This window comes from Curvibacter sp. EU05-FHT14A10, from assembly GCF_058791075.1.
Map to the genome: position 1 here is coordinate 1 of NZ_JBYTDE010000006.1, position 113,583 is coordinate 113,583.

The 113,583-nt window shown below is 64.3% G+C and carries 97 protein-coding genes and 3 pseudogenes (1 of these 100 only partly in view); 48 read left to right on the forward strand and 52 right to left on the reverse strand.

Going from position 1 to position 113,583, the window contains the following annotated elements:
- Positions 1-243 precede the first annotated feature (243 nt).
- The 4 genes from AC3WUT_RS12775 to AC3WUT_RS12790 all read right to left on the reverse strand — a co-directional run bounded on the left by AC3WUT_RS12775 (position 244) and on the right by AC3WUT_RS12790 (position 5,420).
- Positions 244-789 (reverse strand): anti-sigma factor domain-containing protein, encoded by a 546-nt coding sequence (locus AC3WUT_RS12775; protein WP_492347451.1) that lies wholly within the window; start codon positions 787-789, stop codon positions 244-246.
- A 215-nt stretch (positions 790-1,004) separates the two neighbouring features.
- Positions 1,005-4,070: a bifunctional diguanylate cyclase/phosphodiesterase gene (locus AC3WUT_RS12780; RefSeq protein ID WP_492347452.1), complete on the reverse strand. Its 3,066-nt coding sequence runs from the start codon at positions 4,068-4,070 to the stop codon at positions 1,005-1,007.
- A gap of 59 nt (positions 4,071-4,129) precedes the next feature.
- A complete protein-coding gene (locus AC3WUT_RS12785; RefSeq protein ID WP_492347453.1) occupies positions 4,130-4,888 on the reverse strand; it encodes an ABC transporter substrate-binding protein in 759 nt (252 codons plus the stop codon).
- 241 nt (positions 4,889-5,129) lie between these two features.
- On the reverse strand, positions 5,130-5,420 hold the full coding sequence (locus AC3WUT_RS12790; protein ID WP_492347454.1) for a DUF1330 domain-containing protein: 291 nt from the start codon (positions 5,418-5,420) through the stop codon (positions 5,130-5,132).
- Positions 5,421-6,322: 902 nt separating this feature from the next.
- On the opposite strand from AC3WUT_RS12790, the gene AC3WUT_RS12795 reads away from it, so the two are divergent.
- Complete coding sequence (locus AC3WUT_RS12795) at positions 6,323-7,156, forward strand: tyrosine-type recombinase/integrase (RefSeq protein WP_492347804.1); 834 nt, start codon at positions 6,323-6,325, stop codon at positions 7,154-7,156.
- A 101-nt stretch (positions 7,157-7,257) separates the two neighbouring features.
- Here the strand turns inward: AC3WUT_RS12795 and AC3WUT_RS12800 are convergent, their stop codons facing one another.
- The 5 genes from AC3WUT_RS12800 to AC3WUT_RS12820 all read right to left on the reverse strand — a co-directional run bounded on the left by AC3WUT_RS12800 (position 7,258) and on the right by AC3WUT_RS12820 (position 15,476).
- Positions 7,258-8,700 carry a replication initiation protein gene (locus AC3WUT_RS12800; RefSeq protein WP_492347455.1) on the reverse strand — a complete coding sequence of 481 codons (1,443 nt, stop codon included), beginning with the start codon at positions 8,698-8,700 and terminating at the stop codon, positions 7,258-7,260.
- Between the two features lie 1,607 nt (positions 8,701-10,307).
- A complete protein-coding gene (locus tag AC3WUT_RS12805; RefSeq protein ID WP_492347456.1) occupies positions 10,308-11,345 on the reverse strand; it encodes a ParB/RepB/Spo0J family partition protein in 1,038 nt (345 codons plus the stop codon).
- A gap of 3 nt (positions 11,346-11,348) precedes the next feature.
- Positions 11,349-12,035: an AAA family ATPase gene (locus AC3WUT_RS12810; protein WP_492347457.1), complete on the reverse strand. Its 687-nt coding sequence runs from the start codon at positions 12,033-12,035 to the stop codon at positions 11,349-11,351.
- Between the two features lie 1,487 nt (positions 12,036-13,522).
- Positions 13,523-13,870, reverse strand: a complete 348-nt coding sequence (locus AC3WUT_RS12815; protein WP_492347458.1) for a hypothetical protein — start codon at positions 13,868-13,870, stop codon at positions 13,523-13,525.
- Between the two features lie 577 nt (positions 13,871-14,447).
- Complete coding sequence (locus AC3WUT_RS12820; RefSeq protein ID WP_492347459.1) at positions 14,448-15,476, reverse strand: AraC family transcriptional regulator; 1,029 nt, start codon at positions 15,474-15,476, stop codon at positions 14,448-14,450.
- Positions 15,477-15,756: 280 nt separating this feature from the next.
- Here AC3WUT_RS12820 and AC3WUT_RS12825 point away from each other — a divergent pair, with 280 nt between their 5' ends.
- The 9 genes from AC3WUT_RS12825 (at position 15,757) to AC3WUT_RS12865 (ending at position 23,871) form a co-directional block, all read left to right on the forward strand.
- Entirely contained in the window at positions 15,757-16,200 is a 444-nt protein-coding gene (locus AC3WUT_RS12825; RefSeq protein ID WP_492347460.1) for a carboxymuconolactone decarboxylase family protein, read from the forward strand.
- Between the two features lie 51 nt (positions 16,201-16,251).
- Positions 16,252-17,307 (forward strand): beta-keto acid cleavage family enzyme, encoded by a 1,056-nt coding sequence (locus AC3WUT_RS12830; protein ID WP_492347461.1) that lies wholly within the window; start codon positions 16,252-16,254, stop codon positions 17,305-17,307.
- A 48-nt stretch (positions 17,308-17,355) separates the two neighbouring features.
- Positions 17,356-18,633 (forward strand): MFS transporter, encoded by a 1,278-nt coding sequence (locus AC3WUT_RS12835; protein ID WP_492347462.1) that lies wholly within the window; start codon positions 17,356-17,358, stop codon positions 18,631-18,633.
- Between the two features lie 13 nt (positions 18,634-18,646).
- Positions 18,647-19,516, forward strand: a complete 870-nt coding sequence (locus AC3WUT_RS12840) for an SDR family NAD(P)-dependent oxidoreductase (protein WP_492347463.1) — start codon at positions 18,647-18,649, stop codon at positions 19,514-19,516.
- A 118-nt stretch (positions 19,517-19,634) separates the two neighbouring features.
- Positions 19,635-20,834 (forward strand): porin, encoded by a 1,200-nt coding sequence (locus tag AC3WUT_RS12845; protein ID WP_492347464.1) that lies wholly within the window; start codon positions 19,635-19,637, stop codon positions 20,832-20,834.
- Positions 20,835-20,989: 155 nt separating this feature from the next.
- The gene (locus AC3WUT_RS12850) at positions 20,990-22,030 is read left to right on the forward strand and encodes a YeiH family protein (RefSeq protein ID WP_492347465.1); all 1,041 of its coding nucleotides are present in this window, start codon (positions 20,990-20,992) and stop codon (positions 22,028-22,030) included.
- Positions 22,023-22,355 (forward strand): Rieske (2Fe-2S) protein, encoded by a 333-nt coding sequence (locus tag AC3WUT_RS12855; protein ID WP_492347466.1) that lies wholly within the window; start codon positions 22,023-22,025, stop codon positions 22,353-22,355. The genes AC3WUT_RS12850 and AC3WUT_RS12855 overlap by 8 nt, the downstream gene beginning before the upstream one ends.
- A gap of 84 nt (positions 22,356-22,439) precedes the next feature.
- Entirely contained in the window at positions 22,440-23,045 is a 606-nt protein-coding gene (locus AC3WUT_RS12860; RefSeq protein WP_492347467.1) for a LysE family translocator, read from the forward strand.
- A gap of 13 nt (positions 23,046-23,058) precedes the next feature.
- A complete protein-coding gene (locus tag AC3WUT_RS12865) occupies positions 23,059-23,871 on the forward strand; it encodes a helix-turn-helix domain-containing protein (protein ID WP_492347468.1) in 813 nt (270 codons plus the stop codon).
- 54 nt (positions 23,872-23,925) lie between these two features.
- Here AC3WUT_RS12865 and AC3WUT_RS12870 read toward each other — a convergent pair whose 3' ends face one another.
- Positions 23,926-24,849: a LysR family transcriptional regulator gene (locus AC3WUT_RS12870; protein ID WP_492347469.1), complete on the reverse strand. Its 924-nt coding sequence runs from the start codon at positions 24,847-24,849 to the stop codon at positions 23,926-23,928.
- Positions 24,850-25,028: 179 nt separating this feature from the next.
- Here AC3WUT_RS12870 and AC3WUT_RS12875 point away from each other — a divergent pair, with 179 nt between their 5' ends.
- The 13 genes from AC3WUT_RS12875 (at position 25,029) to AC3WUT_RS12935 (ending at position 39,892) form a co-directional block, all read left to right on the forward strand.
- A complete protein-coding gene (locus AC3WUT_RS12875; protein ID WP_492347470.1) occupies positions 25,029-26,705 on the forward strand; it encodes a DUF1302 domain-containing protein in 1,677 nt (558 codons plus the stop codon).
- Positions 26,706-26,723: 18 nt separating this feature from the next.
- On the forward strand, positions 26,724-28,085 hold the full coding sequence (locus AC3WUT_RS12880; protein WP_492347471.1) for a DUF1329 domain-containing protein: 1,362 nt from the start codon (positions 26,724-26,726) through the stop codon (positions 28,083-28,085).
- A gap of 130 nt (positions 28,086-28,215) precedes the next feature.
- Positions 28,216-29,511, forward strand: coding sequence for a WD40/YVTN/BNR-like repeat-containing protein (locus tag AC3WUT_RS12885; protein WP_492347472.1), 1,296 nt, complete (start codon positions 28,216-28,218; stop codon positions 29,509-29,511).
- Positions 29,508-31,955 (forward strand): efflux RND transporter permease subunit, encoded by a 2,448-nt coding sequence (locus AC3WUT_RS12890; protein WP_492347473.1) that lies wholly within the window; start codon positions 29,508-29,510, stop codon positions 31,953-31,955. Before AC3WUT_RS12885 ends, AC3WUT_RS12890 begins: the two co-directional genes overlap by 4 nt.
- Positions 31,956-31,973: 18 nt before the next feature.
- Positions 31,974-32,495 carry a nuclear transport factor 2 family protein gene (locus AC3WUT_RS12895; protein ID WP_492347474.1) on the forward strand — a complete coding sequence of 174 codons (522 nt, stop codon included), beginning with the start codon at positions 31,974-31,976 and terminating at the stop codon, positions 32,493-32,495.
- A 41-nt stretch (positions 32,496-32,536) separates the two neighbouring features.
- Positions 32,537-33,709, forward strand: a complete 1,173-nt coding sequence (locus tag AC3WUT_RS12900) for an alpha/beta hydrolase family protein (protein WP_492347475.1) — start codon at positions 32,537-32,539, stop codon at positions 33,707-33,709.
- A gap of 34 nt (positions 33,710-33,743) precedes the next feature.
- Positions 33,744-34,697 (forward strand): VOC family protein, encoded by a 954-nt coding sequence (locus tag AC3WUT_RS12905; protein ID WP_492347476.1) that lies wholly within the window; start codon positions 33,744-33,746, stop codon positions 34,695-34,697.
- Between the two features lie 13 nt (positions 34,698-34,710).
- Positions 34,711-35,085 (forward strand): Rieske (2Fe-2S) protein, encoded by a 375-nt coding sequence (locus tag AC3WUT_RS12910; RefSeq protein ID WP_492347477.1) that lies wholly within the window; start codon positions 34,711-34,713, stop codon positions 35,083-35,085.
- Complete coding sequence (locus tag AC3WUT_RS12915) at positions 35,082-36,215, forward strand: FAD-dependent oxidoreductase (protein ID WP_492347478.1); 1,134 nt, start codon at positions 35,082-35,084, stop codon at positions 36,213-36,215. Before AC3WUT_RS12910 ends, AC3WUT_RS12915 begins: the two co-directional genes overlap by 4 nt.
- 68 nt (positions 36,216-36,283) lie before the next feature.
- Positions 36,284-37,426 (forward strand): MFS transporter, encoded by a 1,143-nt coding sequence (locus tag AC3WUT_RS12920; protein WP_492347805.1) that lies wholly within the window; start codon positions 36,284-36,286, stop codon positions 37,424-37,426.
- Between the two features lie 29 nt (positions 37,427-37,455).
- Complete coding sequence (locus AC3WUT_RS12925) at positions 37,456-38,259, forward strand: cyclase family protein (RefSeq protein ID WP_492347479.1); 804 nt, start codon at positions 37,456-37,458, stop codon at positions 38,257-38,259.
- Positions 38,260-38,291: 32 nt separating this feature from the next.
- The gene (locus tag AC3WUT_RS12930) at positions 38,292-38,915 is read left to right on the forward strand and encodes a cupin domain-containing protein (protein ID WP_492347480.1); all 624 of its coding nucleotides are present in this window, start codon (positions 38,292-38,294) and stop codon (positions 38,913-38,915) included.
- Entirely contained in the window at positions 38,915-39,892 is a 978-nt protein-coding gene (locus AC3WUT_RS12935) for an NAD-dependent epimerase/dehydratase family protein (protein WP_492347481.1), read from the forward strand. Before AC3WUT_RS12930 ends, AC3WUT_RS12935 begins: the two co-directional genes overlap by 1 nt.
- A 22-nt stretch (positions 39,893-39,914) precedes the next feature.
- Here AC3WUT_RS12935 and AC3WUT_RS12940 read toward each other — a convergent pair whose 3' ends face one another.
- The 13 genes from AC3WUT_RS12940 to AC3WUT_RS13000 all read right to left on the reverse strand — a co-directional run bounded on the left by AC3WUT_RS12940 (position 39,915) and on the right by AC3WUT_RS13000 (position 58,719).
- Positions 39,915-41,012, reverse strand: coding sequence for a protein-glutamate methylesterase/protein-glutamine glutaminase (locus AC3WUT_RS12940; RefSeq protein ID WP_492347482.1), 1,098 nt, complete (start codon positions 41,010-41,012; stop codon positions 39,915-39,917).
- Complete coding sequence (locus AC3WUT_RS12945) at positions 41,009-41,554, reverse strand: chemotaxis protein CheD (RefSeq protein WP_492347483.1); 546 nt, start codon at positions 41,552-41,554, stop codon at positions 41,009-41,011. Before AC3WUT_RS12945 ends, AC3WUT_RS12940 begins: the two co-directional genes overlap by 4 nt.
- Positions 41,551-42,384: a CheR family methyltransferase gene (locus AC3WUT_RS12950; RefSeq protein ID WP_492347484.1), complete on the reverse strand. Its 834-nt coding sequence runs from the start codon at positions 42,382-42,384 to the stop codon at positions 41,551-41,553. Before AC3WUT_RS12950 ends, AC3WUT_RS12945 begins: the two co-directional genes overlap by 4 nt.
- Before the next feature lie 120 nt (positions 42,385-42,504).
- Positions 42,505-43,038, reverse strand: a complete 534-nt coding sequence (locus AC3WUT_RS12955; protein ID WP_492347485.1) for a chemotaxis protein CheW — start codon at positions 43,036-43,038, stop codon at positions 42,505-42,507.
- A 13-nt stretch (positions 43,039-43,051) separates the two neighbouring features.
- Positions 43,052-44,677, reverse strand: coding sequence for a methyl-accepting chemotaxis protein (locus AC3WUT_RS12960; RefSeq protein ID WP_492347486.1), 1,626 nt, complete (start codon positions 44,675-44,677; stop codon positions 43,052-43,054).
- A 17-nt stretch (positions 44,678-44,694) separates the two neighbouring features.
- A complete protein-coding gene (locus AC3WUT_RS12965) occupies positions 44,695-46,845 on the reverse strand; it encodes a chemotaxis protein CheA (RefSeq protein ID WP_492347487.1) in 2,151 nt (716 codons plus the stop codon).
- 12 nt (positions 46,846-46,857) lie between these two features.
- On the reverse strand, positions 46,858-47,193 hold the full coding sequence (locus AC3WUT_RS12970; RefSeq protein WP_492347488.1) for an STAS domain-containing protein: 336 nt from the start codon (positions 47,191-47,193) through the stop codon (positions 46,858-46,860).
- Positions 47,194-47,203: 10 nt separating this feature from the next.
- Complete coding sequence (locus AC3WUT_RS12975; RefSeq protein ID WP_492347489.1) at positions 47,204-47,572, reverse strand: response regulator; 369 nt, start codon at positions 47,570-47,572, stop codon at positions 47,204-47,206.
- A 15-nt stretch (positions 47,573-47,587) separates the two neighbouring features.
- Positions 47,588-48,742, reverse strand: a complete 1,155-nt coding sequence (locus AC3WUT_RS12980) for a methyl-accepting chemotaxis protein (RefSeq protein ID WP_492347490.1) — start codon at positions 48,740-48,742, stop codon at positions 47,588-47,590.
- A 133-nt stretch (positions 48,743-48,875) separates the two neighbouring features.
- The gene (locus AC3WUT_RS12985) at positions 48,876-52,766 is read right to left on the reverse strand and encodes a PAS domain S-box protein (RefSeq protein WP_492347491.1); all 3,891 of its coding nucleotides are present in this window, start codon (positions 52,764-52,766) and stop codon (positions 48,876-48,878) included.
- A gap of 38 nt (positions 52,767-52,804) precedes the next feature.
- Positions 52,805-53,881 carry an HD-GYP domain-containing protein gene (locus tag AC3WUT_RS12990; protein ID WP_492347492.1) on the reverse strand — a complete coding sequence of 359 codons (1,077 nt, stop codon included), beginning with the start codon at positions 53,879-53,881 and terminating at the stop codon, positions 52,805-52,807.
- A 168-nt stretch (positions 53,882-54,049) separates the two neighbouring features.
- Positions 54,050-54,694: a response regulator gene (locus AC3WUT_RS12995; RefSeq protein ID WP_492347493.1), complete on the reverse strand. Its 645-nt coding sequence runs from the start codon at positions 54,692-54,694 to the stop codon at positions 54,050-54,052.
- Entirely contained in the window at positions 54,691-58,719 is a 4,029-nt protein-coding gene (locus AC3WUT_RS13000; RefSeq protein WP_492347494.1) for a PAS domain-containing sensor histidine kinase, read from the reverse strand. The genes AC3WUT_RS12995 and AC3WUT_RS13000 overlap by 4 nt, the downstream gene beginning before the upstream one ends.
- 170 nt (positions 58,720-58,889) lie before the next feature.
- Here AC3WUT_RS13000 and AC3WUT_RS13005 point away from each other — a divergent pair, with 170 nt between their 5' ends.
- Positions 58,890-59,552 (forward strand): hypothetical protein, encoded by a 663-nt coding sequence (locus AC3WUT_RS13005; RefSeq protein WP_492347495.1) that lies wholly within the window; start codon positions 58,890-58,892, stop codon positions 59,550-59,552.
- Positions 59,549-60,310 carry an oxygen-binding di-iron domain-containing protein gene (locus AC3WUT_RS13010; RefSeq protein WP_492347496.1) on the forward strand — a complete coding sequence of 254 codons (762 nt, stop codon included), beginning with the start codon at positions 59,549-59,551 and terminating at the stop codon, positions 60,308-60,310. Before AC3WUT_RS13005 ends, AC3WUT_RS13010 begins: the two co-directional genes overlap by 4 nt.
- A gap of 172 nt (positions 60,311-60,482) precedes the next feature.
- Here the strand turns inward: AC3WUT_RS13010 and rbp are convergent.
- The 6 genes and pseudogenes from rbp to AC3WUT_RS13040 form a co-directional block, all read right to left on the reverse strand.
- Positions 60,483-60,878: pseudogene (gene rbp, locus AC3WUT_RS13015) on the reverse strand (RNA-binding regulator); the annotation flags it as partial.
- A 294-nt stretch (positions 60,879-61,172) separates the two neighbouring features.
- Entirely contained in the window at positions 61,173-61,304 is a 132-nt protein-coding gene (locus AC3WUT_RS13020; protein WP_492347497.1) for a hypothetical protein, read from the reverse strand.
- A 54-nt stretch (positions 61,305-61,358) separates the two neighbouring features.
- The gene (locus AC3WUT_RS13025; protein WP_492347498.1) at positions 61,359-62,546 is read right to left on the reverse strand and encodes a methyl-accepting chemotaxis protein; all 1,188 of its coding nucleotides are present in this window, start codon (positions 62,544-62,546) and stop codon (positions 61,359-61,361) included.
- A gap of 62 nt (positions 62,547-62,608) precedes the next feature.
- Entirely contained in the window at positions 62,609-63,802 is a 1,194-nt protein-coding gene (locus AC3WUT_RS13030) for an MFS transporter (protein ID WP_492347499.1), read from the reverse strand.
- 59 nt (positions 63,803-63,861) lie between these two features.
- Positions 63,862-65,217 carry a carboxylesterase family protein gene (locus AC3WUT_RS13035; protein WP_492347500.1) on the reverse strand — a complete coding sequence of 452 codons (1,356 nt, stop codon included), beginning with the start codon at positions 65,215-65,217 and terminating at the stop codon, positions 63,862-63,864.
- Positions 65,218-65,281: 64 nt separating this feature from the next.
- Positions 65,282-66,370 (reverse strand): porin, encoded by a 1,089-nt coding sequence (locus tag AC3WUT_RS13040; RefSeq protein WP_492347501.1) that lies wholly within the window; start codon positions 66,368-66,370, stop codon positions 65,282-65,284.
- A gap of 641 nt (positions 66,371-67,011) precedes the next feature.
- Here AC3WUT_RS13040 and AC3WUT_RS13045 point away from each other — a divergent pair.
- On the forward strand, positions 67,012-68,013 hold the full coding sequence (locus tag AC3WUT_RS13045; RefSeq protein ID WP_492347502.1) for an AraC family transcriptional regulator: 1,002 nt from the start codon (positions 67,012-67,014) through the stop codon (positions 68,011-68,013).
- Between the two features lie 13 nt (positions 68,014-68,026).
- Here AC3WUT_RS13045 and AC3WUT_RS13050 read toward each other — a convergent pair whose 3' ends face one another.
- From AC3WUT_RS13050 to AC3WUT_RS13080, 7 genes are all read right to left on the reverse strand, one after another.
- Positions 68,027-69,007 (reverse strand): LysR substrate-binding domain-containing protein, encoded by a 981-nt coding sequence (locus tag AC3WUT_RS13050; protein WP_492347503.1) that lies wholly within the window; start codon positions 69,005-69,007, stop codon positions 68,027-68,029.
- Positions 69,008-69,124: 117 nt separating this feature from the next.
- The gene (locus AC3WUT_RS13055; RefSeq protein WP_492347504.1) at positions 69,125-70,138 is read right to left on the reverse strand and encodes a 2Fe-2S iron-sulfur cluster-binding protein; all 1,014 of its coding nucleotides are present in this window, start codon (positions 70,136-70,138) and stop codon (positions 69,125-69,127) included.
- A gap of 14 nt (positions 70,139-70,152) precedes the next feature.
- Complete coding sequence (gene antB / locus AC3WUT_RS13060) at positions 70,153-70,647, reverse strand: anthranilate 1,2-dioxygenase small subunit (RefSeq protein ID WP_279215175.1); 495 nt, start codon at positions 70,645-70,647, stop codon at positions 70,153-70,155.
- Positions 70,644-72,038 carry an anthranilate 1,2-dioxygenase large subunit gene (gene antA / locus AC3WUT_RS13065; RefSeq protein ID WP_492347505.1) on the reverse strand — a complete coding sequence of 465 codons (1,395 nt, stop codon included), beginning with the start codon at positions 72,036-72,038 and terminating at the stop codon, positions 70,644-70,646. Before antA ends, antB begins: the two co-directional genes overlap by 4 nt.
- A gap of 368 nt (positions 72,039-72,406) precedes the next feature.
- Positions 72,407-73,345 carry a dioxygenase family protein gene (locus tag AC3WUT_RS13070; RefSeq protein WP_279215171.1) on the reverse strand — a complete coding sequence of 313 codons (939 nt, stop codon included), beginning with the start codon at positions 73,343-73,345 and terminating at the stop codon, positions 72,407-72,409.
- A 41-nt stretch (positions 73,346-73,386) separates the two neighbouring features.
- Positions 73,387-73,665 (reverse strand): muconolactone Delta-isomerase, encoded by a 279-nt coding sequence (gene catC / locus AC3WUT_RS13075; protein ID WP_279215169.1) that lies wholly within the window; start codon positions 73,663-73,665, stop codon positions 73,387-73,389.
- An 11-nt stretch (positions 73,666-73,676) separates the two neighbouring features.
- Positions 73,677-74,858: a muconate cycloisomerase family protein gene (locus AC3WUT_RS13080; protein ID WP_279215180.1), complete on the reverse strand. Its 1,182-nt coding sequence runs from the start codon at positions 74,856-74,858 to the stop codon at positions 73,677-73,679.
- A 128-nt stretch (positions 74,859-74,986) separates the two neighbouring features.
- On the opposite strand from AC3WUT_RS13080, the gene AC3WUT_RS13085 reads away from it, so the two are divergent.
- Both AC3WUT_RS13085 and AC3WUT_RS13090 read left to right on the forward strand, forming a co-directional pair.
- Positions 74,987-75,865, forward strand: a complete 879-nt coding sequence (locus tag AC3WUT_RS13085; RefSeq protein ID WP_279215167.1) for a LysR substrate-binding domain-containing protein — start codon at positions 74,987-74,989, stop codon at positions 75,863-75,865.
- 193 nt (positions 75,866-76,058) lie between these two features.
- The gene (locus tag AC3WUT_RS13090; protein WP_492347506.1) at positions 76,059-76,823 is read left to right on the forward strand and encodes an alpha/beta fold hydrolase; all 765 of its coding nucleotides are present in this window, start codon (positions 76,059-76,061) and stop codon (positions 76,821-76,823) included.
- A gap of 217 nt (positions 76,824-77,040) precedes the next feature.
- Here the strand turns inward: AC3WUT_RS13090 and AC3WUT_RS13095 are convergent, their stop codons facing one another.
- Genes AC3WUT_RS13095 through AC3WUT_RS13105 form a run of 3 tightly spaced genes read right to left on the reverse strand, consistent with a single transcriptional unit; the run spans position 77,041 to position 80,762 of the window.
- Entirely contained in the window at positions 77,041-78,429 is a 1,389-nt protein-coding gene (locus AC3WUT_RS13095; RefSeq protein WP_492347507.1) for a coniferyl aldehyde dehydrogenase, read from the reverse strand.
- Complete coding sequence (locus AC3WUT_RS13100; RefSeq protein WP_492347508.1) at positions 78,426-80,057, reverse strand: GMC family oxidoreductase; 1,632 nt, start codon at positions 80,055-80,057, stop codon at positions 78,426-78,428. The genes AC3WUT_RS13095 and AC3WUT_RS13100 overlap by 4 nt, the downstream gene beginning before the upstream one ends.
- Positions 80,058-80,105: 48 nt before the next feature.
- Positions 80,106-80,762: a TetR/AcrR family transcriptional regulator gene (locus AC3WUT_RS13105; protein ID WP_492347509.1), complete on the reverse strand. Its 657-nt coding sequence runs from the start codon at positions 80,760-80,762 to the stop codon at positions 80,106-80,108.
- 180 nt (positions 80,763-80,942) lie between these two features.
- Here AC3WUT_RS13105 and AC3WUT_RS13110 point away from each other — a divergent pair, with 180 nt between their 5' ends.
- The 4 genes from AC3WUT_RS13110 (at position 80,943) to AC3WUT_RS13125 (ending at position 85,749) form a co-directional block, all read left to right on the forward strand.
- Positions 80,943-81,899: a LysR family transcriptional regulator gene (locus AC3WUT_RS13110; protein ID WP_492347510.1), complete on the forward strand. Its 957-nt coding sequence runs from the start codon at positions 80,943-80,945 to the stop codon at positions 81,897-81,899.
- A gap of 152 nt (positions 81,900-82,051) precedes the next feature.
- Positions 82,052-83,479: an FAD-dependent tricarballylate dehydrogenase TcuA gene (gene tcuA, locus AC3WUT_RS13115; protein ID WP_492347511.1), complete on the forward strand. Its 1,428-nt coding sequence runs from the start codon at positions 82,052-82,054 to the stop codon at positions 83,477-83,479.
- Positions 83,466-84,629, forward strand: a complete 1,164-nt coding sequence (tcuB, locus tag AC3WUT_RS13120; protein WP_492347512.1) for a tricarballylate utilization 4Fe-4S protein TcuB — start codon at positions 83,466-83,468, stop codon at positions 84,627-84,629. The genes tcuA and tcuB overlap by 14 nt, the downstream gene beginning before the upstream one ends.
- Positions 84,630-84,756: 127 nt before the next feature.
- Positions 84,757-85,749 (forward strand): Bug family tripartite tricarboxylate transporter substrate binding protein, encoded by a 993-nt coding sequence (locus tag AC3WUT_RS13125; RefSeq protein ID WP_492347513.1) that lies wholly within the window; start codon positions 84,757-84,759, stop codon positions 85,747-85,749.
- Here AC3WUT_RS13125 and AC3WUT_RS13130 read toward each other — a convergent pair.
- The 3 genes and pseudogenes from AC3WUT_RS13130 to AC3WUT_RS13140 all read right to left on the reverse strand — a co-directional run.
- Positions 85,721-87,022: an RNA polymerase sigma factor gene (locus tag AC3WUT_RS13130; RefSeq protein WP_492347514.1), complete on the reverse strand. Its 1,302-nt coding sequence runs from the start codon at positions 87,020-87,022 to the stop codon at positions 85,721-85,723. The two genes, AC3WUT_RS13125 and AC3WUT_RS13130, sit on opposite strands and share 29 nt — an antisense overlap.
- The gene (locus AC3WUT_RS13135; RefSeq protein ID WP_492347515.1) at positions 87,019-87,447 is read right to left on the reverse strand and encodes a YciI family protein; all 429 of its coding nucleotides are present in this window, start codon (positions 87,445-87,447) and stop codon (positions 87,019-87,021) included. The genes AC3WUT_RS13130 and AC3WUT_RS13135 overlap by 4 nt, the downstream gene beginning before the upstream one ends.
- Positions 87,448-87,601: 154 nt before the next feature.
- Positions 87,602-87,880 (reverse strand): annotated as a pseudogene (locus tag AC3WUT_RS13140) (integrase core domain-containing protein); the annotation flags it as partial.
- Between AC3WUT_RS13140 and AC3WUT_RS13145 the strand changes: the two are divergent.
- Positions 87,876-88,163 (forward strand): annotated as a pseudogene (locus AC3WUT_RS13145) (IS3 family transposase); the annotation flags it as partial. The pseudogenes AC3WUT_RS13140 and AC3WUT_RS13145 sit on opposite strands and share 5 nt — an antisense overlap.
- 161 nt (positions 88,164-88,324) lie before the next feature.
- On the opposite strand, the gene AC3WUT_RS13150 reads toward AC3WUT_RS13145, so the two are convergent.
- From AC3WUT_RS13150 to AC3WUT_RS13165, 4 genes are read right to left on the reverse strand one after another with little or no spacing between them, the layout of a single operon-like run.
- A complete protein-coding gene (locus tag AC3WUT_RS13150) occupies positions 88,325-89,275 on the reverse strand; it encodes a hypothetical protein (protein WP_492347516.1) in 951 nt (316 codons plus the stop codon).
- Complete coding sequence (locus AC3WUT_RS13155; RefSeq protein WP_492347517.1) at positions 89,272-89,985, reverse strand: hypothetical protein; 714 nt, start codon at positions 89,983-89,985, stop codon at positions 89,272-89,274. Before AC3WUT_RS13155 ends, AC3WUT_RS13150 begins: the two co-directional genes overlap by 4 nt.
- On the reverse strand, positions 89,982-90,998 hold the full coding sequence (locus AC3WUT_RS13160) for a helix-turn-helix transcriptional regulator (RefSeq protein ID WP_492347518.1): 1,017 nt from the start codon (positions 90,996-90,998) through the stop codon (positions 89,982-89,984). Before AC3WUT_RS13160 ends, AC3WUT_RS13155 begins: the two co-directional genes overlap by 4 nt.
- A 13-nt stretch (positions 90,999-91,011) precedes the next feature.
- On the reverse strand, positions 91,012-91,200 hold the full coding sequence (locus tag AC3WUT_RS13165; RefSeq protein WP_492347519.1) for a hypothetical protein: 189 nt from the start codon (positions 91,198-91,200) through the stop codon (positions 91,012-91,014).
- 801 nt (positions 91,201-92,001) lie between these two features.
- Between AC3WUT_RS13165 and AC3WUT_RS13170 the strand changes: the two genes are divergently transcribed.
- The 3 genes from AC3WUT_RS13170 (at position 92,002) to AC3WUT_RS13180 (ending at position 95,795) form a co-directional block, all read left to right on the forward strand.
- Positions 92,002-92,457: a protein tyrosine phosphatase family protein gene (locus tag AC3WUT_RS13170; protein ID WP_492347520.1), complete on the forward strand. Its 456-nt coding sequence runs from the start codon at positions 92,002-92,004 to the stop codon at positions 92,455-92,457.
- A gap of 287 nt (positions 92,458-92,744) precedes the next feature.
- Positions 92,745-94,349, forward strand: a complete 1,605-nt coding sequence (locus tag AC3WUT_RS13175; RefSeq protein ID WP_492347521.1) for a sulfatase-like hydrolase/transferase — start codon at positions 92,745-92,747, stop codon at positions 94,347-94,349.
- A 378-nt stretch (positions 94,350-94,727) separates the two neighbouring features.
- Positions 94,728-95,795 carry a porin gene (locus AC3WUT_RS13180; protein WP_492347522.1) on the forward strand — a complete coding sequence of 356 codons (1,068 nt, stop codon included), beginning with the start codon at positions 94,728-94,730 and terminating at the stop codon, positions 95,793-95,795.
- Between the two features lie 147 nt (positions 95,796-95,942).
- Here AC3WUT_RS13180 and AC3WUT_RS13185 read toward each other — a convergent pair whose 3' ends face one another.
- On the reverse strand, positions 95,943-96,869 hold the full coding sequence (locus tag AC3WUT_RS13185; RefSeq protein WP_492347523.1) for a LysR family transcriptional regulator: 927 nt from the start codon (positions 96,867-96,869) through the stop codon (positions 95,943-95,945).
- 284 nt (positions 96,870-97,153) lie between these two features.
- Here AC3WUT_RS13185 and AC3WUT_RS13190 point away from each other — a divergent pair, with 284 nt between their 5' ends.
- From AC3WUT_RS13190 to AC3WUT_RS13215, 6 genes are read left to right on the forward strand one after another with little or no spacing between them, the layout of a single operon-like run.
- Entirely contained in the window at positions 97,154-98,014 is an 861-nt protein-coding gene (locus AC3WUT_RS13190) for a fumarylacetoacetate hydrolase family protein (protein WP_492347524.1), read from the forward strand.
- A gap of 12 nt (positions 98,015-98,026) precedes the next feature.
- The gene (locus AC3WUT_RS13195; RefSeq protein ID WP_492347525.1) at positions 98,027-100,105 is read left to right on the forward strand and encodes a hydantoinase/oxoprolinase family protein; all 2,079 of its coding nucleotides are present in this window, start codon (positions 98,027-98,029) and stop codon (positions 100,103-100,105) included.
- Positions 100,102-101,889, forward strand: coding sequence for a hydantoinase B/oxoprolinase family protein (locus tag AC3WUT_RS13200; protein ID WP_492347526.1), 1,788 nt, complete (start codon positions 100,102-100,104; stop codon positions 101,887-101,889). Before AC3WUT_RS13195 ends, AC3WUT_RS13200 begins: the two co-directional genes overlap by 4 nt.
- A gap of 8 nt (positions 101,890-101,897) precedes the next feature.
- On the forward strand, positions 101,898-102,266 hold the full coding sequence (locus tag AC3WUT_RS13205) for a hypothetical protein (protein WP_492347527.1): 369 nt from the start codon (positions 101,898-101,900) through the stop codon (positions 102,264-102,266).
- Positions 102,263-103,327 carry a CobW family GTP-binding protein gene (locus AC3WUT_RS13210; protein ID WP_492347528.1) on the forward strand — a complete coding sequence of 355 codons (1,065 nt, stop codon included), beginning with the start codon at positions 102,263-102,265 and terminating at the stop codon, positions 103,325-103,327. Before AC3WUT_RS13205 ends, AC3WUT_RS13210 begins: the two co-directional genes overlap by 4 nt.
- 43 nt (positions 103,328-103,370) lie before the next feature.
- Entirely contained in the window at positions 103,371-104,345 is a 975-nt protein-coding gene (locus AC3WUT_RS13215) for a Bug family tripartite tricarboxylate transporter substrate binding protein (RefSeq protein WP_492347529.1), read from the forward strand.
- A gap of 99 nt (positions 104,346-104,444) precedes the next feature.
- On the opposite strand, the gene AC3WUT_RS13220 is transcribed toward AC3WUT_RS13215, so the two are convergent.
- The 3 genes from AC3WUT_RS13220 to AC3WUT_RS13230 all read right to left on the reverse strand — a co-directional run bounded on the left by AC3WUT_RS13220 (position 104,445) and on the right by AC3WUT_RS13230 (position 107,353).
- Positions 104,445-105,446, reverse strand: coding sequence for an NADP-dependent oxidoreductase (locus AC3WUT_RS13220; RefSeq protein ID WP_492347530.1), 1,002 nt, complete (start codon positions 105,444-105,446; stop codon positions 104,445-104,447).
- Between the two features lie 93 nt (positions 105,447-105,539).
- Positions 105,540-106,517: an alpha/beta fold hydrolase gene (locus AC3WUT_RS13225; protein WP_492347531.1), complete on the reverse strand. Its 978-nt coding sequence runs from the start codon at positions 106,515-106,517 to the stop codon at positions 105,540-105,542.
- A 32-nt stretch (positions 106,518-106,549) separates the two neighbouring features.
- Complete coding sequence (locus tag AC3WUT_RS13230; protein WP_492347532.1) at positions 106,550-107,353, reverse strand: SDR family NAD(P)-dependent oxidoreductase; 804 nt, start codon at positions 107,351-107,353, stop codon at positions 106,550-106,552.
- Between the two features lie 195 nt (positions 107,354-107,548).
- Here AC3WUT_RS13230 and AC3WUT_RS13235 point away from each other — a divergent pair, with 195 nt between their 5' ends.
- On the forward strand, positions 107,549-108,172 hold the full coding sequence (locus tag AC3WUT_RS13235) for a TetR/AcrR family transcriptional regulator (protein WP_492347533.1): 624 nt from the start codon (positions 107,549-107,551) through the stop codon (positions 108,170-108,172).
- Between the two features lie 42 nt (positions 108,173-108,214).
- Here the strand turns inward: AC3WUT_RS13235 and AC3WUT_RS13240 are convergent, their stop codons facing one another.
- Complete coding sequence (locus AC3WUT_RS13240) at positions 108,215-109,120, reverse strand: LysR family transcriptional regulator (protein ID WP_492347534.1); 906 nt, start codon at positions 109,118-109,120, stop codon at positions 108,215-108,217.
- A gap of 15 nt (positions 109,121-109,135) precedes the next feature.
- Between AC3WUT_RS13240 and AC3WUT_RS13245 the strand changes: the two genes are divergently transcribed.
- Positions 109,136-109,378: a hypothetical protein gene (locus tag AC3WUT_RS13245; protein WP_492347535.1), complete on the forward strand. Its 243-nt coding sequence runs from the start codon at positions 109,136-109,138 to the stop codon at positions 109,376-109,378.
- Between the two features lie 37 nt (positions 109,379-109,415).
- On the opposite strand, the gene AC3WUT_RS13250 is transcribed toward AC3WUT_RS13245, so the two are convergent.
- A complete protein-coding gene (locus AC3WUT_RS13250) occupies positions 109,416-110,105 on the reverse strand; it encodes a GntR family transcriptional regulator (RefSeq protein WP_492347536.1) in 690 nt (229 codons plus the stop codon).
- A gap of 164 nt (positions 110,106-110,269) precedes the next feature.
- On the opposite strand from AC3WUT_RS13250, the gene AC3WUT_RS13255 reads away from it, so the two are divergent.
- The 4 genes in view from AC3WUT_RS13255 to AC3WUT_RS13270 are tightly spaced (at most 36 nt apart) and all read left to right on the forward strand, a layout consistent with a single transcriptional unit that may run on beyond the window.
- Complete coding sequence (locus AC3WUT_RS13255; protein WP_492347537.1) at positions 110,270-111,154, forward strand: NAD(P)-dependent oxidoreductase; 885 nt, start codon at positions 110,270-110,272, stop codon at positions 111,152-111,154.
- A 36-nt stretch (positions 111,155-111,190) separates the two neighbouring features.
- A complete protein-coding gene (locus tag AC3WUT_RS13260) occupies positions 111,191-111,832 on the forward strand; it encodes a 4-carboxy-4-hydroxy-2-oxoadipate aldolase/oxaloacetate decarboxylase (protein ID WP_492347538.1) in 642 nt (213 codons plus the stop codon).
- 31 nt (positions 111,833-111,863) lie between these two features.
- Positions 111,864-112,844 carry a Bug family tripartite tricarboxylate transporter substrate binding protein gene (locus AC3WUT_RS13265; protein WP_492347539.1) on the forward strand — a complete coding sequence of 327 codons (981 nt, stop codon included), beginning with the start codon at positions 111,864-111,866 and terminating at the stop codon, positions 112,842-112,844.
- Positions 112,845-112,877: 33 nt separating this feature from the next.
- Positions 112,878-113,583: the 5' portion of a tripartite tricarboxylate transporter substrate-binding protein gene (locus AC3WUT_RS13270; RefSeq protein WP_492347540.1), read on the forward strand. Its footprint extends 242 nt past the window's final position; the window shows 706 of its 948 coding nt (coding positions 1-706); the start codon lies at positions 112,878-112,880; its stop codon lies off the right edge, out of view.

Consider the following 113,583-nt stretch of genomic DNA (forward strand, 5'->3'; position numbering starts at 1 on the left):
TCCACTCAACCAAGCACCCAGAGCCATCAGACCCCAGCCACCTCGCTAAGCACTGTTCTGTGCAGTCGAGCCCGCTATTATACACAGAAAATGTCAGCCGAATGACGATCGGCCAAATTTCGAATGCTTTGGCTTTTCGCCCCAACAGCGACGAGACCCGCATGACAAGCATGCCACCCCTTTTGTGATCTGTCGACGTGTTGCCGGTGGGCCCGACCAAACGTGAGAAACGAAGCCGTCGCTTCAGATCGCTTTTTGGACCAACCAGCCTTTGAAAAGATAAGGAAGCCGCGGCCCCTGGCGGTCATTGACGCCTCCTTTTTCTTCGACACTGATAGCAAGCTCAGTGACACCAGTCAGGTCGGTAGCCTTTGCAGGTAACTGCAGGGTCTTATAGCGACTCAGCACCAGGCCCAAGGAACGCGGCGGCTTGTTCCCAGCCTCCAATGCCCACACCTGCATGCTGTCTTCCGGGCCCTCGGTGACATTGTTGAGACGCTGTAGCTGCAACATGCCCGCCCCGGGATCAAAAGTCACCAGCAGAGCCGCTTGCTGCTTATCGTCCAATAACACGGAGATGTAGCGAACTTGGGGAACCAGTTGCAGCTTGGCTTGAAGGTGTCCGATCTGGGCCTTCAATTGTTCGTACATGCTTGCACTCGCTGCCCACCCCACCAATAGCACAACCATCATGGAGATAGCGACGAAGCGCCACCATGGGCTGACCCTACGCTGGATGATCTCAGGTTGATTGGGAACTTGCGGGTCAGAAGAAGACATATTAGGCATGGGTGACGCGTTCAAAAAATGTGGAGATCAGTATCCAGTCACGGGAAGTATGCATCGTTGTCCACGATGGGCCTTGGCCCGCAATACCCTTGGATGCGCCAGCAACCTCCTGGTCAGATCGCCTGAAGGACTGTACTTGCTGGCTATTGCAGAAACTCATGACGGCAGGCGCTCCCCTGTCTGCTTTTGGGTAAAGAAGGTGGAAACGACAGCGCTCATGCGTGAGCTGCCGCAGGGTCCATAGCCTGGACGATCGGCTCTGAATCGCCCCATCGAGGATCAGGCAGCCACGACGCTAACCAGTGAGGCACCTGCGCGGCACACATCGGAGGGGCAATAGCCATGCCCTGGCCCCAATCGCAGCCCAGTTGAAGCAAGACTTGACCATGTGCAACGGTTTCCACGCCTTCAGCGATCACTTTGCGGCGGAATGCCTTGGCCAGCCCCAGCACCCCCTCCAAGATGGCCAAGTCTTCTGGATCCTCCAACATGTTGCGCACGAAGCTCTGATCAATCTTCAGCAAGTGAGCCGGTAACCTGCGCAGGTAGGTCAGTGATGCATAGCCCGTCCCGAAATCGTCCAACGCAAATCCAATTCCGATGTCGCGACACTCACGCATCAAACGTGACACTGTCGGGATGTCGTCTAGCGCGCTGGTCTCGAGAATCTCCAATTCAAGTTCACCAGCCTTGAGCTTGGGGTGTCGTGTCAACGCGGCCTTCAGCTGTTCCATGAATTGCGGATGCTGCAGATGCGCTGCATCGACGTTGACACTGATCGGAATGGATAACCCCTGCGCCCTCCACCGCCCCAATTGATCCAACGCGGCGTCGAGTACCCACTCGCCGACCTGGACGAGGAGGGGCTCTCCCTGAAGGGCCGGCATGAATGCAGCAGGCAAAAGCAAGCCCTGCTGAGGATGGTGCCAACGTATCAGCGCCTCCACGCCGACCAATTGGCCTGTCCGCATGTTGACTTTGGGTTGGTAATACAGCTCGAATGCATGGTCTCGCAACCCTTCACCGATGGCGGCCAAGGCCTTGTGCTGGCCTTGCAATTGGCTGTCCTGCCGAGCGTCAAACATTTGGTAGCGGTTGCGTCCCATCAGCTTCGCCAAATACATGGCTTGATCTGCCTGCCGGAGTAGTTGATCGGCGTCCACATCATCGTCCTGTGGATAGAAAGTCACTCCCATGCTGGCGGAAACTTCCAGATCAAGACCATCAATTCGCATCGGTTGTGATGCACGCAGTCGCATGCGCTCAAGAATGGGGAGGACCTCCTCGGCATCGGTCAGTTCCCCCAACACAGCGACAAACTCATCACCCCCCAAGCGAGCCAAGGTGTCTCCGTCTCGCAGGGCCTGCTGCAATTGCGCAGCCAAGACAAGCAGGAGTTTGTCGCCTTTGTCATGACCAAAGCCGTCGTTGACGGCCTTGAATCCATCGAGATCCAGAAATACGAACGCCAACTTTTTGCCATTGCGCTGAGTCTTTCGCATGGCCTCATTGAGGCGCAGGGACAGCAGAACGCGGTTCGGCAACCCCGTCAGTGCGTCGTAATGCGCGATGCGTTCGAGTTGCATCTCATGCTGCTTTTGAACCGAGATGTCCGAAAACAGGGCGACATATCTGAGCGGCAGACCATCAGGCCCCATCACTGCATTGATTGTCAGCATCTCTGCAAAGACCTCACCAGACTTGCGCCGATTCCAGATTTCCCCGGTCCAACGGCCATCGTGGCGCAAGGACTCCCACATGGCCGCATAGAAGGCTTGTGTTTGCCGACCCGAATTGAGCATTCGAGCGTTGTGCCCAAGAACCTCTTCACGCTTATACCCGGTGATGCGTTCGAACGCCTCATTGACTTCCACCAAATCGGCATCGGCGGTCGTGATCATGATGGCTTCATTGGCATGGGTGAACACGCTGGCAGCCAGTTGCAGGCGCTCTTCAGCCTCTTTGCGTTCACTGACGTCAGCAATCAAGCCGGCGTAGTGGCTGACTTGCCCACTCTCGTCTCGCACGGCGTTGATTCGCAACAAGGCGGTGTATGTGTGTCCCGCCTTATGGCGATTGATGATCTCCCCTTGCCAACGTCCGACCTTCAGAATTTCTCGCCACATTTGCGCGAAAAACTGAAGATCATGTTGCCCCGAGGCCATAAAACGAGGATTCCGCCCAAAGGCCTCAACCGCACTGAATCCAGTCACCCGCTCAAACGCAGCATTGGCCGACAAGATCCGAGCCTCTGCATCTGTCACGATGATGGCATCGGTGCTGCTGTCAAAGACGCTGGCGGCCAGTCGCCGCTGTTCGGCCAGTTCTGCCTTTTTGTGATCCAACCGACGTTGCCACCACACCAGGGCAATGCCAACGCACAAGAACGACAGCAGGGTAGGAACGACGACGCTCAATAGCTGGCGGGTTTGCACAACCCAAGCTGTCAGCACCGCGTCCTGATGCATTTGCACTGCCAGCACCATGGGGTAACGACTCGACGCCCGGTAGGCACTCAATACAGTCTGGCCATCGGGTAGCACTTGGCGCAACGTACCGCTTTCAGTCGCATTCAACAGATCCGGCACCCGTCCGGCCATCCCAGCCTTGCCAGGCTCTTCGACACTGCTGGACGACATCAGCAGTACATCGTCATACCTCAACCATTGCACATGGCCGAGTGAATTGGGCAACAAGCGTGCAGCGTGGTTGATGAAGTAATCAGGATTCAGACTGGCCAGCAGCCAAAGGCGGCGTGAATCCCCGGGCAATCGCCTCACCATCGGAACGAACCATGGCTGGTCTGGCTCCAGGCTACTGCCCGCTTGATGCTGACGAGCAGAATATAAGTCCCGTCCTGACACAGGCAGACCAATGCGGATGACATCCGCATCAGGTTGCGCCATGGGGAAATAGACCTTCAAGTCCACCACCATGCCAAGATTCGCCGGATCGGAGCTGGCAACCACACGGCCATGCTCATCCACCAACGACAGTGAGCGCAGCGATGGCGATGGGCGCAATATGTCAAGCAACCGAGGCGTTGCCTTCTCCGCATTCGCAGGAACGCTCAATCCCAGGGCACTGAAGTCGACGATTTGCAGAGTCTGCGTCAAATGCTCCTCAAAATTCCTGGCGTGAATCTCGGCCGTGAGCAGAGCATTGTCGAGTGCGTCTTGCCTGGACTTCCACAAGACAAAGCCCAATGCGGCCAACCAGCCAGCGAACAACGCAAGCAACAGTGCCCCAAGAAGGGGGCTTTTGTGGGCAGCCGTCGACATGGGGCGCGCTGCCACAGAGGGCCGAAGCGATTCAATCATTCGCACAAACAAACAGCCACTTACTTGGCTACGATGGGTTCAAGACCATAGCGGCGAGCATTGAGCAGCAATCGGCCGTCCCGTTTCATGTCTGCCAAGATCTGATCGACACGCATTTGCAGGCGCACATCACCGGGAGCCATCGCCCACGCGTATGGGGTAATGTGATACGTCTCGGGAGAGGTGACCAGACGGGCCCAATCATTGAAATCGAGCATGCGGCGACTGAACGGATAGTCGGTCATGAAGACATCCGCACGCCCGGATTGCACTTCCTGCTCCCGGGCGGCAGGTGTGTCCACGATGCGCAGCTCTGCGGCCACCAACTTGTCCTTCATCACCGATTCATGCAACGTGCCTTTGGCCACCACCACAACCGAGCCAGGCCGATCGATGTCCTCCCAACGCTGGACGCGGCGATTGCTTTTGGTGGTAATGGCGTAGATATCACTTGCCAAGTGAGGCTGGGTGAAGCGCAACTTGTCTTTGCGCTGTGGCGTGATTCCAATCGCGAACATGGCGATATCGCAGCGATCCGACACCAAATCATCGACCAGCGTCGCAAAAGAACTGTCGACGAAATACACAGTCGCACCCAAATCCCGCGCGACATCGCGGGCGTTGTCGATATCGATCCCCGCCAACTGCTGTGTCTTGGGGTTGCGGTATGAGATTCCGTAGTAATCGGGCCAAATACACACGCGCAGCACGTGCTGGGTCTCGACGCGGGTCAACCGATCTGGCCCGGCGGCCCACGACGACGAGACAGAGAGAAGCAAGCTAGCGCTCAGGGCATACCTGAGCGGCGTTCGGAAATTCATAAGGTGCGACCTGGGCAAAAAATTGATGCCAGATCCCCTTGGAGTGAACGCTTTGAATTCTGCGCAGCAAGCCTTGTGGCATCTCACCCATCCAGCAGGGTCGAAGAATAGCGAAGGCCACCCGCCTGGAGGTTGACTCGAATCAATCTGCCGGCAGACAGACAGCGCACTTCAGAGTGCTTGGGCAGGCCTCATGTCCTCAAATGCCCTCTAGCACAAACGCTGTTCGCTTGGCAGACGCTTTGCTGATCGGCAGGATCGCTTGGTACTCCGCAGAGTCGTAAAAGCGATTGGCTGAAGCCACGTCCGGAAATCGCACCACGACGACCCGGGTCGGAGCCCAAAGATCCGTCTCTTTCACCACCATGGCACCTCCACGTGCCAAGTATTCTCCTCCAAACGATTCGGCAAGCGGTTTGGCTTTGACTTTGTAGTCTTCATAGCGCGCAGGGTCGTGAAGGTGTGTGTCAACAATCAGATAGGCCGGCATGAAAAGTCCTTTGCGCAATGTGAAATACCTTCAATGCGCCCCGGTGCTGTCGTTAGGCTGGGAGATACATTGCTGGCGGAGTTACTTGTGAAACAACATTTTTGATCATTTCAGGATGTCTATGGCGTTGAGACCGGCATTCGTCTTCAGTCGACATCCGTTTTCACCACAGAAAGCGCTGTGTCATCCTGTTGGTACGCACCGGTGATATAAAAATCGAGCCTCAGAATGAAATTTGGGTCATCCCGTATCGCTTGGCTTTCACTTTTTTTCAAATGATCCCAGATTCCCAGCCCCCGCACGCGCACAGCGAAACATCCACCCATTCGCCCTCTTCCGCCCACTCTCGGCATGCCACAGCGGGGGACATTTTTTTCATCCTTTTGTTGATCGCTGTCGTTCTTGCCATCGTTGGCATGCTTTGTTTTGGCCTGTACACCAAGCTGACGCGTTGATCAATGGATGCGACGTCCAGGCCCACCGTTGCCCTGTCAAGCGGTACAGGACCATCAAGTACTTGGCTGTGACGATCTTTCACGCGTGAATATTTTTTGAGGTGGCCCAAAGAATGGGATCTCCCGCAGGAGCCACCCTTCTGGAGAAATGGCGTGCCCCAACCGCGGGCAGGCGCTTGCCACCGCCCTGATCAGCCATGATGCTGCAATACTGGGCACCGTCGGGGTTGAATGACGGTGCCTCTTGAATCAACATCAGTCTCTGTGCGCCCGATGCAAACACACCCTACGAATCCACGACCCGCGGGTGACGATTTTTTTGACCTCTGGTTGGCTTTTCGCCAGAGAGATCCCTACGACCCCGTGTGTGCCACCGCGACACGCCGCCTATATACCAGCATCTGGACATTGTGGCTGAGGCATTTAAGTCATCGTGCCGTGCACTGGATGGACGCCAGTCCACTTGATGTGGCTCAATTTTTGAAGCAGCTCAAAGCACGGCGAGCCCAAACCGATGATGGCAGGGTCAGACTTGTGAGCGAGGTCTCGCAAAAGCGTTACTGGCAGTTGCTCCACTGGGTTTATGACCATGCATCGAAGCTAGGGCTTTGCCAACATGTGCCTACCGGCGAAATGCACGAGTCTGATCGCCCCCGCAAACTCAATGATGATCCCACGATCCTTGACCCCGCTCTGTGGCGCGCATTGCCTCTGGCCTTTCCGCAGACTGGGCACTGTGACATTTACGGAATACGTGATCTGGTCATTTTGCGACTGCTTTATGAACACGGGTTGACCAGTGAAGAGGTGCGCGACATGCGGATGACTGATCTGGTGTGGAGTGATTCACAAGAGCCAGAGCTTCGTGGGAGCGTCACCTCAAGGGTGACAGGCGCCCACATTCGAGGGTCACGTAGTTGCCAAGAGCGAACAATTGAATTTTCAAGACCTCTCTGCAATGCAATGGATCATTGGCTGACTGCCAAGGCATTGCAGGCCAAATACGACGCGCGGGAATGGGTGTTTTTGTCTGATCGTGCCAACCAGATCTCTGTGCGAATTCTGTTTCATTTGGTCAGCCGAACCATCGTCAGCGCCGCTCAACAGGCGGATCTGCCGTTGCCATTGCGCTGTGGCCCGCAGGTTATCCGCAACACCGTGATCCGAGAAAAACTAGACCAGAAATGGCCCGTCGACAAGATCGCTACCTTCGCTGGTCTTAAGAACCGTGAGAGTGTCTGGCGGCATGCCAAATGGAACCCGGGTCAAGGATTTTCCTGAAGCTGCGGACCACATGGGGTCCGGGCCCCGTCATTGATGTATCTTTTCGATGTCGGCAAAGACTGGTTTAACAAGCACACATCAGCTGAAGCAGCGCTGGATCAGACTTTGGTTCCTGAAGCGGTTTGAAGAAAGTCAGCCACGGCTTTGTCATCTGGTTCACCCCAAAGGCGAACGGCCAGCCAGTCATAAAAATGAACTTGGACAATCTTGGCCTCCAACCCTTTTCTCTTGGCGGTTGAGGCAAGGGTCTTGTTCCCAAACGACTCCATCTGGCTCAAATACTCGTGCCAGATGTTGTCACTTTCCCGACGAGTCATTTCCAGGAACAGGTTTTGTGCTTCTGTGCGGCGATGTGACACCAAATCCAACCGCGCTCGCTTTGCATCCCTTTCCGTCTGTGCCTGATTGAATTGGGCAGGCGCTTGGGTTGCTGCGGATTGTTCTTCGAACACCATCCCGTCTGCGTAGTTGTTCTTGATGGCGGCTTTGAGATACGCCGTGGGGTTGCGCAAGGCGGCTGATTCTGACACCGCGGCGCTTCTTTGCTTCACATAGGCCACATTCGCCATCACACGTTCGGCGCCGTAGGTGGTGACGATTGAAATGGCTTCGGTGGCCTTCAACCCCAGGACTCGCAATTCAGCCTCCGCCACCTTGATCGCCTCTTTTGCGGCATCACCCAGCAACAAGGGGAGAACTTCAACGGTCTTGGGTTCAATCCTGAACTGAATTTCGACGACGACACGACCTTCCTTGTGTTCGATCAACTCCAAGTTCAGGTGAGTCAACCGGTTCACTTCTTCAATGGCCGGCAGCAAGGTGTCTCGCTTGAAGTATTTGTATTCAAACGCCGCTCCATGGCCTTGGGGCTTGACCCTCAAGTACATGTCCCATTCCTCTGGCGGTTTGCGGAAGGTCAGTTTGGACGGGTTGGTTTCGTACGCGACCGCAATTCGGTACAAGTTCAAGGCCGACTGATTCTTCAGTTCGCGGGCCATGATGAGGTTCAGTTCGGAAAACTGCTCAAGTTCACGCACGCCCCGACTGATGTCGGGGGGAAGACTGACCTCGACGATGTTTTGGGAAGGGCTTCGAATGATCTTGGCTTGCGAGAGCAAGCTACTGACGGTCCATTGAGTACCGCCGGAATTCACTTCGTTCCACTCGACCTGCACGGCATTGAGAGATCGGAGGGTCGATTTCAAGCGTTCGTAGTTGCTCTTGTCCCCGAGAAAGTCCATCAGGACCGGCATGGGAATCTTGTAGGTGTCTGCTTTGGGCTGCTGCTGGATTTCTCTGACGATCTTCAGCCAGGTCAGCATCATCTGGCGGGTGATGGCCCCATTCATGGGTTTGAGCGCAATGCTTGGCATTGGCTGTTGGACCACCTGCGCGACAGCGGTTGCCCCTTTGCGGGCCGCCTGCTGGGCGGGACTGTCTTGGGGCCCCTCCTCCATGAACCCTTCCGGGTGCTCGTGGAAGTCCTGTTCATCGAACAGACTTTCGGAAGGGGTTTCAGTTCGCTTGCGTCGCGTGGCCATGGTGAAAGTTTACCACTTGATTTTTTTCACCTGACGCAAGTCACGAAACACCCTCGGTAGAGTGTTTAGAAGATAACACTTGAATACTTAGAAAAGACATAGAGAAGGCGGAGATCGTTATCTGGCGCGGCTTCCAGGGCATCGAGGTGAGTTTTTTGTTGGGATGCAGTGAGACTTTTGTTGTGGCAAGGTGAGTGGATTGTTGTGCGTTGCGCACTTTAGGTGAGTCGCTTGTTGTACTTAGGTGAGTGAGTTGTTGGGATAAATGCACCTTAGGTGAGTGTTTTGTTGGGGCTGTATTTTTTTCAGATTCATTGCGGCCTCCCGGTGGCAATGTGCCCTGGCTCATGGCGTGACGCAAGGTTTTTGGCCTTTTTGACCGCTTTGATCTTGAACCGAGCAGTCAATTGGTCGAGATCAAGTCGCCTGCACCTCCTTAGGTGAGCTTTATGTTGGGGGTGTCCTGTCGTGGTGTTCATTGAGAGGTGAGAGGTTTGTTGGGTGCTGAGCTGCCCCTGGCACTTGGGTGAGAGTTTTGTTGGGGGATCAGTCTGGTGATGTGTGTCAAATTTTGGTGAGAGGAATGTTGGGGGTCTGACATGGTCGGTGATCAGGTTTCAGGTGAGCTATTTGTTGGGTTCGGCCTTCTTTGCCGTCCAAATTCAAATGGTGAGACTTTTGTTGGGGGGCGTTAAGGGCTTCTCTTTTCGTTGACCCATGGGCACCCAACAAAAGTCTCACCTTTTCGACTTAAAACCCTTCGGATACCCCAACAAAAGGCTCACCTTGCCCTGTTCCTGATGTCGAAATCCACGCAAAGGACCCAACAAAAGTCTCACCTTTCGAAGGCTCACGGATGGCCTCGATACGCTGTCATCCCAACAAAACGCTCACCTTGGTGGAAGATTTCCGATCTAGGTGTTTCAGCCTAAATCTGATGCAGCGTCTTCTCTCCAGGCCCAACATTTTTCTCACCCAAGACCATCAGGTGAGAGAAATGTTGGGGGTATTTTTGAAAAAAGTAAGTGCTGGCTTTCACAGAATGACCTGAATTTCCTCATATCTCTTGAATTCAGATGCAAAGGTGAGAGTTTTTTTGGGGTCCAAAAAACAAGCAATGCCCTCCCCCAACAAAATGCTCACCTAGAGGGTCTTGCCATCAACGCCGGCGTGTTGTGGGTACGAAATGGTGCCGCGTTGAACCTTCACGTTCTGTCCGGTACGAGGCGCTGTAGAACTCCATTTGCCTTGTGACGAGGCAAGGTGAGCTATTTGTTGGGGTCGCCTTGTTCAAACTGGTCAATTCCTTCCATTTGAACGCGCGTTGATACCCGTCTGTGGCCGGTCAGAAGCTGAAAAATCTCGAAAGGTGAGCTTTTTGTTGGGGGGAAGCGTTCGAGCCGTTGACGCCCCCCCGCTGCAACCTCACCTTTCCCGAAGGGGCAGGAATTCGGGTGGCTTCAAGCCAAGGTGAGGGTTTTGTTGGGGGATGTGGAGCCCCCACTCTGATGGGGAGGCTGCTGCTTCATTCGATTGAAGCAGCAGCGGCGCCGATGGCGCCACGTGACCGTGAGCCCCATGTCCCGGTCAGCCGGTCAGTTTGGCACTCAGCTCAGGATTTCAGCCGCGGGTCCGGAATTGTTCGGTGTTTCGGCCAGGTCGAACCTGCTGCGCAGTTCTGCGACCAATGCTTCCCGGTCAGTCGTATCGGCCAGGACAATTTCAAACGACACCTTGCCCGAGTCCCATTCTTTGAGGTGGCCAATCAGCTGTCCGTTGCGTTGAATCTTGTACTGACGAGAAATCTCCTTGCGCTTGCGCTCCCGTGGAGACTGCACTTTTGCCCTTGCCTCCTGAATTTCCTTGCGGCCGGCTTCCCCGTCCTTGACCAACTTGGCCATGGCCAACGCACTGGGGGTGTCAACGGCCTGCTCATAGAGCACCAACTCATACAGTGCGCTCATGGCGAATGCCTTGGGGTCTTCTTTGAGGACCTCGAGCACTGGGGGCGAAAGGCGCAGTATCGCCAAGGTTTTGTTCACGTTGGGCTGTGATTGGCCTGTGGCCTCAGCAATCTCGGTTTCACTGGCAAACACACCCTGATCCAGCAAGGATCGCCATGACAGCGCGTTGTCCAGCGCAGTCTGCGTTTCCCGTTCGGCATTTTCACGATAGCTGTGTGAATACAACTCACGATCGTTCAAGGCGTCATAGACCATCAGGTCCATGGTTTTTGCGCCAATCAACTTCAGAGCCCGCAGCCGATAGTGACCTGCAGCCAACACGTAACGACCGCCTTGCTTGGCAGCCAGCCCCGGAATCTCCTGACCATGGGCACTGATGCTTGCTGCCAGCTCACTGACTCTTTCAGGTCGGTAGATATGGCGTGCGTTGAAAGGGTTGACGTCGATCAGTTCAATGGCCACCTTTTCGAAGCGAGCCCCTGAAGAATTGGTTGGCTGCACCTCTGGGATGGCCTGCGCTTGCGAATTCAGCCCGATCGGGCTGTACGACGATCTTGGGGTTTCGTCCGCAGGGTGCGTGTGCACCAGGTCCTGGGCATGGCGAAGTCGGTCCCCGATGGTTGGCGCACTCTTGGCGGCCAGGGCTGCACGGGCAGCCATATCACCTTTTTTAATATTCATTTTTTATTTAGCCTTAGATACTTTCATTTCCAACAACCCCGTCACCTCGTCAACCAAGGCGTCGACTTCCGATGCCGCCACAGACTTGCCAAAAGAGCGAACAACACAACCATAAAGCTGAGATTCGGGGAACACATTGCGCATTGCCAACGTGGATTTCAGGATAGGGATCTGCGCGCCAGACTTGAGCGTTTCCAGGCAACTGTCAAAAATATTGCCTCGGCGAACCATGCTGAGCAGGTACACCGCTTTCAGGTTATCGCCCCCACGGGAGGCGCGGGCTTGGCGCGCCTCCAGTACCAGCTCTTCTGCTTGCTTGGATGCCCAAACGTTGTCCATGACGGGGACCACTGGAATGATGGCCAGATCCGATGCCACCAAGGCCGCCCATGGCACCCGCGATCCCAGTGCTGGCGGGCAGTCGATGATGATGACGTCGTACTTTTCTGCGATGGCCGAGAGCTTTTCAAGAAAGGCTTCCTTCAACGGTGCCATGGACAACACCTCTGCCGGGAAAGGGGTTTCTGCAGCCGCTTGATGAAACCACAGCGCGGCGGTGTTCTGGGGATCCATGTCCACCACAAAAACCCGCAGCCCCCGCAAGCCCAAAGTGCCTGCCAACTGCATGGTTGTCATGGTTTTTGCGCATCCACCCTTTTGGTTGAACACGGTAACGATTTTGGCTGTCATGAGCACCCCTTATGCCTCTGTGCGTCTATTCACGCGTGAATGAAATGGCCTCGTCTATTTTATCTAAATAAATTGTATGAAAATTAAAGAATCACATTAATTTGACGGGTTGGATTGATTTTGGTCGGTTGAGGTTGAGGTTGAGGTTGAGGTTGAGGGTATTCACGCGTGAATGAGCTGTTGATGGCCTTCGGGCTTCGTGCGGGGTCGGGTGTTTGCGTGTAGAGAGCCTCATTGCAGCGCCAACGCTTGATTGCCCAGCAGCCCAGCAGCCCAGCAGCCCAGCAGCCCAGCAGCCCAGCAGCCCAGCAGCCCAACAGCCCAACAGCCCAACAGCCCAACAGCCCAACAGCCCAACAGCCCAACAGCCCAACAGCCCAACAGCCTATGCTCCTATTCACGCGTGAATGTCTGGGCTGCGCGTTGCTGTGCTTCTCGGTGGCGCTCCGATGTCGATGGGTGATGGGGCTGTGTTGATCTCTTCTTGCGGCGAGGGAGTGCGTCGCCGATGCGTTGAGTCAGGCCGAGTAGGGTCAGTTCGACTGCTCGTTGTCAGGCCCGGATGGGTGCGAATTGTTGGCGGGTCCGTGGTTGGCACCGTGCAGTCAGTCAGTCGTCCGCCCGCCCGCCCGCCCGCCCGACCGACTGCTCAGAGCGTCGCGCCCCTTGGCCTATGCCTGGCAGAGTTTGCTGCTTGAGTTCGGGGCGGGCTTGTTGAAATGGTGGCGGGGCCGCCTGGGTGGTGTTGAAGGTCGTGGCTTACAGGCGCCAATTGTCGGACTGCATTCAAGCCGGTGGTCGTCAGGTTTGAATGCGGGCGCAAATTGAGCGTATCTGCCGCTATCACGCGGTTGGGGCAAAGGTATAAACCACTATCCCTGTGAACTTGATGGTCTGGCAAGGGCTTGCTCTTTCTTCGGGTGGTGGATGTCCTAGGTGAAATGAATGCGCCTTTGTGAAGGGCGCAGTTGTTGAGGTGGCGCGCGGCTGAAAATCTTTGATGCTGGAGCGGGCAGGGCCCCATTCATGCTCGACCAAGATGCATTGCTAAGTGTGTTCGTCTGCATGATGTGACGCGTGTGCTGATGGTCAAAATCACCGTCGCAAGTTCAATGCATCCGCTTGGTGTTGGTCGGGGCGGCCCCTCGCAACGTCGGTGTCGTGGCAACCCGCAACCCGCCGATGCCGTTTGTTGGATGCGAAAGGCTCGGCTTGCCCCCCCCCCAAAAAAAAGAAGCGCTTGTCGTGCCCAATTTCTATTGGGTTCTTTTGCTCGTTTTGGGTGTTGCGGGATGTATTTTTTTAGAAGGAGTTCTGGTCGTGGGTGGGGCGATGTGGCAGCCTGCGGGGAACCGATCCACGAAGTCCATCGTCGATGGCGCCAGGGGCAAAACGCAATGCACGGAATCGATTTTGCTGATCAATGACTGAAATCACAGATATTTCATTGATTTCATCATTGTCTTGAGTGTCCCCAAAGGGGTAGATCAGCGTGGCCTTGAGGGCGGGTTGGTTTCATCCAGCTTCATCTCCAGGCTGGCAACCCTGTCCGACAAGCGACTGATGCCTGCCGCAATTCGACTGAGCTCCAAGATCGAATCGCCGCCCCTGCCGTCCGTACTCCCTCCCCGGTTTGATTTGAGCTCGGCGATCAACTGCAACTGCATGGCGTTGGATTCGTCGTATTTGCGCATCAGCGCCATTCGAGCCACCCGAAAGTCGGACGCATCGCGTTGGATCTCTCGCAAGCTGCCCATGGCCTGCTGCACTTGCTCTCCAAGCCGCTGGATATGAGCCTGCATGGCTTGAAAATCGGCCAGAGGCAGCGCCACCATGGGGGCTGCAACCTGTGCCGAAGCGTGGGCTGCAAGGGCCTGGTTTCCAGAAGGTGAGTGGCCCTCGCCCGGCTTGGCCGCATCTTGCCCGGCCATCGGGGCGCCGGCATCTCGTCTCGGGCTCCAGCGGGCCAGAATCAGTCGCCGCGCTGTGGCCAAGTCAAACCTGACACGCTGGCTGTGGCCGCTCTTGGCAGGCTCATGATGCCTGGCGGCGTCCAACAATCCGGTGGCGGCCCAGCGTTTGAGTGTGGCGATCGAAGGCCCCAGGTTGTCCAACTCCTGGTTCAGACATTCTTGCAGCGCAGGCAGTGAAAGTAGTCTTTTTTGGCTCATATTGGTATCAATTTGGAATCATGATACCGAAATGCCGATGCCGAATAAAGATCGCGTGAAACATTTCCCTGTGAAGCTGATCCATGACATCTGAATAATGCTTCAACTCATTGTTTTTATTGAATTTATACAGAGCCATGCCCCGGCCCGTGAAACATCGAAGGCAAATGGGCAACTCGGTCGATTCGGCATGACGATGTACCGGGGTGGGGTATCCGCTGCGTCACCTGCGCGCGAGCCCTCAGGTGCCTGGCTTTGCCGTGCGATGGGCGGCATCACCGACCTGCGACCGCTGCTCGGCGGCACAGATGCCGAAAGTCTGCTTGTACCAACGCGAGAACGCGCTTGAATGAGCAAAGCCCAGCAGTTGGGCAATGTCGGTCAATGAGCGCCGTCGCTCAGCCACATAACGCTGCGCCAGTTCCATCCGGGCCGACTGGACCAGCGCACTGAAGGTTTGCCCCTCGTCGACCAGCTGCCGGCTCAGGGTGCTGCGCGAGATGCCCATGAGGGCGGCGACATGTTCCGCCGTGCAGCGGCCGCGTGGCATCAGCGTCAGGGTCATCTGTCTGACCTCGTCGCTGACCGTGCGTTGCACCAGACTGTCCACACCCAGCTTGTGCCGGATGTAATCGGCCATCACCGGATCAGCCGAGGGCACGGCGGTGTCCAGATCCTGGCTGGTACACACAATGCCATTGAACTCGCAGTTGAACTCCGGCGTCTGGCCCAACACGCTGCGATGAATCGAAAGATCTGCGGGGGCCTCGTGGGTGAAGCAGATGCGCCGTGCCTTCCAGTCTGCCCCCAGGAACAGACGCAGCATTCGGATCACCACACCGATGACCAACTCGGTGGCCTGCCGAAACGACGCCTGTCCCGCCCCCATCAGATCTTCATGAATGATCGCGATCCCAGCCGCCTCTTCGATGCGGTGCAACAGTGACTCGTTGTGCGTGTGCCGATAGCGTTCCACGATCTGCATCGCCGCACGCACGGTGGGCGCTTCTCGGTAAAGCAAGCCGACCGCACCCAGATTCGAGATCCGCCGCTCTTTGGCCATCAGCAGTCCGAAGCACTCCTGGCTGGCGACACGGGCCGAATCCTCCAGCAGGCGGTTCACTGCATCAATGGGGATGCGCAGATCGGGGTTCTCCAGGCAAGCTTGGGGCAGCCCTGCGAGCGCCAGCCGGCGCCAGGGGTCCAACCCACAAGACTGGGCGACCTCCACATAGTTGGTCAGACAAGCCGCGCGAACCTGCAAAGACATAAGGGTTGATTGCTTGGGCAGAGGAGGGCAGGGGATGCCGACAGATGGTAGTCCAGCTCGCGAGGGCGGCCTGGCCACCCGGGCGCGTCGGGCGCACTGGTCAGGCTCGAGTCTGGAAGTGCAGCAGCCTCGGTTGCGGCAGGCATGGGGGGCCCTGGGGTTTCCCCTTGCTGAGACGGATAGATAAATTAATGAAGCGAAATGGTAAGCGCCAACGGGGTGCCAGACCAAGAATCGGCGCCATCAGCAAGCCCAGTTCTTCGTTCAATCCGGAGCCCCCATGCAGGACACACCCACTCAGACACCTACTCAGGCGCCCACCCAGGCACCCACTCAGACAGCCGCCACGCCGGTCTGTGACCACCTGAAAAAAGCCGGCCAGTGGAATCCACTTTGGGACGACTTTCAGGCCCTTGACCCCGCCTGGACCGAAAAATTCATGGCGATGGGCGTCACCCCCATGAGTGCCGGCGTGCTGGATCCCAAGACCTGGGAGTTCATCGCCATCGCGGTCGATGCCTCATGCACCCACCTCTATGGCCCGGGTGTGCGCCGCCACATCCGCAAGGCGTTGGAACTGGGGGCCACAGTGCAAGAGATCACCGCAGTGCTGCAGGCCGTCAGCGTGCTCGGCATTCACACCATGAGCCTGGCAGCCCCCATCCTCATCGAGGAAAGCGGTCGCCTCCAGGCATCGGCCACCGCGCTGTCCCGTCACCCGTGACTTGTTTAGCGACATCCCCACTTTTCGACACCCCTTTCAAGGAGACACCCCATGCAATTCTTCGACGATTCCCTGCTGCCCGAAACCCAGCAAGCGCTGGTGATCCAGGTCGCCCCCTATGGGCCTGAGTTCCTGCCCGGTGACTCGGACGACATTCCCGTGACGATGGACGAGCAGGTCCAGAAGGCCGTCGATTGCTACAACGCCGGGGCCACGGTGCTGCACGTGCATGTGCGCGAGGCCGATGGCAAGGGCAGCAAACGCATGTCGATGTTCAACGAGATGTTGGCCCGGCTGCGCCAGGCCGTACCCGACATGGTGCTGCAGGTGGGCGGTTCGATCTCCTTCGCGCCCGAGGGCGAAGGCGCTGATGCCCGCTGGCTCAACGACGACACCCGCCACATGCTGGCCGAGCTCGATCCCAAGCCCGACCAGGTCACCATCGCCATCAACACCAACCAGATGAACGTTTGCGAGTTGATGTCAGGCGATGACGTGGCCGGTACCTCACTGGCCCTGCCGGCCTACCACGCCGCCTACCGCGAGATGTGGATCCCCTCGGGCCCCGGCTTCGTCGAAGAGCACCTGCGCCGCCTGCAGGCCGCCGGCATCCAGCCGCACTTCATGCTCGGCGACGTGGGCCAACTCGAGACGGTGGAGCGCTTGATCCGGCGCGGTGTCTATACCGGGCCCCTGATCCTCAACCACGTCATGATCGGGGGCGGCGCTGATGGCCCCAGTCCCTACAACCTGATGGAGTTCATCCGCCGCACCCCGCCCGGCGCCGTGCTCACGGTCGAGGGCATCATGCGCACGGTGCTGCCCCTCAACACCATGGCGATTGCGATGGGCCTGCACGTCCGCGTAGGCATCGAGGACAACCTCTGGGGCCGCAAAGGCGAGCGCATGAGCTCTGTGCAGCAGGTCGAACAAATGGTGCGCATCGCCCGTGAACTGCACCGCGACGTGGCCACCGGTGCCCAGGCGCGCCAGATCTACAAGATCGGCGAGTGCTACGCCAATGCTGACGAATCCCTGCACCGCATCGGCTTCGCACCCAACCGGCGGGCCGGCGAGCGGGGTGCCCCCATGCTGCAGGCCGCCTGAGCCTGCCCTGCCCCACACCCACCACTAAAAAAGACATTGGAGACAAGCATGGCGTGGAAGAGCAATCCCAAGGCGGTCACGGCCTGCCTGCTGGTGATCCATGTGCTTGCGCACATCGATCGCAACATGTTGCTGGGCTTCTCACCCCAGATCACCCGCGACCTGGCGCTGAGCAATGCGCAATATGGCTTTCTGGCCGGCGCGGTGTGGGTGCTCAGCTTTGGCGTCATGGCCCTGGTCATGGGCTCGCTGGCCGATCGCTACAGCCGCACCCGGGTGATGGCCTGCGGCATTCTGATCTGGAGTGTGTGCACGGCGGCTTCGGGCGCCGCCAACAGCTTTGGTGGCCTGGTGGCGGCGCGCTTTTTTGTCGCCAGCGGCGAGGCGGCGCTGGTGCCGGCCGCTGTGTCCCTCATCGCCGAGCTGTTCTCTGAAAAGCGGCGCGGCACCGCCATGGGGGTGTTTTTCGCGGGCATCCCGCTGGGCATCGGCTTCAGCTTCGTGCTTGCGGGCACCCTGGGCGCAAGCCATGGCTGGCGTGAGACCTTTTATGGCCTGGGCCTGGTGGGCGTGCTGATCGCCTTGCCGGTGGCCTTCTTGAAAGACCCGCGCAATGCGCCCGGTGTCGGGCAAGGGCCACACGACCGCGGTGCCCCCATGCCGCAGCAACTGGCGGCGCTTTGGGGGGTGCTGCGCGGCAGCCCGGCACTGACGCTCACCATGGCTGGCTTTGTGCTGGTGCACTTCGTGATCGCCGGCCTGTCGTTTGTGCAACTGTGGCTGGTGCGTGAGCGCGGTGTCGATGCCGCCGGCATGGCTCGCCAGCTCGGCCTGTTGCAGATCGCCTTTGGAACGCTGGGCGCTCTGGGCGGCGGCCTTTTGAGTGACCGTTTGTCGCGCCATGTACCCGGGGGCCGCGCAGGCTTCATGGCGCTGCTGGTGCTGGTGTGCGGGCCCTTGATGGTGGCTCACCGTTTTGCCGAGCCGGGCTCGGCCCTGTTCTACCTCGGCATGTGTGCCGGCATCTTTTTGCCCATGGCGCTCTACGGGCCTGCGGTCTCGCTCATCCAGGGGCTGACACCGCATCACATGCGCTCCACCGTCACCGGCATGTCGATGCTGCTGATCAACGTCTTTGCCATTGCCATCGGCAACGCCCTGATCGGTGCGGTGAGTGACCACCTGGAGGCGGCAGGCCAGGCCCAGCCCTTGACCCACATCCTGCTGGTCTGCGATGCCCTGGTGATTCTGGCAGCAGCGGTGTTCGCCCTCGCGGCCCGCCGCGACACCCGCCCCGCCCCCATGGTCGGCGTGGCCGTGCACTGACAGGAGAGCCGGCATGGAACTCAACAACAAGCCGCAGCCATCGCAGGCCGGCCAAGCGCAGCGACTGGCCGGCCGGGTGGCCCTGGTGACCGGTGCCGGCCCGGGGTTGGGCGGCGTGATCGCGCAGGCCTTTGCCCGCGAGGGCGCGAAATTGCTCGTGTGTGACATTGACGAGGCTGCACTCCAGGCCACCCAAGCCGCCCTACAGGCGCTGGGCGCTGAGTGCCTGCCGATACTGTGCGATGTTTCCAGCAGTGCCTCGGTGGATGCGATGTTCGACCTGGCCCTGGCCCGATGGGGGGCGGTCGACATCCTGGTCAACAACGCCGCCCGTGTGCCCAGCTCGGCCCTCGAAACCCAACGCCGCAATCAACACTACGCCTACGCCACCACCCCGGTGCCTCGGCAATCCCTGGGCATCGTGGCGTCCTTGTCCGACGAGGATTGGCTCAAGTGGTGGGGCGTGAACATGCACGGCGTGTTCTATTGCACCCGGGCGGCCCTGCGCAGCATGCAGCCCCGGCAATCGGGCCGCATCATCAACATCGCCTCGGTGGCGGGCCTGGGTGCTGGCAGCATGCACAGCCCGGGCTACTCGGCCACCAAGGCCGGCGTGATCAGCCTGACCCGCACCACCGCGTACGACGTGGCCGGCGCCAACATCCTGGTCAATGCCATCGCCTGTGGCGGTGTGCACACCCCACCGTTCGAGGCCTACCTGGCCGGTGCCACCGAAACCCAGCGCAACAGCCTGTTCCAGATGATCCCTGCGGGGCGTTTGGGCCGGCCCGAAGAGTACGCCGCACTGGCCTTGTTCCTGGCCGCCGAAGAGCACTACCTCGTGGGGCAAGTCATCAGCCCAAACGGTGGGTATGTGATCTGAGCTGATCCCCTTCCCCAAGCGGCCGAGCAGGGCCGCACTGCCCACCCGTCAGACCCCCGGCCTGCCGGCAAGGCCCCTGCTCGGCCTTGAATTCCAACCCACCCTCAAGAGAAGACAAATGACGATCAAACCCCAAACCATTTTCTGGGCCGCTGGGCTCGTGCTGAGCACGCAAGCCCTGGCCCAATCAACGCTGAGTCTCTACGGCACGCTGGATCTGGGCCTGATGAACATCTCGAACACCAGCAGCGGCACCGGCTACCTGCCCAAGGCCGTCAGCCCCGGCGGCGGTAGCCTGCAACTCAAGGACGGCGGCATCGGCAACAGCAGCTGGGGCCTCAAGGGTGAGGAAGATCTGGGCGATGGCCTCAAGGCCCTGTTCCAGTTGCAGGGCAACCTCAAGGCCAACTCGGGCGACAGCGGCGGGCCCAACAGCAGCGGTGGCACCTCGGTGTTCAACCAGATGGCAACTGTGGGGCTCGGCGGCGCCTTCGGTGAGATCCGCTTCGGCCGCCAAGTTTCGCCCCTTTACTACGCCCTGGCCAGCAGCGATGCCCGCGGTGCACGCTACTTCGGCAGTGCCCTGACAGCGCTGGTGGGCCTCAACAGTGCCAGTGGCCTGTACATCGGCAACAACTCCAACCCCGCGTTTGGCACCATCTACAACGACAACGCAGTGGTCTACAACGCCCCGACCTGGCAAAACCTGTCGCTTAGCGCCGCCTACGCCTTTGGCAATACCCCGGGCAGCCCGCAGGCCAACTCACAACAGACCTTGGCCGCCCAGTACAGCGCGAATGGCTTGAAGCTGTCGGCCTTCTACTACAACGGCTACGGCAACAGCGCCCCGGCTGCTGCCGTCCTGATGGGCTCGGCGGCCAATGCGGCGGCCGCCGGCTTCACGGCCAACGCCAACACCGACCGCCTGATGTCGCTGGGCGGGATGTACACCCGAGGTGCTTACACCGTCAGCGCCTCCTGGATGGGCGCACGCAACCCGGCGCAACTGAACCACCTGGTCGGGGGCTCGGACAGTCTGGACCTCTGGAGCGTCGGCGCTGCCTGGCAAGTGGCCCCGCTGGCCAAGCTCAGCGCCGGCTACTACCGCATCAAGGACAACACCCACCCGGGCAACCTCTCCACCCAGCTTGCCCTGGGCCTGGACTACTTTCTTTCCAAGCGCACCACCCTGTATGTCGAGGCGGCCCAGGTCAGCAACCAGGGCGCCAACATGAACACCAGCCCGGTCTACGCCACACCGGTGGCGGCCAACCAAGGTGTGACCGCCTGGATGGCCGGCCTGCGCCACAGCTTCTGAGCCACGTTCGAAAGCGGCGCATTCATGTTCCAGCAAGGTCCCAGCATGCCTTTCACCCTGATCAGGCCCGGTTTGCCGCGCGGCGGCAGTCAGCCTCGGCTTCATCCACTCCCAGTGTCGTCCCGAAGAGACCGCCAGCCAGCCGGGGTGCCCGCATGAAGCGCTGGACGAGCCGAGCGCGCAGCCTGACACCCGGCGTGCTGATGGCCGCCCTGGTCGCGGTGGCCGCCATGTTCCTGTCCGACCACCACGGCACCCCGGTGATGCTGTTGGCGCTGCTGTTGGGCATGGCAGTGAACTTCCTGTCCCAGGAGGAGCGATGCCGACCCGGCATCGAGTTCACCGCCCGTCAAGTGTTGCGCTGGGGCGTGGCGCTGCTGGGTTTGAAAATCACGGCCGCGCAAGTCCAGTCACTGGGCTGGCAGCCACTGCTCATGGTGATCGTGGCCGTGGTCCTGACCCTGGCCTTCGGCATCGTCACGGCGCGCGTCATGGGTTTTCAGGCCCAGTTTGGCTTGCTCACCGGTGGCGCTGTGGGCATCTGTGGTGCCTCTGCGGCGCTGGCTTTGTCGGCGGTGTTGCCGCACCATCCGCAAAAGGAACGGGCCACCCTTTTCACGGTGATCGGTGTCAGCTCGCTGTCCACGCTGGCCATGGTGTTGTACCCCTTGGTGGTGCGGCTGCTGGGGCTCGATGCGTTGAATGCCGGCCTCTTTCTTGGTGGCACCATCCACGATGTGGCCCAGGTGGTGGGTGCGGGCTACAGCCTGGGGCCCGAGACCGGCGATGCGGCCACTGTGGTCAAGCTGTTGCGCGTGGCCATGCTGTTGCCGGTGCTGGCCCTGGCCGCCTGGATCACGCATCGGCAGCCTGCGCCGGCCACGCCCGAGGGCGCCGAGGCCCGGCCGGGCCAGCCGCGCCGCCCCTCTGTGCTGCCCGGGTTTGCGCTGGTCTTCGCGGCGCTGGTCCTGGTCAACAGCCTGGGTCTGCTGCCCCGGCCGCTGGTGAGCGTCGGCGCGCAGTGCTCGCAGTGGTGCCTGATCATGGCCATGGCGGCCATCGGCATGAAAACACAACCGAAAGACATCCTCACGGTTGGTTGGAAGCCGGTGGCCCTGATGCTGCTCGAAACCCTGTTCCTGGCCGCCTTGTTCTACTTCCTGATGCGGCTCGCCGGCCTGCACACCCATGGCTGAGTGGACGCTTGCTGTCTCGTGGGGCCGCCTGCAGGCTCAGGGCCGGGCCCGGGTCAGCCTGCCCGGCCTGGAATTGGCCTTGTTCCTCATCGACGGCGAGGTGCACGCCATCGAAGATGCTTGCCCCCACGCAGGTGCATCGCTGTGCCGCGGTCCCCTGAATGGCCTCAGGGTGCAATGCCCCGCACACGGGCTGAGGTTCGATCTGCGCACTGGCGCCATGCCTGGTGGGGGCCTGCAACTCAAGGTCTTTCCATCCCGCATCGTGGGTGACGAGGTGCAGGTCCGACTCGGGCCAGACATCCCGTCGCCCACGGTCTTGTGATGCGGCTGCAATTCCGTTCAATACGAGGGTCGGCCATGAACCCACACTCCGGCCTCTTGATGTTTCTGCATGGAGGACGGGTTGATGGGTTTGCTTTTGATGGCCATGGGAAGCTTTGTCTTGGTGGGGGCCATCACGCCAGGGCCGGTGAACGTTCTGGCTCTGCGCCATGGCGTCACTTCGGGGCGTGGAGTGGCGGGGGCCTATGTGCTGGGGGCCAGCGTGAGCTATGCAGCGGTGGTCTGGCTCATGGGGGTGGGCGGCGAGTTGGTGTTGGGCACGCCCTGGGTCATGCCATTGGCACGGTGGGGCGGTGCCACCTACCTGCTTTATCTTGCCTGGCGCATGGGCACCGCGCCCCCGATCGAGATGAACAGCCAGGACAGCACCACCCGACATTCCAGTCTGGCGTCATTGATGCAAGGCGCCCTGACCCAGGTGCTCAACCCCAAGGCCTGGATTGTTGCGCTTTCGGGTGTCAGCCTGTTTGTGCTTTCACAGCGCGACATCTCGCAGGCGCGTTGGCTTTTTGTGGCCGTCTCGCTGTTCGGCTGCTTTCTGGGCGTCGGCAGTTGGGCCCTGGTCGGCCGGGTCCTGGCGCGCTGGTTGACGCGTCCCGGTCGGCAGCGGGTCTTCAATGTGGCCATGGGCAGCGTGCTTGCGCTTTGCGTGATGGCCATGCTCGGATAAGCTCACCCAGCCCATGAGCGCCGAGAGCCGACATCGAATCCACCGCCACCCGGCAGCGCCTTGGGCCGAACTGCGCGTCAGCGTGGACACCCTGGCCTGTTACCGGCCGCATTCCCATTCCGAATACTCGATCGGGCTGGTCGATCAGGGCCAGGCCAACTTTCATCACCCCGGCGGACCGAATCCTGTGAGGCCCGGATCGGTCGTCATGATCGAGCCTGACGTGGTGCATTCCTGCAATCCCGTGCGTCAGCAACCCTGGTCCTATCGCATGCTGTTTGTCGAGGCCGCCTGGCTGCACCAAGCCCTGGCCCAACTCTGGAACCTGCCCGCCCCGCTGACGGGGCTGGAGTTCCTGTCCCGCTGTGTGGACGACCCGGTCGTGGCGGGCCAGGTCCGAGGGCTTAGCGAGCCCCTGGATTCCGAGGCAGCCGCCCTGGCCCTGGCGCGGCAGCTGCCGGCATGGATCTCGAACTGGGCCCGTCCGGGGCGGGTGCACGACGTGGAGCGAGTGCCTGAGGCGCTGGCCCCGGCCATCGAGAACCTGCGAGCACAGCCTGAGCAGAAGCTCACCGTGCGTGAACTGGCGGCGCTGTGCGAGCTGTCGGAGGCCACCTTCATCCGGCGCTTCCAGGGGGCTTTTGGCATGACACCGGGCCGCTACCTGCACAACCTGCGCCTCAATGGCGCGAGAACACTGCTGTCCCGAGGCGTGCCCTTGGCCGAGGCCGCCCATGCGATGGGGTTCGCCGATCAGGCTCACCTGCAGCGCAGCTTCAAGGCCCACCATGCCATGACCCCGGGCAACTACAGACTTCGCCCCTGACCGACAGCCCCCGGCTTGCTGCCTGCTGCCTGCTGCCTGTGGTCACGGCGGCTCTCAGGCTGCCGGGTTGACCTGGTCCATCCTGGCCGCGGCCGCCAGCAGGGTCTGCCTCAGCCAGAGCAGGCCGGGGTCTTTCGATCGGTGCTTGTGCCATTGCATCACCTGCACCATCGGCGGGATCGGCAGGGGAGGGCGCAGCAGCCGGATCGGCAGATGCCGGCTGGCCTGCAGGGCCAGGCGCCGATGCAGGGTGGCGATGCGGTCGGTGCCCACCACCAGATGCGGCGCGGTCATGAAGCTGAAGGTCGACACTTCCACCCGCCGCTCCATGCCCTGGCGCCGCATGTAGTCAGACTCCAGCGATTGCCCACCGGCCGGGGGCTGCATGATCACATGGCCAGCGGCCAGGTACGAGTCCAGGGTCAGCTCGCGGTCTCGGAAACGGCCCTGGTTGCACACCGCACACACAAAATCGTCCAGAAACACGGTGTCCGTCGGGTGGTCGGGTGAACAGAACTCTTTTGGAATCACCAGCAGATCTGCCTCGCCTTGCTCCAGCGCGCGCTGGGGTTGCTCCACCTGGGGCAGCAGGTGAAAACGCACCCGGCGGGCCTGTTCATGGGCCAGCACCATCAGGTGCGGCATCAGGGTGCTCAGCGAATAGTCCGACACGAAGATGCGGAACTCACGCTCCGAGCGCAGCGGGTCGAACTCGGGCTGGGCCGTGATGGTGGTGTCCACCCGCATCAGCACATCGCGCACCGCCTCTTTCAAGACCTCGGCACGGGGCGTCAGCTCCATGCGCCGCCCCACCTGCACCAGCAGTTCGTCATCGAAATACTCACGCAGGCGGGCCAGTGCATTGCTCATGGCCGATTGGCTCAGGTGCTGGCGTTCAGCTGCCCGGCTGATGCTGCAGGTGCTCAGCATCGCGTCCAGCGCGACCAGCAGGTTCAGATCCAGTTTGTTGAAGCGCATGGCGTGGGCCGGGGTCGCACCTCGGTGTTAACCCCTTATGTATTCATGAGATCGATATCTTAGATGGATTGAAACCATTTTACGAATGTGTGTCGTGTTCGTAATCTTCGTGTCAGCGATCGGTCAAGCCGGTCACAGCCTCAGCAAGAAGGCCCCTGAAACCCACGGAGACACACACGATGCACAACAGACCTCAGCGCCTGCGCTCGCGCACAAGATGGACCCGGCTGCCCCTGATGGCACTGCCCATGGTCCTGGCCCAGGGGGCGCAAGCCTTCGAACTGGACACTGGCAACGACGATCTCAAGATCCGCCTCGACAACACTGTCAAGGCCAGCACGCAATACCGCCTGCAAGGCGCCAGCCCGGCCCTGGTCAACAGCACCCGTCAGTTGGTGCCCGGTGTGGCCGCATCGGCCTTTCCCCAGGCGCTGAACCTGAATGCCGGTGACGACAACTTCCGCAACAAGGGCATCGTCTCCAAGCGCCTCGATCTGCTGAGCGAACTCGATGTGGTCTATCGCAAGGACCTGGGCCTGCGCCTCAGTGCGGCAGCGTGGTACGACGCTTCTTATGGCGGCAGCACTGCCGCCACCGATGTCGCCAATGGCCAGGCCGTCTACAACCAGTTCTCCAGCGCCACCCGCGACCTGGCCGGCCGCAAGGCCGAGGTGCTGGATGCCTTCATCTTTGGGGCGCTTCCGCTGGACAACGGCAACAAGGCCACCGGCCGCCTGGGCCGCCATGCCCTGCAGTACGGCGAAAGTCTGTTCTTCGGCGACAACGGCATTGCCCGGGCTCAGGGGCCGATCGACCTCTGGAAGCTGATGTCCTCGCCCAATGCCCAGTTCAAGGAGATCATCCGCCCCGTGCCCCAGGTCTCGGCCCAGGTGCCGCTGTCGTCCGATGTCTCGGTGGGCGGCTACTACCAGTTCCGATGGGAGGCCGATCGCATGGCGCCGGCCGGCAGCTACTTCAGCAGTGTCAACACCATCTGGGGGGGCTCGGGTCTGAACGAGGTGGTCGGCACCAGTGTCTTGCAGCCCGGCTCGGATGTGCGCCCGCCCAACAGCGGGCAATTCGGCGCCCAGCTCAAATGGCGCCTGGAGGAGACCGACCTCGGCTTCTATGCCGCGCGCTACCACGACAAGGCCGGCCAGCTCTACTCGCAGCTCAATGTGACGGGCGGGCAGGGCAACTGGTACTACGTCTTCCCTGATGCCGTGAAGACCGTGGGTGCCAGTGCCAGCCGCTCGCTGGGCAACACCAACGTGTCCATCGAGACTTCGCTGCGCAGCAACATGCCGCTGGTCAACAGCAACATCGTCTATGCCAACGTGGCTCCCGCCGGCACCCTGGCCACCGGCAAGACCGCCCACCTGAACCTGTCGTGGATCAGCTCCCTGGGCCCCAGCTTCCTGGCCCGCGAGGCCAACTTCATGGGTGAGATCGCCTGGAACCGCGTGCTCAGCAAGAACGACCCCGAGGGCCACCTCGACCCGCTGCGCACCCGCGACGCCACCGCCTTGCAGATGGTCTTCAGCCCCAGCTACCGCCAGGTCTTGCCGGGCCTCGACCTCAGCGTGCCGGTCGGGCTGCGCTATGTGTTGGACGGCAACTCTTCGGTCACCGGTCTGGCCTGGGGCCCCAAGGGCACAGGCTCGGCCACGCTGGGGCTGGAGGGCACCTACCAGGGGGTATGGCAGTTCTCGCTCAACTACACCCGCTTCCTGGGCGGTGCTGCGCCCTTCGTCAACTACACACCGTTGCTCACGGGCGGCACCGCCACCTACAGCACCGGCAACACCCTGGCCGACCGCGACTTTGTCTCGCTGTCCGTGCGCCGGACTTTCTGATTTCGACTGGAGACAAGCGTGAACAAGACAATGCTGATTTCGATGCTGGCCGCCGCTGCTGCGGTTTCAGGGATGGTGCCCGCAGTGGCGGCGGTGAGTGCCGAAGAAGCCGCCAAACTCAAGTCCGAACTGACCCCCTTCGGGGGCCAGAAGGCCGGCAATGCCGACGGCAGCATCCCGGCCTGGACCGGGGGCTACACCCAGCCCATCCCCGGCGACAAACCCGGCGGCCGCCGGGGCGACCCCTTCAAGGACGAGAAGCCCCTGCTGTCGATCAATGCCAAGAACGCCGAGCAATACGCCGCCAAACTCAGCGACGGCACCCGGGCCATGCTCAAGAAGTACCCCGACAGCTTCCGGGTCGATGTCTACCCCAGCCACCGCACGGCGGCGGCGCCGCAATGGGTGTACGACAACACCTTCAAGAACGCCACCCGCGCCCGGCTCAACAACGACGTGATCGAAGGCGCCTATGGCGGCATCCCCTTCCCCATCCCCAAGAGTGGGGCCGAGGCCATCAGCAACCACAGCCTGCGCTGGCGTGGCACCACCTGGCAGTGGCAGGCCACCCAGTACCAGCTCACCGCCGACGGCAAGGCGGTGCTGACCACCGAGGGCCAGGCCGACCAGCAGATGCCCTATTACTTTGAAGACGGCAGCCCCGAGCAGTTCGCCAAGAAGAACGAGTTCTGGCTGATCCGCCTCATCAACACCGGCCCGCCCATCCGCGCCGGCGAGGCCATCGTGGGCCGCAATCAGGTGGACGGCAGCAAAGACCAGGCCTGGGTCTACCTCACCGGCCAGCGTCGCGTGCGCAAGCTGCCCAACCCCTGCTGCGACACCCCGGCGCCCGCCACCGCCGGTGTGATGAGCTTCGACGAGCTGGAGACCTGGGCTGGCCGCATCGACCGCTTCGACTGGACCCTGGTCGGCAAGCAGGAGATGTTTATCCCCTACAACGGCAACAAACTGCTGCAGCCCAAGACCGACGCCGAGGTGCTGGGCGCCCACCACCTCAACCCCGACCACGTGCGCTGGGAGCTGCACCGCGTCTGGGTGATCGAGGCCAAGCTGCGCCAGGGCCAACGTCACCAGGCCGTGCGCAGCCGTTACTACTGCGACGAGGACACCTGGAACTGCGTGCTCGGTGACCGCTGGGACGCCAACGGCCAGCTCTGGCGCACCCTGTGGTCACAGACCCTGGTGGCCCCTGACCTGCCAGGCACCGTCATCGGCGCCATGGGCGTGAACGATCTGCTCACCGGCCAGGCCTATGTGGCCAACCTCTACAACAGCAAATCGGTGCAGTACGCCATCAGGCCGCGCCTGCCTGACACAGTGTTCACCCCCGATGCCATGGCTGGCGAGGGCATTCGCTGACCATCGTCCCGCGTCGCCTGCTCACCCGCGTCACCCACCGCTACCCCTCACCACACCCCCTCCACCTTCCAGGCCACAGTCGGGCGCAGCGCGCCCGGCAGCCGCCTGCACCCGTGAATCGAGACACGCCATGATCGCGCACGCTGACGCCCCGGCCGGCCTTGCCTGCCCGCGTCGATCCGCCGGGCCCGCGGCACCGCGGCCCACAGCCCCCCCACCGGCCGCCAATGCCTTGGTTGCCCGGGTCGCCACGGTGGCCCCGTCCCATGACCGGCTCGGTGTCCAGTTGCCCCGCCCCCTGCGTCCTTCTTGGGGCGGCCTGCCGGGCGCCCTGATCACTGCCCTGTTGAGTGCCCATCTGTGGGGCCTGGCTGGTCCCGCCCTGGCCACCAGCCCGGTGGGTGACAGCCTGGATCGTCCGGCCCTGGCCACCCGGCTGGGGCCCGGCTCGGTGCTACTGGGCCTGGCCCAGGCCGGCCCCACCACCGTGGCGGTGGGCGAGCGCGGTCTGGTGCTGCTCAGTGCCGATCAGGCCCGGACCTGGCACCAGGCGCAGGTGCCCGTCAGTGTCACCCTGACCGCTGTGCGCTTTGCCGACGACCGCCACGGCATCGCCGTGGGCCATGCCGGCGTGGTGCTCAGCACCGACGATGGCGGCCAGCACTGGCAGCAACGACTCCATGGGCGCCAGATTGCCCAGGCCCTGCTCGACGAGGCCCGCGCTGGCGGGCAGGCGACGTCCATCGCCCAGGCCGAGCGCCTGGTTCAGGAGGGGGCCGACAAGCCCCTGCTCGATCTGGCCGTGCTGTCGTCACAACGCCTGCTGGCGGTTGGCGCCTATGGTCTGGCCGTGGCCAGTGAAGACGGCGGCCAGCACTGGGCGCCATGGACGTCCCGCCTGGACAATCCCAAGGGCCTGCATCTCAATGCGGTGCGCCACCACGGGGCCGCCATTCTGATCGCGGGCGAACAAGGCCTGCTCTTGTACTCCGGCGATGGCGGTGCGCACTTTCAGCGTCTGGCCAGCCCCTATTCCGGGAGCTTTTTCACCGCCGAAATGCTCAGCCCCGTCGAGTTTCTGGTGGCGGGGCTGCGCGGCCAGATTTGGCACACCCGTGACGCGGGCCAGCATTGGCAGGCCATCGCCAACCCCCTGCCTGCCAGCATCACCGGTTCGGTTCGTGGTGCCGACGGTACGCTCTGGTGGGTCAACCAGGCCGGCCAGGTGCTGCAACTGCAAGAGGGCGTGCTCAGGCCCCTCAACAAACAGGCCCTGGCGCCATTGAGCGCCTTGTTGCCCCTGGCGGGCGGCCAGTGGCTCACCGCAGGCCTGCAGGGGGTGCAAAGCATCACTGCCGACGGCGTGACCATGGCCTCGGCCGTCACACCGGCACCCACTGTCAATGGGGCGGGAGCACGACCATGAGCGCCGTCATCACCCCCTTGCCGCCGACCGCCGAGGCGTCCCAGAGCGGCTTTGACACCCGTTCCGGGTCGATCGTCGAGCGCCTGTTGTTCAACAACCGCCTGTGGGTGGTCCTGCTGTGTGCCCTCGCCACCGTGCTGCTGGGCTGGCAGGCCACCCGGCTGCAGCTCAACGCCAGCTTCGAGAAAACCATTCCCGCCAGCCACCCCTATGTGCAGAACTACCTGCAGCACCAGGGCGAGCTCAGTGGACTGGGCAATGCGGTGCGCATCGTCGTGGCCAACCAGCGCGGCAGCAGCCTGTACGACCCGGCCTACCTGGAGACCCTGCGCCAGATCAGTGACGAGGTGTTCCTGATGCCGGGTGTGGCCCGCACCCAGATGAAGTCGCTCTGGACCCCCAACACGCGCTGGGTCGGTGTGACCGAGGATGGACTGGAAGGCGGGCCGGTGATCCCCGATGGCTACGATGGCTCGCCCGCCAGCCTGCAGCAACTGGCGGCCAACATCGCCCGCTCAGGCGAGCAGGGGCAAGTGGTGGCTCTGGACGGCCGCTCCACCGCCCTGTACGTGCCCCTGCTGGAGCGCGACCCCGACGGCCACCACCTTGACTACAGCGCGTTGTCTGCGCGGCTGGAGGCCTTGCGGCTCAAGTACGAGGGCCGCGGCGTCACCTTGCACATCACGGGCTTTGCCAAGATCGTGGGCGACCTCATTGCCGGGGTGCGCATGGTGCTGGTCTTCTTCGCGCTGGCCGTGCTGATTGCCGCCGGCATGGTGTACGGCTTCACCCGTTGCGTGCGCTCCACTGTGCTGGTGGTGCTCGCCTCGCTGGTAGCGGTGGTCTGGCAACTGGGCCTGTTGCCCACCCTGGGCTATTCGCTGGACCCGTACTCCATCCTCGTGCCCTTTCTGGTGTTCGCCATCGGCATGAGCCATGGGGCCCAGAAGATGAACGGGATCATGCAGGACATCGGGCGTGGTGTCTCGCCCTTGGTGGCCGCCCGCTACACCTTTCGCAGGCTCTTTCTGGCAGGCCTCACCGCCTTGCTGGCCGATGCCGTGGGCTTTGCCGTGCTGCTGGTCATCGACATCCAGGTGATCCGCGAGCTGGCGATTGCAGCCTCGCTCGGCGTGGCCATGCTGATCTTCACCAACCTGATCCTGCTGCCCATCCTGCTCAGCTACAGCGGCGTCAGCCCCGCCGCGGCCGAGCGCAGCCTGCGCAGTGAACTGGCCGATGCCGCCGGTGCCGCACGCCACCCGGCCTGGGCCTTGCTGGACCGCTTCACCCAGCGCCGCTGGGCCTGGGGCGCGCTGGGGGTGGCCGCCGTCCTGGCCGTCACGGGCTACCAGTGGAGCACCCACTTGCAGATCGGCGATCTGGACCCCGGCGCCCCCGAGCTGCGCGCCGACAGCCGCTACAACCGCGACGTGGCCTACGTCAATGCCGCCTATGGCGCCTCCAGCGATGTGCTGGCCGTCATGGTCAAGACCCCCGAGGGCCAGTGCGCCAACTACGCGGTGCTGAACCGCGTCGATGCCCTGGAGTGGCAATTGCGCCAGATCGACGGTGTGGAGGCCACCAACACCTTGTCGCTGCTGAATCGGCGCGTGCTCACCGGCCTCAACGAGGGCAATCCCCGGTGGTATGAATTCCTGCCCAACCAGGCCATGCTCAACACCGTCACGGCGGGGGCGCCGCGCGGGCTGTACAACGATGCCTGCAGCCTGCTCACGGTGTACGTGTACCTGCGCGACCACAAGGCCGACACGCTGAACCGGGTTGTGGCCCAGGTCGAGGCCTTTGCCCGCGACAACAACGGCCCCGAAGGGCAGTTTCTGCTGGCCGCAGGCTCGGCCGGCATCGAGGCCGCCACCAACATCGTGGTCAAGAGCGCCTGGCACCAGATGCTGCTGCTGGTCTATGCCGCGGTGGTGCTGCTGTGCTTCATCACCTTCCGCTCGTGGCGGGCCGTGGGGGTGGCTGTGCTGCCCCTGATGCTGACCTCGGTGCTGGCCGAGGCCCTGATGGTGGGGCTGGGCATGGGCGTGAAAGTGGCCACCCTGCCCGTGATCGCCCTTGGGGTGGGCATCGGGGTTGATTACGCCCTCTACATCCTGAGCATCACCCTGGCCCAACTGCGCGCTGGCGCCACCCTGTCACAGGCCTATTACCAGGCCCTGCTGTTCACCGGCAAGGTGGTCATGCTGACCGGTGTCACCCTGGCCATTGGCGTCATCACCTGGGTGTTCAGCCCCATCAAGTTCCAGGCCGACATGGGCCTGCTGCTGGCCTTCATGTTCCTCTGGAACATGCTCGGCGCCCTGGTGCTGCTGCCCGCCCTCGCGCACTTTCTGCTGCGCTCCACTCAGCCCACTCAGCCCACTCAGCCCACTCAGCCCATCCAGGGCCCCGCCCTGAACCCGTCCCCCGCCCTCTGACACCGAAGAAGGAACCCCATGAAGCTGACCCACCCCCTGCCGGGCCACCGCCTGCTGCGCCCAGCCTTTCGCGTCGGCCTCGCCGCCCTCACGGCTCTGGCCGCCGGCCTGGGCCTGCCGGCCGTTGCGCAGACCGCCCCCGAGCAGGTGTTCCAGCAGTACCTGGCGGCCGTCAAGGCCCATGACAAGGCCGCCGTCGAGGCCTTGATCGCCGAGGACGTAGCGCGCTCCGACTTCCCGGCCTGCCGCCCCGAGATGAGCAACAAACAATGCCTGTCGCTGTACATCGACGCCACCGTGCTCAGCCAGGCCGGCGAGATCACCGTGCTGCGCACCCAGGTCCAGGGCGACACCGTGCACGCCACGCTGGAGCTGCGCAGCGCCCTGACCCGCCGTGCCGGCGTGGAGCGCGCACGGGGCACCGACGAGGTGCGCGTGCGGCAGGGGCGCATCGCGGCCTTCCGCTTCGTGCCCGACTTTGCCGACGAGCCCACCCGCCGCTTCTTTGCCAGCCTGGGCATCGGGCCCGGGGCGCACTGAGCCGGGCTGACAGCACACCGCATTTTTGAAGAGGACCTTGCATGTTTCGTTTCTTTCCCACCAACTACGTCTGGGATCTGTCGGTCAACCTGGCCATCGAGATGGGCGCCCGCATGGGCGAGATCCAGGCCATGTGCGCGCCCCTGGCCGAAGCCGCCCAGCAGCCCGACGCCGCCGGCACGGCCGCCTTTCGCGAGACCTGGGTGCGCATGGCCAATCAGCTCAGCGAACTGGCGGCCGAAGACGAGGCCCGAGGCCGGCTGATCTCGGCCGGCGACAAGCTCAACCGGGCTGCCACCTACTTGATCACGGCCGAACGCCTGTTGGCCCATGGCAGTGAAGGGCGGCTGGCCCTGTACCAGCAGTTTCTGCAGACCTTCCGCCGCAGCATCGAGCTGAGCGGCGAGAACTGCGAGTTCGTGCGCATCCCCTACGAAGGCCAGCACCTGTCGGGTCTGCTGGTGCGCGCCGAGGGGGTCAGCGGGCCAGCCCCCATCCTGGTCCAGCTCAACGGCCTGGACTCGACCAAGGAGATGAAATACCGCGTGGGCCTGCCCGCCTGGCTGGCGCAACGCGGCGTGGCCTCGCTGATCATCGACCAGCCCGGCACCGGCGAGGCCCTGCGCCTGCAGGGCCTCACCGCGCGCTACGACACCGAGCACTGGGCCAGCCGCGTGGTCGACTGGCTCGAAACCCGTGCCGACATCGATCCCCGGCGCATCGGCCTCGAAGGGGTGTCCCTGGGTGGCTACTACTGCCCGCGTGCGGTGGCCTTTGAGCCGCGCTTTGCCTGCGGCGTGGTGTGGGGCGCCAACCACGACTGGCGCGATGTTCAGAAGAAGCGCCTGGCCCGCGAGGGCAGCCTGCCCGTGCCCCACTACTGGGAGCATGTGCGCTGGGTCTGGGGCGCCAAGGACCCCGACGACTTCATGCGCATCGCCGAAAACGTGCACCTGGACGGCGTGCTCGACCGCATTCGGGTGCCCTTCCTGGTCACCCATGGCGAGAAGGACTCGCAGATCCCCGTGCACTGGGCCCACCGCAGCTACGAGCAGCTGGTGAACAGCCCCAAGCGCGAGCTCAAGGTCTTCACCGACCGCGAAGGCGGTGTGCAGCACTCGAGCTTCGACAACTCCGCCAATGCCGGTGCCTACATCGCCGACTGGGTGGCCGAAACCCTGGGTGGGCGTACCGCGCTGCCCGCCACCCGCTGACCTGAACCCCCACCTTCATTTCTGGAGACATTGCATGAACATCATCGGACCCGACGCCCTGGTCTTTGGCGTTGACGACCTGGCCGCCTGCAGCCGCTACCTCATCGATTACGGCCTGCAACCGGTCGATCTGGGCGCCGACGGCGGTCGCTTTGAAGCCCTGGACGGCACCGCCATCGTGCTGGCCCGCCGTGACGACCCGGCCTTGCCGACGGGCCTGGGCACGGCCAGCCAGCTGCGCAAGACCGTCTACGGCGTGGCCGATGCTGCCACCCTGGAGGCGATTGCCGCCGAACTGGGGCGCGACCGCGAGGTGCGCCGCCTGCCCGACGGCTCGCTTGAAACCCTGGATGACATGGGCTTTGCCCTGGGCTTTCAGCTCAGCGTGCGCCGCCCCATCGCTTTACCGGCCGAAACCGTCAACGCCCCCGGTGCGTCGACACAACGCCCGGCCAACCAGGTGGCCGCCAGCGACGACACCCCGATCCGCCCCCGCACCCTGTCCCACGTGGTGTATTTCGTGCCCGATGCGGCCCGGGCCGAGGCCTTTTACGTGCAACGCCTGGGCTTTCGTTGCACCGACCGCTTCACCGGCGTGGGCCCCTTTCTGCGCCCTGCCGGCACGCTGGACCACCACACCCTGTTCCTGATCGAGACCCCGCCTTTCATGAAGGGGGTGGAGCATTTCACCTTCCACCTCGGCGGCCCTTCGGAGCTGATGCAGGCCGGCACGCGCTTCGCCAACCAGGGCTATCAGTCCTTCTGGGGCCCGGGGCGACACCGCTTTGGCTCCAACTGGTTCTGGTACTTCAACAGCCCCCTGGGCTGCCATGTCGAGTACGACGCCGACATGGACCTGCACGACGACCAGTGGCAGGCCCGCGAGACCCCCATGGGCGCCGACGCCTCGCAGCTGTTCCTGTTCCAGCACCGCGACAAGTGGGCCCCTTCCGGCCCGCCCCCCGGTGCAGCGAAGGCACAACACTGAGGCGAGCCCCACCGTGTCACCCTGGATCCGCCTGTGCCATGTCGATGAGCTGCCCGAGGGCAGTTCGCGCGGCTTTGATCCCCTGCAGCAGGGGCAGGACTCGGTGCTGCTGGTGCGCCGCCAGGGCCAGGTCCATGCCTACCGCGACGCCTGCCCCCACCACGGCGGCACGCCCATGGCTTGGCGCAAGGACGCCTACCTCAACGCCGCAGGCGACCGCATCGTCTGCCATGCCCACGGCGCGCAGTTCGACGTCGCCACCGGCCAATGCACCCTGGGCCCCTGCCTGGGTCAGGCCTTGTCGCGGCTGGACCTTGTGCAGAGTCCGCAGGGCGAGCTGCGACTGCAACGCCATCAATTGATATCAAAAAACGGAGACATCCCATGAGCCCACAAGCACAACACAAGATCCTCATCATCGGCGGCGGCTTTTCCGGCATGTCGGCCGCCATCGAGCTGCGCAAACACGGCCATGCGGTCGACCTGGTTGAGATCGACCCCGGCTGGCGCTCGTATGGTGCGGGCATCAGCCTCGGCGGCGCCACCCTGCGCGCCTTCCGGCAACTGGGCATCCTGGAGCCTTTCCTGCAGGTCGGCCACGCCTCGGATGGCGTCGAGCTGCTGGCCCCGAATGGCGCCACGCTGGCCCACCTGCCCACGCCACGCATCGCGGGGGCCGATGTGCCGGGGGGCGGCGCCATCATGCGCCCCGTGCTCGCGCGTCTGCTGGCCGAGGCCACCCGGGCCTCGGGCACCCAGGTGTTCCTGGGCTGCACCTTCAGCGAGATCCGGCAGGACGCCGAGGGCGTCGACGTGCGCTTCACCGATGGCAGCCAGCGCCGCTACGACCTGGTCATCGGGGCCGATGGCCTGTACTCCAAGGTGCGGCAGAGCGTGTTCCCGCAGGCTCCGGCCCCGCGCTACAGCGGCCAAGCCGTGTGGCGCGCCGTGCTGCCCCGCCCCGACAGCGTGGGCGGCGCCATCATGTGGGTGGGCCCCAAGATCAAGGTGGGTGTCAACCCGGTCTCCCAGACCGAGATGTACTTGTTCGTGACCGAAGACCGCGAGCACAACACCCACGTGCCGCCGGCCGATTTCCATCGCCTGCTCGACGCCTTGCTGGCCCCCTTCAGTGCGCCCCAGGTGCAGCAGCTGCGCAGCCTGCTCACGCCAGAGTCGCAGATCGTGTTCCGCCCCCTCGAAGGCCTGCTCATGCCCCGCCCCTGGCATCAGGGGCGGGTGGTGTTGATCGGCGACACCGTGCACGCCACCACGCCGCACCTGGCCTCGGGCGCCTGCATCGGCATCGAAGACGCCCTGGTGCTCGCGCAGGAGCTGGCGTCCGGTGACGGCCTCGATGCCGCTCTGCAGCGCTTCGAAGATCGCCGCTGGGAGCGTTGCCGCATGGTGGTCGAGAATTCCGGTCGCCTGGGCGAAATCGAGATCACGGGCGGCGACAAGGCCGAACATGCCCGCATCATGCGCGACTCCCTGATGAGCCTGGCGGAGCCCGTATGAGCCACCCGCTGACCGACACAAGCCCGCAGCCCAACCAGACCGAGCGCTGGCCGGCCCGCCTGGCGCTGATGCTGGCGCACTGCGCCGGCATGCTGGATCTGGTGGCCCTGCCTGTCTGGGTGGGTACGCTGATCTCGTCCTACCACCTGGACCCTCAGCAGGCTGGGGGCCTGGCCACCCTGTTTCTGGTGGGGGCGGTGTTCAGCAGCCTGGCCGTGGCGCCGCGCCTGCACCGCCTGCCCGGGCGCCTGCCGGTCGCCCTGGGTTTTGGCCTGGCCGCGCTGGCCTTTGCCGGCGCGTCCCAAACCGCCGACTACGCCGCCATGGCGGTGCTGCACGCCCTGGCGGGCGTGAGCTCTGCCGCCGCACTCAGTTGCACCCACGGCACCATTGCACGCAGCGCCAACCCGCACCGCCTGTTTGCCTTGGTCGGCATCGCCCTGGGGGTGTTCGCCGTGCTGTTCTTTGCCGCCGTGCCGCCCTTGCTGGCGAGCCTGGGCGGTGCCCTGCTGTTCAAGGTGTTCGCTGCGGTCATGGCTGTGGCTTGCGTGGCCACGGGCTTGGCATACCCACGCGCCGCCGCGCTGATGACGGGGCAGGGCGTTGCGGCCCCAGGCCCCCGCGTGGCGCTGGGCCGGGCTGTCTGGCTCGGGGCCTTGGGGGTGAGTTGCATGGCCGTGGTGCAGGCCATGATGTTCAGCTTTCTCGAGCGCATCGGCATGGACCGGGGCTTTGGTCTGCAGGCGGTCAATGCGGTCCTGGTGGCCCTGGGCCTGGTCAACCTGCTGCCGGCCGGCCTGGCCGCCCTGCTGCAACGCCGCTGGCCGGCCGAGCGCGTGGTGCTGTGCGGCCCGCTGGCCCAGGCGGTGCTGGTGCTGGTGATCACGCAAAGCCAGCAGTTTGCGCCCTATGCCGCGGCGGCCTCGGTGTTTGCCGCGGTGATGATCTTCACCCACACCTTTGCCTTCGGCCTGCTGGCCCGGCTCGACCCCAGTGGTCGGGCCCTGGCCGCCACGCCGGCCATGATGATGGCGGGCGCCGCCCTGGGCCCGGTGCTGGGCGGCACGCTGGTCAAGTGGGCCGGCTACGAGAGCCTGGCCGGCGCGGCCGTGCTCATGGCCGCCTGTGCCGTGATCTGTTTCTCACAAGCGCGCCCGCGCCCGCGCTCGACGACCCCCTCGCCCCCGCCCCCTCAGCCGGCCGGAGTCTGATATCCCTGACTGACCACCCCCAACGATCCATGAGCACCAAACCCACCCGCCGCCTGGTCGACCTGTCGATCTACCTGGAAAACGATGTGCTGTCCGACCCGCCTCCGCTGGCGCCGCGCATCACCTACCAGACCCACGCCGACACCTTGCCCGAGTTCATGCACATGCTGCCCGGCACCGTACCGGCCGACTACCCCGATGGCCAGGCCGCCGCAGCCGAGTGGGTCACCCTGACCACCCACAACGGCACCCACCTCGATGCGCCCTACCACTTCCACGCCACCATGGACGCCCGCCTGGGCGAGGCCCGGCCCGCCATCACCATCGACCAGGTGCCGCTGGAGTGGTGTTTCCAGCCCGGCGTGAAGCTTGACTTCCGGCATTTTCCGGACGGCTATGTGGCCACCGCCGCTGATGTGGAGGCCGAACTGGCGCGCATCGGCTACAGCCTGCAGCCGCTCGACATCGTGCTGGTCAACACCCGGGCCGGCGAGCGCTACGGCCACAGCGACTACCTGAACGCCGGCTGCGGCATGGGCTACGAGGCCACCATGTACCTGTTGGAGCGCGGCGTGCGCCTGACCGGCACCGACGCCTGGAGCTGGGACGCCCCCTTCTCCTACACCGCCCAGCGCATCGCCGAAACCGGCAACAAGGCCCTGATCTGGGAGGGCCACAAGGCCGGGCGCGACATCGGCTACTGCCACCTGGAGAAGCTGCACCAGCTGGAGGCCCTGCCACCCCATGGCTTCACCATCAGCTGCTTCCCGCACAAGATCCGCGGTGCCTCGGCCGGCTGGACCCGGGCCGTGGCCATCTTCGATCCTGAATGAATCGGCCGCTGGCGGCCTCTGCCCTGAACATCATGAACACCCCATCCGACACCCACCCCTTGCCCCCCATCCACCGCGTCGTGACCGGCCATGACGAGCGCGGCCAGGCCGTCGTCAGCAGCCAGGGCCCGCTGCCCACGGTGGTCGCCATCGAAGCCATCCCTGGCACCGTCTTCCACGAGGTCTGGAGCACCGAGGCCACGCCCGCCCGGGTGGACAACGGCCCCGACCCCACCCTGGGCCCGTTGCGCCTGCCGCCCCCGGCTGGCGGTACCCGGCTGCGCTTTGTCGACATCCCGCCCGACACCGCCGATTACCTGGCCACCGGGGCCGGCCGCATGAAAGAGGCCTTCACCCAGATCGGTGACGCCAGTGCCTCCACTGTGGCGGCTGATTCGCCCCACCCCTTGATGCACCGCACCGAGTCGGTGGACTACGGCGTGGTCATCGAAGGCGAGATGACCCTGGTGCTGGACGACTCCGAGGTGCTGCTGCGCCCAGGCAGCGTGGTGGTGCAGCGCGGCACCAACCACGCCTGGGCCAACCGCTCGGGGCGGCCCTGCCGCATGCTGTTCGTGCTGGTGGACGGGCAGTACGACGCTGACATGGCGCGCTGTCTGGCCAGCCGCTCGGCCCACCCTGCCGGAGCCCTCTGATGCATGTGCTGATCACGGGGGCGGACGGCTTTGTGGGCGCAGCGCTGGTGCAGCGCTTGTTGCGGGTGATGCCCCTTGGGGCAGGGCAGGGGGGATTGCGCCTCACCCTGGTCGACCGGCACTTTCGTCAAGGTTCGCCGGGGGCCGGGCATCGCCAACACACCGGCCACTTCGCCGATGCAGCCTTGCTGCAAAGCCTGTCGGAGGACCCGCCCCAACAGGTGTTCCACCTGGCCAGCATGCCTGGCGCGCTGGCCGAGCGTGAGCCTGAGGCCGGCCTTCAGGCCAATCTGCTGGGCACCGTGCACCTCCTTGAACACTTGGCCGGCCTGACCCGGCAGGGGCGCACGCCGCCGGCTCGGGTGGTGTTGGCCAGCTCGGTGGCCGTCTATGGCGCACTGGGGCCCGGGCCGGTCGGCGAAGACCTGCTGCCGCAGCCCCAGCTCAGCTACGGCACCCACAAGTGGATGAGCGAGCTGCTGCTGGCCGACTACGCCCGTCGCGGCGAGCTGGACGGTTGCAGCCTGCGCCTGCCCGGCATCGTGGCCCGGCCGCCTGCGGAAAGCGGGCACGGCTCTGCCTTCATGAGCCAGATCTTCCATGCCTTGCGTGCCGGCAACCCTTATGAGTGCCCGGTGTCGCCCGAGGCCGTGTGCTGGTGGATGTCGCTGGCTTGCTGCCTGGACAACCTCTTGCATGCGGCCAGCCTGCCTGCCTCGGCCATGCCGGCCTCGCGTTGCTGGCAGTTGCCGGTGCTGTGCCTGCCGGTGGCCAGCGTCATCGAAGCCACTGCACACAACCTGGGGCGGCCGGCTGCTGCGTTGATCCAGCACCGGCCCGACAGCCGCATCGAGGCCCTGTTCGGCCGCCAGCCGCCGCTACAAACCCCTGCGGCCGAGGCGGCCGGCTTTCGGCACGACGGGTCAGTGCAGGGACTGGTGGCACGGGTGTTGGGCACCGCCGGGGGCATGGCCTGACCAAGAGTGGGCGGGGGGCCGGTCAGCGCCGCCGCCCGAACTCCATGATCGCGCCTGCCATGGCCTCCAGTCGCAGCACGCGCCGTGCCGCACCCAGTTGCACGGCTTCGCGCGGCATGCCGTAGACCACGCACGTGGCCTCGTCCTGGGCGATGGTGTCGGCATTGGCTTCGCGCATCTGAAGCAAGCCGCGGGCGCCATCGTCGCCCATGCCGGTGAGGATCATGCCCAGGGCATTGTTGCGCGCCACCGTGGCGACCGAGCGAAAAAGCACGTCCACGCTGGGGCAATGGCGGTTCACTGGCGGGCCTGGCGCCACATCGACGTGGTACTGGGCGCCGCTGCGCCGCAGCTGCATGTGCTGACGCCCTGGCGCAATCAACACGCGCCCACTCAGCACCCGGTCACCGGGCCGGGCCTCGCGCACCTCGACCGCGCACAGGCTGTTGAGCCGCGCTGCAAAGGCCGCGGTGAACTTCTCAGGCATGTGTTGCACCACCACGATGCCGGGCGCAGTCGGTGGCAGCGCGACCAGAATCTCTTCCAAGGCCTGGGTCCCACCCGTCGAGGTACCAATGGCCACCACGCGATCGGTGGTTTCATGCAGGGCATCCGGCATGGTGGGCCCAGACAGCGGGCGCGCGGCCGGCGCGGGCACGGCGGCCATGGGCAGGGGCTTCAGGGGTGTGCGCGTCGGCGTGCTGCGCAATCGGCTCAGGTTGACCCGGCTGGCCGCGCGGACCGCTGAGACCACGTCGTCAGAGGCATCCACCAGAAAGCCGCTCACGTCGCTTCGGGGCTTGGTCACGATGCCGGCGGCGCCGGCTGCCAGTGCCTGCAAGGTGGTCTGTGCTCCGGCTTCGGTGAGGGTGGAGCAGATCACCACCGGCGTGGGTCGTTCGGCCATGATGCGGCGCAAGAAAGTGATGCCGTCCATGCGCGGCATCTCCACGTCCAGAACCAGCACGTCGGGCCAGTCACGCTTCATCTTGTCGAGCGCGAACAGCGGATCGGGCGCTGTGGCGATGACCTGGATGTCCGGCACCGCCGACAGCACCTGGGTGAGCACCTTGCGCACCGTTGCCGAGTCGTCCACCACCATCACGCGTATTTGCTTCATGCCTGTGCTCCTGTTGTTGCCACGCCTTCGTCGAATCCCTCGCAAGGCGAGAACCGCAGCCAGACATCGCCGCTGCTCAGGTCGAGCCGCAGTTGCCGATATCCCTGTCCACCCAGGTGCTGCGCCACCACGCGCAGACCGTGGTGGCGCACCAGCCGGTGGGCCTGCTCGACATTGCGCAGGTGCACCTGCAGCGCTTCGCCGCCGCCCGCCGTGCTGGCGAACATGCGCCCGCCGCCAAACAGCTTGACCTCACACTCGGTCGGCGTGCAGCCGGCGCGCCGGGCTGCGGCCAGCAGCAGGGCCAGGGCTTCGTCCCCGTAGCGGCCATCGAGCACCCGCCGTTCCAGACCTCGGGCGGTCGGGCCGCGTTCGGGCAGCATGTAATGGCACAGCCCGCCCGCCTGGGTCTTGGGGTGCCACAGCGTGACAGCCACGCACGAACCCAGCAGGGTGCCGACCCGTTGTTCGCCCTGGCCGAACCAGACCTCGCCGGGCATGACCATCTTCTCTGGCCTCGGGGTCCAGGGTGTGGCGGTCATGCGTGCTTGCGATAGACCGACGGCGAATGCGCTTGCAGCAGCGGGCTGATCCCGTTGAGGCTTTCCGAATGGCCGACCACCAGCCAGCCCCGGGGCCGCAGTGCCCGCAGCAGGCGTTCGATCACGCTGCGCTTGGTGGCATCGTTGAAGTAGATCATCACGTTGCGCAGGAAGATCACGTCGAAATCGCCCAAGTCGGGCAAGGTCTCATTGAGGTTGACCTGCTCGAAGCGGACCCGGCGCCGCAGTTCGGGCGCGATCAGAAAGCGGCCGTGCTGTGCCCCCACACCTTTGAAGCAGAACGCGCGCAGAAAGGGTTCGGGGATCTCGCGTGCCAGCGCCGTGTCGTACAAGCCCTGGCGGGCCCGCTCCAGCACACGGGTCGACAAGTCGGTGCCAAGCACCTCCCAGGGCGCCGCGCCCAGCACGTGGGCCATCAGCATGGCCAGGCTATAGGGTTCCTGCCCCGTAGAGCACGCGGCGCTCCACACGCGCAGCGGGCGGCCTGCCGGGTGCTGGGGCAGCACCGTGTCGCGCATCAGCTCGAAATGCCCCGGCTCGCGAAAGAAGTGGGTCTCGTTGGTGGTCAGCAGGTCGACTGCCAGCTGGTGTTCCTGAGGATCGCGCTGAAGCAGCTCGAAGTAGGCCTCGAAGCTCCCCAGACCGTGCTGGGCCACGCGCCGTGCCAGCCGGCCAGCCACCAATGCCTTTTTGGCCGGGCCCATGGTGATGCCGGCCACCCGGTGTATCCAGTGCTGGAACAGGCCGAACTCGGTGTCGCCCAGCACCCATCCTGCGGGCGCGGCGCCTGGTTGCAGGGCGCGGCTCATGGCCCAGCCTCCGCGGTGCGATGCGTGTTGATGCTGTGGCTGTGCATGTGCTGCCATCTCCATTTGGCGGCGCGGTGCGCCGCCTGCGTGCGGGGGGGGGCCAGCAGGCGGCTTGCGCGATCAGGTGAGGGCCTCGTGGGCCGGGGCGTTGCGCAGGTCTTTGAGCTCTTCGAGCGACAAGGTCTTGTGCACGTTCAGGATCAGCACAAAGCGCTCCTTGACTTTGCCCATGCCCTGCAGGAAGTCAGGCCGGATGCCGGTGCCGAAGCTTGGCGGCGGCTCGATGGCGGCGGCGGCGATGTCCAGCACCGCATTGACGGCGTCGACGATCACCCCGATCACCTGTGGCCCGAGGTCCGACGCCTCACCGGCGGGCAGCTCGAGGATCACCACGCAGGTGCGCCGGCCGACCACGCTGGGCTCGCCGCCGAAGCGGCGCGACAGATCGATCACTGGCACCACCGTGCCGCGCAGATTGATCACCCCGCGCATGAAGGCCGGCATCATCGGCACCAGGGTGATGGGCCCGAATTCGATGATCTCCTTCACCTGCTCGATGCCCATGGCATAGACCTCGCCCTGCAGGGTGAAGCTCAGGTACTTGTGGGTGCCGGAGAGGGCCCCGCGGTCACGTTCGGCCAAGGCTGTACTCATCGCAACCCCTTGTTCAGAAACGCACGAAGTCAGGGCCCGGCGAGGTGATTGCCACCGCATTCCGGCGCAGCGCAGGCACCACGGCCGGGCGGGGCGTGGCGCGGTTCTCGGGCGGCTGTGCCGCAGGCGCGATCTCGCTGGCACCGAGCTTGAAAAAGGCCATCAGGCTTTGCAGTTGCTCGGCCTGGGAGCTCATTTCCTCGGCTGTGGCGGCCAGCTCTTCGCTGGCCGAGGCGCTTTGCTGGGTGGTCTGGTTGAGCTGGTTGACGGCGGTGTTGATTTGGGCGACACCGGTGTTCTGCTCTTCGCTGGCTGCGGCGATCTCTTTCACGAGGTCGGAGGTCTTGCGGATCGATGGAACCATCTCCTCCAGCAGCTTGCCTGCCCGTTCGGCCTGCTCGACCGAGTTGGTGGCCAGCTCGCCGATCTCTTGTGCCGCCTCCTGGCTGCGCTCGGCGAGCTTGCGCACTTCGTCGGCCACCACGGCAAAGCCCTTGCCATGTTCACCGGCCCGCGCGGCCTCGATGGCCGCATTCAGTGCGAGCAGATTGGTCTGGTAGGCAATGTCGTCGATGATGCCAATCTTGCCGGCGATGCTCTTCATGGCGCCGACGGTCAGCTTCACGGCCTCGCCGCCCTCACCGGCATCCCTGGCCGCGTGGGCCGCCATGCCGTCCGTGACGCGCGCGTTCTCTGCGTTTTGCTGGATCGAGGCGCTGGCCTGTTCGATGGTGGCCGACATTTCTTCCACGCCGGCCGCCTGTTCGGTGGCACCCTGAGACAGCGACTGTGCGGTCGACGAGACCTGTTCGGATGCGCTGGACAGGCTGTTGGAAGCGGCGCGCACCTCCCCGATGATCTGGGCCAGCTTGGCCACCATCTCGCCCATGGCCTGGAGCAACTGGCCCACCTCGTCGCGCCCACGCACCTCGATGCGGGCGCTCAGATCCCCCTCAGCCAGACGGCGCGCCGCTGCCGTGGCTTCGCCCAGCGGGCGCGTCACGCTGCGGGTCACGCCATACGCCACGGCCAGGGCCACCAAGACCGACGCCAGCGCGAGGATGGCCATCAGCTCGCGGGTGGCTTGGTACTGGGCATCGGCCTGCTCGCCGGCCTTTTTCACCATGCCCACCTGGTATTGGATCATTTCATTGACCACCCCTTCGTACTCACGCTGGGCATCGCGCATCTCGGTCACCATCAGCACGGTGGCTGCGTCGAATTTGCCGGCCTCGACCAGGCTCAGGTACTGAACCAGGCCTTGGCCGAACTTGGCGCGTTTCTCCTTGATGCGCGACAGGAGCATCTTGCCGGTCTCGGTGCTGATGCCCTTGTCGAGGGTGTTCAGCAATTCGGTGAAGTTGTTGCGGATCTTGGCGATCTTCTCCAACTCGGCCTTGACCACCGCGGGCTCGCGCGACAGCACGATGTTGCGCATGGCCAGGTTGGCCACATTGAGTGAATCAATCAGCGCGTTGGCTGTGATGGTGTTCGGAAAGCGTCGGTTGACGATGGTCTGCATATCGTCATTGATCTGGCTCATCTTGAAGACGGCCGTGGCCACCGTGGCCAGCAACACGGCGATCACCAGGAAGAAGCCCAGGCCCATGCGCAGGCCGATGCGAAAATTGTTCAACATAAGGAATGCTCCGAGAATCAATGGGTTGAAAACACGGAGCGGGCCTCTTGCGAGGCGCTCCATGAGGCCTGGTTGACCAGGGCCGGTATGTCCAGCATCAGCGCTACTTCGCCGCTGCCCAGGATGGTTGAGCCCGAGATACCGGGCAAGCCCTCCATCAAGGGCCCGAGAGGTTTGATCACCGCCTGGAATTCGCCCTTGAGCTGATCCACCACCAGGCCGGCCTTGCGGGTGCCGAGTTGAACCACGACCACGTTCTCGCGCCGCGTCGCCCGGCCCGGCAGCCCGAAATGGCGCCTCAGCCGCAGCAGTGGCAGGACCTCGCCGCGCAGGTTTGTGTAGTCGTGCGCTTCGGTGCCGAGTTGCACGCACTCCAGCACCGCATCCAGTGGCACCACGTAATGGGCTTCGCCCACGGCCATCAGAAAGCCGTCGATGATGGCCAGGGTGAGCGGCAGGCGGATGCGGAACAGCGTGCCCCGGCCCGCCACGCTTTCGATGTCCAGCGTGCCGCGCAAGGCCTCGATGCTGCGCCGCACGACGTCCATGCCAACACCTCGTCCCGACAACTTGCTGATCTGCTCGGCAGTCGAAAAACCAGGCTCGAAGATCAGCGCCCAGACCTCGGCGTCGCTGAGGTGGGCCTCGGTGGTGAGCAGGCCCTTTTCGCGTGCCTTGGCCAGGATGCGTTCGCGGTTCAACCCGGCACCATCGTCCGCCACCTCGATCACGATGCCGCCCGCCTCATGGCGTGCGCGCAGCTCCAGCCGCCCGGCCGCAGGCTTGCCGGCCGCCAGTCGGTCCAGGGGGGCTTCCAGGCCGTGGTCCATGGCATTGCGCATCAGGTGGGTCAAAGGGTCGCCCAGGCGATCCACCATCGACTTGTCGAGTTCTGTGTCGCCGCCACTGATGTGCAGCTCGATTTCTTTGCCCAGGTCCTTGGACACGTCGCGTACCACGCGGCGGAATCGGTTGAAGGTGTCGCCGATCTCCACCATGCGCAGGCGCATCGCGCCGTCGCGCACGTCTTCGGTCAGGCGCGACATCACCGACACCGCTTCGCGCAGTGCACGGTCCTGGTTGCGTGTGGCCTGCACACTCACCGAAGCGCTGGCAATGATCAGCTCGGCCACCCGGTTGATCAGCGCGTCGAGCTTGTCTGAGTGCACGCGGATCATCTTGGCTTCTTGCGACTGGCGTTGGCGCAGTTCGTTCTGGCGCCCGATGGCGCCTTGCACCAGTTCGGCTTGCACCGCGCGCTCCTCGACCAGGATCTCGCCCAGCGGGGCCCGCTCTGCGTCGGGCTCTGCCTGTTGCTCCGCCAGCGCCCGACTCAGCTCGTGGGCAGTCAGTGCACCGCAGGCCTGCAGGATTTCGCCCAGGCGCAGCCGGTCGGCCGGCAGGGCCTCGATCAGGCGCAGGTAGTCGTCGACCCGGCTGTCGGGCGGCAGGATGCGAAGCTCGCAGTCCTGGCTCACGAACTCGAACACCGACTCGATCTCAAGCTTGCTGGCGGCGCTGGCCAGACGGATCTCGAAACCGAGGTAGCAGGACTCTGGGTCCATCGTCTCAAGCGCTGGCAACTGGGTGCTGAGGGTGCTGATGTGCACCACGCGACCCAGGGTGCGCAGGTGATGAATGAAGGGGGCGGGGTCGAAGCCTTCCTGGAACAGGCCGGTCGAGAAGCGCAGCGACAGATGCCACAGGTCCTGGTCATTGCGGGTGCTGGCTTGCGCCACGGGGGGGGCGGTGCAGGTCGGCGAGGCGGCCGCGTCCAGCGGGGCCAGGGCGTGCAGCCGTTCGACCAGGGCCAGGCCCAGCATCGGCAGACCGTCGTCGCGTTCACCGGCCGTGTCGCCAGCGACGTCGATCAGGCGGTGAATGTGGTCGCCGCACTGCAGCAGCAGGCTGACCATGTCACCCTGCAGGTTCAGACTGCCTGAGCGCACCCGGTCCAGCAGGGTCTCCACGTGGTGGGTGAAGCCGACGATATCGTCCAGCCCGAACAGCCCAGCCGAGCCCTTGATGGTGTGGGCGGCGCGGAACACCGCGTGGATCGCCTCCGCATCGCCGGGCTCGCGCTCCAGGCTCATCAGCGCGCTTTCCATCTCGCCGAGAAGGCCGCGACTCTCGGCGAAGAAGGTGTGCAGCACATCGTTGAATTCCATGGGGTCCCTTTCTCAGCGCCGGCCAACGGCCTCGCCATCGGTGCCCGCCAGCGGGTCGCCAAGCCAGTCTGCGAGGTCGTACAGGGCGATCAGCGAAAGCACGGCCGGGCTATGCCCACTCAGGCGCAGTGACTGGCCACCCAGGCGGGCGAAGTTCTTGGCCGCCATCAGCACCTGGAGCCCGGCAGTGTCGAATTCGGTCACCGCCGACAGGTCGAGCTCCAGCTCCGCCTGTTCGCGCAGGCGTTCCAGCAAGGTGCTGCGCAGTTCACCAGCGCTGTAGATGTTGCAGTCGCCCTGCAGGCGCAGGCGCAGCGTGTCAGCACCGGCTTCGGCAATGATGTCCATGCCGCGCTCCTCAGGGCAGGATCAGCTTGGCCACGGCGGCCAGCAGCTGATCGGGGCGGAAGGGCTTGACCACCCAGGCCTTGGCGCCACCCTGCTGGCCTGCCTGCTTTTTGGCCGCATCGGTTTCGGTGGTCAGGATGATCACGGGTGTGAACTTGTAGGCGGGCAGCGCCTTGATGTGGCGCAGCAGGGTCAGCCCGTCCATCTGGGGCATGTTCACGTCGCTGATGACGAGGTGGATCTTGCGACCGTCAAGCTTGCGCAAGGCGTCGTGCCCGTCGGTGGCCTCGACCACCTCGTAGCCTGCGCCGCGCAGCGCCATGCCAACCACCTGGCGCACGCTGATGGAGTCATCCACGATCAAGACTGTCTTTGCCATTGCCTATCCGCTCCCTCAGAAAAAAGTGATCTCTTCGCCGGCCGGTGCGGACGCGACAGCGCCGCCACCCTGGCCGTGGTTGTCCAGTTGGTCCTGCATCGTGTAACTGCTCCGCGATTGGTCCAGCCAGGCCTGCGGGTCCAACCGTGTGTCGGGGTGCAGGGCCCGGGACTGCAGGTCAGACTCCAGCCGCTGCAGGTCGCCTTGCACGTGGCGCAGGATCTGGCCCGTGCGGTCCTGGAACTGCAGCGCCACCATCACCTCGCTGATGTCGCCGTCGATGGCCGAGGTCTCGTGCTGCAGCACGTCGTTGCGCTGCTCCAGTTGTTGAACCGCGCCACGCAATTGGGTCAGCACGCCTTCGATCGTGGCCTCGGAGCTTTGCAGCAATTGCTTGTCCCGTTCTGCAAATCGGTCCGAGGCCTCGATGATCTGGCCAATGGCCTGGCCCACCGAGCCGACCTTGCTGGTGATCTGGCGGCCGGTGTCCGCCGACAGGGCTGACAGGCGCCGCACCTCGTGCGCCACCACCGCGAAACCTCGCCCCTGCTCGCCGGCGCGGGCCGCCTCGATGGCCGCGTTGATGGCCAGAAGATTGGTCTGGTGGGCGATTGAGCCGACCAGTTCTGCCATCTCGCGCAGCTCGGTGGCAATACCGCCCAGGCCTTGGATGCCTGAAAGCATCTCTTCCTTGGCTTGCATCGCCAGTTGCAGGCCGCTGGCCATCTGGCGCAGTTCGCTCTGGGCTGAGGCGAACACGGCCGCGCTGCCCCCGTCTTCGCCACCGGTCTGGGTAAACAGGCCCAGTGTCTGCTGCAGGCGCTCCTTGATGGCGCCGAACTGGCGTGCCAGTGCGCCGATGGCCACCTCGCTTTGCGAGGCCGAACTGTCGATCTGTCGGCTCCAGATCGGCAGGGCCTGCGCACAAAGGGATTCCAGGTCCCGCAAGAGCTCTTGTGCCAGCGGGGGCGGTGGGGGTTGGCGCAGCACCCGCCAGCCTCCGCCCACGCCGAGCAGGCCCATCAGCACGAGGCCCCCTGCCCACAGCGGCCGGCCCAGTTGCAGGCAGGCCAGGGCGCCGATGGCGCCCACGATCAGGGGCCAGGCCAGCCAGGCCAGGGCGCCCGCGCCCAGACCGGGCAGAGTGTTTCGAGAAGGTTCTGGCTTCATGCAACCGATGCTAGGGAGGACCGGTTGGCGGCGCTATAAGGCGAGGGCTTTTCATGTCCTCAGAGCGCGCTGAAATCGCGTCAGTAAAACCTGACCCCGGACCGGGCGAGATGCCGGCCCGGGGCCTCGGGCATCAGGCCTTGTCGCGGCCCAGCATGTCGGCGAGCTTTTCCAGCAGTTCGTGTGAGTCGAAAGGTTTGCGCAGAAAGTGGCGCACTCCCATCTGGCGCGCCGATTCGGCGTCGATGTACTCGCTGTAGCCGGTGCAGATGATCACGCCCAGCGAGGGACACAGCGCCTGGGCGGCCTTGAACAGCGCCACCCCCGACATGCCGGGCATGGTCTGGTCGGTGATCAATGCTGCCGGCGGTGCCGCGCCCTGCCCTGGGCGCAGTGCCTCGCCCAGTGCCGCCAGCGCCTGGCGTGGATCGGCAAAGGCCGACACGGTGAAGCCGTGTTCGCGCAACAGCTCGCTCAGGAACACCAGCACTGCCGGATCGTCGTCGACCACCCAGATAGCCTCGCCGGACACGAACTCGAGTGTCGGGCGTGGCGCCACTTCGTCCACTGGCACATCCTGCGCCGCCGGCAACAGCACCCGCATGGCGGTGCCATGCGGCGTCCTGTCATGCACCTGGATGTGGCCGCCGGCCTTGTGCACCAGGCCCACCACCGAGGACAGCCCCAGGCCGGTGCCTTTGCCCACGCCCTTGGTGGTGAAGAAGGGGTCAAAGATCTTGGGCAGCACCTCGGGTGCAATGCCCGGGCCGTCGTCGGTCACCTCCAGCACCACGAAGCGGCCGTGGGCCATTCCCTGGCAGTTGCTGCAGGATTCCGCAGCCAACTGGGCGTTGAGCAGGCGGATGTCGATGTGGCCGCTGGCCCCCAGCGCATCGCGCGCGTTGATCACCAGATTCATCACGATCTGTTGCACGTCGACCGCCGAGATGCGCACCGCGGGCAGGGAGTGATCGGCCTTGTAGCTCAGCAGGATGCCACTCGGAATGGAGGACTTGAGCATGTCGAACATCTCGCTGACCATGGCGCCGAGTTGGCGCGGCGCCACGTCCTCGGGTTCTTCGGTGCGCACGTAGGCCAGCATCTTGGCGACCAGATCGCGCCCGCGCTCGCTGGTACGCACGATCTCGCGCAAGTAGCCGGCCAGCTTGCCACCAGGATCGCTGACATAGCGCTCCAGCCCCAGACTGGCCAGGCCCATGATGCCAGCCAGCATGTTGTTGAAGTCATGTGCGATGCCGCCCGTGAGGTGACCCAGCGCCTCCAGCTTTTGCGATTGCATCTGCTGCTGTTGAACAGCCTGGCGCTCGGCTTCGATGCGGCGCTGCACCGTGAGGTCTTCGCTGATCGACCACAGATAGGCCTGACCGCCGAGTTCGATGCGAACACCATTGAGGCGTACCGGGACGCGACTGCCGTCGGCGCGAACGTATTCCTTGTCGTAGGGGCCGTAGCGTCCGATGCGTGCCACCATCTTCAGCTGTTCGGCCTCGGCGCGCATGTACTCTGACGGCGTGAGGTCCCAGTACGAAAGGCTTTGCAAGGCCTCGGCGCTGTACCCGGTCAGGGCTCGGTAGGCTTCGTTGAACTCGACCAGGTTGCCGTCGAGTGTGCACAGCGCAATGCCCAGCGGCGACAGCTCGAACAGCGAGCGCAGCTTGTCTTCGCTCTCGAACAGGGCCTGCTCGGCGCGTTTGCGCTCGGTCAGGTCGCGCACGGTTCCAATCATGCGCACCGGCGTGCCCGCGGCATCCCGCAGCAGTTGGCCCCGCGACAACACGTCGACCCAATGGCCGTGCTTGTGGCGCAGCCGGGTTTCGATCTCGAAGCGTTCATCGCTGCGCCCTGCCACCACGTCGCCCAGCGCCAGGTGCAGTGCAAGTGCATCGGCGGGATGGATCAGGCGCGAGGCGGTCTCGGCGTTGACCCTCAGTTCGCCCTCCTGGTAGCCCAGCATTTCCTCGCAGCGTGGCGAAAGATAGACGCTGCCGTCGATCAGGTTGCGGTCCCACAGTCCGTCATTGGTGCCCCGCAATGCCAGTTCAAAGCGCTCCTCGCTCTGCCGCAGTGCCTGTGCGGCAGCACGGCGCTCGGACAGATCGCGCACAAAGACAAAGAAGTGCCCATCGCCCAGCGGCGAGCGGCTGGTGGTGATCTCCACCGGCCAGTGCTCGCCGCTTTTGCGCCGGTGCTGGGTCTCAAAGCGGTCATGACCCGACACCAGTGTGATCTGGATGTGGCGGCTCACATGGCCGGGCTGGTCATCGGCATTGACGTCGGGAATGCGCATGCGCAGCAGTTCGGCGCGGCTGTAGCCCGACATCTGCACATAGGCGTCATTGACCTCGAGAAAGCGGCCGTGTTCGTCACAGATCCAGACGCCATCGAGTGCGGTGTCCATCAGCGCTCGATAGCGCGCCTCGCGCTCGGCAAGTGCTTTTTGTACCTGCACCCGCTCGCTGATGTCACGCATGAAGCCGATGAACACCGAGCCTTCGCTCAGGCGGGCCTCGCCGACGGTGAGTTGCACGTGCAGTTCGCGCCCGTCGCGCCTGCGCGCCTGCATGTCACGGCCCACGCCAATGATGTGGCGTTCACCCGTGTCCATGTAGTGCTGCACAAAGCCGTCATGCTGGCGCGCCACCCCGTCGGGCATCAGCAGGTTGACATTGGCGCCCAGCAGTTCGTCGCTGCTGAAGCCAAACATTCGTTCCACCGCGTGGTTGACCATCTGGATGTGGCCCTGCGCGTCGATCACCACGACGGCGTCGGGGGCCGAGCTCAGGAGGGCTCGCATGCGTTCTTCGCTGGCGATCAGTTCCCGCTCGACCCGATGCCGCTCGGTGATGTCGTCGCCCAGGATCACAAACCCGTTCAGGTGGCCTTGTGAGCCCCGCATCGGTGTCACGCTGCGATCATCGAGGTAGATGCTGCCGTTGTGGCGCCGCACCTGAACCTGTCCCTTCCAGGGCTGGGCCTGGATCATCGCCTCACGCATCTGGGCCCAGGCCTGCTCGTCGCCAGCCACCCGCAGCACGTCGAACGCGCGACCCAGCAAGGCCTGGGCTTCGTAGCCGGTGACCTGTACAAAGGCCGGGTTCATCCAGACGATGGTGCCGTCCTCATCACAGATCAGGGCCGGGTTGAGTGTGGCTTGCAAGGCGTCGGCAATGCCGCCGGCCGCTTGCAGCGGCTGGCGCACGGCCAGCAGGTAGGCCGCGCGGGTCAGGTAGCCATAGGCCGCGATCTTGGCGATGTGCCCCAGTGCATTGAAGATGTCCGTCGGGCTGCTGTAGGTGGCAAAGCAGCCTTCGGCGATGGCCGAGAGGACCGCCGCGATGGCCATGGCCGTCATCGGTACGCCAGCGCCGCGGCGGCCGAGGTATTCCAGGCGCAGGGCCGTTGCCAGCAGCAGTGCGATCAGGGCCATTTCGCTACCGACCTTGGCGGCGGTCAGGCCCTGGCCGGATTCGAAGGTGCGCGGCAGCAGATCGGGCCAGAAGAGGATCAGGGCGCTGCTGAGCGTGACCAGACAGGCCACCAGGCCCAGCGACAGGCGTGGGTATCCGCGTTGCGCGCGTGTGGCTGGCGGGGTGATGGCCATCACCACCAGGCCGAAGGCCACCAGCGCACGCCCGGCCAGCCAGAAGGCGATGCTTTTTTCCACCCCCGAAGGGGTCACCAGAGGCGGCATGCCGTCATAGGACAGCATGTGAAGGAAGTCCAGCACAGCTGCTCCACCCATCACGGCCGCCAGCAGCACGGAGGCAGGCCGGCGGGGGCTGTCGGGGGCCATCCAGAGCAGGCCGAAGCTCAGCGAGGCCAGGACCACCGCCACAACTTCCGCGCTGGTATGGGCGGCCAGAAAGCCCATTCGGGCAAATTGGGGCAGGGCACTCAGCGAGGTCTGCTCCAGCAGCCAGACCAGGGGGATCAGCACCAGCAGGGGCAGGGCGCGCCGCCATTCGGCACGGGAGTTGGCAACAAAGACTTGGAAGGTCGGCATGGATGGCTAAAAGTCGAGGAAAGCGGGCCGCACGGGCTTCAGTTGCGGCGTGTCATGCTGGCATACAGCCGCACACCCAGGTCGTCGTTGGCCGGATCGGCCTGTGGCGTGCTCATGCTGGCCAGTTCGGGGCGCCGCTGCACCAGGTCGAGGAAGCGGCGCGTCATGTAGGGGTCACGCCAGCCGCGTTCGGCCTCCTCAGCCAGGATGGCCGATGCGTGCTCGGAGCTCATGCCCTCTTTGTAGGGGCGTGGCGATATCAGCGCGTCGTGGATGTCGACCAGCTGGAACACCCGCGCCAGCAAGGGAATGGATTCACCGGCCAGGCCGTCGGGATAGCCGCTGCCGTCCCAGCGCTCGTGGTGGTGCCGGATGATCGGCGCGGTGAGGCGCATGCTCTTGAGCTGCGACACCAGTTGGTGGCCGATGGTGGTGTGTTCCCGCATCACAACCCATTCTTCTGGCGTGAGGTGGCCTGGCTTGAGCAGGATCGCGTCCGGGATACCGAGCTTGCCAATGTCGTGCAGCACGCCGCCGCGGCGCAGCGCCATCAGCTCGGCCGCTGACAGGCCCAGCTCCAGTCCCAGCAACACGGCCTTGTGCGCCAGGCGTGAGCAGTGATCGCCGGTGTTTTCGTCCTTGGCCTCGACCATGCGGGCCAGGGCGAACAGGGTGGATTCCGTGCTGTCGAGCTGGTCGGTGATGCGCTTGCGATGCACCGCAGCCTGCACGCGGGCGCGCAACTCCATCGGGAGGTAGGGCTTGCGCAACAGGTCGTCAGCACCTGAAGACAGGCCGCCCATCAAGTCTTCGGCCGCCGTGCTGCCGGTGATCATCAGGATGGGCTGCACCGCCAGGCCGAGCTCACCACGGACCCGGCGGCAGAACTCGTCGCCGTCCATGCCGGGCATGCGACGGTCGGTCAGCACCACGTCGAATTCGGCCCGGCGCAGCCAGTCCAGGCCATCCAGGCCGCCCGGTGCATAGGTGAGATGGTATTGCGGCGGCTCCAGGATCTCCTCGATCAGCAGTCGTTGCAGCGGATCGTCGTCGATCATCAGCACCCGATAGGGATACTCGCCCGACAGCCGGCGAATGAGTTCGTTCTGATCCATGGGCATTCCTGGGGTTTAGGGCTGGGGACCTGATGTGCGCACAGGGCCGCCATGCGGCACGCTACAACATCCGATGCTGCCTGAGCCTGCCGGGGTGGTCTGTCGGGGCTGGCCTCACGCCCCGTTCAGTCATGCCGGATTCGCTGTCGGGAAATCCTGACCCCGGCCTCAGTGGCTGGTGATGCCATGGCGCAGGGCGTACTTGAGCAGGTCGGCATTGGTCTGCAACGCCAGCTTCTGCATCAAGCGCATCTTGTGGGTGCTCACCGTCTTCGGGCTCAGGTGCAGGGCGTCGGCGATCAGGCCCAGGGGCTGGCCGGCGGCAATGCGCTCCAGAACCTGCAGTTCGCGCGGCGACAGCTGTTCATGCGGAGAGTCGGAGCCCGGGTTGAGGGCGCCGTGGAAGACCACAGAATCGACCAGGGCCGGATCAATGTAGCGGCCTTTGGCCGCCACTTTGCGCACCGCGCCGATCAGGGCGCTGGGCTCGCAGTCCTTGGTCACGTAGCCGGCCGCGCCGGCGCGCAGCACCCGGGCCACGATCTGCGCCTCAACGTGCATGGACAGCACCAGCACCGGCAGGTCCGGGTGATCGAGCTGAAGCCGCTTGATCAGGTCAACCCCGCTCAGGCCGGGCATGGACAGGTCGAGCAGCACCACGTCGGCACGGGTGTGGCGCAGCAACTCCAGCAGCGCATGGCCATCGGCGGCCTCGCCGGCCACCCGCAGGTTGGGGGCACTGCTGAGGAGCTGGCGCAAACCGCTGCGCACGATGCTGTGGTCGTCGGTGACGATGACGTCGATCGGGTTCATGAATCCAGACTCCTGCCGATGTTGTAGCTGATGTCGATGAGGGTGCCGCCGGAGCCGGACTCGATTTGCAGCCGGGCGCCCAGCGCGTGCATGCGCTCGCGCATGCCCAGCAGGCCCAGGCCGCCGCCACGGCGCGCAGCCACCTCGGCCAGGTCGAAGCCGCAGCCGTTGTCGCTCACGCACAGGCGCAGTTGTCCCGACTCGCAGGACAGTGCAATCACCACCTCAGTGGCGCGCGCGTACTTTGCGATATTGGTCAATGATTCTTGCACGGCCCTGAACAGGGCCAGTGAGGCTGCCTCGGACAAGCTGCTCAGGTCCCCTTCCTCCGCGCGCGGCAACTGCAACTCGCACCGGGTTTCCCAGCGCAGCGAGAAGTCTTCGGCCAGCCACTCGATGGCGGCCACCAGGCCGAGGTCCAGCGCCGCCGGTCGCAGATTGGAGGCGATGTGGCGCACCACCTCGGTCATGGTGACCATGGTCTCGCGCATCTGGGCGGCGCGCTGGGCGCTGGCGCCCCCGGGTTCCAACTGGCCGCGCAGCATCGACAGGTCCATTCGCAGCGCCGTCAGCAACTGGCCCAGCTCGTCATGGACCTCGCGCGCGATGCGCTTGCGCTCCTGCTCGATCACCTCGCTCTCGTAGGCCACCAGTTCGCGCAGCCGCTCGCGCGAATCGCGCAGTTCAGATTCGATGCGCTTGCGCTCGCTGATGTCCTGCATTGTTCCGCTCATGCTCATCGCCCCTTGTGCGCGCTGTACTGTGCCGTGCATGTGCACGATCAACTCGGGGCCTCCGCTGCGGATCAGGCGCATGTCCAGTGCCAGGCCCCCACCATGGCGCCACGCCTGATCCAATGCCTTGGCCAGGCTTGTTCGGTCATCCGGGTGCACGTGGGCCAGCAATTGCTCACGCGAGAGTTCGCGGGAGGCGGCCAGGCTCTTGTCCAACATGCGCAGCATCTGATCCGAGCAGCTGAACTGGCCACTTTCCCTGTCCCACTGCCAGTCACCGATGCCGGCCAGCTTCTGCGCCGCTGCCAGGCGCAGGTGGTTGCTGGCCAGCTCTTCGGCATTGCGGCGTCGCTCATCCACATCGAGCACCTGCACCAGCACGCGGTCTTCCTCGCCCAGGGTCGCTGGCAGTCGGCACACGATCAGCAAGGTCCAGCCCAGGCTGCCCCCCACCCGGTGCATGCGATGTTCGCTCACATAGGTCGGCAGTTCACCACGCGCTACGCGCGCGATCAGGTTCTTCTGCAACAGAGCATCGTCGGGCTCCAGGCAGCTGTGCAGCACATCGGCCCCAGCGTCCGGTCCGATCAACAGGTTCCAGGCCAGGTTGTGGCGGAGCACCCGGCCAACGGCATCACACAGTGCCACGCCGACCACGCCAGCGTCCAGGATGCGCTCCAGCAGGTCATGTGCGGCGCGGGCTGCCAGCTCGCTGCGGCGTAGCGAGCTCAGGTCCTCGTCGATCGCGATGGCGCCGATCACCTCGCCTTGCGGGTCGAACATCGGGCTGGCGGTGGTCAGCAGGCTGCGCCGTTCGCCCGGTGTACGGTCAAAGTCGACCAGTCCGCTGTCAAGCGTGCCGCGCAGCACCACTGCGCGGCGCATCAGCGAGTCGTGTTGTATCGGCAGCGCTCCGGAACCGCGCCAGTCGGGCGTCTGCTGTGCCGAGTCGCCCAGCCACAACTGCCGGGCGGCCGGGTTGGTCTGTGTTGTCTGGCCGTGCAGATCGCCGATCCACACGCCCACCGGCAACGCGTCCAGCACGGCGCGCAGGTGCAAAGCGTGGCGAGTGGCGGTCTGCTCTGCATTCTTGAGCGCGCTGATGTCTTGTACGCTGACGACGAAGTGCAGCAGTGCGCCCGAGTCATCCCGCACCGCCGAGATGCTTACCAGGGTCGGGATCTCGCTGCCGTCACGGCGCAGGTGGCGCATTTCACCCTGGACACTGCCTCCCAGCTCGGCCCCGCGCCGCAGGCGTGTCATGGTTTCCCAGTGCGAAACCGGCACGTGCTGGCGCACTGGCTGGCCTACCAGTTCCTCGGGGCGGTAGCCCAGCATGCGGGCATAGGCAGGATTGACCAGTTCCAGCACCGGCCTCGGGCCGACCGAGCCAATCACCACGCCCCAGCCCGAGTCCTCGAACACGCGAGTCCAGCGCCGCATGGTGCGCGCAGCGTCCAACTCAGCGCGAAGATCGCGCAGCATGACCAAGATGCCGCGCCGCCCGAGCAAGGTGTAGCTTGCCAGCAGCACCTCAACCGGAACACGCGTGCTGTCTGCCGTCAGCAGATCCAGGTTGTGGCTTTGTGAGGTGCCGTCTGCCAGGGGGCTGAGGTCGATGCGGCGTGGCCAGTCGGGCAGCACTCCAGCCACCGGCAGGCCCAGCCAATGCGACGCCGGCGCTCCGAGCAAACGCTCGGCCGCCGGATTCACTCGGATCACGCGCTGTTGGGCATCCAGCACCAGCGTGGCCAGTGGCAGGTGGTGCAGCGTGGCCTGAGACTGGGCATGGGACAGGTAGAGCTGGCGCAGCCGCGGCAACTGGCGCCAGTAGCTCCATGCGGCTCCGAGCAATGCCAGGCCACTGAGCAGCAGCATGGCCAGCAACATGGGCCCACCCACAGCGCGGAACAGGCTTGCGGCGCCGACACGCAGCATCAGGTAGCTGCCTTCGTCGCCGATCGGCGCCAGTGCCCCCAGGCCCAGGCGCTGACCCTCACTCGACAATTCGACCAGGCGGTGGCCCTGCTCGCGCCAGCCTGGCGCTGCAACGGTGAAGCGTTCGGCGGCAGCCGGTGCACCATCGCTGCCCGGATCAAACTCCGAGCATAAAAGAAGGTCTTGCTCACCGGCCTGGCAGATCAGCAAGGGCTGCCGCAGCTGTCGATCACTCTCCGTTCGGGCTTCGCCCGTTTCGGACCACAGTTGCAGCTGCACTTGCAGACCACTTTGGCGCCCCTTGGCGGGCAGCTCGATGCGTACCCGGCCATTGGTCAGTACGCTGGCCGTGAGTTCCGCCGTGCGCAGAACCGGTGCTGCGGTGGCCCAGTGTCGACGGACTGCCTCTCGGGCGTCTGCTGCCAGTTCGATGTGCTCACCCTGGCTCTGCAGCGTGCGGAGAAAACCGCCCCGATCCCAGCCCACAGTGGTGGTGGCGGCAGGTTGTGCCCAGGCTTGCTGGTAAGCCCCCGAAACCAGGGCGGCGGCTCGCCCCACGTGGCGTTCCAGCACCCGGGCCTGGCGTTCGGCCCGGGCTCGCAGGCCCTCGGTCAGCAGGTCGGCCGACTGCGCCGACACCACCGCCGCGGCGGCCAGGCCAGCCAGCACGCTGGTGGTCAGCAACAAGCCCAGATTGCGCGCGAACACCCAGCGGTAGCCCTGGTCGGGCGCGGACCGGCCTTGGCGGTCGATTTCGCCCAAGGCGATCATCACCAGCGCCAGACCGAACCACAGCAGCGCCAGCAGCACCGGCAGGCTGAACAGCAGCGAGGCCCCGGGGACGTCGCCGAAGACCAGCCAGCAGGTGAGGGTGAAAACGGCCAGGGCACTGTCGCCCATGCTGAGCAGGGCCAGCAAAGACAGCGCCACGCTCAGCCGGGTGTGGCCCGGGCGCTGCAAAGCCCAGGCGGCCAGGCCACTGAGCAGCAGCCAACCTGCCAGCACATAACGACCGGCCATCGAGACCCCATCGACCACGCTGTTGGATAGCAAGACGGCGCTGTCCAGCCGCAAGCCCCATTCCAGCAACATCAGCCCGACCAGGCCCAGGCCGGCCTGGATCGCAAGGGCCGCGAGGCGCGGCGCGTGCGGGCGCAACACCTGGGCCAGCGGAGGCAGGCCGAGCGCCAGCAAGGACACCGGATTCAGTTCGGGTGCCGCCAGCGCGGGCCACAGCGTGCGCAGTGACGTGCTCAGCTGGAGCAGCATCAGCACCACGATCCAGAGCAACGCGGCCCAGGCCCCGATGTGACCGAGCCGGCCCAGCAGGGACATCTTTCGCAGGTCGAACACTCGCGCCACTCGCTTATCTATTTGTTAGCAAAAGTGTCAATTATGTCGCCCACCAGAGCGACTGAGTGACCCCATGCTCAGGCTTTCCTGAGTCGGAATCAGAGCGGGCTGAGGCTCGAATCAGTGCCGCACCGATACCGTTCGCCAGCGGGTGTCCCTAGGATGCTGTCATGTTTGATCCATCTGCCGTCCCCCGGCCCAGCCCGGCCCGGGCTGCCCAGGCCCCTGACCTGCCGACGGCGGACAGCCAGCGCCGGCTCGAGGCTGTGGTGCAGCTTGGCCTGTGCACCCAGCGCGTGGCTGAAGGTGCTGCCGCGGTCGATCTGGCGGCGCTCAACGCCATGCTGAGCGCGCATCAGGCCCGTCGCAAGGCACGCGGCTTTCGCACCGCGGCCGCACAGATGCGGGTTTTCTCGACCGAATTGGCCAGCCTGATGTTGCGTGTGGCCGCCGCCGTGGCCGAGTTGAGCGACGAGGTAGGGCGGCTGTGCCAGCGTGGGCGCCTGGAAGGCCAGTTGCGCCAGGCCGCGGCTGGTCTCGAACGGCCTGATGCGCGGCTGGTGGCGCTCGTGAGCGTCATGAACCGCGACGCGGCCCTGACCCGCGAGCGCCTGGGCCGACAACGTCAGGGCCTGAACCATGCGGTGGCTCGGGCCCTGCACTTGTGCGACGCCGGACGCAATCTGGCGCGCTGCGCCCTCATCGAAGCGGCCCATGCCGAAGACATGGCCCCCCAATTGACCCAGGTGGCGATCGACCTGGGCCAGGCCGTCGCCGGCATCATCGACGTGCTGGGCGGCATGAAAACACCTCTGGAGAATCTGGCGTCATGAAGCGAATGGAAACCCTTTTTGAGCAAGGCCCGCACCGCTGGGCGGTGATCGCGCGAGATCCGGAGCGCGCTTCGGCCCTGATCGACACCAACGAATACCTGGTCAGCCACGGGCGCGAGTCCTTGCTGACCGACCCGGGTGGCATGGAGATCTTCCCGGCCGTGTTCGCAGCGCTGGCCAATGGCGCTGACGCCAGCACGTTGCGCTGGATCTTCTCTTCGCACCAGGATCCCGACGTGGTCAGCTCGCTGGCCTTGTGGCTGGAGTTCAACCCGGCGCTCAAGTGCTATGCCTCGAAGATCTGGCATACCTTCTTGCCGCATTACGGCGGTGATGCGGACACTTTCATCTGCCTGCCAGACGAGGGCCAAACGCTGCAGCTGGGCACCCTCACGCTGCAGGCAATGCCGGCGCACTACCTGCATTCGTCTGGGAATTTCCATCTGCATGATCCGGTGGCCCGCATCCTGTTCACGGGTGACGTGGGTGCGGCCATGCTGCCGCCCGAGGAAGACACCCTGTTTGTGCAGGACTTCGATCGACACTGCCGCTATGCGCGTGGCTTCCACCAGCGTTGGATGGGTTCGCGCGAGGCTGTGCTGGACTGGTGCGAGCGTGCTAGCGCGCTGGGCCTGGACATGCTGTGCCCGCAGCACGGTTCAATCTACCAGGGCGCTGATGTACAGCGCTTCATCAACTGGTTTTCCGAGCTTGAGGTTGGCACCGGGCTGGGGCGACGCGCTCTGGCGTCAGCCTGAGACCCCAATCCTGACAGGAGTGCGGGTCGGGATTGCTGAATTGCCCGTGCCGGCTTGGGTTGGGGGCGCCCCGAATGCGGCCCATTCGATACCGTACAGACGAAAAAATACCCCTGCTAGAGGGGTATCTTCAATTCACAGGCCATAGGCCTGGTGTGAATTAGTAGCTGTTGCCGCCGCCGTAGCCGCCGCCGCCGCCGTTACGGCCACCGCCGTAACCGCCGCCGCCGCCACCACCGTAGCCGCCGCCACCGCTGCGGCCACCGCCGTAGCCGCCGCCACCACCGCCGCCAAAGCCACCGCTACGGGGCGGGCGGGGTTCCATCGGACGGGCTTCGTTCACAGTGATGCTGCGGCCACCCAGGGATTGTTCGTTCATGCCGTTGATGGCGGCTTGCGCTTCAGCGTCGCTGCCCATTTCGACAAAGCCGAAGCCCTTCGAACGGCCGGTGTCACGTTCCATCATGACCTTGGCGCTGGTGACAGTGCCGAATTCGCTGAAAGCTTGTTCCAGATCGTTGTCACGAACCTGATAAGGCAGGTTGCCGACATACAGTTTGTTGCCCATTTTGGGACTCCTAAAAAACACATTGACAAAGCGATGGAGTCCCGAAAAACGCACAAATCAGACGAAAACCTGGCCATTCACCGCAAGCTGCTTGGATTAAAAATCCGCGCCAACCGATTAAACGCGCATACGGCACCAAAAAACCATCAACCGGGGGTCGCACACCTTTTTTTTTTTCATTCCATGATTTTCAACAGGGTTTGTGGATGGAAAAAGACGAAAACGCACTGAATTGGGGCGGTTGGGCTTGGCAAGGCCACGGCGTGGGGGCCCCAATCCACCGTGTTGGCCGCCTCAGGCGCTCAGCACGGCCCGGAATGCGCCCTGTTGGGCCACCACCCGAAACGCCAGGCCGTTGCTCACTTGCAGGGCCATCACCTTGATGGTGTTGGCGGTTGGGTCGGAGTCGCCTGAGCGGTGCCGCACGCCATGTGGTCATGAACTCTGACGCTCATCCCTTGTGGGATTCGGCATCGCCAGTCATGAGGTCACGGCGCCCTCAAGCGCTTGCGAGGATTCATGCGGGCTGATGGCCGGCCCCCCGATTGTCGGTACGGCGACGCGCAGCTTGAAGACGCCCACGGTGTGCAACAGACTCTTCGATTGCTCGTCCAGGGAGCTGGCGGCCGCAGCGATCTCCTCCACAAATGCAGAGTTCTGCTGCGTGGTCTGGTCCATCAGCCGGACCGCTTCATGGATCTGATCGATGTTCAGGCTTTGCTCGGACGAGGAACTGGCAATGCTCGCCGTGAGTTCAGTCACTTGTTTCACGGAGGCCTGGATCTTCTCAACCAGGGTCTGGACCTGTTGCGCCTGTTGCGCCCCATCCCGGATATCGGACACCGACGTGGCGATGACGTTCTTGATGTCCTGGGCTGCGCTGGCAGAGCGCTGGGCCAGGTTGCGCACCTCTGCTGCCACCACCGCGAAGCCCCGTCCCTGCTCTCCGGCGCGGGCTGCTTCGACGGCCGCGTTCAAGGCCAGGATGTTGGTCTGGAAGGCGATGCCTTCGATCACGCTGGTGATCTCCGTGATCGTCTCCGAATTGCCACTCAGGCTGTCCAGCGTGTTCTTCATCTGGTGGGCCGCCGTCCAACCTTGTTGGGTGAGGTGCTGGGCCGCCTCTGCCAAGCCGCAAACCGCCTGGGCCCGAGCGGCATTCGTTTTGACAGCTTCGGCAACGTGACTCATGCTGGCCGAGGTCTGCTCCAGGGCCGCTGCCTGTTGCTCTGTCCGGACAGAGAGGTCCAGGTTGCCGGCCGAGATCTCCTGAGTCGCAAGGCTCACACATTCGGTGGCCGTCCGGATGCGTGCCAGGGCCTGTTCCAGGCTGTCCAGAAGCCGGTCGAAGGCTTTGGCCGAGGTGCCGAACTCGTCTGGTCGCGGGCTGTTGGCGCGCATGCGGAGGTCCAGCGATTCGGTCAAGGCCTTGAACTTGAGGCCCTGGCGGTTCAGGCCGCCGCAGATGACCCGGTCGAAGTGGTGGCCCGCCACCAAACAGATCAGTACCGAGACCCATTGCGGGGCGCGGCTGAAGTTGCCCAGGAACGACCCGTTGGCCGAAACGGTGGTGGTGTCCGCCAACAGATCCGCCAACAGTCCGGCGATCTGCGTCACGATCAACAACCCGAAGGTGAGGATGATCTTGGCTCGGATGGTGAGGCTCATGTCAGCACCTCTGCGCGTGAACGAATGGCAAGACGGCCATGGGGAGGAGGCATTCGTTTCACTCAGGACCGGCCAAGACCGCCCGGCGTGCGGGAGGTCATTCTTTGGGCCACCCAAAGGGCCACAGCAGCCAGCAGAATGGGGGCCACCGGCAGCAGCAACCACTGCGGGGCGGGCAGTTCGCTGGCCACAAAGGCGCCCATCAGGCCCGGGCCCAGCACTGATCCCAGGCGGCCGATGGCCGCACTCCACCCAATCCCTGCCGTGCGCAGGGCCGGGGGATACAGGCTCACCGCCAGCGCGACCTGTCCGATGGTGCCCGCAATCAGGCAGGTGCCCACCACCACGATCAAGGCCAGAAGCAGGCCTGGCGTTGCGGCCTGAGACCAGGCCATCACCAAGGCGACGGCGCCCAGCAGCGAGCAGGCCAGCAGGATCTTGCGCACATGGAAGCGAAAGCTCAGCGGGATCAAGCCCAGTGCGGCCACCACGCCACCGATGCCCATGGCCGCCGAGCCGAAGGCCACGCCCGAGGTGTCAAAGCCCAAGCGATGGAGCATGGACGGAACCCAGAAGGTCAAGGCATAGACGGCCGTGAAAATCAAAAATGAAAACGCCCACAGCAGCAGCGTCTGGGGCGCCAGGCCCGCTCCGAACAAGGCGCTGAGTCGCGCGGCGTGGGGGTGCCCCGCAGAGCCGGCCGAGGTCGGGGCATCTGCGGGCAGGTGCGCCCAGAGCGCTGGCAGCAGCAGAAAGGGGGCGATGCCGCCCAGCATGAACACCGAGCCCCAACCCCAACTCAGGATCAGTTTGCCGCCGATGGCGCCCCCCAGCGCAGCGCCCAGGGACAGGCCGGACGTGACGCCCACCGTCACGGATTCTCTGCGCTCAGGTGCCGTGCCGTCCACGGCCAGCGACACGACCGCCGGGATGGCCGCGCCCAGACCGATCCCCGACAGCAGCCGTATGGCGGCCAGAACGGGCACCGACCCGGCCAGTGCGGCCAGGCACGAGCCCAGCGCAAACAGAAACACCGCGCCGAGCACGATGTCACGCCGCTGCAGGCTCACGGCCAGGCGGCCACTGAGTGCATAGCCCAGGGCCGCGCCCAGGCTGGTGGCCACGAAAACCGGGGTGAAGGCCGACAGTGGAAGCTGCCATTGAGCTGCCAGGGTCGGGACGACAAAGCCGATGGATGTCGTGTCGAAGCCATCGACCAGGATGGTCAGGAAGGCCAGCAAGCTGATCTTGCGCATGGGTACTCCGCAGAAGGAAGGGGATGGGGGTCAGGGGGCAGGGTGGGCAGGCACCGGGGTCATGGCGACCCGGCAACCTGCTGCAGCCCCGTGTGGGGGGCGAAGTGCAGGCGTTGGATCGGCTGATCCGCTTGCACTGCAGGCCAGTCGGGCAGGGTGTCGGCTGCGGGGCGCCCATCGCGGATGAAGCCGAGGAAGGCCTGACGCATCGGGCGGGAGATCTGCTCGAACGCTTCTTCCTCCAGTCCCCCCAGCATCGGTGCCGTCGCAAAGGCCTCGCGGTTGCCGAACACAAACGGCAGTTCGATGCAATGCGTGGCACCCAACGTCTCACCGCCGGGGGTGTGGTCGAAGCGGTAGACGTAGGCCCCACGCCCGGCTTCGGCTGCCTGGCGTGCCCACAGCAGGGACGGTGCTTCAAACACGTGCTGGGTCATGGCGTCGTGCTGGCCGCGCGCAAAGAACGCCGTTGATTCATCGCGCGTGGTGCCGATCATCACGTCGACCCGGGTGGCTGCTTGCGCCAGCGCAGCCTGGAGCCCGGACAGTGTGGGCAGGAGGGCGCCATCGGCCACCGGAACAAATGGGGGTGCTACATCGCCCGCCTTGGCCTGGTTCTCGATGAAGAATTGGGCTGCAGCACCCTGCGCCGCCATCAGCTGGCCGGGCTGCAAGTCCGACTGCAGCCGAAAGGGTTCAAGCGACCGCGCATAGGCCGCAGCCATGGGCGCTGCGTCCTGGGGCGTACCCAGTTCCAGGCCCAGGGGGGCACTCATCATGATGGCGCGCTGTATCGGCAACTGGGGGTAGGCACACAACAGCAGGGCGATGGATAGCCCGCCAGCCGATTGCCCCATCAGCGTCAGATGTTCGGGGTCTCCGCCAAAGGCCGCGATGTTGTCCTTCACCCACGACACCGCCAGGGCCTGGTCCATCAAGCCCAGGTTGCCGGGTGAGACGCCGGGGCCGCACAGAAAGCCCAGGGCGCCCAGGCGGTAGTTCACACCCACCACCACGATGTCGCCTTCGCGGGCCAGACGGGCCCCGTCGTACCAGGGCAGGTCGCCTGCCCCCGTCATGAAGGCGCCGCCATGCAGCCAGATCATCACTGGGCGCCGTTTGCCATCGGCCGCCGGGGTCCACACGCTCAGGCGCAGGCAGTCTTCGGAGGCCGGGCTCTGAAAGTCACCCATGACCCGGCTGAGGCGGGAGGGCGCTTGCAGCGAGATGGCGCCCGCGGCGCAGGCCCGTGCGGGCAGGGTGCCTGCAGGCCGCGGTGCCGGCGGCTGAAAGCGCAGTGCGCCCACAGGGGCTTGGGCGTAGGGCAGGCCGCGGAAGGCCTGAACGCCCTCCAGGGCCAAGCCTTCAAAGGTACCGCAAGGGGCGTGGGCAAGGGGATGGTCAACAGTAGACATGGGTGCAGGGCGGTGATGTGTGATGGAGAAACCGGCCGGCCCGCAAGGGCCGGACGCAGGGAGATCAGAAGGTGTGCCGCATGCCGATCAGCACCGAGGTGCCGGGGTTGATGCCTGTGACCCGGTCACGCAGCAGCGCCACATAGACGTCGGTGCGTTTCGACAGCCACTGGTCGTAGCCCAACGACACCGTGGTGCGGTCTTGGCTGGCTTTGGCGCTTTGTGTCTGGGCGGTGCGTGCCACGGAGAACAGCACCCGCCCGGGGCCTGCGAGCACGGAGGTTCCGAGCTGCGAGGTGTTCAAACGGGCCTCGGCCCCACTGGCGGCGTCGATGCGTGATTTCAGGTTCTGGGCATACAGCTTGGCCGGCCCCAGGTCGTAGCTGGCCCCGGTCTGGAGGTTCTGCACGCTGCTGGCTGTGATCAACGGACGGGCCGCGGTGGCCAGCGGTGCCACAGGGGCACCCCAGTTCATGCTCATCTGGTCCATCTTCTCGTAGACCACCCCACCATAGAACGCACCGTGGGTGTAGCTCAGGCCCGCTGTGTTGCGCTTTCCTGTGGTGCCACCCTGGGCCAGGGCGCTTTGAACGGTGAAGCGCCAGCCGCGCATGTCACTGCTGGTGAAGGCCACGCTGTTGGACCAGGCCGAATCGCTGGCGCCTTCACTGGTCATGAAGGGCTGGGTCACGCTCGGCAGGTAGGTGTGCATGATGAAAGGACCCAGACCCGACGCCGAACCAAAGGGGTTCAGTCGGATGGCCATCAGAAAGCCCGGCGTCACGGCACGCCCCAACTGGAGCACACCCCAAGGGTTGGAGAGCCCCACCCAGGCGGTGCGGGCCCAGTAAGGGTCTGCGCTGCTGCGACCCGCCGAGCCGTTGTTCACCTGCATGAACGACTCCATCTGCGAGAGGGCGCCCCAGCCGCCGCCCAGATCCTCCTGGGTCTTGATGCCCCAGAACGAGGTGGTCATCGATCCATTGAACACACCGGCCGTCTTGGCGGCCCCCGCCAATTGCGTGCTGCCTGCGCTGACATCCAGCAAGCCATATATTTGAGCCTGCGATTGGGCCTGGGCGGGGCTGAATAATCCACCAAGAGCCGTGCCAGTAATGATTCCCAGAGTCAGTTTCTTCAGAGGGTATTGCATGGTTTGTTTTGTGATTGGGGGTGACGGCTGAATATAGTTTCAGTATTTGTCGAGCGTCGATGGGGTTTCGTGGAACGCTCCGTCCCAAAGCAAACTTGTCATTTTCTTGTGATGTCGGGCCGTTTATCTGGCATGAAAGCACCGCACTGGGTTGGGGCTTTGTATTGGGGTTTTCACGGACTGAGCTGCCCTTGAAGTCTTTTTCTGGTCAGTCTGGTGTACGCTCACCAACGGCTCCAAAAGCCGCGCCAGCTTTGAGGATGGCCGTGGTCGGCCTGTAAATCAGGCCTTTGCCGGGTTCCCAATCCGGGTAATCCCCAGTTTTTTGGGGCCGCAGTGTTTCAATTCCCTGATGGGGCAGTGGTTAACCGGCTTCTGATCATTGCGAGTGAGCCGGGTCTGTCCGCTGGTGAATGCCACACCTTGGGGCGTGAGATGCACGATTTTGGAGTCCGCTGCCATTCAAATATAAATACTGCGCTGAATTGGTGCGGTAAGCGAGTGCTTTTTGGCGATTTTCGAATGCTTGGGTTGATTTTCAGATGGCACGAATTTGGCTCGGTGTCTTTGAATAGGGCGGGATAGGCCTGTTGACATCAGAAACCCGATTTTGAAAATGCTCTTACTGGAATTGAACGTACATGAATGAGCAAAATTCCGTGTTGCACCACCGCCTGTGTGGCGCATTCACCGATGTGTCCGGCGCTCAGGATTGGATGCGGCGGGTCTGTGGCCCGCATGATCTGATGGTGCAGCCAGGGCGTTCCCTGCGTTTTGTCCATGCGGGCGACCGCCTGGGCGCCCTGTCCACGGCCATTGGCTGCATCGAATACGGGGCCGATGTGCGCATCGGCATCAATGACAGCCGCCCCCTGGACAGCTACAGCATCAGCCTGCCTCTGATGGGCGACCAGGAGCTGCGCATTGGCAGCGCGGTGTTCGGCTCCGACCCCGAACGCGGCCTGATCATCGACCCCTCCGCCTACCAGGAGCTTTCGATCAGCGGCGATTGCCGCAAGCTGCTGGTGGCCATCGATCGCGGCGCCATGCGCACGGCCCTGGAGCAGATGCTGGGCCGGCCGGTGCTGTCACCGATCACCTTTGAGCCCAGCATGGCGCTCGACCAGGGGGCGGCGCTGACCTGGTGGCGCTGGGTGCGATTGCTGTGGGAGGACATGGGCCACAACGGGAACCTCCTGCACTACAACGGTCTGGCCCAAGGGGTTGAGACCTCTTTGATCCGCGGTCTGCTGAGTTTTCAGCCGCACAACTACTCGGCCGAACTGGCCCATCAGGGCTCGCCAGTGCTGCCCCGGCATGTCGACAACCTGAAGAACGCTCTGATGGAGCGCGCCCGCGAGGCGGTGGACGTCGACGCCCTGGTATCTGCCCAGGGCCTCAGCCCACGGCGCATGGTGGCCGACTTCCGCACCCACCTGGGCCTGACGCCAATGCAGTTCCTGCGCCAACACCGTCTGCAGCAAGCCCGCCTCGACATTGTCCGCAACGCGTCCACGCGTTACATCTCTGAAATTGCATTGGCCTGGGGCTTCAGCCACCTGGGCCGCTTCGCCGAGGCTTACCGCGAGACGTTTGGCGAGTCACCATCGGCCACGGCGGAACGGCACCGGGCCAAAACCTGAGGCCTGACCCAGCTCAAATCAGGGATTCCGTGCGGCTGTCCACCAGCGCCTGCAAGGCCGGTTTGGCCCACTTCAGGAACTCCTGTCCTGCCAGGCTGAGCCGACGTCGCGAAGGGTACAGCGCATAGATGGTCATGGGCGCCAGTGACCACCGCGGCAGCACCTGGCGCAGGCTGCCTTCTGCCACGCAGGCCGCCGCGAGTGCCGTCGGCAGCCGGGTGATGCCCAGGCCCGCGACAGCTGCCTCCTTGACGGCCAGCAGGTTGTCGGTCACGAAGCGCACGGACAGGCGCAGTTCCTCGGTGCGGCCTTGCGGGTCTTGCACGGTCCAGCAAGTCTGGGATTCGCCCGAGTTCCAGCCGATCGACTCCAGCCCGGCCAAGGCCGAGGGTTCGTCACTTGTTTCCCGGCCCTGCAGCAGCTGAGGCGATGCATACAGGCCATAGGGCGCCTGGATCAATTGCTGGGCTACCACGTCCGAGTCGGGTAGCCCCTGGGCGCTGGGGTGGATCACGATGTCGAAGTTCTGCGCCAAGGCCTCAGGCGTGCCCCGGGTGGTGCTCAGGAACAGGCGCACGCGTGGGTACTGGCACCCGAACTTGACGGCCACCGAGCACACCAGCAGCGTCGACAGCGCCATGGGGCAGGCAATGCGCAGATCCCCGGCCGGCTCCTTGGCGTTGTCCTGCGCCACCGAGACCGCCGCATGGGCCGCCTCGCGGATCTTGAGGCCCTGCTCAAACAGCTGGCGACCGATGTCGGTCACTTCGAAGCGCCGCGAATTGCGCATGATCACGCACACGCCCAGGCGATCTTCGAGTGCCGCCACGCGCCGGCTCATGCTGGACAGCGGGATGCCGGTGCGCTCGCTGGCGGCCCGGTAACCCCCGGACTCCACCACTTCGACCAGCAGCAGCAACTCCTCGACCGTGGCCATCAGGCCGGGCGCGTTCTTGGCCAGGTCGGTGCCGCCGGATTTTTCTTTTGCAGCCATGGGGTTCATGCAGAACATACCGGTTGACGGACCGTCCGCGCCCAGCGTTGCCAGGCGCTTTCACTATAGGGGGCAAACAGGCCTTGGTGCAATGCAGGGCAGCAGGGCTTCTGGGGGTCAGGCACCCGGCGTGAAGCGCTCGATGTGAAAACCGGCTGGTTGGCACGGTGCGGTGGCCAGCCAGTCGTTCAGGGCCTGCACCATTGGTGGCGGACCGCAGACATACATGTCCACATCGCCCTGGTTCAGCAGGGTCGGCTGCAGATGCGTGACCAGATGCCCGCGCAAGCCCTGCGTGGATTGCGGATCCGACACGCACACAGTGAGCGTCAGTTGCGGCAATCGCGCTTTCAAGGGGGTCAGCAGGTCCAGCACGGGCAGGTCCTTGTCGTCGGCCAGGCCCAGCACCAGGTGGCAGGGCGGCACCTTGTCCGGCGCCTGGGCCAGCAGCTCCAGCATGGCCAGCATCGGGCCCAGGCCCGTGCCACCGGCCAGCATCAGCAAGGGCCGCTGCGGGGGGCGCAGGTAGAAGCTGCCATAGGGGGCCGTCAGCTTCAGGGGGTCGCCCACCTGCGCCGTATCGCTCAACCACTGGCTCATGCGCCCGTCCGGCAACAGGCGCACCAGCAAGTCGACCTGGCCGGGTTCGCGCACCAGCGAGCTGAAGGAGTATGCGCGGCTGGCGCTGCCGTCGGGCAGCCACAGGCGCAGGTACTGGCCGGGCAGAAAGCGCAAGGCCATCAGATCCGGGTGCTCCAGCGTCAACGAGACCATGCGCGGGCCCAGGCGCCTCAGTGCGCCGATTCGCACGGTCTGCTCAAGCGGCTTGTGCAGGCAGGCCGATGCGTCGACGGGCACGTGCACGACACCGCTGGAACGGGGGCGCATCTGGCAACCTAGGGCCCAGCCGAGTCGGGCGTCTGCGGTGGTCAACGCATCTTCGGCGCAGTCCCCCGGGTCGTAGCTGCCAGATTCCACCTTGCAACGGCAGGTGCCGCAGGCACCCTCGCGGCAATCCACCGGGAAGCGCACCCCCTGGCGGATGGAGGCGTCCGCCAAGGTCTCGCCCGAGCGCACCTGGATGAAGCGTGTGGCACCGTCGTCAAAGCGAAGGCCAATCTGATGTTCCATGGTCTCGCCCTTGATCACAGGTGGTAGAAGTCCAGCACCGCATTGATCCGATCATTGAGCAGCAGCACATGCTTGCGCAGGATGCTGAAGCCGGCGTCAAGCTGGCGCAGCTCGTAGCTCACTTCGCCGAAGTAGCAGTCGGCCTGGCCGTGGCGGGTGTAATGCGTGTTCCATTTGGCACCGACCTGAAGCAGCCCCTGACCGCGGTCCTGGATGCGCACATTGCTGATCTGGTGAAGCGTGCGCGGCATGGGTTGGCTGGCGGCCGATTTGCCGGTGCGCAGACGGAAGATGCGGTCTTCCAGGCCGCCCCGGGTGGCGTAGTAGATCATCGACATCTCACGCTTCGGATCGGTGGTCGCCACGTGCTCCGAGTCCCATTGCGGCACATGGAATTCGGCCGTCGGGTCGAAGCAGGCCAGGTACTCATCCCACTGCTGGCGATCGCACAGCTCAGCCTGGGCATACAGGAATTGTTCGACAGCGTGTTGCAGCTCGAGGGTGTTCATGCTTGCACCTCCTTCTGGGCGGATGCCTGCTTGGCCAGTCCGTCCAGCATCAGCTGGCGCCAGGCGCTGTGCTGGTTCACGAACAGGCCCTCGTGGGTGATCTCGGTGCCGGTGAGCACAGGCTGGATGCCCAGGCTCCTGGCGTTGCCGGTCTGTTCGCGCGTCCAGGCCTGGCAGCCCCGTGAAATGTCGTTCCAGGGCTCGGCACGGCCCTGGAAGCCGCGTTGCGCTTCGCGGAACTCGACCAGGTCGTCAGGCGTGCCCATGCCGCTGACATTGAAGAAGTCTTCGAACTGGCGGATGCGGTTTTCGCGATCCGCGGCCGACTCGCCCTTCACGCCAATGCACTGGCTGATGATTTCGGTCTTGTTCCAGGCCACCGGGCGGATGATGCGCAGTTGCGAACTGATCTGGTCCATGAAGAACAGGCTGGGGTACAGGTTGAGGTTGCGCAGGCGGTGCATCATCCAGTGCGCTCTTTCGGTGCCGTATTCGGCCTGCGCCCGGGGCATCACGCTGGCATAGCCGGGGCGCACTTCGGGGTTGGGCATTTCGCTGAAGAGCACCGAGTGCCCGTGCTTGAACGAGAACCAGCCGTCGTCGGTGGTGGCGTCGCCGGCACCGAGCTTGCGGTAGTCCAGGGTCTTGAAGTCGGTGTTGCCCTGAGCGCTGTCAAGCTCGTGCCGGTGCACCACCGTGGCCACGTAGTTGTAGTGCACGGTGCTGACGTGGTAGCCGTCCAGGCCGTTCTCGGTCTGCAGCTTCCAGTTACCGTCAAAGGTGTAGGTGGAGCGCCCGGGCAGCACTTCGAGCTCGCCGGTCGGAGACTGCTCCACCATCAGGTCCAGAAACACCTTGGCGTCGCCCAGGTAGTCTTCCAGGCTCAGGCGGGTGGTCAGATCGAGGTTGACGAACACAAAGCCCTTGTAGCTCGCGACCTGGGCCTTCTTCAAGCCATGCTGATGCAGGTCGAAGCCCGGGCCGTATTCGCCGGGGGCCTTCACCTTGATCAGGCGCCCGTCGGGCTTGTAGGTCCAGGCGTGGAAGGGGCAGGTGAAGGCGGCCTGCCGCCCCTTGCAAACCCGTGTCAGCGTGGTGCCCCGATGGGCGCAGGCGTTGACCAGGGCGTGCAGCTCGCCCTGCGCGTCGCGGGTCACGATCAGGGGTTGGCGACCCGCGTTCAGGGTGATGAAGTCATTGGGCTGACGGATCTCGCTTTCGTGGCAGGCATAGATCCAGGTCTTCTCGAAGATCAACTCCATTTCGAGATCGAACAGCTCGGGCTCGGTGAACATCGAGCGACGGACTCGGTAGACCTCGTCTTCGGGTCTGAAGTCCAGACAGCCGTCGATGAAGTCGCGCCATTGCTGGGGGCTGCGTGAGGTATTCATGGGCAATTCCTGTGGGGTGGATCGATGAACTCGATTAGGCCCAGCCCGCCCGGAATCAGCTATCCACATTTCGCGCGTTCTTTATCCAGTTGCCGCGTGCAGGCGACCGGCCCGGCGATCAGATGGACGCGCGCAACAGCCCATCAGCCCATCAGCGTGTCAGCGCCGCAGCTTGCCCGCAGCTGCGGCAGGCCGCCGATCAGGCGTTCAAGCTCGGCGTGCCCCAGGCACGGCACCGCATCGATCAGCCACCGGCCCTGGGGCGTGCCAAATGGAAAAGGGCGGCCCGCAGTCATTGCGTGGCCGCCCTGGTGTGGGGGTGTTTGATGGGTTCTGCCCCGGAAGGGCCCGAGATCAGGCCCCCGAGATCAGGCCCCGACGGCGCGCGCGATCCGGGTGCGCGGATCGGTGTCGCGTTCCGTGACGGCTTGCTGCATCACGAAGTCGAATCGGGCGCGCTCAAACGGAGCCCCCACGCCCAGGGATTCGTAGCCGGCCGGGGCAACGTCGTGTTCGATCTTCAGCACCAGGCCGTCGCGGGTGGCAAAGGCAAAGTCGTCATCGATGTAGGTGTCGCCCGGGATGTTGATCTGGGTCGTCAGGGTGCGATGCCCTTCCTTGACGATGTGGAAGTGGATGTGGGCCGGGCGGTGGCCATGGCGGCCCAGCACTTCGAACAGCTCGGAGGTCGGGCTGTTCGGTGGGATCGCATAGCCCGGCGGCAGCGTGGTGCGGAAGCGGTAGTTGCCTTGGGCATCGGTTTCGATCTTGCGACGCAGTTCGAACTCTTTGAGGCCCGGGAAGAAGTGCGAGTAACCGCCGCTCTTGTTGGCATGCCAGGCATCCATGATGGCGTGGGCCACAGGCTGACCGGCGTGGTCCAGCACCCGGCCCTCCATGACCAGCACCTTGCCGGTGCCACGGGTGTCGCTGTCGTCGTCGAGCACGGCCTCGCCTTGGAACAGCGGGGCGCCTGCAACGTACAGCGGCCCTTCGATGGCGCGCGGCGTGCCGGCCGCGATGCCGGCTTTGGCATCGGCCTCATCCATGCGGATGTCCAGCAGGCGATCAAAGCCCAGGCCGGCGGTGATCAGACCGATCTGGCCCGAGGCCCCCAGGCGGCTCAGCCAATCGGCGGCGGCCCAGAACTCGTCAGGCGACACGTCCAGCTCGTCAATCGTCTTGAACAGGTCGCTCACGATGCGGGCCACGATGGCGCGGGCGCGCGGGTTGCCCTCGGCCATCTTCACGCTGTTGACGCGCTCCAGCAGACTTTGCTGGGTGAATTCATTTTTTGAGGTGCTCATTTTTGTCTCCGTAGGTTGGGGGAAGGGGTAGAGGCCAGGGCTCAGGCGATGGCCGAAGGGTGTTGCGCCAGTGGGGTGACCGAGATCTTCATGTACGGGAACAGCGGCAGTTGCGACAGCAGGGTGTGCAGCTCGTCGTTGGACGCCACGTCAAAGACGCTGTAGTTCGCATACTCGCCCACCACGCGCCAGAGATGACGCCAGCGCCCATCGCGCTGCAGCTCTTGCGAGTAGGCCTTCTCTCGGGTCTTGATGGCGTCGGCCTGCGCAGGGGGCAGGTCGGCGGGCAGGTTCACGTCCATGCGGACCAGGTACAGCATGTTTTGTCTCCTCAGGGGTGGGGGCGTTGGCCCAGGTCGATGTGCACGGCATTCAGGCCCGTGCGTGCACGGTCGAATCGTTCAAGTTGGCCCAGGTCGACTTCGACACCGAAGCCGGGCCCATCGGGCAGTTGCAGTTCAAAGTCGATGATGGGCATGCGTTCAGTCACGATGTCGTCCACCAGCAATTGAGGGCCGAAGAGCTCGCAGCCATGGTGCTGGTCGCCGAGGGTGGCAAAGACATGGGCGGAGGCGGCGCTGCCGATCGAGGTCTCCAGCATGGTGCCGCCATACCAGCCGATGTCGGCGGCTTCTGCGACCGCGGCCACCTGAAGCGTGCGCAACAGGCCGCCATGCTTGGCCACCTTCAGAGAAAACACCTGGCTGGCCTGATCGCGTGCCAGTGCCATCGCATCCTGGGGGGTGCACACCGACTCGTCGGCCATGATGCAGGCCCGCGAACCCAGCGAAGCGCTCAGCACCTTGAGGGCTTCCCGATTCCACTTGGCCACCGGCTGCTCGATCAGGGTCACACCGGCGTCGATCAGCTGCGGCAGGAAGCGCCTGGCCGTGCTGCCGTCCCAGGCCTGATTGACGTCGACCGTCAGCGTGGCCTGGCCTTCCAGGCCGCGGGCGATCTGGCTGACGTGGGCCACATCTTCCGCCGGGCTGCGCGCCCCGATCTTCATCTTGAAGATGCGGTGACGCCGTTGTTCCAGGCGCCGTTGGGCCTCTTCGAGGTCCTTGCGCACATCCCCGCTGGCCAGCGTCCAGGCCAGCGGCAGGCTGGCGTGGCGTTTGCCTCCCAGCAATTGGTAGGCCGGCAAGGCCAGGGTGCGACTGACGGCGTCGATCAACGCCATCTCGACCGCGCTCTTGGCAAAAGCATTGCCGCGGCAGAAGGTGTCCATGCGGGCCAGCGCCTGGCCGAAGGCGGCGCCGTCCTGCCCCAGCAGGCAGGGCGCCAGGTAGGCTTCGATGGCGTGTCGGATGCTTTCCGGAGATTCTTCGTTCCACGACGGCCCGCCAATGGTGGCGGCCTCGCCGAACCCGCAGGCGCCGTTGCGCAGCCACAGCTGCACCACCACCGGACTCTGGCGGTTGATGGCACCGAATGCCAGCTTGTGTGGCCGGATGGTGGGGATGTCCAGAATCCTCGCCTCAATGCGCTCAACCACGAAACGACTCGACATGAATGACCTTTGATCTGTGCTTTTGTGCGATAGGTGGGCCAAGGTTACGAGGAGGCTTCAAAGCATTCCAATGAAGTATTTATGTTCAAATGTTCGATCTCATCGAATGATTGACCTGGGGCACGCGCATGGAAATCCGGCAGCTTCGCTACTTTCTCGACATCGCTCAGACCGAACACCTGACGCAGTCGGCGCAGAACCTGTTTGTCACCCAGTCCACGCTGTCGCACGGCTTGAGGCAGCTTGAGGAAGAGCTGGATACCGCCTTGTTCGACCGGCTTGGGCGGGGGCTGAAGCTGTCGCAGGCGGGGGCGGAATTCAGGGCTTATGCCACGCGAGCCCTCAAGGAGATCGAGGCCGGCCGCATGGCCCTGGCCGACCTGAGCGGCCTGCAGTCGGGCCGCCTGACCATTGGCGCCATCCCCACCTTCCTCAATACCGTGCTGCCTGCCACCGTGGCCGCCTTCTGCGAGAGCTACCCCAAGGTGCAGCTCGAGGTCCGGGATTTGCGCGCCGGCCCGATCGAGGACCAGTTGATGAGCGGTGCGCTGGATCTGGGCATCGCTTTTCACCCCACCCGCCATGGTGAGATCGAAACCGAGCCGCTGTTCGAGGAACGCATGATGGTGGTGCTGCGCAAGAACGCCCCGCAAGCCCATGGCCAGCAGATCACCCTGCAGCGGGCGGCCCAATTGCCCATGGCCCTGCTGCCCCGCAGTTTTGCCACGCGGCGCATGCTCGACGAGAAATTCAGGCAGGCCGGTGCCGAACCCCTGGTGCGGGTCGAGATGGAGTCGGTCGAGGCCTTGCTCGGCGTGTGTCGGCACGGCCCCCTGGCCACGATCGTGCCCGAGCGGGCCGCCCTGCAGATGCCCGATCTGCATGCGATGGCACTCACCGCGCCAGAGGTGGTGCGCCATGCCGGCCTGCTGTGGCGGCGCTCCGCCTCGCGAAGCGTGGCCGCGCGCGAGTTTGCCGCCCGGTTGCGGGCCACCCTGGTCACCTGAGTTGGCGGCCCGCGCCGTGCCGGCGGGGGTGGCCCACCTGGGCGCGGGCTGCGACACCTTCAAGGGGGGGCGGCATCAAGCGACCGTTTCGAACAGTGGATCAAAGATATTTCATTGGTGTCAGCGCCCCGGGGGCGCTATGGTCGTCTTCGTTCACTGATGCCTTTCCCGATTTTTCTTCAGTCACTCCTTGATGCCATCCATTCACTTTGTCCGCCAGGGCCGCGGCCCCGAAATTGTGCTGAGCCATGCGCTGGGTTGCGACCTGACGATGTGGGACGAACTCGCCCAATGCCTGCAACAACGCTTCACCGTGCTGCGCTATGACCACCGCGGGCACGGTCGGTCGCCCGCCCTGGCGGGGCCCTTCAGCATGGACGACCTGGCCGACGATGCGGCGCAGTTCATCGCGCAGAACGCCAGTGGGCCGGTGCATTTTGTCGGCCTTTCGATGGGCGGTATGACGGCCCAGGCCCTGGCGGCGCGGCACCCTGGCGCGGTGCGCTCGGTCTGCATTGCGAACTCGGCCAGCCACTACGGCGAGGCGGCCAGAGCCCTGTGGCAGACCCGGGTCGACACCGTGCGGGCCTGCGGCATGGAAGCGATTGCCGACGGCGCTCTGCAGCGCTGGTTCACGCCCGAGTTCCGCTCCGACAGCCTGGGGCGCGAAAGGGTGGCGGCCCTGCGTCAGGTCTTGGTCGGCACCGAGCCTGGCCCGTATGCCGAAGCCTGTCTGGCCGTCGCCGACATCGCCTTGGATGAAGGCAATCGCACCATCACCTGCCCCACCCTCGTCATCGCGGGCGAGCGCGATGAGGCCACGCCTCCGGCCTTGTCCGAGGCGATCGCGCAAGCCATTCCGGGTGCGCAGCTGAAAAGCCTGAATGCCGCCCATTTGAGTGCGGTGGAGCAGCCACAGGCCTTTGCCGCGCTGTTGGAGGGCTTTGTGCTGGGTTGATCAGAGCGGGGGCTTCAGAGCGGCGGGGCGGTGGCCGCGCCCTGTTGCTGCCCAATCACTGCCCCGGTGCGGCCTCAGTGCTGCCCCAGTGCCGCGCCATGGCGGCCGCCGTGCTGCACGCCGGGCAAGCCTGTATGGCAGGCCCGCCACCCCGTGGTCCACTGGTACGTCAGCGGTATGTGGCGCGGGATTTGGCGTTGGACGCGTTGATACCCGTCTACGCACCCCGCTGCCAGCGCGCCATCCAGCGTGCCAGGCGCCCCCAAGGGGGCCCCAGGGTTTCGAAGGGGTTGATGGGCCCCACCTGGTGCACACCGCGGGCATGGCTGAAGCGCAGAAAGCCGGCATGGCCGTGGTAGGCCCCGGTGCCGCTGGGGCCGATGCCGCCAAACGGCAGGCTGTGCTGGGCAATGTGCAGCAAGGTGCCGTTGAGCGTCACCCCGCCCGAAGGCGCGGCCGCCAGCACCTGTTGCCGGGTGCTGCGCTGGTGGCTGAACAGGTACAGGGCCAGCGGGCGTTCATGGCGGGCCACCAGGGCCAGGGCCTCGTCCAGGGTCTGGTAGGGCACGATGGGCAGGATGGGGCCGAAGATCTCCTCCTGCATCAGCCTGAGGTGGCGCCCGGGGGCCAGCACCACGGTGGGGGCCACGTGGGGGTCGTCGCGCGGCAGCTCGGCGCTGCTCAGCACGCGGGCCCCGCTGGCCCGGGCTTCGTCCAGCAGGGCGTGCAGGCGGGCGCGGTGGGCCGGGCTGATGATGGCGCTGTAGTCGGGGTTGCGGCCCGGGTCGGGCAGGGTGCGCCGGGCCTGCTGCAGCACGGCCTCGGCAAAGGCCTCCAACTGTGCGGCCGGCACCAGTGCGTAGTCGGGCGCGATGCAAGTCTGGCCGGCATTGACGAACTTGCCGAAGGCGATCGAGCGGGCTGCGGCCGCCACCGGGTAGTCCGGGGCGACGATGGCTGGCGATTTGCCGCCCAGCTCCAGGGTCACGGGTGTCAGGTTGGCGGCGGCGGCCAGCATCACCTTGCGGCCCACGGCGGTCGAGCCGGTGAACACCAGGTGGTCGAACGGCAGGCTGGCAAAAGCCTGGCCCACCTCCACCCCGCCGGTCACCACGGCCACTTGCGCCGGGTCAAAGGCCTCGGCGATCAGGCGCTGCAGCAGGTCAGAAAACGCCGGCGTCAGCTCCGAGGGCTTGAGCAAGGCCCGGTTGCCCGCGGCCAGGGCGTCGCACAGCGGCCCCAGGGTCAGCAACAGGGGGTAGTTCCAGGGCGCCATGATGCCGATCACGCCCAGCGGCTCGTGGCGCAACTGGTTGCGGCCGGGGCGGAACAACCACTCCACTGGCTGGCGCCGAGGGCGCATCCAGCGGCCCACATGGGCCCGGGCATGCCGCAGTGCGCGCAGCGCGGGCAGCATCTCCAGCAGCTCGGTCTCGGTGCGCGAGCGGCCGCCAAAATCGGCGTCGATGGCGCTGATCAGCGCCTCGGCATGGCGGCTCACCAACTGCTCCAGGCGCAGCAAGGCGGCTTGGCGTGCCGGGGCATCGGGCGCCGCCTCGCGCCGCGAGGCCTCGTGCTGGCGCATGAACAAGGTGTCCAGGGTCATGCCCGGCCTTTCAGGATCAGGTCGGCCGCGCGCTCGCCGATCATGGCGCTCGGGGCCTGGGTGTTGCCGCTCACCAGCGTGGGCATGATGGACGCGTCGGCCACGCGCAGGCCGCTCACGCCGCGCACCCGCAAGGCCGGGTCCAGCACCGATGCGGGGTCGGACCCCATGCGGCAGGTGCCTACCGGGTGGTAGATGGTGTCTGACTGGGCGCGGATCAGGGCGGCCAGCGTGTCGTCGCTTTCGTCCTCCAGCGTGCCGTAAAGGGGCCGCCCGCCCAGTCGGGCAAAGGGCTCGCTGCGCAGAATCTGCCGCGCCAGGCGCACCCCTTGCACCAGCAGCGGCAGGTCGTCCGGGTGCGACAGAAAGCCCGGGTCGATCAGCGGCATGCGGGCCGGGTCGGCGCTGGCCAGGCGCACCGAGCCGCGGCTGTGCGGGCGCAGCGCGCACACATGCAGCGCCACCCCGGTGGCCAGGTGTTTTCGGCGGCCGTGGTCATCCACGTTGCTCACGCAGAAATGCAGTTGCAGGTCCGGTCGGTCCAGCCCGGGTGCGCTGCGTACAAAGCCGCCGGCTTCGGCCCCGTTGGTGGTCAGAAACCCATGCCCCTGGCGGTAGGCCGGCAGGGCCGCCAGCGAGCGCAGCGTGCCGCGTGGCCCCCAGCCAAACAGGCCGGGGCCGTTGAGCCGCAGGTTCAGCGAGTAGTCGAGGTGGTCTTGCAGGTTCTGCCCCACCTGCGGTGCGTCGGCCACCAGGGGGATGCCCAGGCGGGCCAGCTCATCGGCCGGCCCGATGCCCGACAGGCACAGCAACTGGGGCGAGGCAATCGCCCCGGCACTCAGGATCACCTCACGCCGCGCGGCCAGCGTGCGCACGCCCTCGCGGTCAGCCACCTCCACCCCGGTGGCCCGGCGCCCCTCGAAGCAGACACGGTTCACCCGCACCCCGGCCAGCACCTTCAGGTTGGCGCAGGGCACCTGCCCCCGGTAGGCCCGCGAGGCGTCCAGCCGGCGGCCGTTCTTCTGGAACACCTGGTAAAGCCCCACCCCCTCTTGACGAGGCCCGTTGAAGTCGGCATTGGCCGGCAGGCCGCAGGCCTGGGCCGCGGCCACAAAAGCCTGGCTCACGGGGCTGGGCGAGGCCAGGTCGCTCACCGCCAGCGGGCCCTGGCGGCCGTGCAAGCTCTCGTCCAGGGCGCCTTGGCGCTGGTTGCCCTCGCTGCGGCGAAAGTACGGCAGCACATCGGACCAGGCCCAGCCCGGGCAGCCCAGGGCGGCCCAGCCGTCGTAGTCTTCGCGTTGGCCGCGCACGTAGATCATGGCGTTGATCAGGCTGGAGCCGCCCAGGCCGCGCCCGCGCGGCACATAGCCCGTGCGCCCGCCCAGGCCCGGCTGCGGCACGGTCTGAAGCGCGTAGTTGTGCTGGTTGCGGCTGGGCACCAGCAGGGCCAGGCCGGCGGGCATCACCGACAGAAACGAGGGCTTGGCCGGCCCGGCCTCGATCAGCAGCACCAGGGCGCCGGGGTCGCCTTCGGCCAGTCGGGTGGCCAGCGCGCTGCCGGCGGGGCCTGCGCCCACCACGATGTAGTCAGCCTGAAGCGATGTTGTTGGGGGGGTGGTCTGCGCCATGTTTGTCTCCGTGTCGGAGTGCGCAGTTTAGGATATTTGACGAATTCGTCAAATATTTGTTCGGCAGCCCGGCCACTGGCTGGCACCGTGGGCAATCAAGGTGGCCACGCCTTGGCACAGCCCCTCCAGGTCGACCGAATCGCCCCGGCTCATCAGCATCAGCGCCTCCAGGCCAATGGCCACCACCACCGAGGCCAGCAGGGCCAGCTCGCCATCGCTCAGGCCCTTGCCCGGCAGGGCGCGGCGCAGGTCGGTGCGCAGATCGTCCAGCAGGCCGCTGGTGTCGGCAAAGCCGTGCAGGTAGGCACGGATGTGGTGCTGGTTGCGCAGGCAGAAATCGGTGGCCCCAGGGCGCTGCAGCACCAGCTCAAAAAAGGCCCGGAACGACTGCACCATCATCCCCACCAGCTCGGGTTCGCGCTGCCGTGCGTCGCGCGTGGCGCCGCGGATCTCGCCCAGCAGTTCGCCCAGCAATTCAGCAAACACGGCCTGCTGGGTGCCAAAGTAGTTGTAGAAGGTGCCGTTCGAGGCCCCACTGCCGGCCACGATGGCCGCCACCGTGGCGCCATCCAGCCCCACTTCGGCGAACACCTGCCAGGCATTGGCCTTGAGTTTGTCGCGCAGCTCGGCGCGCAAGGCGTCGCGCTTGGCCGAGGGCTTGTATTTGCGGGTATCCGGGAGGGCGGGGGAGGGCGTTCGGGGCACGGCGCGCAGCAGGCTGAAAACAGAGTGAGCCCCAGCGAGTCAGGGTGGGGCGGGGGCTTTGAGGGTACCTGAAATCGATGCCTTCGCGCCGCTTCAACCAACCCGGGCCACTGCGGGCTGCGCGCTATATTCGCAGCCGTGCCGGCGGCCTGACCGGCAGGCCAGAACGAAAGACACAACATGGAATTGAGACAGCTGCGCTACTTTGTCCGCGTGGTGGAGCTGGGCTCGATGGGGCGCGCTGCGCTCGATCTGAACCTGGTGCAGTCGGCCCTGAGCCAGCAGATCAGCCGGCTGGAGGGCGAGCTCAGCACCCGCCTGCTGCAGCGCAGCCCGCGCGGTGTGCAGGTCACCGAGGCGGGCCTGGCCTTCTTTCGCGAGGCCCAACTGACCCTGCGCCATGCCGACCAGGCCGTGCGCGTGGCCCAGCAGGCAAGGCTGTCGGGCACGGTCAGCGTGGGCCTGGCGCCCACCACGGCGGCCCTGCTGGGCCTGCCATTGATGCGTGCCATGCGCGAGCGCTACCCCGATGTGCGCCTGCACATGGTCGAGAGCCTGTCGGGCCATCTGGCCGGCATGCTCAATGCCCGCCAGCTCGACCTGGCCGTGCTGTTCGATTCGCGCCTGGTCGCCCATGGAGATGGCTCTGGCGCGCGCCGCTGGCAGATCCAGCCCCTGATCGAAGAGGCCCTGTTCTTGATCCGTGGCGGCCCGCGCGCCGGCCGCCCACCCCTGCCCGCAGAAATGAGCCTGGCCGAGTTGGGCGACCTGGGCCTGATCCTGCCCACCGGCCCGCACGGCCTGCGCAGCACGCTGGACACCGCATTTGCCCAGGCCCGCGTCACCCCGAACGTGGTGCTGGAGGTGGATTCGCTCTCGATGCTGATGGCCGCGGTAGACGCCGGCCTGGGCGCCACCCTGCAGCCCTGGGCCGCAGTGGGCCGCTTTGCCGACGCGGCCGAGCGCTTTGAGCTGGCGCGCATCACCCGCCCGGCCGTGAACCGCGTCAACCTGTTGTGCAGTCTGGCCGAAGACGAGCTGTCGCCCGTGGCGCTGGCCACCCGCGTGGTGCTGGCCGACTGCGTGCGCGAGCTGCTGCGCCAGGGCCTGTGGGTGGGGGCCACCCTGGGGTTTTGAGCCGCGCCAGGGCCTGTTCACAGGCCCTGGTCAAAGGCCTTGGTCATCACAAAAACTGATGACCCCATGCGCCCAGGGGCCTGCACGGCAGGGCGCTGTCTTCCTAAAGTGGCAACTCATCGCGCAAGCGAACGTTTTGCAAGGAGACAGCCATGGACCTGGACGTCCTGGTCATCGGCGGCGGCAACGCTGCCCTGTGTGCCGCCCTGATGGCACGCGAAGCAGGGGCCAGTGTGCTTCTGCTCGAAGCCGCACCGCGCGCCTGGCGCGGCGGCAACTCGGGCCATACCCGCAACCTGCGCTGCATGCACGATGCCCCGCAAGATGTGCTGGTCGACGCCTACCCCGAAGAAGAGTACTGGCAAGACCTGCTCAAGGTCACCGGCGGCATCACCAACGAGAAGCTGGCGCGCCTGACCATCCGCGCCTCTTCCAACTGCCGCGACTGGATGCGCTCGCACGGCGTGCATTTTCAGCCGCCGCTGTCGGGGGCGCTGCATGTGGCCCGCACCAATGCCTTCTTCATGGGCGGCGGCAAGGCCTTGGTCAATGCCTACTACCGCAGCGCCGAGAAGCTGGGCGTGCAGATCCGCTACGAAGCGCCGGTAGACCGGCTGGAGCTGGAAGACGGCCGCTTTGTGGCGGCCTGGCAGGGCGGCCAGCGCATCACCGCCCGGGCCTGCGTGCTGGCCGCCGGCGGCTTTGAATCAAACCGCGAGTGGCTGCGCGAGGCCTGGGGCCAAAACCCCGACGGCAGCTGGCCGGCCGACAACTTTCTGATCCGTGGCACGCGCTTCAACCGCGGCGTGCTGCTCAAGCACCTGCAAGACGAGCAGGGTGCCGACATGGTGGGCGACCCCTCTCAGTCGCACTGCGTGGCCATCGACGCTCGCGCACCCCTGTACGACGGCGGCATCTGCACCCGCATCGACTGCGTGAGCCTGGGTGTGGTGGTCAATCAGCAAGGCCGCCGCTTTTACGACGAGGGCGAAGACTTCTGGCCCAAGCGCTACGCCATCTGGGGGCGCCTGGTGGCCCAGCAGCCGGGCCAGATCGGCTACTCGATCATCGACGCCAAGGCCGTGGGCCGCTTCATGCCGCCGGTGTTCCCGGGCGTGCAGGCCAACACCCTCGAAGACCTGGCCCGCCAGCTGGGCCTGGACCCGGCCACCTTCTTGCAGACCCTGGGCGACTACAACGCCGCCTGCCGCCCAGGCCATTTTGACCACACCGCGCTCGACGACTGCCGCACCGAGGGCGTGACCCCGGCCAAAACCCACTGGGCCCGGCCCATCGACACGCCGCCCTTCTATGGCTATGCGCTGCGCCCCGGCATCACCTTCACCTACCTGGGCCTGAAGGTGGACGAGCAGGCCCGCGCCCATTTCGGGGGGCAGCCCAGCAGCAACCTGTATGTGGCCGGCGAGATGATGGCCGGCAACGTGCTCGGCAAGGGCTACACCGCCGGCGTGGGCATGTCGATCGGCACCGCCTTCGGGCGCATCGCCGGCCACCAGGCTGCCCTGGGCGCCCTGGCCCACAAGCAAAACCAGAAAGGCGCCGCCCATGCAAACGCTTGACGAACTCACCCGCCAGGCGCGCGCACTGGCCAACGGCGAGCCCACGCCGGCCGAGGCCGAGGTGGCCCGCCAGATGCAGATCTGCAACGCCTGCCGCTACTGCGAAGGCTTTTGTGCCGTGTTTCCGGCCATGACACGCCGCCTCAGCTTCGAGCCCGTGGACGTGCACTTTCTCGCCAACCTGTGCCACAACTGCGGTGCCTGTCTGCATGCCTGCCAGTACGCACCGCCGCACGAGTTTGCCGTCACCGTGCCGCAGGCCATGGCCGTGGTGCGCGGCCAGACCTATGTTGACTACGCCTGGCCCCCTGCCCTGGGGCGGCTGTACCAGCGCAACGGCCTGACATTGGCGGTGGCGCTGGCCCTGGGGCTGGCCTTGTTCATGGCGCTGGCGCTGGCCGCCCGGGGCACCTTGTGGATGGTGCCCGAGCAAGGCTTTTATGGCTTGTTTCCGCACAACCTGCTGGTGTCCTTGTTTGCCCCCGTGTTCTGCTTTGCCGCCCTGGCCTTGGGGCTGGGCGTGCGGCGCTTTCTGGGCGAGCTGCGGCCCGGCACCAGCAACGCCCCGGCCAGCGTCGGCCCCGGGCTGGAGGCGGCTCAACAGGCCCTCACCCTGCGCTACCTGGACGGCGGCCATGGCGACGGCTGCCACAACGAAGACGACGCCCACACCCATTGGCGCCGGCGCTTTCACCACCTGACCTTCTACGGCTTCATGGCCTGTTTTGCCGCCACCTCGCTGGCCACGCTGTACCACTACGGGCTGGGCCAGGCCGCCCCGTATGGCTGGTTCAGCCTGCCCAAGCTGTTTGGCGTGAGCGGCGGGCTGGCCCTGCTGGCCGGCACCACGGGCCTGGGCTGGCTGCGCCTGCGCCGCCACCCGCTGCACGGCGACGCCGCGCAAAAGCCCATGGACATGGCTTTCATCGCCCTGCTGTGGCTGGTGGCACTCACCGGCTTGGGCTTGCTGGCGGCCCGTGCCACCCCCGCCTTGCCCAGCGTGCTGGTGCTGCACCTGGGCGCGGTGATGGCGCTGTTTGCCACCTTGCCCTACGGCAAGTTTGCCCATGGCGTGTTCCGCAGCGCGGCCCTGCTGCGCAACGCGGTCGAAAAGCGCCAACCCAGCCGCCTGCAACTGGGATCGGACTGATCCCTCCTGCCCCGTCACGGCCCGCCCCTTGGCCGGGTAAGGCCTTCTGACTGGCCATGACCGGCCCGGGCCCAACCCCCGGGCCGGGGCAGTGCCCCTCCCCATTTCATTCAACGGAGACCTGATCATGAAACCATCATCCACGTCGCGGCGTTGCCTGCTGCAAACCGGCTTGGCCGCCACCCTGGCCGCCCTGGCACCATGGGGCACCGCCCAGGCAGCCGATTGGCCCACCCGCCCCATCACCCTGGTGGTGCCCTTTGCCGCCGGTGGCACCACCGACATCCTGGCCCGCGTCATCGGCCAAAAGCTGTCTGAGAACCTGGGCCAGCCCGTGGTGGTCGACAACCGCGCCGGCGCCGGCGGCACCCTGGGCGCCGCCGCCGTGGCCCGCGCCCCGGCCGATGGCCAAACCCTGTTCATGGCCACCGTGGCCCACGCCATGGCCCCGGGCCTGTACAAAAGCCTGCCCTACGACTTCATCAAAGATTTCGAGCCCATCGGCCTGGTCGCCACCACACCCAATGTGCTGCTGGTGCATCCCTCACTGCCTGTGAAGACGGTGCCCGAGCTGCTGGCCTACATCAAGGCCCACCCCGGCGAGGTCAACTACGGCTCGGCCGGCCCCGGCAGCACCGAGCACCTGTCGGGCGCCCTGTTCAGCGCCCGCATCGGCACCCCCATGACCCACGTGCCCTACAAAGGCGGCGCCCCCATGATGGGCGACCTCATGGCCGGCCAGATCCAGATGGCCATCGAAACCAGCCCCTCCGCCTCGCAACCCGTGCGCTCTGGCAAGGTGCGGGCCCTGGCCGTCACCTCGCTCAAGCGCTCGGCCCTGTACCCCGGTGTGCCCACGCTAGACGAGGCCGGCGTCAAAGGCTACGAGGTCAACACCTGGTTCGCCCTGATGGCCCCCCGCGCCACCCCGCAGCCCATCACCAAGCGCCTGCGCGAGGCCCTGCAGCGCGTGCTGGCCCTGCCCGACGTAACCCACCGATTTGAAGAGCTGGGTGTGAGCGCGGGGGAGCTGGAGGGGGAGCGACTGGGGGCCTTTATTCGCAGTGAGACGACGAAGTGGGGGCAGGTGGCTAAGGAGTCGGGGGCTCGGGTGGATTGAGGCCCCTGTGCGATGCTTGGTGGCCTTGCAGGAAATGCAGGCGCTCGGTGAGCAGGATGCGCTCACGTTCGTTGTTGGTCCATGCGATTGCCTGACCTAAGGCGTGGCAGGCTTCCTTGGTTCGATTCAGGCGCTGGAGCATTTCGGCCCGGGCACTGGCCCACCATGGGTAGCCGGCCAGCGGAAGGCCATCCATGATGGCCAGGGCTTGTGCGGGCCCGACCGAGTGGCTTAGCGCCACTGCGCGGTTTAGCGCAACCACGGGACTCGGTTGCAATGCAAGCAACTGGTCGTAGAGCTGAACCAACTGAGGCCAGTTGGTGTCTTCGGCCCGCCTGGCGCGGGCATGGACGGCAGCCAACTCGGCCTGCAAAGCCAGCGGTCTGGTCCCTCTTGAATCCAGCGCGCTCAGTTTGCGGCATCGGTTCAAGGCCTCCAGGCCGCGCCGCAGCAGCAGGCGGTCCCAGCGGCTCCGATCCTGGTCCAGCAGCAGCACTGGGCGCCCCAGGGCGTCGGTGCGTGCCGGCAGGCGCGAGGCCTGCAACTCCATCAAGGCTTGCAGCGCCTGGGCGTCTGACTCCGTCGGAAGCAAGGCGGCCAGGTGCCGTGTCAGGCGCAGGGCTTCGTGGCATAGAGGCGGTCGTGTCCATTCCGCGCCGCTGCTGGCGACATAGCCCTCGTTGAACATCAGGTACAGCACTGTGCAGACGGCGTCCAGACGGGCAGCGCGCTCGGAGGGCGGTGGCAACTCGAAGGGCTCGCCGGCGAGCTGCGCCTTGGCGCGAGTGATGCGCTGCGCGATGGTGGCTTCTTTGGCGAACAGGGCGCGGGCAATCTCTGCAACCGACAGTCCGGCGATCAGGCGGAGGGTGAGGGCACACTGCGCCTCGCGCGGCAATTTGGGGTGACAGGCAATGAACATCAACCGCAGGTCATCGTCCCCCATCGGATCGGCCTCGTCGGCGAGCAACAAGTCCAGCGGGTCGGGCGCAAGGTGGGCCTCAATGGCATCGACGTCATGGCCTAGCGCTTGCTGTTGTTGTGTGGCCATGCGGGTGTGCCGCACCTGATCCAGCAGTCGGTTCTTAGCCACCGTCATCAGCCAGGCTCCTGGACGCTCAGGCCAGCCATTGGCTGGCCAGTGCACCATTGCAGCCACCAGTGCGTCCTGCACGCAGTCCTCGGCCTGTGCCAAATCAGCACCAGCTCGCATCAATGCCCCATTCAGGCGCGACGCTTCCAGGCGCCAAATGGCCTCAATCGATGGCGTCATTCGCCTTTTTTGATGGCGGCCAGCTGCTCTCGGATGATCCTCTCGGCATCTTCTGGGGGCAGGTCGATGCCCCCCATCAGCGGTCGTACCTCGATGCAGCAAGGTTGTCCTGGGAAAGGTGCTGGAAACCGCCGTGCCCATGCCAGCGCTTCGTCCGCGGATCGAACTTCGATCAGTGTGTAGCCCGCAATCAGTTCCTTGGTCTCGGCAAAGGGGCCGTCGACGATGCCTGCCTGGCCGGTGGCGTCGTAGTGCACGCGAAAGCCCTGACTGCTTGGCTGCAAGCCAGCACCATCGAGCAGAACACCAGCTTTGGCCATCTCGTCGTGAAACGCCATCATGCGTGGGACGAGCGTGGGGTCGTCGGGAAAGTCACCGGCTTCGCTCATGGGGGTAGCGCGAACCTGAATCATGTAACGGGGCATGTTTGTCTCCAAAAGAGCTATTGACCTTATACGACGAACGGCATTGGCGTATTTCGACAGCCCTTCTGGCTTCGGGGTGTGGGGCCGGGGTGGCTTTAGGTTTTGATTGTTACCAGGTCGGCTTGGGCTTCCCCCTGTTTCCCGGACACTTTGCCTAGCCCCCTAAGCGCGGCCGTTCCTCAAAGTGAATCGGGCTGAGGTGGTCCAATTTTGAGTGTTTCCTGAACGCGTTGTAGAACCGCTAGATGTAGTCGAAGACATCGGCCCTGGCCTGCTCCCTTGTACGGTAGACGGTACGAGCGCAGCGCTCGCCTTTCAACGTCGAGAAGAAGCTCTCCATGGCTGCGTTGTCCCAGCGTTCGCCGCGACGGCTCATGCTGCAGGTGATGTTCTGGCTCTTGAGTAGTTGCTGGAACTCGTCACTGGTGTACTGCGGCGATGACATCCAGCGGACACTCGCGCAGTGGGGCATTCGCAGCTCAATGAGTCGCAAGGGAAATTGCTGGGATAACGCCCCAACCGAGAGCCTGTTGGGGCACTTGAAAACGGCATGTGTCCACTGTCAGAAATTCGCTACGAGAGACCAAGCACGGCAGGCGATTTTGGATTGGATCGGGTTCTACAACCATTCCCGGCCCAATTCGACATTGGTCTACATGAGCCCCATGCAGTACGAGAATCGCTGGTTAGCTGCGCAGCGCAGATCTGCCGCTTGAAGACCGGGTTATGCACTCCGGTTTTCTGGGGCAACCTCAGTTTCACGATTGACCTTGAACTTGGCGCACCACTTTTGATGGGTAGGCCTTCGGGGGCAGGCAATCCGGACGATCACTGCAATTGACCTCGGAATGATCGGCCGCGCTGATCGGGAGTTAGTTCAGTTCGACGTGTTGAGCACCAGGTAGGGGCTGTCCTTCTCCTGATCGAGCGCTTCAATGTATTCACCGCCGTCTATTCTTCTTGTGCGCAGATAGTCGATCAGGTAGGGCTTACTGGAGGCAGCATCGCTCGCGTCACGAAGTACCCTGACTGCAGACAAGCCCTTGGTGACATCCGGACCAAACGACATCGGCGTCAGGTGTGTGAAGAGGCTTTCGTAATCGGAGGCAACGGACTCGGAAACGGCCAACGCATGCTTCAGTTCATTGGTGCGTATCCGGCAATCGATGCGAACACTGTTGCATAGTGTCAGCATTTGAGCCATCTGCTGGAACGCATCCAGGTCGATGGGTCCATTGGCTTTGACAATGAATGCGATTTCACCCTCGAAGTAGGCTGCCTGATCTGCAAGTCCAGCGGCGACTTCCGAGTACTCCGGCCTTGGATCAGAAAGGGTCGGTGCCTGTTTTGCACGCTGCAGAAGGCTTTTGGTGAAGTGCAGTTGCTTCCGCAAGTCCCGATGACCGAGTCTCTCGAAACCAACCTTGATCGTCTCTGAGAGTTCATCCATGCGGTCCTCCACCGAGTTGAACCGCTTGTGCATGTAATAGAAACCCGCGACGCTGACCCCGACGCCGGCTAGAGAAACGCCCAATGTCGCCACTTGCAGGGTTTGCAGCGTTTCTATCATGGCCTTGAGTTGATTTATCTTGACTCCCGCGTAAATGTTCGAACCAGCATTGACTAGGTTAGCCAGTGCCGAAACGGTGGCGAAAGGGCCTGAGGACAGGTTTGACAAGACGGCCTGAGCCACGCCGGTCTCCTGAAGGTGTTTGACGATTTGGCCGGTCCCTGCGTCTTTCAAGATCGTGCCGTATCGGATCAGTTCACCGGACGCAACGCGGCCCATGAGCTTTGCCGGAATTTCGAAGGGTATGGTGCTGATCATGATGCTCGGGTATCCATCAGTTTTCTGGAGAGTTGAAGGCCCTGGTCGCGAAATACGGCCGCTAGGCCCGCAGACCCCAGGACCAGTTCTTGGCAGCGGGAAATGATCTGGTCTTTGTTGGATGGCTTGAATCCGATGTCGTGGAGGCTGGCGCACTCTGCGTTCAATGCCGAAATGTCAAAAGACATGTCTGCTTTCACAAATGCCCCCCACTTGATTGCGCAGGTATTCAGCTTTCCTTCTTCATTGCGCAGCGTCGCAATCAGTGGCAATCGCACCAGTTGCGTGAAGCTGTCCTGTAAGACTTGGTCAGACTCTCGGGTTACCAATGTTCTGAAGAGACTGGTATTTGCTAACTCAGCGTGCACCTCTTGCGCAAAGGTGTCGTACAGCGATGACAAGGTGAGCGTTAAGTTGACGTGAAAGTTGTCTCGCCAGTCGAGTGCGTCACGCCGAAATGCCATTCCGGTCAGTTTGCTTTCATCGACAAGAGATTCGATGCTGGTCCCGGTCGGATCGGTACCCGTTGTCTTTGAATCCTTGGAGGCAGCCCCACCTTGCTCAGTCGACTCCCCTTCTTTGTCGCTGCTTGGAAAAAATGATTTGATGTCGCGCTTCAAGAAGGCGACGGTGGAGCGCAACAGGTTGTCAGGCTTGGGCGCCCTATCGGGATTCAGTGCGAGCCCTGGCTCGTATCGGGGTTCGTTCATGATGATGGAAGTTGAGCACCTCTTGCGCCAAGAGGGCCGCCAACGTTCAAGTAGTCGGAAAGTTGGTTGATCAATTCGTCGTTCCAGGCAGCAGGGGACACAATTCGCACACTGGGAATCCAGTAGCGAACGATTGGCAGTATCTGGTTCTGATGTCCCACAGTTGTCTCAATCGTGAGCGTACCGTCCATCGACTCAGCAAGGATTTTCTGGTGTGGGATCAGTTGTCGACGTTTGAAGTAGTCGGCTACCGCTGGCGAGACGCTAAGCAGCACCTGCTGAGGCTGTGATGAGTGCCAGATACCTTCTTCGGTCTGGACAGATGCATCGACGTTTGCATCAGGGGTAAAGGTCTCCGCGTGGGTCTGAACGGAGCGAATCTTGCCAACGCCAAATGTCTTGAGTTTGCCGTCATGCACCGCAGCCAGATACCAGATGCCTTTTGTGTTGATCAGACGGTAGGGGTTGACGGCCTTGTATGTCTTGATCCGCCCGTCCTTGAGCATGTCCAGGGTCAGCACACGCTTGTGGATGACGGCGGCCTCCAACTGATCGAACGCGTTTTGCAGGGCAGAGAGGTCTTCGTAGTGGTGACCGCGAACCAGCCACGGTGCTTGCACCTGTTCGCTCAGCAGTTCTTTCAGAAAATCCCTGTTCAACGAAGGGAACAAACCCTTGATGCCTGTCTTGGTTGCAAAGCGCTCAATGTCCTTGAAATTCAGTTTGCCAAGATAAGCCGGATCCAGGTGGTACCGGCCTTTTGTTTTGAGCAGCGGCAGAAAAGCCAATCGGACGTTGAGGTCCCGCTGGATGGTCCTGAGATGCGTACCAAACTCCTCGGCCAATGCCGCAGGGTCGAGGTGATCGCCTTGATTCAGTTTGAGGAGTACCTGTGACAGTCGGTACGCAATGGTGTCGTGTTGGCCTTGCGCCATAAAGTCGTTTGGTGCCTGAATGCTTGGCGAGGTCTTGTTTTTGATGTGACCTCGAGTTTGACGGTGTGAGTGCACCATACACGATGCCGACTCACTGCTTATTCTCAGAAATTGAAGTTTTTTTGCCGAGCCACAAAATCATGGCCATGACAGACCCGATCACCAAGATGATCAGCAACACTTTGATCACCAGAGTCAGTATTCCGACCTTTGCAGACAGGAACCCGAGTTTGACCAAAAACCACGACAGCGACATACCGAGAAGCGCAATCCAGAACATCTGAATCCTCCAATGAGTGAATGAGGAGGTCAGTGTGATCAGTTGCTTGGACAGGAGGTGTCGTTTTGGAATGGCAGTTGTCGCCGACGGGGAATCATTTGTGAGCGCTATTTTTTCGATTGGAAAACTCGCGTGTGATGGGCCAATGGCTGATCACCCAGACCCGCAGTTGCAAGACACTGGGCAAACAGCTCAATTTTGACATCTGACATGTCACCAGACCTGGCGTGCATCTGCAGGGGCAAGCGTCTCAACCCCTTCGAATTGGCTACGCGCCCGCGCTGAAGGCGCGGCGGTGCTGTATGCAGCTGGGCCTGCAGACAGATCTGCCTCAAGATCCGCAAAGATATCTGCAAAGACAGCGATATCTATTTAAAAGTCATGGACTTATGTTGACCTGAACATCGGCAAATGCCTCCGCAATTCATTGGTGATCCTGTCCACCTCGAGTCCCTTCTGCCCTGCGACGGCGTGTCTGATCTGTGGACTGCAGGCACGGCGTCCGTGCTCCATCGGCGCGGACCAGAAAGGATGGGTAGGTGGCTGATCCTCCAGCACTCGGTATCACCAAACAATACCGACGGGCTCATGGCCGCAGACCGGCGAAAGCCAAAGCAGCCATCGGTCTCACCGGCCGCTGAAATCGGCCGGTCCCAACTCACTTTGCACCAAGGTATGAGAAAACGTTCAAGCTTTGCCGCCTGGCTCACGCCAGGAAGGGCCTTCACCTGCAGCCTGCTGTTGGCGATGGGATCTGTGCTTGTGCCAGCGGCCTGGTCTGGTGCCGTGCAGGCGAGAGCCATGGCACGGATCGCGCCCCACCGCTTGTCAGATCGTGTCGGGGTCACCAGCCAACTCCAGGTCGAAGACATGGTGGCGGTGGGGCGCCGCTACCGCATGGTGGTTGACCTTCGGCCCGATGGCGAAGCGCTCGATCAGCCCTCCTCGCAGGCGATGGAACATGCAGCCAGGATGGCAGGCCTTGGGTTTGCCTATGTGCCGGTGCCGCATGGAGACATCCCCGAAGATGCAGCCGCTCGCCTGCAGTCCGTGCTCTCGGAGCAGGGAGATGTGCTCCTGTATTGCCGCAGCGGCAAACGCGCAGCCCGCACCTGGGCGCTGGCCGAAGCAAGGCGACCCGGTGGGCTGTCGGCTGAACAGATCCAGGCCTCGGTTCAAGGCGCGGGTCAGGATGCGGCTGATTTGCGCGATCGCATTGACTTGGCGATCAACGCTCGCCCAAAGGTGAATCCATGAGTGCCACGTCAAATCTCACGGGGACTTCGAAGTGCGCAACACCCGCGCAGCCGCACACCAGGTCTGCCGCGTGCCACTGGACGCTGGTCGTTGTGAATGTGCTGCTAGGTGCTGGCGTGGGCCTGGTCCTCGGGCTGATCGTGGGTGTGATGACGGGCTTGATTCCGTTTGCATGCTGAGGCAGCTTGAAGGCCCGCGGGCAGCCAGCCGGATCCGCTCTACAGGGCCTGCTTTCCACCCGGCGCCGGTGGATAAAATCGGCGGTTTGCCCAGAGACTGACGCAAAGATGCCGCCCGCTCGCCCACCCACCCTCCGTGCTGCGTCGCTACCCCTGCTGGTGTGGCTGCTGGTGCTTCTGCTGCCGGCAGCCACCTCGCAGTCGGCATGGCACGACTGGGACATTGCGCCAGTTTCGCTCTGGCTGGCGTCGGCCTGGAGCGTTGTCGCTCTGAGGCTGCTGCTTCCCGGGCGCGCATTCTTCGCGCTCACCTACCCCATCGCCGTTGCCGCTGTGGCCTGCGTTGCGGCGGACTTGATGCGCAACGTGAATCTGGCCGAGCTGGCGCTGCACTGGCGCACATTCAGCAGTGAAGAGGTGCGCTCGGCGTTGGGCCCCTACCTGGGATGGCTCGTATTCGGTGCTGCATGCTTGGCGGCACTCGGTTGGCTGGGGATGCGGGCGGATGTTGGTCGGGCGCCGTGGCCGCTGCGTCGGCGGCTGGCGGTCGTGGTTGCCGGTAGCCTCGCGTTGGCACTTGGGACGCCGACTGCTGCCTGGGCTCGTGCTTGGCCTGTCAACGGCCTGCTGCTCGTGGTGGCAGCGGCGGTAGACACGCCATGGCTGGCTTTGCAGGCCGCACCGCCGGACGCCTCTCTCAGCCCACGCGATCCTCGCGCGAGCTGGCAGGCGACAAGGGCTGTGGCCCCCAGGTCGAACGAGGCCTACGTACTGGTGATCGGTGAGTCGATGCGCAGCGATTTTCTCTCCGAATGCGGCGGCCCGCGGGGCGTGCGATCGCTGCCGGCAGGGGCTCTCGTCGCCTGCGACGTCAGCGCTGGGTCCAATGCCACGCACACCTCGATGCCGTTGTTGATCTCGCGCGAGATGCCGGGGCACTCTGTGCGCGTCTCGGCCGATGCGACATTTCAGCGTGCGTTCTCCGAAACAGGGTTCGAGACCTTTTGGTTCGACGTGCAGGACGAGGCGATTGCCTGGCCCGATGCATCGGTGAAGCGATTTCCAACTGGGCAGGATCGTGCCGCGTTGTTGCCGTTGCTCAACGAGGCGCTGTCGCACGGCAGCCGACGCGTGTCCGTGGTCCTGCACACTTACGGCTCGCACGAGCCATATTGCTCACGCTTCGACCGGCAGCGTGCCCCGTTCGGGGATCTTTGTGACGGCCTCGTGGGCCTTCCGAACCAAGACTCGATTGCCTCGTGGCGGGCGATGTACGCCAATGCCGTCGACAACTCGATCGGGCTGCTGCACGAGATCGCCGGGCGGCTGGAGCGGCAGCCCGGACCGGTGTTTCTTGTCTTTACGCCGGACCACGGCGAGAACCTGCTCGACGACCGGCGCCAGTTGTTCGGCCATGCTCTGCGCCACCCAACACGTTGGGACATTCAGGTGCCGGCGATTTTCTGGGCCAATGGGGCCTGGCGTGAGGCGCATCCGCGGCAGTGGGCCCAACTGGTGCGCAACGTCCACCAGCCGCTGATGCATGCCGACCTGGTGCCAACACTGCTCTCCGCCGCCGACATCCGGTACGCGGAGCGGCGCCCCGAGGTCGTCGACTTGCTGTCGCGTGAAGTACCCGACCGCCAACGCACGGTGCAGACCGGAATCGGCGACAAGCTGGTTTGGCAGGACCTGCGCGCTGAAGCACGCTGAACCCGGCGGCTATGCGGCGCACTGGCATCGCGCCGAGACGGCAGCCACCAACGGCTTACGCGATAGCTGGAACCCTCTTCCCCTACTGTCTTCAGCGCTCCGTATCCATACCTGACCACCCTATATCAGGATGCTGTGGCTTGCAGGCCCTGGGTAGTCGCGCGAAGTCACGCGAACCCGGACCCGTGTGTGCCTGGTCAACCGGAGCGCCCCCCAGCCATGCCTGCCGGGCGATGGCTGATTTCTCCGATTGACCGCTACCGGGATGCGTCTGCCGAACCTAGAGTCTGTCGGTCTGGCCCGCTTCATTGAAATGCGGTGCAGGCGGCGCAAGCCCTGCATCAGGCCGGAGAACCTCAAAAAAGACTGGAGACAAAATTGAAAAGATTCGCAATCCCGATGGCGCTGTGCGGGCTGGCGCTCAATGCGGCCGCGCAGAGCTCGGTCACACTGTATGGCGTTCTGGACACCACCGTGCAGCGGGCCTCGCAAGGCAGTGCCAGCATCACCAGGGTTTATGGAACGGGCGGAAACCAGTACAGCCGCCTTGGCGTTCGCGGTACGGAAGACCTCGGGGGCGGCCTGTCGGCTGGGTTTGTGCTGGATGCCGGGCTCAATATCGCCAGCGGCATTGGCGGTGCGGCCAGCACCGACAACACCACGGCGGGCACGGCCGGCGGGCTGGTGTTCAATCGCCGGGCCTCGCTCAGCCTGATCTCGCGCGACTGGGGTGAAGTGCGGTTGGGGCGCGGCTTTGTGCCCAGCTATTGGAACCTGATCGTGTTCGACCCCTTCGGCACCGCAGGGGCGGGCGGCATCATCAACACCGCCCAGAGCGCGCTGACCCAGGTGGCGACGGTGCAGACAGCGGTGCGGGCCTCCAACTCGGTGGGCTACTTTCTGCCAGAACTCCATGGCGTCTACGGCGAGTTGATGAAGGCGGTGAACAACACGCCCTCGACTTCGACCACACCCGACAACGGCAACTACCAAGGCATCCGCCTGGGCTATGCCCGCGATGGCCTCAATGTGGCCGTGGCCTCGGGGCGTACGGCGCTGGCCAATGGGGCGGTCAGTGCGAGCAATGTGGGGGCCAGCTATGTGATCGGGCCGGTCACGGCGTCGGCCCTCTATTTCGCAGACCGCAAGAATGCCGTGGCGGGGCCCAACCGGTCCAACGGCTGGATGCTGGGGGCCCAGGTCAAGGTGGCCACGGGCTACATCCCGCTATCGCTTTCGAAGATCTCCGACAACTCGGCCTCTGGGCGTTCGGCCCAGCAACTGGCGGTGGGCTATGTGCATGAGCTTTCCAAGCGCACGGCTGTGTATGGCACCTATTCGCAGATTCGCAACCGCAATGGGGCCGCGCTCAGCGGAGGGGGCGTGACAGGGGTGGCCAACGCGACCTGGACCGGCATGGACTTCGGTATTCGCCATTCTTTCTGAGGGGTGCAGCCACCCAGGTTTCAATGCGAGTGGCTATTGGCATGGCGTTCCGCCCGCTTGGCCCGTTTTGGCCCGACCTTCATGAGGTTGGGCCATTTTTTATGCCACGGCGCGGCCACACCACAGTCCTTGAAAGTTCGAGCAGCGTCATCCAACCGCGTTTGAAGCGTTCTGGTTGTAGCCCAGCACGGCGCCCTTTTCCTTGATGATCTTCGAGACCGCACGCAGGGCCTGCGTCAGCTGCCCCTGTTTGGGCAGGGCCAGGGTGACATAGCGCTTGAGTTCGGGGTCGATGATCTTGGCCGCCTGCAATTTGCCGCAGCGCAGTTCCTCCTGCACCGCAAACGGCCCGAGCAGTGCGTACAGGTCATTGTTCTCGGCCAGGATTTCCTTTTGCATGCGCAACGAGTCGGCCTCGATCTCGGCTTGTAAAGAGAAGCCCTGGCTGCGCGCCGATTCATCGAGGATGGACCGCCAGTGAGAGGGGCGCCTGGGAAGCACCAGCGGCAGGCCATTGAGTTGCTGGAACGAGACCGTGCCGGCCTGGGTGAGGGGCAGACCGGGGCGTGACACCAGGTAGGTGTCTGCCGTGGCCAGGTGAATCTCTTCCTGGCCGCGGGGCGGCTCGTAGCGGAACAGGATGGCCATGTCCACGGCGCCGGTGTCGAGCATGGCGTCCAGCTCGCCGCCCTGACCCTCGCGCACGTTCAGGCGGATCTGCGGGAAGGACCGGCGCAATTCGCTGAACACCTGGGTCATCAGCGGATGGGCCGCCGAAGGCAGGATGCCGATCTTGACGTCGCCCATCGGCACCCGGGACAGCTGCTGGAAGTCGGCAAACATCTCCTCACTGTCGCGGATCCAGATGCGCACCCGGCGCTCCACCGATTCGCCAAACTCGGTCAGCACCACCCCCCGCCCGGTGCGGCGGAACAAGGCGCCGCCGCATTGCTTTTCCAGCTCGCTGACCTGGCGGCTGATGTACGACTGGGCGGTGTGGCGCTGCGCCGCCACCTTGGTCAGGCTGCCGGCCTCGACCACTTCAAGGAAGAGGCGAAAGTCCTGGATGTTCATCGGTGGGTCCCTTGCCAGCCCCTTGGGGCCAGGCGCAATGCCATGGGTTGGACAGGTGAAGCTCGGGCGTGCGCCGCCCGGCAGCCCTGCCTGCCTCGTGGGTGGCTTCAGTTCAGGGCGCCTGGCGAGCCTCTGCCGAACAGTTCAACGGCCCGATTCTGGCGGCATGGAGGCGCTTTTAGGTATGACTATATAGAGATATCTGAAAGACATAAATTGCATCTATCTGGATTTCACGGTGAAACCTACAGTCTGCCGTCATCGATGTACCGCAAGGAGACCCCGTGAAACTCGTGAGCTTTATTCAAGACGGCCAAGCCCGTTATGGCCTGATTCAAGGCGAGGCCTATGTGGCCCCTTCGGCCGGTTTTCTGGCCCGCTTCCCTGATCTGAAGGCCGTGCTGGCAGCGAACGCCTTGGCCGAACTGCAGGCGGATGTTCAGCAGGGTGGCCAGCGTGTCGCCCCGGCCCAGGTCCAGGCCCAAGCCGTGATCCCGGCGCCGGGCAAGGTCATCTGCGTTGGCCTCAACTACAAGACCCACGTGGCAGAAACCAAGCGCCCCGACAGCGAGCACCCCTCGCTGTTTCTGCGCTTTGCCGATTCCCTCGCGGCCCACGGCGACGAGGTGCTGCGCCCCGAGTTCTCGGAGCGCTTTGACTGGGAGGGTGAGCTGGCCTTCGTGATCGGCAAGGGCGGGCGCCACATCGCCGCAGCCGACGCGTTCGACCACATTGCCGGCTACACCTGCTTCAACGACGTGAGCGTGCGGGACTGGCAGCGCCACACCCACCAATTCACGCCGGGCAAGAACTTTCCGGGCACCGGCCCGTTGGGCCCCTTCCTGCTGACGCGCGATGAAGTGCCCGACGTAGCCCAGCTCAGCCTGCAGACCCGGCTCAATGGGCAGGTGGTGCAGCACGCCAGCCTGGCCGACCTGATTTTCGACATTCCCACCATCGTGGCCTACGTGTCGCGTTTCACCCCGCTGTCGCCCGGCGACGTGATCGCCACCGGCACGCCGGGGGGGGTGGGGGATCGGCGCGAACCCCCGCTGTACATGAAGGAGGGCGATGTGGTCGAGGTGGAGATCACCGGCCTTGGCGTGCTGCGCAACCGAATCGGCACTGACCGCTCTGCCGGCTGAACTGGAGACCCCATGACATCCAAACCCCAATTGCGCATTGCTGTCGACATCGGCGGCACCTTCACCGACATGGCGGCCTTTGACGAAGCCAGTGGCCGCCTGCTGTTCGGCAAGGCCTTGTCCACCCACGGCGAGCTGGTCACCGGCATTCAGGCCACGATCGACAGCGCCAAGATCGACTGGCGTGACGGCCACCTGTTTCTGCATGGTTCCACCATTGCCATCAACACGCTGCTGGAGCGCAACGGTGCCAAGACGGCGCTGCTGATCACCGAGGGCTTCCGTGACATCTACGAGATCGGGCGCGTCAATCGCCCGGACGCCTACAACCTGTTCTTCAACAAACATCAGCCCCTGGTCAAGCGCTCGCTGCGCTTTGAGGTGGCCGAGCGCCTGCGTGCCGACGGCAGCATCCACAAGCCGCTGGACGAGGCGGCCGTGCGTGAACTGGCGCGTGAGCTTAAGGGCGAAGGCATCGAGGCCGTGGCCGTGCTGTTGCTGCACAGCTACCGCAACCCGGCGCATGAGCAGCGCGTGAAGCAGATCCTTCAAGAGGAACTGCCAGGCTCCTTTGTCTGCGCCTCGCATGAGCTGAGCCAGGAATACCGCGAGTTCGAGCGGGTCTCGACCGCCGTGGCCAATGCCTATGTCGGCCCCCGGGTGTCAGAGTACCTGGGCCAGCTCGAAAGCCACCTGGGCGAGCAAGGCTTCGAGGGCGATTTCTACATCGTTCAATCCACTGGTGGGCTGTTCCCGGTGGAGCACGCCAAGGTGGGCTGTGTGCGCATGCTCGAATCGGGGCCGGCCGCCGGGGTGATCGGTGCCCAGGCCATCTGTGCCCAGCTGGGCATGGGCGATGCCATTGCCTTCGACATGGGCGGCACCACGGCCAAGGCCGGCGTCATCAGCGAAGGCCGTCCTTTGACCACGGGCTCGGCCCTGATCGGTGGTTACGAGCGTGCCCTGCCGATCCAGATCCCGATGATGGACATCCATGAGGTGGGCACGGGCGGTGGTTCGATCGCTCGGATTGAAACGGGTAACGCCCTGCGCGTGGGCCCGCAAAGCGCCGGCTCCATCCCCGGGCCGGTGGCCTATGGGCGTGGGGGCACCGAGCCCACGGTGACCGATGCCAATCTGGTGCTGGGCCGTCTCGACGCCGACAACTTCCTCGGTGGTGAACTCAAGCTCGATCTGGCCGGTTGCCAGCGCCAGATGCGCGAGCGCATCGCCACGCCGCTGGGGCTGGATGCCACCAAGGCGGCCGACGGCATTCTGCAGATCGCCGTGACCCAGATGTCGCATGCCGTGAAGGCCGTCACGACCGAGCGCGGCCTGGACGCGGGCAGCTTCACCATGGTGGTCTACGGTGGCGCGGGCCCCTTGCATGCCTCGGCGATTGCGCGCGAGATTGGCATTCGCAAGGTACTCATCCCCTATGCCCCGGGCTATTTCTCGGCCTACGGCATGTTGTTTTCTGACCTGCGCTACGACTACGTGCGCTCGGTGTTCCGCAAGCTCAACGACGTCTCGTTTGACGAGATCGAGGCGGCCTACCAGAAGATGGAAGACGAGGGGCGCGCCGCGCTGGCCCAGTCCGGGGTGCAGGCCGATGGCGTGGTGATCGAACGGGCCGCCGACATGCGCTACGTGGGGCAGGAGCATGCCGTGACGGTGGATCTGCCCCTGGCCTTCTTCGAGGGCAAGGACCGGGCCGCCATCAAACAGCAGTTCGATCAGCTCCACCAGGTGCGCTACGGCACCTCGGCCCCCCAGGAGCCTGCTGACCTGGTGAGTTTGCGCGTGACCGTGCTGGGCACGATGAAGAAGCCGCCCAAGCACAGCGTGGCGCAAGGCGCTGCGAGGCCCGAGCCCGCGGCCGTGCGGTCCATCAAGCCGGTTTACTTCCGATCCTCGGGTTGGGCCGACACACCGGTGTACCTGCGCGATCGCCTGCTGGCAGGCAACGAGATCGTGGGCCCGGCCCTGATCGAGGAGCACGCCTCCACCACCGTGGTGCAGCCGGGCGACTCGCTGCGCGTCGACGAACTTGGCAACCTGCAAATCGAGATTGGGAGTGACCGGACATGAACACCAGCGCTGAGCTCAAGACCGTGGACCCGGTCACTGTAGAGATCATCCGCAATGGCTTGTATGCCGTGACGGAAGAGATGAAGACCAACCTGACCCGCACCGCCTACAACCTCATCATCTATGAGGCTCTGGATTTCACGGTCGGGCTGTTCACCAAGGAGGGCGACACCGTCTCGATCGGGCTGGGGCTGCCGATGTTCATCCGCGGGATGTCCGAGACCGTGAAGGCGAAAATCAGGCACTTCGGGTACGAGAACATTCGCCCCGGTGACATCCTGGTGACCAATGATGCCTACACCACGGGCAGTCACCTGAACCACTTCACGTTCACGATGCCGGTGTTCCATGAAGGCCGTCTGGAAGGCTTCACCTGCTGCATGGCGCACTGGCTGGATGTGGGCGGCACGCTGGGCAATGTCACCACCGACATTTTCAGCGAGGGGATCCAGATCCCCATCATGAAGTACCAGCGAGAAGGTGTCGTCAACCAGGATCTGGTGGACATCATCGCCATGAACGTTCGGCTCGCCGAGCGGGCGCTGGGCGATCTGCGGGCCCAGATCACGGCCATCACCACGGGTGAGCGCCGCTATGTCGAACTGCTGCAGCGCTATGGACCCCAAGCCGTGAACGGGGCCATCGCACAGATCATGGACTCGAGCGAGGCCGTGGCCCGTCAGAACACCTTGTCGATTCCCGATGGCGTCTACGAGGCTGAATCGTTCATGGACGACGATGGCCTGGAGATCGGCAAGCGCATTCCGATCCGCGTCAAGGTGACGGTGTCCGGCGACGAGATGACGGTGGACCTGTCGGACGTCAGCAAGCAGGTGCGTGGCTTCTACAACTCAGGTTTTACCACCGGCATCGCCTGCGCCCAGGTGGCCTACAAGTGCCTGACCACGCCCACGGATTACCCGGTGAACGATGGCTCGTTCCGACCGCTCAAGGTCATCATGCCGATGGGCACGGTCATCAGCGCGGAGCGCCCGTATCCGATGCGGGTTTGGATGACCTTCCCGATGACGGTGATCGACACCATCTTCAAGGCGCTGGCACCGGCCATTCCTGATCGTTCGATTGCCGGCCACCATGCCGATCTGGTGTTCCCCAACATCCATGGCATCAGCCCGGAGGATGGGCGCCTGTTCATTGTCGGCATCGGCCCACTGGGCGGCGGCTGGGGCGCCAAGAGCAAGGAGGACGGCGTATCGGTCACCGTCTGCATCAACGATGGCGACACCCACAACAGCCCCACCGAGCAGCTGGAGGCCAAGTACCCGGTGCTGGTCGAAAAGTACGAGATCCGCCGTGACTCAGCCGGTGCTGGCCAGTACCGGGGGGGCCTGGGGGCCGAGATGGTGGTGCAGGCGCTGTCGCCCTTCACCGTCACCACCCGGATCGACCGCGTGCATTGCAAGCCCTGGGGCCTGGACGGGGGCGGCGACGCCATGGGCAACGGGCTGGCCGTGCGCCACAAGGGCGAGTGGAAGACCGACCACCCCAACGCCAAGATCTTCAACGTGCGCCTTGAACGTGGCGACGCCTACAAGATGCTGTCGGGTGGCGGGGGTGGCTTCGGCAACCCGCTGGCGCGCGATCTGGAGAGCGTGGCCGAGGATGTGCGCGAGGGCTATGTGAGTGCCGAGGTGGCGCGCCAGGTCTATCGTGTGGCATTGGATGCACGGGGCCAGGTCGATGCCGAGGCCACCCGGGCCTTGCGCGCGCAGCCTCCCGGCGAGGTGGCGACCACCGACCCCGTGGCCTGGGCCGGCCAGTGAGCCTCGCCATGGCCGAAGAGCAGCGGATGCAGGCGGCCAGGCTGGTGAGCCTGTGGAGCGAGCTGGCGATCCGTCACGTGGCCCTGGGCATGTCCTGTGGTTGCGGGGCGGGGGGCATCAGCCTGCGCCTGGAGGACTTCGAGCTCGACATCGTCGACTACCTCGAGGATGCCGCGTTGCGCAGTGATCTGCCCGCGGTGGCCGCGTACTTCCGCAGCCATCAGGCTGCGGGCTGGCCGCCTTCACCCCTGCTGGTGCTGTTGCAGCAAGCCAGCGAGGGCGAGCTGCCTGCGCCGGTGTGCGACTGGGTGCTGCCCCGCATCGACAAGACCCTGACCTCGTTCAAGGCGCTGCATGGCGGGGGGACCGGAACATGAACGGGCACTTCTCTGCCCTGCTGCAGGCCCAGGCACAGCCTTTGGGGCCTCGGGTGCCGGTCAGCGTGCTCACCGGCTTTCTGGGCAGCGGCAAGACCACGCTGCTGAACCGACTGCTGTCGTCTGCCGACCTGGTGGGAACCGCCGTCATCGTCAATGAGTTTGGTGAAACCGGCCTGGACCATGAACTGCTCACGGCTGCCTCAGCCGACGACGTGGTGCTGCTGCCCAACGGTTGCCTGTGTTGCGCTGTTCGGGGTGACTTGTTGAAGGCACTCGGAGCCCTGCTGGACCGCCCTGGCCACACGATCCAGCGGGTGGTGATCGAGACCAGTGGGCTGGCGGAGCCGGGCCCGATACTGCGCACCCTGATGATGGACCCTGTGCTGTCGCAGCGCTACCGATTGGGCACGGTGCTCTGCACCGTCGATGCCGTGCTGGGCATGCAAAGCCTCGAACAGCATCCCGAGGCCCTGGCCCAACTGGCGGCCGCCGATGAGGTGTGGCTCACCAAGCTGGACCTGCTGCCTGACCCGAGCGCTACAGCGCCCTTGCTGCAGTGCCTGGCACAACTCAACCCGGCAGCCCGCGTGCGGCAGGCTGACCGAAGTGATATGGAGTACCTGCTGGCGCTCTTGCGCAGGCAGCTGCTGGTGCCCCGGCCCGATTCCGCCGAACCCGGCAGTCCTCACTTCTACCACCCGGTAGCGGCAGAGAGCGACCCGCCTGCGCACCTGTCGGATGTGCAGAGCTTTGTGTTGGTGCGCCATGAGCCGCTCGACCTGGAGGGCTTTGCCCAATGGCTGGATCTGGTAGTGGCGTCGCAGGGCGAGAAGCTGTTGCGCTTCAAGGGCCTGGTGCAGACGGCGCAGTCGCCTGGTACGCCGATGGTGGTCCATGCCGTGCAGCACCTGTTCCACCCCCCCGAATACCTGCCGGCCTGGCCTTCTGAAGACCACAGCACCCGCCTGGTGTTCATCACACGAGGCATGGACCGCGAGGTGCTCGAAAGCACCCTCGACGTGATGGCCCGACGCCGCAGCCGGCGCAGACCGGTGTGAACAACCGGCTTGACCTGATAGCGTGACAACCCTGGAGACAAGAATGAAGACATCAAGAAGACAGATGCTGGGCGCCTTGGCGGGCCTGGCCAGCCCGATCCTGGCCCAGGCGGCCACCTTTCCCGAGCCCGACCGCCTGTTGCGCATCGTCGTGCCGTTTGCTGCCGGTGGCGGTGTGGATTCCGCAGCCCGCCTTCTGGCCCACCAACTGGGCAAGCAATTGGGCTTGCCGGTGATTGTTGAGAACCGTGCCGGCGCCAGCGGCACCCTGGGGGGCAAGTATGTCCAGACTGCCGCTGCCGACGGATACACCCTGTTGTTCTCAGCGGCCACCCACATCTACGCGCGCCAGGTGCTGAAAAACCCGCCTTACGATCCGCAGGCCGACTTCGCACCGATTGGCCGCGTCGGCGAAGCGCCCCTGATGCTGGTGATCGCCCCCGACCTGGAGGCCAGAAAGCTGTCAGACGTGCTGGCGGCTGCTCGCGCCAAGCCGGAGGGGTGGACAGCCGGCATACCCGCAGCGGGCGCGCCCAGCCATCTGGCCACCCTGCTCATGGCACGCATGGGGCAGCTCAAATTAACGTACGTGGCCTACAAGGGCACGCAACCGGCTCTGGTGGATGTGGCCGGGGGCCATGTGGACATGCTGTTGGATTCCATGATCTCTTTGCTGCCTTTGGCCAAGTCGGGAAAGGTCAGGCCCATTGCGGTCACGTCGAACAAGCGCAGTGCATTGGCCCCTGAGGTTCCCACCCTGGCTGAGAGCGGGCTGGGCCAGTATGCCTATGCCTCCTGGTATGGCGTCTGGGCACCTCGCGGTACGCCGCCTGAGCGGGTGATGAGCTTGAACAAGGCCATCAATGCGGCGGTGGCCGAGATTGGCCGATCAGGCGGCTACAGCGCCTTGGGCATTGAGCCGGTCAGCGAGACGCCGGAGCAATTCAAGCGCTTCATCGCCTCAGAAGTGCTGCAAGGAAGCGAGCTGCTCAAGGCCGCGGGTTTCAAGCCTGAGTGAGCGCGCGGCCTGACGCAGCTGAGTGGCTTGGCGCCCAGGGCGCAAGCCGACTGTTGGCTGGTGTGGCCCCGGGGGCACAACGCGGGCCCTGGCGCGGCCTCACCTGACCTTCACCACCACCTTCCCTTTCGCCCGCCCCTGCGCAAGGTAGTCCAAGGCCTCCTTGGCCTGGTCAAAGGCAAACACCTTGTCGATCACGGGCCGGATGTGCCCGGCTTCGAGGAGCGCGCCGATGTCTGCAAGCTGGTGGCCGTCAGGGCGCACGAACAGAAAGCCGTAATCCACGCCCTGCTTTTTGGCCAGCTTCCGGATCTTGCGGCTCATCAGGCTGAACACGAAGCTCAGGATGAAGTTCAGCTTCTTGGCCTTGGCAAAGGCCACATCCAGGGGCCCGATGAGCGAGACGATCCGCCCCCCGGGCTTCAAGATGTTCAGTGATTTTTCGATGGCGTCGCCCCTGATGGTGCCCAGCACCGCGTTGTAGCCGCTCAGCACCTGGTCGAACGCCTGCTTCTTGTAGTCGATGATCTCGTCGGCCCCCAGGTTACGAACGAGTTCGACGTTGCCCGTGCTGACGGTGGTACCCACCTTGGCGCCCCAATGGTGGGCCAATTGGATGGCCAGGGTGCCGATGCCGCCAGAGCCTGCGGGGATGAACACTTTCTGGCCGGCTTGCAGGTTCATGCGCTCTTTCATGGCTTGCCACGAGGTGAGCGCCACCATGGGGATGGAGGCCGCCTGAACGAAGTCGAGGTTGGCTGGCTTCAGCGCAGCGGCGCTCTCGGGCACGGCGGCCCACTCGGCGAGGCTGCCCTTGCCCGTGTCGAACAGGCTGGCATAGACCTCGTCACCCGGTTTGAAGCGGGTCACGCGGCCGCCGACCTCGACCACCACGCCCGCCAGATCGCTGCCCAGGGTGGCCGGCAGCTTGAAATGCAGCACGGGCTTGAAGGTGCCGGCAGGCACCATGTTGTCGATGGGGTTCAGGCCGGCGGCGTGAACCTGCACCAGGATCTCGTCGGGCTGCAGCGCAGGTTGCGCCACATGCGAGAACCCGATGTCGGGCGATTTGCCATAGCGTTTGAAGGTGAGTGCTTTCATGTTGGCTGGGGCCGCCGTGAGGGCGGGCCGTGCTCCGGTGATGCTTGTGGTGAGGGGCAGGTGACTGGGTGGTGGGGGGCGAAGCCTGCGGCCTCAGTTCGCCAGAAAGGCCAGTGCCTGGGTCACGAAGTCTTCGTGGTACTGAAAAATGCCACCGTGCCCCGCATCCGGGTAGATGATCAACTGCGCATGGGGCAAGCGCTTGGCCAGGTCGTAGGTGTTGCGGGTGGGCACCATGCGGTCGTCGTCACCGTTGACCACCAGCACCGGTTGCTGGATGGCCGAGAGGTCGGCCGGCCGCTTCTGGCCCCAGGTGGCCAGGGCCTGCAACTGGGCTACGTAGGCCCCGATGGCGATGTCGGCGTCACGCTGCTGGCTGCGCTCTTGCAGGCGGGCCAGAAAGGCCTGGCCTGCCTCGATGCCTTTGGCGCTGCGCGTGAAGAACAGGTATTGCTTCGGATCCTGGCCGGTGAGGGTGGCCCGGATCAGGTCGTAGTTGGCCACCCCGGCCACGGCACTGATGCCCTGGCCCCCGGCCGGGCCTGTGCCCGCCAGAATCATCTTGCGAACCCGCTGCGGCGCTTTCAGCACGATTTCTTGCGAGATCATGCCGCCCATCGAGAAGCCGAGCAGATCGACCTGCTGGAGGCCCTTGGCCTCGATGAAGCGGATGGCGTCGTCGGCCATCTGCTCGATGGTGTTGGCCGGGGCGCCGGTGGAGGCGCCCACGCCCCGGTTGTCGAAGGCAATGACGTGGTGCCTGGCGGCCAGCCCGTCGACGATGCGCGGGTCCCAGTTGTCGAGAACGGCCGCCAGGTGGGCGAGCAGCAGCACGGGCGTGCCGCCGTTTTGCTGGCCGAGTTCACGGTAGGCAAAGCGCACGTCGCCGGCCGTGAGGGTTTGCGTGGGCACGGTCTTCCAGGTGGGCTGCTGCAGCTGCCGGGCTGCGGCTGGCGTCGCGGGGCTGGGCTGCGCTGGCAATGATGCGGGTGCGGCCATCACGCTGGTGGCAGCCAGCACGGCCGACAGCGCCAGTGCCTGGAGGGGTGATTTCAATCGCTGGTTGGACATGACGCTGTTCCTGGTGGCCAAGGCTGGCGTGCTCAGGCCTGGGGCTGGTAGCGGTCGGCCGCGCGGGCCTGCCGGATGTCGGACAGCAGCCCTTGACGGGCGCCTTCCAGCGCGGTCCAGCGTTCGGCCACATGCAGCGGCGGGATGGTGATCAGCTCGCGGCGGTCGTAGCCGATCAGGGCGGCGGTCACCAGCTCGTCCACCTCCATGACCTCGGGCAGGGTGTTGACGTCGATGCCGGAGCGCTGCCAGATCTCGGTGCGCGTGGCGGCCGGCAGCACGGCTTGCACATACACCCCCTTGGGCGACAGCTCCAGGTGCAGGCCTTGCGACAGGAACTGCACAAAGGCCTTGGTGGCGCCATAGAGCGTCATGCCGAACTCGGGGGCCAGGCCCACCACCGAGCCGATGTTCACGATGGCGCCGGTGCCAGCCTGCGCCAGGCGCGGGGCGATGGCGGCGGCCAGCCGGGTCAGGGCGGTGGTGTTGAGGGTGATCAGGCGCTCGATGTCTGGTGCGGTTTGCTGCAGAAAGTGGCCCGTCTGGGCCATGCCCGCGTTGTTGATCAGGATGCCGATGCGGCTGTCGTCGCGCAGGCGGGATTCGACCGCAGCGAGATCGCTCTGCTGGGTGAGGTCGGCCTGGATCACGTCCACCGCCACCTGGTGCGCCGCGCTGAGCTTGGCCGCCAGCGCATCGAGCCGGGCTTTGTCACGGGCGACCAGAATCAGCGGGTGCCCACGCTGGGCAAAGCGTTCGGCGTAAACCGCGCCGATGCCGCTGGAGGCACCGGTGACGAGGACGGTGGGCAGTGTGGTGGAGAGTGCGTTGCTCATGTTCGAAGGCTCCTGGCAAAGAAGGCCGGGGGTTCACGAATCCCGGCGGGGTTGGGTTGGCAGTCATGGTTCAGTGCCTGTTTTGGCGCTGCCATGCGTCAATGATGACGGTCGTCATCTAAAAAGTCAATATTTTGATGATGTTCGACATCAATATAGAATTGCCGCCATGCAGTACCTCAAGGCAGGCCCACGATGAAAGTCTCCAAAGCACAGGCGCAGGCGAATCGGGCGCGGGTGGTTGAAACCGCGTCTCAGCTGTTTCGTGAGCGCGGTTATGACGGTGTGGGGGTGGCCGATCTGATGGCCGCGGCGGGGTTGACCCACGGCGGCTTCTACAAGCAGTTCGCCTCCAAGGCCGAGCTGATTGCCGAATCGACGGCTTGTGGCATCGCGCGCACCGTGGCCTTGACCGAGGGCGGTGTGGATCCCGCGGACTTCGTCCGCTCCTACGTGTCACGTGAGCATCGCGACGGCCGAGGCGCCGGCTGCACCATGGCCGCCTTGGGGGGTGATGCGGCACGTCAGCCTGACGCCGTCCGGGCCGCCTTTGCAAGCGGGATAGAAAGCCTAGTGGCGGCGTTGAACGGCGGCCATGGCGCCACGGCAGAAGCCCACGACGACGCGGTCGCCCCCACACCAGCGTCACGGGCCAAGACCTTGAACCTGCTCTCGCAAGCGGTGGGCGCCCTCATCATGTCGCGCGCCTGTCCGGACGATTCAGCGCTGGCCGAAGAAATCCTGAGCGCCAGCCGAGACGCGCTGCTGGCATCGCTGGCCGCCACACCGCTGGCTAAGGCGCCGCACCCTTCGGCCTGACGGCCGGCCCGGCATCGGTGGCTGCGCCGGCAGGTTTGCGGCTCAGCTCACTTGCAGCAGCGGCGCCACCAAGCGCGGATCGCGCAGCTTTTCAACCCACCATTGCAGAGCGGGCCCGGCCCGGCTCGAATGCCAGCCCACAAACAGCTGGTTGGGCTCGCGTGGGTCTTGCGTGCTCAGTGCGACCAGCGTGCCTTGTTCAAAGTGGGGCCGTACCTTTTCAAGGGGCAGCCAACCCACGCCCAAGCCCGCCACCTGGGCCGCGATCTTGGCGCGCATGCTGGGCAGGGCGAGCCGATCCTGGCTGGCTTGCACGCCGTAGCTGCGGGCGATGGCCAGGCGGGAGGTATCTGCCACCACCACGTGTCGATGGGCGCCAATGGCCTCTGTGGAGAGGGGCTGTTGTTCGTCAGCCAGGGGGTGCCGTGGCGAGACCGCGAACACCCACTTCAACTGAGCCAATTCAAACCACTGCAAATGCGCCATCGCCGGGGGCTCGTTGGTGGCGGCCACCACCAGATCGGCTCGGTGGTCCAGCAGTGCTTCCCAGGTGCCGCCCAACACCTCGTGGGTGATGCGCAGGGCCACGCCGCTGTTCAGTGCGTCGAAACCACTCACCAGCGGCAGCAGCGCCTCGATGTTGGCCAGCTCATCGGTCACGATGCGCAGCTCGGACTCCCAGCCCCGCGCCACCTGCTTGACGCGATCGGTGAGGCGACGCGCCTGCGCATGCAATTGCGCACCTTGCTCTACCAGCAGCAGGCCGGCGGGTGTCAGGGCAATTCGGTAGCCGGCCCGGTCAAACAGCAAGGCATCCAGCCGTTCCTCAAGTTGGCGCGCGGCATAGGACACGGTGGACGCCGCCTTGCCGAGTCGGTCAGCGGCACGCGACAGGCTGCCGGTGACTCGCACCGCCTCAAGCAACTGAAGATCTTCCAGGCTCAACATGTTCGAAATTTCCGCATGAGTTCATCGAACTGGTACAGCCTGTCGTCATTCTCTTGGCGAGACAATGGCTCTGCCAATCGCGAAGGGGTGCTAAAGCCCTCTGAAACATCAACGAACCATCTGAAGGAACCCCCCGGGGCGATTCAAGGACGCTTTGACCTCGGCGGCTATGTGGTGGACTACTCAGTTGTTCAACACGAGGGCAGCAGTTACGCGGATTTGTTGGTCATCGGCGCGGACGGACAAATTCGCTACTGACATACCCGGGCCGCATGTGCATCCTCGGAATGTTGCGTCAATTTGGCGTCGTGTTATTCATGGCAACGCTCGAGCTGCCACGGTACTGATCGCGGTGCACCATGAATCGGTGGTAGGACATGCGCAAGTGCAGTCGCATGACTTGTCGAGCCAACTCGCCATCGCCAGCTTCTGCGGCCACCGTCAGATCTTGGTGGTGGTGCAAGCTTTGCTCCAACTCGCTGCGCGTGGACAGATAGAACGATCTCACGATGATCGGCATGTCGATCATTGTCTCCAAAATAGTCTGCAGCCGTGGAGCCGCACAGGCATCCAGCAAAGCTCGGTGAAAGCTTCTGTTTGAATCCTGGATTTGAGCTATGGATTCGTCTCCGTTTGCTGCGATTGCGGCAGCCATCTGCTCATTGCTTGCTTTGAGCTTTGCCACCAACGCGGTACCTCCTCGCTCGGCTGCCAGGCAAGCGGCGTAGGGCTCCAGCAGCATGCGCAGTTGAAAGGTCTCTTCGATGTCCCAGTCGCTCCATTGAGCGACATGAATGCCTTGCCCGGCATCCGCTGTAGCCAGTCCGTCGACAACCAGGCGCTTCAGTGCGGCTCGGACAGGGGTCCTGCTCAACCCAAACTCTCGGGCCAGCGGCTCTTCCTTGAGTTGTGTTCCTGGCTTGTAGTGCCCACCAACCAGTCGTTGGCGTAGCACTTCATATGCCTTGTCTGAGCCTTGTTTCATCGTCGCCTTTTCTTTCGTGAGCGTGTTCGGAGTCCATTTTAGAAGGCCACAGATCAGCGTCGTTTGGCGTCAGAAATGTATAAATAATGTTCTTAAATCGGGATTTATAGGTGTAAACCCTGGCTAATGTGGACTACTTTGTACTTTTTTTGTATTCTTGCGCCATGAATCAGAAACGTACTCGAATTGCCATCATTGGGTTGGGTGAAGTGGGCCGCTGCTATGCCAAGCCTCTGCACGAAGCGGGCTTTGAACTTCTGCTGTGCGAGGCAAGACCCTCAGCCGCTGCTCATGAGCTTTCCACTCAACTGGGTTTGTCCTTGCACCCCGAGATTGGGGAATGGCTGAGTTCCGCTGACTGGGTTCTTTCGTGCGTCACCGGAGCGCAAGCTTTGAATGTCACGTCACAGGTTGTGAAGTTCGCCCGCCCAGCTGCGGGATTGGCAGACCTCACTACCGCAAGTCCAGAGGTCAAGCGCAATGCGGCACACCTGGCCTCACGGCACGGCTTGCGCTATGTCGACACAGCCATCATGGGGGCCATCAGTTTGAATTGGGTGCGCACGCCACTGTTGACAGCAGGCCATGGCGCAGTAGAGCTCAAGGCCTTGCTAGAGGCTGCCGGGGCGCGCGTGCAAGTCATCCAAGACGGCCGTGCCGGCGATGCGATCTCTCTCAAGATTTTGCGCAGCGTCTTCACCAAGGGGATGGAGGCTTTGAGTGTGGAGTTGCTGACCGGCGCCGAGAAGCAGGGGGTGCGCGAGCAACTGTATGCACAGCTCAGCGACATCGATCAAACCCCCTTGCGAAGTTTCATAGACATGCTGGTTCGTACACATGTCATTCATGCCAAGCGCCGCGCCCATGAGGTTCACGACGCCAACAACGAGTTGAACGCACAGGGCCTGACGTCCCTTGTTCTTCCTGGGGTGGAGCAGCGATTCCTGGATACCGCCCAAAAGCTCGAGGCCCATCCTTTGGAGATACCTGATCCCAATATCGACCAGGCACTTCAATGGCTCTTGACACACAACAAAGCTCAAGCCTGAACCCCATTCACCTACTTACCGACATCAAGGACAGACATGATTTCCAAAGACAAGCTCACCCAACTGCGTGACCTGGGCACCGCCACCATTTACGAAGCACAAGGAGCCAAAGGGGCTCTCGATTACGGTATGAAGCCCATCGATCCGACCGTGCGCATGGCAGGCCCCGCGCTGACCGTCGATGTGCGTCCCGCAGACAACCTGATGCTGCATTACGCGGTCCTTCAGGCCAAGCCCGGTGATGTGTTGGTGGTCGACGCCAAAGGCTTCATGGAGGCTGGTCCATGGGGCGACGTCCTGACTTTGCAGGCCATCAAGCTGGGTATTGCCGGATTGGTCATCAACGGTTGTGTACGTGATGCCAATCTCATCATCGACTTGGGCTTCCCCGTTTTCTGCCGCGGGCTCTCCATCAAGGGCACTGGCAAGAATCAGCCTGGCAAGGTGAATGTCCCGATCAGCATCGGTGATGTCGTGATCCGCCCGGGCGACATCATCGTCGGTGACCGTGACGGCTTGGTCGTGGTGGCCCAAGATGAAGTCGACTCTGCCATTGCCAGCAGCCTTGCCCGAGAAGAGAAGGAGGTCAAGCAACGAGAGGCCATCGAAGCTGGGGCATCCAACACTCTGGAGTTACTCAATTTGGGCGAAACCCTCAAGCGATTTGGCATCGTCTGATAGGCACACCAAATACAACACGGAGACAAATATGCTCAATCTCTCGAAAGTCGCAGTGGCGTTCGGCCTCTCGCTTCTCGCGGCACTACATGTCACGCATGCGGCGGAGCCGAGCTATCCCAATAAGCCGATCAGGATGGTCGTGGCGTTCCCACCCGGTGGCTCCGCTGATATCAATGCACGCTCTGTAGCTCAGCAACTTGGGAAAGAGTTGGGCGGGACGGTCATCATTGAGAACAAGGGGGGGGCCGGCGGGAACATTGGTGCGATTGAGGTCAAGAAGTCTGCGCCAGATGGCTACACGGTGTTCTATGCGACGTCGGCAGTGGTGCTGGCCCCGTCGTTGTATGCCAATCCCGGATTCGACCCCTACACGGATTTCGTTCCAATTTCTCTGACCGCAACCATCCCCCTGGTCCTGGTCGTGAACAACGCTGTTCCAGCGAAGACGCTCGCGGAGTTCATCACTTGGGGCAAAGGCCGCGAGGGACGAGCAAATTACGGGTCATCCGGAACTGGGGCTCTGCTTCACTTGGCAGGCGCCTTGTTCCTCAAAGAAGTGGGCGTCAGCGCAACACACATTTCATACAAGGGCAGCGCACCAGCGATCACGGATTTGATCGGTGGTGCGACTGACTTCATGTTCTTGCCTGTCAATGAGGTAACGCCTCACATCAAGAGTGGAGCGCTTCGTCCGCTGGCTGTGACCAGCGAGAAACGTTCGTTGCTGCTACCCGAGGTACCAACAATGCGTGAAGCCTCTGGCAAAAGCTCCATGGAGATGGGCGCTTGGCAAGGGTTGATGGTGCCGAAGGGGACCCCGGCAGACGTGGTCGGCAAGCTGCAAAACGCACTGCAAAAGTCGTTGGCTGACCCTGGCCTCCGTGCCCGCCTGACCGAGAAAGGGTCTGTGATCCTGGGCGGCACCCAGAAGCAATACGTTGACTACATGAAATCCGAAGGTACCCGTTGGGCAACAGTGGTTCGCGAGACCGGTGCCAAGGTTGAGTGAGCTCAGTTCAGACAACCCGACAAGGAGACAAGCATGAAAAAAATAATGATCGCACTATTCGCCGGACTGGCGATTGGAACCAATGCCTGGGCACAAGAGTTCAAGAGCCCCATCAAGATCGTGGTGCCGTTCGCCCCGGGCGGTGCAACTGACGTGGTGGCTCGTTTGTTGGTTCCCGGATTGTCAAAGCAATTGGGGCAACCTGTTCTGGTGGAGAACAAGCCGGGGGCAAGTGGTCAACTGGGCACGGCTTACGTCAAAACTGCACCCGCGGATGGAACTACGTTTTTGCTGGCACTGGATCATTCTGTGGTGGTGGTGCCACTCATGACGCCGTCTGCTAACTACGACGCCCGCAAGGACTTTGTTGCAGTAGGGCAGGTGGCCCGATTCCAGTGGACCTTTGCAGTGCCTCTCAGCAGCCAAGCCAAGACCTTGAATGAATTCGTTGAGCTGGTCAGAAGGGATTCAACTCAAGGCAACTATGGTGTTCCTCTGCAAGGTGGTGTGCCCGACATCATTGGCTCTGCCCTATCCAAAAGGGCCAACATCAAGATGGCCTCCGCCGCGTTCGGCGGCTCTGCAGCTCTGATGCCGCAACTGATCGGAGGACATCTCGCCGCCGGGGTCACGGGCGAACCCGAAGGCCTGCAAATGCTCAAGGGCGGAAAAGTTCGCATCCTTGCCATCTCTGGCGGCAAGCGCTCGGCATTCATGCCTCAGGTACCGACTTTCGAGG

What these genes read in the sequence shown, in the direction of transcription:
- AC3WUT_RS12775 (WP_492347451.1), bottom strand. Translation starts at nt 789, where the DNA reads ATGCCTAATATGTCTTCTTCTGACCCGCAAGTTCCCAATCAACCTGAG.
- AC3WUT_RS12780 (WP_492347452.1), bottom strand. Translation starts at nt 4,070, where the DNA reads ATGTCGACGGCTGCCCACAAAAGCCCCCTTCTTGGGGCACTGTTGCTT.
- AC3WUT_RS12790 (WP_492347454.1), bottom strand. Translation starts at nt 5,420, where the DNA reads ATGCCGGCCTATCTGATTGTTGACACACACCTTCACGACCCTGCGCGC.
- AC3WUT_RS12795 (WP_492347804.1), top strand. Translation starts at nt 6,323, where the DNA reads ATGGACGCCAGTCCACTTGATGTGGCTCAATTTTTGAAGCAGCTCAAA.
- AC3WUT_RS12800 (WP_492347455.1), bottom strand. Translation starts at nt 8,700, where the DNA reads ATGGCCACGCGACGCAAGCGAACTGAAACCCCTTCCGAAAGTCTGTTC.
- AC3WUT_RS12805 (WP_492347456.1), bottom strand. Translation starts at nt 11,345, where the DNA reads ATGAATATTAAAAAAGGTGATATGGCTGCCCGTGCAGCCCTGGCCGCC.
- AC3WUT_RS12810 (WP_492347457.1), bottom strand. Translation starts at nt 12,035, where the DNA reads ATGACAGCCAAAATCGTTACCGTGTTCAACCAAAAGGGTGGATGCGCA.
- AC3WUT_RS12815 (WP_492347458.1), bottom strand. Translation starts at nt 13,870, where the DNA reads ATGGTGGCGCTGCCTCTGGCCGATTTTCAAGCCATGCAGGCTCATATC.
- AC3WUT_RS12820 (WP_492347459.1), bottom strand. Translation starts at nt 15,476, where the DNA reads ATGTCTTTGCAGGTTCGCGCGGCTTGTCTGACCAACTATGTGGAGGTC.
- AC3WUT_RS12825 (WP_492347460.1), top strand. Translation starts at nt 15,757, where the DNA reads ATGCAGGACACACCCACTCAGACACCTACTCAGGCGCCCACCCAGGCA.
- AC3WUT_RS12830 (WP_492347461.1), top strand. Translation starts at nt 16,252, where the DNA reads ATGCAATTCTTCGACGATTCCCTGCTGCCCGAAACCCAGCAAGCGCTG.
- AC3WUT_RS12835 (WP_492347462.1), top strand. Translation starts at nt 17,356, where the DNA reads ATGGCGTGGAAGAGCAATCCCAAGGCGGTCACGGCCTGCCTGCTGGTG.
- AC3WUT_RS12840 (WP_492347463.1), top strand. Translation starts at nt 18,647, where the DNA reads ATGGAACTCAACAACAAGCCGCAGCCATCGCAGGCCGGCCAAGCGCAG.
- AC3WUT_RS12845 (WP_492347464.1), top strand. Translation starts at nt 19,635, where the DNA reads ATGACGATCAAACCCCAAACCATTTTCTGGGCCGCTGGGCTCGTGCTG.
- AC3WUT_RS12850 (WP_492347465.1), top strand. Translation starts at nt 20,990, where the DNA reads ATGAAGCGCTGGACGAGCCGAGCGCGCAGCCTGACACCCGGCGTGCTG.
- AC3WUT_RS12855 (WP_492347466.1), top strand. Translation starts at nt 22,023, where the DNA reads ATGGCTGAGTGGACGCTTGCTGTCTCGTGGGGCCGCCTGCAGGCTCAG.
- AC3WUT_RS12860 (WP_492347467.1), top strand. Translation starts at nt 22,440, where the DNA reads ATGGGTTTGCTTTTGATGGCCATGGGAAGCTTTGTCTTGGTGGGGGCC.
- AC3WUT_RS12865 (WP_492347468.1), top strand. Translation starts at nt 23,059, where the DNA reads ATGAGCGCCGAGAGCCGACATCGAATCCACCGCCACCCGGCAGCGCCT.
- AC3WUT_RS12870 (WP_492347469.1), bottom strand. Translation starts at nt 24,849, where the DNA reads ATGCGCTTCAACAAACTGGATCTGAACCTGCTGGTCGCGCTGGACGCG.
- AC3WUT_RS12875 (WP_492347470.1), top strand. Translation starts at nt 25,029, where the DNA reads ATGCACAACAGACCTCAGCGCCTGCGCTCGCGCACAAGATGGACCCGG.
- AC3WUT_RS12885 (WP_492347472.1), top strand. Translation starts at nt 28,216, where the DNA reads ATGATCGCGCACGCTGACGCCCCGGCCGGCCTTGCCTGCCCGCGTCGA.
- AC3WUT_RS12890 (WP_492347473.1), top strand. Translation starts at nt 29,508, where the DNA reads ATGAGCGCCGTCATCACCCCCTTGCCGCCGACCGCCGAGGCGTCCCAG.
- AC3WUT_RS12895 (WP_492347474.1), top strand. Translation starts at nt 31,974, where the DNA reads ATGAAGCTGACCCACCCCCTGCCGGGCCACCGCCTGCTGCGCCCAGCC.
- AC3WUT_RS12900 (WP_492347475.1), top strand. Translation starts at nt 32,537, where the DNA reads ATGTTTCGTTTCTTTCCCACCAACTACGTCTGGGATCTGTCGGTCAAC.
- AC3WUT_RS12905 (WP_492347476.1), top strand. Translation starts at nt 33,744, where the DNA reads ATGAACATCATCGGACCCGACGCCCTGGTCTTTGGCGTTGACGACCTG.
- AC3WUT_RS12915 (WP_492347478.1), top strand. Translation starts at nt 35,082, where the DNA reads ATGAGCCCACAAGCACAACACAAGATCCTCATCATCGGCGGCGGCTTT.
- AC3WUT_RS12920 (WP_492347805.1), top strand. Translation starts at nt 36,284, where the DNA reads ATGCTGGCGCACTGCGCCGGCATGCTGGATCTGGTGGCCCTGCCTGTC.
- AC3WUT_RS12925 (WP_492347479.1), top strand. Translation starts at nt 37,456, where the DNA reads ATGAGCACCAAACCCACCCGCCGCCTGGTCGACCTGTCGATCTACCTG.
- AC3WUT_RS12930 (WP_492347480.1), top strand. Translation starts at nt 38,292, where the DNA reads ATGAACACCCCATCCGACACCCACCCCTTGCCCCCCATCCACCGCGTC.
- AC3WUT_RS12935 (WP_492347481.1), top strand. Translation starts at nt 38,915, where the DNA reads ATGCATGTGCTGATCACGGGGGCGGACGGCTTTGTGGGCGCAGCGCTG.
- AC3WUT_RS12940 (WP_492347482.1), bottom strand. Translation starts at nt 41,012, where the DNA reads ATGAAGCAAATACGCGTGATGGTGGTGGACGACTCGGCAACGGTGCGC.
- AC3WUT_RS12945 (WP_492347483.1), bottom strand. Translation starts at nt 41,554, where the DNA reads ATGACCGCCACACCCTGGACCCCGAGGCCAGAGAAGATGGTCATGCCC.
- AC3WUT_RS12950 (WP_492347484.1), bottom strand. Translation starts at nt 42,384, where the DNA reads ATGAGCCGCGCCCTGCAACCAGGCGCCGCGCCCGCAGGATGGGTGCTG.
- AC3WUT_RS12955 (WP_492347485.1), bottom strand. Translation starts at nt 43,038, where the DNA reads ATGAGTACAGCCTTGGCCGAACGTGACCGCGGGGCCCTCTCCGGCACC.
- AC3WUT_RS12960 (WP_492347486.1), bottom strand. Translation starts at nt 44,677, where the DNA reads ATGTTGAACAATTTTCGCATCGGCCTGCGCATGGGCCTGGGCTTCTTC.
- AC3WUT_RS12965 (WP_492347487.1), bottom strand. Translation starts at nt 46,845, where the DNA reads ATGGAATTCAACGATGTGCTGCACACCTTCTTCGCCGAGAGTCGCGGC.
- AC3WUT_RS12970 (WP_492347488.1), bottom strand. Translation starts at nt 47,193, where the DNA reads ATGGACATCATTGCCGAAGCCGGTGCTGACACGCTGCGCCTGCGCCTG.
- AC3WUT_RS12975 (WP_492347489.1), bottom strand. Translation starts at nt 47,572, where the DNA reads ATGGCAAAGACAGTCTTGATCGTGGATGACTCCATCAGCGTGCGCCAG.
- AC3WUT_RS12980 (WP_492347490.1), bottom strand. Translation starts at nt 48,742, where the DNA reads ATGAAGCCAGAACCTTCTCGAAACACTCTGCCCGGTCTGGGCGCGGGC.
- AC3WUT_RS12985 (WP_492347491.1), bottom strand. Translation starts at nt 52,766, where the DNA reads ATGCCGACCTTCCAAGTCTTTGTTGCCAACTCCCGTGCCGAATGGCGG.
- AC3WUT_RS12990 (WP_492347492.1), bottom strand. Translation starts at nt 53,881, where the DNA reads ATGGATCAGAACGAACTCATTCGCCGGCTGTCGGGCGAGTATCCCTAT.
- AC3WUT_RS12995 (WP_492347493.1), bottom strand. Translation starts at nt 54,694, where the DNA reads ATGAACCCGATCGACGTCATCGTCACCGACGACCACAGCATCGTGCGC.
- AC3WUT_RS13005 (WP_492347495.1), top strand. Translation starts at nt 58,890, where the DNA reads ATGTTTGATCCATCTGCCGTCCCCCGGCCCAGCCCGGCCCGGGCTGCC.
- AC3WUT_RS13010 (WP_492347496.1), top strand. Translation starts at nt 59,549, where the DNA reads ATGAAGCGAATGGAAACCCTTTTTGAGCAAGGCCCGCACCGCTGGGCG.
- AC3WUT_RS13025 (WP_492347498.1), bottom strand. Translation starts at nt 62,546, where the DNA reads ATGAGCCTCACCATCCGAGCCAAGATCATCCTCACCTTCGGGTTGTTG.
- AC3WUT_RS13030 (WP_492347499.1), bottom strand. Translation starts at nt 63,802, where the DNA reads ATGCGCAAGATCAGCTTGCTGGCCTTCCTGACCATCCTGGTCGATGGC.
- AC3WUT_RS13035 (WP_492347500.1), bottom strand. Translation starts at nt 65,217, where the DNA reads ATGTCTACTGTTGACCATCCCCTTGCCCACGCCCCTTGCGGTACCTTT.
- AC3WUT_RS13040 (WP_492347501.1), bottom strand. Translation starts at nt 66,370, where the DNA reads ATGCAATACCCTCTGAAGAAACTGACTCTGGGAATCATTACTGGCACG.
- AC3WUT_RS13045 (WP_492347502.1), top strand. Translation starts at nt 67,012, where the DNA reads ATGAATGAGCAAAATTCCGTGTTGCACCACCGCCTGTGTGGCGCATTC.
- AC3WUT_RS13050 (WP_492347503.1), bottom strand. Translation starts at nt 69,007, where the DNA reads ATGGCTGCAAAAGAAAAATCCGGCGGCACCGACCTGGCCAAGAACGCG.
- AC3WUT_RS13055 (WP_492347504.1), bottom strand. Translation starts at nt 70,138, where the DNA reads ATGGAACATCAGATTGGCCTTCGCTTTGACGACGGTGCCACACGCTTC.
- antB (WP_279215175.1), bottom strand. Translation starts at nt 70,647, where the DNA reads ATGAACACCCTCGAGCTGCAACACGCTGTCGAACAATTCCTGTATGCC.
- antA (WP_492347505.1), bottom strand. Translation starts at nt 72,038, where the DNA reads ATGAATACCTCACGCAGCCCCCAGCAATGGCGCGACTTCATCGACGGC.
- AC3WUT_RS13070 (WP_279215171.1), bottom strand. Translation starts at nt 73,345, where the DNA reads ATGAGCACCTCAAAAAATGAATTCACCCAGCAAAGTCTGCTGGAGCGC.
- catC (WP_279215169.1), bottom strand. Translation starts at nt 73,665, where the DNA reads ATGCTGTACCTGGTCCGCATGGACGTGAACCTGCCCGCCGACCTGCCC.
- AC3WUT_RS13080 (WP_279215180.1), bottom strand. Translation starts at nt 74,858, where the DNA reads ATGTCGAGTCGTTTCGTGGTTGAGCGCATTGAGGCGAGGATTCTGGAC.
- AC3WUT_RS13085 (WP_279215167.1), top strand. Translation starts at nt 74,987, where the DNA reads ATGGAAATCCGGCAGCTTCGCTACTTTCTCGACATCGCTCAGACCGAA.
- AC3WUT_RS13090 (WP_492347506.1), top strand. Translation starts at nt 76,059, where the DNA reads ATGCCATCCATTCACTTTGTCCGCCAGGGCCGCGGCCCCGAAATTGTG.
- AC3WUT_RS13095 (WP_492347507.1), bottom strand. Translation starts at nt 78,429, where the DNA reads ATGACCCTGGACACCTTGTTCATGCGCCAGCACGAGGCCTCGCGGCGC.
- AC3WUT_RS13100 (WP_492347508.1), bottom strand. Translation starts at nt 80,057, where the DNA reads ATGGCGCAGACCACCCCCCCAACAACATCGCTTCAGGCTGACTACATC.
- AC3WUT_RS13110 (WP_492347510.1), top strand. Translation starts at nt 80,943, where the DNA reads ATGGAATTGAGACAGCTGCGCTACTTTGTCCGCGTGGTGGAGCTGGGC.
- tcuA (WP_492347511.1), top strand. Translation starts at nt 82,052, where the DNA reads ATGGACCTGGACGTCCTGGTCATCGGCGGCGGCAACGCTGCCCTGTGT.
- tcuB (WP_492347512.1), top strand. Translation starts at nt 83,466, where the DNA reads ATGCAAACGCTTGACGAACTCACCCGCCAGGCGCGCGCACTGGCCAAC.
- AC3WUT_RS13125 (WP_492347513.1), top strand. Translation starts at nt 84,757, where the DNA reads ATGAAACCATCATCCACGTCGCGGCGTTGCCTGCTGCAAACCGGCTTG.
- AC3WUT_RS13130 (WP_492347514.1), bottom strand. Translation starts at nt 87,022, where the DNA reads ATGACGCCATCGATTGAGGCCATTTGGCGCCTGGAAGCGTCGCGCCTG.
- AC3WUT_RS13135 (WP_492347515.1), bottom strand. Translation starts at nt 87,447, where the DNA reads ATGCCCCGTTACATGATTCAGGTTCGCGCTACCCCCATGAGCGAAGCC.
- AC3WUT_RS13150 (WP_492347516.1), bottom strand. Translation starts at nt 89,275, where the DNA reads ATGATCAGCACCATACCCTTCGAAATTCCGGCAAAGCTCATGGGCCGC.
- AC3WUT_RS13155 (WP_492347517.1), bottom strand. Translation starts at nt 89,985, where the DNA reads ATGAACGAACCCCGATACGAGCCAGGGCTCGCACTGAATCCCGATAGG.
- AC3WUT_RS13160 (WP_492347518.1), bottom strand. Translation starts at nt 90,998, where the DNA reads ATGGTGCACTCACACCGTCAAACTCGAGGTCACATCAAAAACAAGACC.
- AC3WUT_RS13165 (WP_492347519.1), bottom strand. Translation starts at nt 91,200, where the DNA reads ATGTTCTGGATTGCGCTTCTCGGTATGTCGCTGTCGTGGTTTTTGGTC.
- AC3WUT_RS13170 (WP_492347520.1), top strand. Translation starts at nt 92,002, where the DNA reads ATGGCACGGATCGCGCCCCACCGCTTGTCAGATCGTGTCGGGGTCACC.
- AC3WUT_RS13175 (WP_492347521.1), top strand. Translation starts at nt 92,745, where the DNA reads ATGCCGCCCGCTCGCCCACCCACCCTCCGTGCTGCGTCGCTACCCCTG.
- AC3WUT_RS13185 (WP_492347523.1), bottom strand. Translation starts at nt 96,869, where the DNA reads ATGAACATCCAGGACTTTCGCCTCTTCCTTGAAGTGGTCGAGGCCGGC.
- AC3WUT_RS13195 (WP_492347525.1), top strand. Translation starts at nt 98,027, where the DNA reads ATGACATCCAAACCCCAATTGCGCATTGCTGTCGACATCGGCGGCACC.
- AC3WUT_RS13200 (WP_492347526.1), top strand. Translation starts at nt 100,102, where the DNA reads ATGAACACCAGCGCTGAGCTCAAGACCGTGGACCCGGTCACTGTAGAG.
- AC3WUT_RS13205 (WP_492347527.1), top strand. Translation starts at nt 101,898, where the DNA reads ATGGCCGAAGAGCAGCGGATGCAGGCGGCCAGGCTGGTGAGCCTGTGG.
- AC3WUT_RS13210 (WP_492347528.1), top strand. Translation starts at nt 102,263, where the DNA reads ATGAACGGGCACTTCTCTGCCCTGCTGCAGGCCCAGGCACAGCCTTTG.
- AC3WUT_RS13215 (WP_492347529.1), top strand. Translation starts at nt 103,371, where the DNA reads ATGAAGACATCAAGAAGACAGATGCTGGGCGCCTTGGCGGGCCTGGCC.
- AC3WUT_RS13220 (WP_492347530.1), bottom strand. Translation starts at nt 105,446, where the DNA reads ATGAAAGCACTCACCTTCAAACGCTATGGCAAATCGCCCGACATCGGG.
- AC3WUT_RS13225 (WP_492347531.1), bottom strand. Translation starts at nt 106,517, where the DNA reads ATGTCCAACCAGCGATTGAAATCACCCCTCCAGGCACTGGCGCTGTCG.
- AC3WUT_RS13230 (WP_492347532.1), bottom strand. Translation starts at nt 107,353, where the DNA reads ATGAGCAACGCACTCTCCACCACACTGCCCACCGTCCTCGTCACCGGT.
- AC3WUT_RS13235 (WP_492347533.1), top strand. Translation starts at nt 107,549, where the DNA reads ATGAAAGTCTCCAAAGCACAGGCGCAGGCGAATCGGGCGCGGGTGGTT.
- AC3WUT_RS13240 (WP_492347534.1), bottom strand. Translation starts at nt 109,120, where the DNA reads ATGTTGAGCCTGGAAGATCTTCAGTTGCTTGAGGCGGTGCGAGTCACC.
- AC3WUT_RS13245 (WP_492347535.1), top strand. Translation starts at nt 109,136, where the DNA reads ATGAGTTCATCGAACTGGTACAGCCTGTCGTCATTCTCTTGGCGAGAC.
- AC3WUT_RS13250 (WP_492347536.1), bottom strand. Translation starts at nt 110,105, where the DNA reads ATGAAACAAGGCTCAGACAAGGCATATGAAGTGCTACGCCAACGACTG.
- AC3WUT_RS13255 (WP_492347537.1), top strand. Translation starts at nt 110,270, where the DNA reads ATGAATCAGAAACGTACTCGAATTGCCATCATTGGGTTGGGTGAAGTG.
- AC3WUT_RS13260 (WP_492347538.1), top strand. Translation starts at nt 111,191, where the DNA reads ATGATTTCCAAAGACAAGCTCACCCAACTGCGTGACCTGGGCACCGCC.
- AC3WUT_RS13265 (WP_492347539.1), top strand. Translation starts at nt 111,864, where the DNA reads ATGCTCAATCTCTCGAAAGTCGCAGTGGCGTTCGGCCTCTCGCTTCTC.